Below are 112943 nucleotides of genomic sequence, written 5' to 3'. Positions count from 1 at the left end.
GAGCTGCTGGAAATCCTCCAGGACGCCCACGAACGCAACCTGATCGACGCCGATTCGCTGTCGATGATCGAAGGCGTGTTCCAGGTATCCGATCTGTGCGCGCGCGACATCATGGTGCCGCGGGCCCAGATGGACGCGATCAACATCGCCGACAAGCCCGAGGATTTCATCCCGTTCGTCCTCGAAAAAGCGCACTCGCGCTACCCCGTGTTCGAGGAGAACCGCGACAACGTGATCGGCGTGCTGCTCGCGAAGGATCTGCTGCGTTTCTATGCCGAAGAGGAATTCGACGTGCGCGGGATGCTGCGCCCGGCCGTGTTCATCCCCGAATCGAAGCGCCTGAACGTGCTGCTGCACGACTTCCGCGTGAACCGCAACCACCTCGCGATCGTCGTCGACGAATACGGCGGCGTCGCGGGCCTGATCACGATCGAGGACGTGCTCGAGCAGATCGTCGGCGACATCGAGGACGAATACGATTTCGACGAGGAAGCCGGCAACATCATCTCGGGGCCCGACGGCCGCTACCGCGTGCGCGCGCTCACCGAGATCGAACAGTTCAACGAGACGTTCGGCACCGATTTCCCCGACGACGAAGTCGACACGATCGGCGGGCTGATCACGCATCACTTCGGCCGCGTCCCGCATCGCGGCGAGAAGCTGCAGCTCGGCAACCTCGTGTTCGAGATCCAGCGCGGCGATGCGCGCCAGGTCCACGTGCTGCTGGTGCGCCGCAACCCGCTCGCCAGCCGTCGCGCCGAAACCTCGCACGAAGACTGACCCCCGCGCGCCAGCCGCGCGTTCCACAACCGCTCGCCCACTTTCGCTTCACATGGACGATCCGATCCTGTCCCGCCCGGCTGGCGGTCTTCTCGCGCCGACACCCGGCCGCGCGCTGCCGCGCTGGCACTACCCGGCCGCGCTGCTCGCCGGCGCCGCCAATACGCTCAGCTTCGCACCGACGCCGCATGGCGGCTGGCTGCAACTCGTCGTATTCGTCTGGTTTTTCGCGCAGCTCACGCGCACCGCGAGCTGGCGCAGCGCAGCGCTCACCGGCGGCGCGTTCGGCTTCGGCAACTTCATCACCGGCATCTGGTGGCTCTACATCAGCATGCACGTGTACGGCGAGATGGCCGCGCCGCTCGCGGGCGGCGCGCTCGTGCTGTTCGCGCTGTACCTGTCGCTGTACCCGGCGTTCTCCGCCGGGCTGTGGTCGTTCTGCGCGGGCCATGCGTGGCATCGCCGCACGCCCGACCCGCGGCCGTTCTCGCCGACCTGGCATGGCGCATTCGCGTTCGCGAGCGCATGGGCGCTCGGCGAATGGCTGCGCGGCACCGTGTTCACCGGCTTTCCGTGGCTCGCCAGCGGCTATCCACAGGTCGACGGCCCGTTCGCGGGCTTCGCGCCGGTCGCCGGCGTGTACGGGATTGCGTGGGTGCTCGCGCTGTTCGCCGCGCTCGTCGTGCAGGCGCTCGCCGCCGCGCGGCCGTCGCCGCTTGCCGAACCCCGCAGCGCGCCTGCACGCGTGCGCATCGCCGCGCCGGCCGGCATCGCGCTCGCGCTGATCGCGGCCGGTCTCGGGCTGTCGCAGGTCACGTGGACCGTGCCCGCGAACGCGCCGCTCACCGTGCGGCTGCTGCAGGGCAACGTGAAGCAGGACATCAAGTTCGAGGAAGCGGGCATCGACGCGGCGATCAAGATGTACACGCAGATGATCATCGAGAAGCCGGCCGACCTGATCGTCACGCCGGAAACCGCGATCGCGGTGATGATCCAGGAGCTGCCCGAACCGTTCGCCGTCGCGATCCGCAAGTTCAGCGACACGACGGGCTCGGCCGTGCTGTTCGGCGCGGTCGGCGCATCGGTGACCGAGGACGGCCACTACGTCGACTACACGAACAGCCTGTACGGCGTGACGCCGAATTCGCGCGACATCTATCACTACGACAAGCACCACCTCGTGCCCTTCGGCGAATTCATCCCGTGGGGATTCCGGTGGTTCGTCAACCTGATGAAGATGCCGCTCGGCGACTTCGCGCGCGGCGCGCCCGTGCAGAAGCCGTTCCTCGTGCACAACCAGCCGGTGATGGCCGACATCTGCTACGAGGACCTGTTCGGCGAGGAAATCGCCGCGACGATCCGCGACAATCCGCAGCCGCCGGGTGTGCTCGTCAACGTGACGAACCTCGCGTGGTTCGGCGACACGATCGCGCTCGACCAGCATCTGCAGATCGCGCGGATGCGCTCGCTCGAAACGGGCCGGCCGATGCTGCGCTCGACCAACACGGGGATGACCGCCGCGATCGATGCGCGCGGCCGCGTGCTCGGCCAGTTGAAGCCGTTCACGATCGGCTCGCTCGACGTGCGGATCGAAGGCACGAGCGGGTTCACGCCTTACGTGACGAGCGGCAACGTCGTCGTGCTCGCGGTGTCGTTCGTGCTGCTCGCGTTCGGCTTCACGTTCGGGCCCGGGCTGCGCCGCCGCAACGGCCGCAAGAACGGCGACGACCAGCCGGAATGACGCAACGCGAGGCCGCCGCGCAATGCGCGGCCGCTGTTGCATGCAGCGGCACGGCCGTCGCGAGCCGGCCGGGCGCTCAGGCCCGCGGGGACAAGTCGGCCGACTCGCCCGACACTGCCGACTGAAGCGGCTGCGCGGCCAGACGCCGCAGGTCGCGACTCACCGCCTCCATCACCGGCGCCCACGCGCCGAACGCCGCCTGCCGGTACAGCGTCGCGCTCGGATACCACGGGCTGTCCGTGCGTTCGAGCTGCCACGGCCAGTGCGGATTCACGTCGAGCAGCACCCACGTGCGCGCGCCGAGCGCGCCCGCCAGGTGCGCGACCGACGTGCACACGGTGATCACGAGATCCAGCGCGCCGATGAACGCGGCCGTCTCGTCGAAGCTCGTCAGTTCCCCCGTGAAATCCTCAATCGCGAAGCCGGCCGCACGCGCGGCCTCGACATCGGCTTCCGCGCCCGGCTGCAGCGAATAGAACGCGGCGCCGTCGATTCCGCGGAACGCGTCGGCATAGCGCTCGAGCCCGACGCGCCGGAACGGATTGCGCTGGTGCCCCGCGCTGCCCGTCCACACGAGCCCGACCTTCAGCCGGCGCTCGCCCGCGAGCCGCGCGCGCCACGCGTCGCGCGCGTGCGGATCGGCCCGCAGATACGGCACCGACGACGCGAGCGTCGACGCCTCCATGCCGAGCATCAGCGGCAGGCCGATCAGCGGGACTTCGTAATCGAAGGCGGGCAGCACGTCGACGCCGCCCCCCGCGCCGAACACGTCCGCATGCGCGCCGAGGCTGCGCTGCATCAACGAGCCGACCGCCGGAAACGTATTCCACGCGAGCCGGCCGCCTTCGCGATGCACGCGTTCGGCGAGCGGCACGACGTAGCGGCAGAACTGCAGCACGTCGCCGAGCCCCTGCTCGCCCCACACCAGCAGCGTCTTGCCGGCGAGCGGCTCGCCCTGCCAGCGCGGGCCCGGCAGCGCCGGCCGGCGGCCGCGCAACTCGCCCGCGCCGTCCCAGCGCGCCTCGTGGCCCTGCCAGCCGGCCGCGAAATTGCCGCGCACGAGCTGGATGATCGCCAGGTTGAAACGGTACGACGCGTCGTCGGGCGCCAGCTCGCACGCGCGCGCCGCATAACGCTCGGCATCGTCCCACCGCTGCGCCTCCTTCATCGCCATCGCGACGTTGTTCATCGCGAGCGCGTTGTCGGGCGCGAGCTCGACGAGCCGCGCCGCGCACGCGAGCGCGCCGTCCAGGTCGTGCATCGCGATCCGCGCGACGACGAGGTTGATCCACGCCTGCACGTCGCGCGGATCGGCCTGTACCGCCGCGTCGAGCAGCGCGACCTCTTCGGCACGATCACCGCCCGACAGCCGCAGCGCGATCGCGAGGTTGTTGCGCAGCGACGGCCGCCCGGCATCGAGCGCCAGCGCCGCGCGATAGGGCGCCACGGCATCCGCGTGACGGCCGGCCATCTGCAGCGCGTAGCCGAGATTGAAATACGCGGGCGCGCCAGGCCGCACGCGCGCCGCGCATTCGGCGAGCGCAACCGCGTCGGCCGTGCGCTGCCGCGCGACGAGCACGCCGGTGAGCTGCGCGAGCGCATCGTCATCGACCGCATGCAGGTGCGCGGCGGCGGCGAGCCACACGTCGTGCGTGGCGTGCTCGCCGCGCGCCTGCGCGTCGGCGGCCTGCCCGAGCAGCGCGAGGAAAGGCGGAAGCAGCGGAATGAGGATGTCGGTCGGATCGTCCATGCGGTCGGGTTCGGCAAGCGGTGGCGCGGCACGCGTCGCGCGCACCGCAATACGCGCATCTTAACGCCCGCGCGAAACCGTGCGACACCGTGCGGCCGCCGCGTCGCGACGTGCCGCGCGCGGGCTGCCCGGCGTGCGTCGGCCGCGCCCGCGCACGCCGCTCGAACGAGGCGGGCGGTGCACCCGCCCGCGTTCCGGCCGCATCCGCCCGCCGATCCGGTAAAATTACGCGTTTCAGCACACTAACAAGCCGCGCCGCCGCGCGAGCCGACCCTCCGGGCCCCGCCCGGAGCGCCGCCCGCAACGGAGCGCCCGCGCCACGAAGGCTCTTCATGCTTACGTTTCAGCAAATCATCCTGACGCTGCAGTCCTACTGGGACAAGCAGGGTTGCGCCCTGCTCCAGCCCATCGACATGGAAGTCGGCGCGGGCACGTCGCACGTCCACACGTTCCTGCGCGCGGTCGGCCCCGAGCCGTGGCGCGCCGCGTACGTGCAGCCGTCGCGCCGCCCGAAGGACGGCCGCTACGGCGAGAACCCGAACCGCCTGCAGCACTACTACCAGTACCAGGTCGTGCTCAAGCCGGCGCCGGAAAACATCCTCGACCTGTACCTCGGCTCGCTCGAGGCACTCGGCTTCGACCTGAAGCAGAACGACGTGCGCTTCGTCGAGGACGACTGGGAAAACCCGACGCTCGGCGCGTGGGGCCTCGGCTGGGAAGTGTGGCTGAACGGAATGGAAGTCACGCAGTTCACGTACTTCCAGGAAGTCGGCGGCCTCGAATGCAAGCCCGTGCTCGGCGAAATCACGTACGGCCTCGAGCGCCTCGCGATGTACCTGCAGAAGGTCGAGAACGTGTACGACCTCGTGTGGACCGAGTGGGAAGAGCACGGCCCGAACGGCCCCGAGCTGCGCCGCCTGTCGTACGGCGACGTCTACCACCAGAACGAGGTCGAGCAGTCGACCTACAACTTCGAGCACGCGAACGTCGACCTGCTGTTCACGTTCTTCAACAGCTACGAGGCGGAAGCGAAGAAGATGATCGACGCGCAGCTCGCGCTGCCCGCGTACGAACTCGTGCTGAAGGCCGGCCACACGTTCAACCTGCTCGATGCGCGCGGCGCGATCTCGGTCACCGAGCGCGCGGCATACATCGGCCGCATCCGCGCGCTGTCGCGTCTCGTCGCCCAGGCTTACTACGACTCGCGCGAGAAGCTCGGCTTCCCGATGCTCGGCAACCCGCCGGGCGTGCCGGGCCTCACCACCGACGCCCAGGACGCCGCACAGCCGGCATGGGTGCCGCCGCTCAAGGTCGAACGCAACATCGATCAGGTCTGACGAGACGAGATTTCATCCAAACATGACGCACAATCATCCCGCCCCCCTGCTCGTCGAACTGCTGACCGAAGAGCTGCCGCCGAAGGCCCTCGCGCGCCTCGGCGACGCATTCGCCGAAGGCCTCGCGCAACGCCTCGCCGCGCGCGACCTCGTCGACGGCGAACTCGTGTTCGAACGCTACGCGACGCCGCGCCGCCTCGCCGTCGTCGTGCAGAACGTGCGCGCCGTCGCACCGGAAAAGCAGGTCCGCGAAAAGGTCCTGCCCGTATCGGTGGCGCTCGACGCCGAAGGCAAGCCCACCGCGCCGCTCGCGAAGAAGCTCGCGGCGCTCGGCCACCCGAACCTGTCGATCGCCGATCTCGAGCGCGCGCAGGACGGCAAGGCCGAAGCGTTCTTCGTCAATTATTCGGCGGCCGGCGCGACGCTCGCCGACGGCCTGCAGGCCGCGCTCGACGAAACGCTCGCGAAGCTGCCGATCCCGAAGTTCATGACCTACCAGCGCCCGGACGGCTCCGACGTGAAGTTCGTGCGCCCCGTGCATCGCCTGACCGTGCTGCACGACGATCGCATCGTGCCCGTGACCGCGTTCGGCATCGACGCCGGCGACACGACGCTCGGCCACCGCTTCCTGTCCGACGGCCTCGTCGCGATCCAGCATGCGCACGCGTACGCCGACACGCTGCGCGACAAGGGCCGCGTGATTGCGCACTTCGCCGACCGCCGCGAAACGATCCGCACGCAGCTGAACGAGCATGCGGACGGCGACACGGTCGTGATGCCCGAAGCACTGCTCGACGAAGTGACGTCGCTGGTCGAATGGCCGGTCGTCTATCCGTGCCGCTTCGAGGACGAATTCCTGCAGGTGCCGCAGGAATGCCTGATCCTCACGATGCAGACGAACCAGAAGTATTTCGCGCTGACCGACGTCGGCGGCAAGCTGCGCTCGCGCTTCCTGATCGTGTCGAACATCGACACGAAGACGCCGGGCGAGATCATCGAAGGCAACGAGCGCGTCGTGCGCCCGCGCCTCGCCGATGCGAAGTTCTTCTTCGAGCAGGACAAGAAGAAGCCGCTCGCGGAGCGCGTGCCGCTGCTCGCGAACGTCGTGTATCACAACAAGCTCGGTTCGGCGCTCGCGCGCGTCGAGCGCCTCGAGGCGCTGGCCGGCGAGATCGCGCCCGCGATCGGCGCCGACGCCGCGCACGCGAAGCGCGCCGCGCGCCTCGCGAAGGCCGACCTGCTGACCGACATGGTCGGCGAATTCCCGGAACTGCAGGGCACGATGGGCACGTACTACGCGCGCCACGACGGCGAAGCCGACGACGTCGCGCTCGCGTGCGCCGAGCACTACCAGCCGCGCTTCTCCGGCGACGCACTGCCGACCACACCCGTGTCGACCGCCGTCGCGCTCGCCGACAAGCTCGAGACGATCGTCGGCATCTGGGGCATCGGCCTCGCGCCGACCGGCGAGAAGGACCCGTTCGCGCTGCGCCGCCACGCGCTCGGCGTGCTGCGCCTGCTGCTCGAGAAGCAGTTGCCGCTCGACCTCGTGTCGCTGCTGCGCACGGCCCACGCGCGCTTCGAGGGCATGCCGGGCGTCGCCGAATCGACCGATGCGATTCTCGCGTTCTTCATGGACCGCCTGCGCGGCCTGCTGCGCGAGCGCGGCTACTCGGCCGGCGAAGTCGACGCGGTGCTGAGCCTGAACCCGACGCGCATCGACGATCTCGTCGCACGCCTCGACGCGGTGCGCGAATTCACGCATCTTGTGGAAGCGGAAGCGCTCGCGGCCGCGAACAAGCGGATCTCGAACATCCTGAAGAAGTCGGAAGGCGGCGCGAACGGCGCGGTGCAGCCGGCGCTGCTCGTCGAGGCCGCCGAGAAGGCGCTGCACGAACAGCTCGCCGCCGTGACGCCGCACGTGCAGTCGCAGCTCGAGGCGCGTGCATACACGGGCGCGCTGTCGGCGCTCGCCGCGCTGCGCGCGCCGGTCGACACGTTCTTCAACGACGTGATGGTCAACGCGGACGATCCGGCGCTGCGCGCGAACCGTCTCGCGCTGCTGTCCGCGCTGCATCAGCAGATGAACTGCGTCGCCGACATCTCGAAGCTCGCTGCGTAAGGGCCGAACGATGCCGACCAGCCCCAACCGAAAGCTCGTCGTCCTCGACCGGGACGGCGTGATCAACGTCGATTCGGATGCGTTCATCAAGACGCCCGACGAATGGATCGCGCTGCCCGGCGCCCTCGAGGCGATCGCCCGGCTCAACCACGCCGGTTATCGCGTGGTCGTCGCGACCAACCAGTCCGGCATCGGTCGCGGGCTGTTCGACATGGCCGCGCTCAACGCGATGCATCTGAAGATGCATCGCGCGGCGGCCGCGGTCGGCGCGCGCATCGACGCGGTGTTCTTCTGCCCGCACACGGCCGAGGATCACTGCGACTGCCGCAAGCCGAAACCCGGCATGATGCAGATGATCGCCGAGCGCTTCGAGCTCGATCCCGATCACACGCCGGTCGTCGGCGATTCGCTGCGCGACCTGCAGGCCGGCGTCGCGGTCGGCTTCCAGCCGCACCTCGTGCTCACCGGCAAGGGCAAGAAGACGCTCGCCGGCGGCAACCTGCCGCCGGGCACGAAGGTCCACGACGACCTGCGCGCATTTGCGCTCGATTTCCTTTCACACGAACACGAGTGATGCAGCCGCCGCGCGCATTCTCCCCAACGCCAGACTTCCGCCGATGCGCTTCATCCGCTCCCTGCTGCTGCTGATCTACTTCATCGTGTACACGGTGCCGTACGCCACCGCGTGCTTCATCGCCTTTCCGTTCATGCGCCCCGATGCGCGCTACTGGATGGCGGCCGGCTGGTGCAAGTCGACGCTGTGGGTCGTGCGCTGGCTGAACGGCATCCGCTACCGCATCGAAGGGATGGAGAACCTGCCCGACGGCCCGGCCGTGCTGCTGTCGAAGCACCAGTCCGCGTGGGAAACGCTCGCGTTTCCGGCGCTGATGCCGAAGCCGCTCTGCTACGTGTTCAAGCGCGAGCTGCTGTACGTGCCGTTCTTCGGCTGGGCGCTCGGGATGCTGCACATGGTCAACATCAACCGCAAGGAAGGCAAGAACGCGTTCACGTCGGTGATCCGCCAGGGCAAGAAGCGCCTGTCGGAAGGCGCATGGATGATCATGTTCCCGGAAGGCACGCGCACGCCGGTCGGCAAGCAGGGCAAGTACAAGACGGGCGGCGCGCGCTTCGCGATCGAAACCGGTGCGCCCGTCGTGCCGATCGCGCACAATGCAGGTCGGGTGTGGCCGCGCAACTCGTTCACGAAATTCCCGGGCGTCGTCACCGTGTCGATCGGCAAGCCGATTCCGAGCGAAGGGCTGACGCCCGATGCGTTGAACTCGCAGGTCGAAGCATGGATCGAAGCGGAGATGCGCCGGATCGATCCGGATTCGTATCGCCAGGCGGGCAATGCCGGCACGCGCGATGCCGCGCGTGCCTGACGTTCCCGGGTTGCAGCCGTTGCGTACGACAAAAAGAAGCGAACTGATGAAACAGCGTCCGCGGCCACGGCCTGCCGTCGTGGCCCTCGATCATCGCCAGATGGATCTGCCGCTCTTCGACGGGCCGGCCGCCGCACCGTCGGCGCCCGCCACGCCGCCGGCGCCGCCCGACGCTGCTCCCGCCGCGCCGCTCGATCCGCGCCCGGCGCCCGATCGCTCACGCGTGCGTACGTTCGCACTCGACAGCCGCGTGCTCGAATACCGGCTGAAGCGCTCCGCGCGCCGCACGATCGGCTTCACGATCGACGGCAGCGGGCTGTCGATCACCGCACCGCGCTGGGTCACGCTCGCCGACATCGAAGCCGCGATTTCCGAGAAACAACGCTGGATCTTCGCGAAACTCGCGGAGTGGAAGACGCGCACCGAGCAGCGCGCGCTGCCGCAGATCGACTGGCGCGACGGCGCGCAGCTTCCGTATCTCGGCAAGACGGTGACGATCGCGCTCGGCGCGGGCGCCGTCGCGTTCGATGCCGATGCGCTGCGGCTGTCGCTGCCGCTGTCCGTGCAGGCCGACATGCAGCAGATCAAGGATCGCGTGCAGGGCTGGCTGCAGGGCGAAGCGAAGCGGATCTTCGGCGAACGCCTCGCGGTCTATGCGGAGAAGCTCGGCGTCACGTATTCGATGTACGCGCTGTCGTCGGCTGCGACGCGCTGGGGCAGCTGCTCGAGCGACGGCAAGATTCGCCTGAACTGGCGGCTGATCCATTTCCCGATGTCGATCATCGACTACGTCGTCGCGCACGAGCTGTCGCACCTGCGCGAGATGAACCACAGCCCGGCCTTCTGGCAGACCGTCGAATCGATCTTCCCCGAGTTCCGCGAGGCGCGGCACACGCTCAAGCATCATCCGCCCGAGCTGCTGCCGTCGCTTTGACGCGCGGCTTCGCCGCCCACGAAAAAGGGCGCCGCGGGTTACCCCCGCAGCGCCCTTTTTTGCGGCCGCGGCGCACGTCGCGCGCCGCGGCCCGGTTCACCCGGCGCTCAGTGCGCCTTCTTCTGGATGAATTCGATCTTGTAGCCGTCCGGATCCTCGACGAACGCGATCACGGTCGTGCCGTGCTTCATCGGGCCCGCTTCGCGCGTGACCTTGCCGCCTTGCGCCTTGATCCTGTCGCAGGCCGCGTACGCGTCGTCGACTTCCACTGCGAGGTGGCCGAAGCCGTTGCCGAGATCGTAAGCCGGCGTATCCCAGTTGTGGGTCAACTCGATCACGGTGCCCGTGCTTTCGTCCTCGTAGCCGACGAATGCGAGCGTGAACCTGCCTTCCGGATAGTCGTCGCGGCGCAGCACCTTCATGCCGAGCAATTCGGTGTAGAACTTGATCGAGCGGTCGAGATCGCCGACTCGCAGCATCGTATGCAGCAATCGCATGTGTTGTACTCCTGTGGGGACTTTCCAGAACCGGGAACTCTACCAGAGTCGGGTGAAATTCGCCGGGGGCGCCCAGCCGGGGGCGCCCAGCCGGGGGCGCCCAGCCGGGGGCGCCGAGTTGCGGGCGCTGGCGGCGCGTCCGGCCCGACGCGCAAAGCCGGTGCGCACTCGATACGCCCCATCCTCGCCGGCCGCTCCGCGCACCACACCGGAAAACCGCGCCGATCGGGTAACATCCGTCCACCTCGCACCAAAAACGGGCATGCGGCCCATCGCCCGAACGCGACCCCTTACCCTTCCCTACCGCCACACTGCCGTGCGAAACCGCCGATTCGAGCGCGCCGGATGCGCCGCCCTCCCGATCCCGCAGCCGCCGTACCGAACCGGTGAGGTTCGCCAATGACCGCACGCGCCGCCGCCCCCGCGCGCCGCGCGCTCGACACCCGCGCCGTCGGCCTGATGCTGCTGCTATGCGCGATCTGGGGCTTCCAGCAGGTCGCGATCAAGAGCACGAACGCCGCGATCGCGCCGATGTTCCAGGCCGGGCTGCGCTCGGTGATCGCGGCGCTGCTGCTGTGGGGCTGGGCCCGTTCGCGCGGGACGCCGCTGTTCCAGGCGGACGGCACGTTCGGCGCGGGCCTCGCGGCCGGTGCGCTGTTCGCCGGTGAATTCGTCTGCGTGTTCTTCGGGCTGACGCTGACGAGCGCGTCGCACATGGCGATCTTCCTGTACACGGCGCCGTGCTTCACCGCGCTCGGCCTGCACCTGTTCGCGCCCGGCGAGCGCCTGCAGCGCACGCAGTGGGCCGGTGTCGGCCTCGCTTTCGCCGGCATCGCGCTCGCCTTCGCGGACGGCTTCCTGAAGCCGCGCGCGCCCGGCGCCTCCGTGCTGGCGGGGCTTGCCGGCGACGCGCTCGGGATCCTCGGCGGCGCGATGTGGGCCGCGACGACCGTCGTCGTGCGCTCAACAGCGCTCGCACGGGCGAGCGCGAGCAAGACGCTGTTCTATCAGCTCGCGGTATCGGCGCTCGTGCTGGTCGCGCTTGCCGCGCTGTTCGGCCAGGTGTCGTTCGCGCACGTCACGCCGGTCGCGGTGGCGAGCCTCGCGTACCAGTCGGTGATCGTCGCGTTCGTCAGCTACCTGTCGTGGTTCTGGCTGCTCACGCGCTACAGCGCGTCGCGGCTGTCCGTCTTCACGTTCCTGTCGCCGCTGTTCGGCGTCGCGTTCGGCGTGCTGCTGCTCGGCGAATCGGTCGGCTGGCGCTTCATGTCCGCGGCCGCGCTCGTGCTGGCCGGCATCGCGCTCGTCAACGCGCCGCCGCGGCGGCGCGCATGACGCCCACGCGCAATCCGCGCGGGCCCACGCAATAAAAAACGGCTGCCTCGCAGGGCAGCCGTTTCGGCACACATCCGGTCCAGCTCGCGTAACCGGCGTCAGCCGGCCTTGCGCACCGCCGCGAGCGCCTGCGCGACGCCCACGTATTCGGCCACGCTCACGTCTTCCGCGCGGCGTGCGAGATCGAAGCCGAGCGCGTCGAAATCGATCGTCTCGCGATAGTCGCCGAGCGTATTGCGCAGCATCTTGCGGCGCTGCGAGAACGCGGCGGTGACGATTTCGCCGAGCAGCACGGGATCGACGTCCGGCAGTTCGTGCGGTTCATACGGAATCATCCGGACGATCGCCGAATCGACCTTCGGCGGCGGCTGGAACGACTCCGGCGGCACGTCGAGCATCTTCTCCATCACGTAGCGGTACTGCAGCATCACCGACAGCCGCGAAAACGCCTTCGTGCCCGGCTCCGCGACCATCCGTTCGACGACCTCGTTTTGCAGCATGAAGTGCTGGTCGATGACCGCATCGGCGAACGTCATCAGGTGAAACAGCAGCGGGCTGGAAATGTTGTACGGCAGGTTGCCGACGATCCGCAGCGACGGCTTGTCGCCCGGCGCCGCGAGCGAACGGAAGTCGAACGCGAGCGCATCGCCCGCATGCAGTTCGAGCAGCGCGCCGAAACGTTGCTGCAGCCGCCCGATCAGGTCGCGGTCGAGTTCGACCGCATGCAGCGGCGACTCGGGCGTCGCGAGGCGCGCGATCAGCGGCTCGGTCAGCGCGCCGAGCCCGGGGCCGATCTCGACCATGCGCTGGCCGCGCGCGGGGCCGATCGTCGAAACGATCGAATCGATCACGCCGTGATCGACGAGGAAGTTCTGCCCGAAGCGCTTGCGCGCGAAATGGCCTTGGTGCTGTCTGCTGTTCGACATCGACTCAGTAAAACGAAAAATACGACGAATGAGGTGAAGCCGGGCCGTGTCAGGCCGTGCGACGATGGCGCGCCATCGTGACAGCCGTGTCGAGCGCGGCGATCATGCTGCCCGGGTCCGCGCGGCCCGTGCCGGCCAGATCGAGTGCCGTGCCGTGATCGACCGACGTGCGGATGATCGGCAGCCCGAGCGTCACGTTGATGCCCTCGCCGAACGTCGCGTACTTCAGCACGGGCAGACCCTGGTCATGGAACATCGCGAGCACGCAATCTGCGCTGGCGAGATGGCGCGGCTGGAACAACGTGTCGGCCGGATACGGGCCGCGCGCATCAATGCCCTGCGCGTTCGCGCGGGCCAGCGCCGGCGAGATCACGTCGATCTCTTCGCGGCCGAGATAACCGTTCTCGCCCGCGTGCGGGTTCAGGCCCGTCACGAGGATGCGCGGCGCGGCCAGGCCGAAGTCGCGCCGCAGGTCGCGATCGATGATCGCGAGCGTCTCGACGAGCCCGTCGATCGACAGTGCGGCCGATACGTCCTTCAGCGGCAGATGGGTGGTTGCGAGCGCGACGCGCAGCGGCTGCGGGCCGGTTCCGGCCAGCATCATCACGACACGCGGCGTATGCGTGCGCTCCGCCAGATATTCGGTATGGCCGGTAAACGGCACGCCCGCATCGTTGATCGTGCTCTTCTGCAACGGCGCGGTGACGATCGCATCGTACCGGCCGGCCAGCGCACCGTCGATCGCCGCGTCGAGCAGCCCGAGGACATAAGGGCCGTTCGCCGCGTCCAGCGTGCCCGCCCGCGCGGGCACCGCGAGCGGATGATGCGCGACCGACACCGGCCCGCCGCCGGCCGGCGTGCCCCACTCGGCGCCGACGGCCGCCGCACGCGCATCGAGCAGCGCCGCATCGCCGAGCACGGTGAAATGCGCGTCGGGCCAGCGCTGCGCGGCTTCACGCAGCGCCTGCACGGTCAGCTCGGGGCCGACCCCCGCGGGTTCGCCGGTCGTGATCGCGATCTGCAGCGCGGGCGTGGTCATCGAACGCTCGCTCAGTTCGCCGGGCCGACGCCGCCGATCTTGTACTGCACGTACGACGAGTCGCGCAGTTCGCGCAGCCAGTCGGCATATGCCTGCTCGGCCTTGCGCTGGCCGATCGCCTGACGCGCGATATCCATCTGCTGCTGCACCGAACCTTCCGCCTCGCGGCGGCTCAGCACCTGGATCAGGTGATAGCCGTATTCGGTACGGATCGGCTGGCTGATCTGGCCATCCTGCAGGTTGTTCATCGCACGCTCGAATTCCGGCACGGTCTCGCCCGGGCTGATCCAGCCGAGATCGCCGCCCTGCGACGCCGACCCGTCCTGCGAGTAAGTGCGCGCGAACTTCGCGAAATCGCCGCCGGCCTCGACCTGGTTGCGGATGTCGGCCAGTTGCTGGCGCGCCTGGCCTTCCGACTTGCCTTCGCCCACGCGCAGCAGGATGTGGCGCACGTGCGTCTGGACGATCTTCGGTGCGGCGGCGCTCGCGCCCTGGCTCTGGCGGCGATCGACGAGACGCACGATCTCGAAGCCGTCCGGCACGCGGATCAGCGTCGGGTTGACCTCGCCCGGACGCAGCTTCGATGCGGCCTCGACGACGTCGGCCGGCAGCGCGCTCGGCGCCTTGAAGCCGAGGTCGCCGCCCTTCTTCGCGTCGTTCGCTTCCGAATTGTTCTTCGCGAGCTTTTCGAAATCGGCACCCGACTTCGCCTGCTGCAGCAACGCGTCCGCCTTCTTCTGCGCGGCTTCGATGTCGGCCTGCGGCGCGTTGGTCGGCGCCTTGATGAAGATGTGCTGGAAGCGCAGGTCCTGCTGCTGCGACGCGTTCGGCCCGCGCTGGCTCGCGATGTAGTTCGCGACCTCGGCGTCCGACACGGTGATCTTGCCGTCGACCTCGCGCTCGCGCAGCTTCGACAGCATCAGCTCGGTACGCGCGTCGCCCGTGAACACACTCCAGGGCACGCCTTGCGCTTCGAGACGCGCGCGGTACTGGTCGAGCGTCATGCCGTTCGCCTGCGCGAGACGCTGCAGCGTGGCCTGCACGGTCGCGTCGTCGATGCGGATCCCGTCGTCCTTGGCCTTCTGCACCTGGATGCGCTCGAGCACCATCTGGTTCAGCACCTGCGCGCGCAACTGGTCGGTCGGCGGCACGGGCGCGTTCTGCTGCTGCAGCCGGCGCGCGATCAGGCCCGCACGCTGGTCGAGTTCGCGGCCCGTGATCACGTCGTTGTTGACGACGGCGACGACTTCGTCGGCGAGCCGCGCACCTTGCGAACCGAGCGCCTGTGCCGCGGCCGGCGCGGCGGCGAGCAGCGCGGCGGCCGCAGCGAGGCTGGACACGACTGCCGCGAAACGAAGGGTTTTCTTCATTGCCACTGGAACTCCATTGAAATCGTGCTGACCGGTGCAGACAAGCCGGCGTTACTCGTAGTTGCTGAAGCGGGACATCGGCGGCGCCGGCGGCGGCAGCGGCGTATAGCCCGGCACCCCGGCACGGAACGCGGACACGAGGCCGTTGTCGACGGTCGACAGGCCCTTGAGCGTCAGCTGCATCATGAATCGCGTCGACGAGTTCTGCTGTCCCGACGAATTGATGCCGTTCGCAGCCCGTTGCACCCCGACCCCGAGCGCCCAGCAGTCCGCGTCGTATTGTAAGCCGACGAGACCGTCGACCACGCGATCGCCGGCGAGGTCGTAGTTGAAGCGGCCGATCGCATACAGGCGGCGCGTGAGCGGCCATTGCGCGGACACCAGGAACTGGTTGATCGGCTGGTTGTCGAGCGTGGTGTTCGATCGCGTATAGCGGTAGCCGACGTTGATCACGCGGCGCTCGCCCGGGCTGTAGCCGAAACCGACGCTCGACTTCACGAGCTGGTTGTTGTTCTGGTTGTACTGGAACGCCGTCTCCGACATGAAGCCCGAGCCGAGCTTCAGCGCGGCGCCGACGATCAGGTCCGAGTGGCGCGCCAGTACGGCGCTCTGCCCGGAATTCAGCGTAACGCGCTGATCGGCGAAGTAATACTGCTGCGCGACCACGAAGCGCGCACGCTCGTCGCCGGTGCGCGGATCGATGAAGCGCGACGTGAGGCCGGCCGTGATCCGGTTCGCATCGGCGATCCGGTCGTTGCCGACGAACGTGTTCGGCTGGTAGATCTCCGCGAGGCCGAAGTCCGATTCCGCGGTGTCGAACAGCGGGGCGTTCGACTGGTTGCGATACGGCGTGTACACGTAGTACAGGCGCGGCTCGAGGGTCTGGATGAAGTCCTGGCCGAACAGGCGCACCGAGCGGTCGAAGATCAGCCCCGAGTCGAAGCTCACGGTCGGGATCGACTCGGTGAAGCGCTTCGGGCTGTTCGGCGTGGTCGACGACAGGTAGTTCAGGTCGTACGACGCGAAGTGATACTGGACCTTCGGCACGGCGAAGTAGCCGGGGCCGTACACGCCGTACGAGATGTACGGATTGAAGACGATCCGGTCACCCTGAGTCGCATCGGCGGTCGTGATGCGGAACCGCGAATAGTCGGCTTCCGCGCCGAAGTCGAAGCCGCCGACGTTGTACTTCGTGTACTTCACGTTCAACTGCGGCTCGCGGCTGTACGGCGCGATCGACGGCGGCAGCGTCTGCCAGTGCTGGTAGCGCGCGAGCACCGACCACGGGCCGTTGTTGTACGTGAGGCCCGCTTCCTGCTGGTACAGCGTCTGCGTCCCGTTGATGAACTGGTTCGACGAACCGAGATCCTCGGGATAGGTGTTGTCCGAGACCTTGTTGAAGTAGACGTAGCCGCCGAAGCCGCCGCCGAAGTTCTGCTGGTGCTGCCAGTAGATCGCGTAGCGGTTGCGGTGCGCGAGCCGGTCATCCGGCAGGTAATTGGCCGTAAACGTGCCCGAATACGACGGCGACAGGTAGCGGAACGTCGCCTCGGCCATCACGCCGCGCCGCGAGATGATGCGCGGCGTGAGCGTCAGGTCGCGGTTCGGTGCGATGTTGAAGTAGTACGGCAGCGTCAGCTCGAAGCCGTTGCTCGAGTTCATCGAGAACGTCGGCGGCAGCAGGCCGCTGCGCCGTTCGCCCGACAGCGGGAACGTCATCCACGGGCTCGCGAAGATCGGCACGCCCTGGAAGAACAGCACGCCGTTGCGCGCGGTGCCTTCGTCGGCGCCCGTATCGAAGTCGAAGCGGCTGCCCTTGATGTACCACGCGGGGTTCGTCGAGCACTGGCACGCGGTGTAGGTGCCGTTGATGAACACCGAGCGCTCGTTGTCGACCATGTCGACGCGCTCCGCGCTGCCCGAGCCGCCCGTCACGTTGAAGTGATACTTCGGCGCGGTCATGAAACCCTGGTTCGCCTCGATCTTCAGGTGCGCCTCGGGGCCCGCGAACGACGTGCCGGAATTGATCACCCGGACCTGGCCGTACGCATCGGCCATGTCGGTATCCTGATCGTAGTGGATCGCGTCGGCCTTCACGACGGCGTCACCGCGCCGCAGCTCGGCCGAACCCTTCGCGGCGAGATCCTGCTCGGCCGTCCCGCTCGTGTGGTCGGCGATCACGAAGGCGGCCGGCTTCGCGCCGTCCTTCAGCGGATGATCCTCGAGCTGGGGCGCGAGGCGCAGATCCCACGGCGAGTCGAGCGGCTGCGGTTGCGCGGCCGCGCCCGACAGCTGCGCGTACGACACGGCCGGCACGAGGCCGGGCACGGCCAGGAGCGCGAGCGCGAGTCGCCGTTTGCGCGGCGCCCCGTCACCGGGGAAAACATTCGGGAATAGCGGTTTGGGCGGCATCTATCGTTTGGCGAATCGCCCCTTGTCAACCGCGCCGTCGCGGCACATTCGCGCGCGGCGGGCCGCGCCGTCGCACCGCGACTGCGGCTGAGCGCAAACCGGGGAGGCGATCGGGCGACGGCGCGACAGGCGGCGGGCCTGCTCGGCGCAAAGCTGACGCGGGGCGCGTCAAAAAAGTCGTGGGGTATTATATGGCAAGACGTTCCCCCCTCCTCCGAGTTTCATGACGCTCCCATCCGCCGCATCCCAGCCCGACGCCCGCCTCGACGCGCTCACCGCGTGGCTGCACCCGCTCGCCGAGCGCTTCGCGCTCGATCTGTCGACCCTCGCGCCCGCGTCGTCGGACGCCAGCTTCCGCCGCTACTTCCGGGTCGCAACGGCCACGAGCGCCGGCGGCACGCTGATCGCCGTCGACGCGCCGCCGCCCGAGAAGTGCCGTGAATTCGTGCAGGTCGCGCAGTTGCTCGCCGCGGCCGGCGACCACGTGCCGGACGTGCTGGCCCACGATTTCGACGCGGGCTTCATGCTCGTGACCGATCTGGGCCGCACGTCGTACATCTCGGTGCTCGATCCGGCCGACCCGGCCGCCGCGCGGCCGCTGATGCGCGCCGCGCTCGACGCGCTGATCCGCTTTCAGCTCGCGTCAAAGCCCGACGTGCTGCCGCCGTTCGACGAGGCATTCCTGCGCCGCGAGATGGAGCTGATGCCCGAATGGTTCGTCGGCCGCCACCTCGGCAAACCCGTCACCGACGCGATGCGCGGCACGCTCGACCGCACGTTCGCGCTGCTGGTCGCCAGCGCGCACGCGCAGCCGCAGGGTTTCATGCTGCGCGATTTCATGCCGCGCAACCTGATGGTGTGCGAGCCGAACCCGGGCATCCTCGACTTCCAGGACGCCGTCTACGGGCCGCTGACGTACGACGTCGTGTCGCTGCTGCGCGACGCGTTCATCAGCTGGGACGAGGAATTCGAGCTCGACTGCTTCGCGTACTACTGGGAAAAGGCGAAAAAGGCCGGCCTGCCGGTCGACCCGGATTTCGGCGAGTTCTACCGCCAGCTCGAATGGATGGGGCTGCAGCGTCACATCAAGGTGCTCGGCCTGTTCCCGCGCATCAACTACCGCGACGGCAAGCCGCATTACCTGAACGACCTGCCGCGCTTCATTGCGTACGCACGCAAGGTCGCACTGCGCTACCGCCCGCTCGTGCCGTTCGCGAAGCTGCTCGACGAACTCGAGGGCAACGCACCGGCCGACGTCGGCTATACGTTCTGATCGTTGCGACTCTCCTGACACCCGGCCGAACATGAGCAATACCCTGACCACGGCGATGATCTTCGCCGCCGGGCGCGGCGAACGGATGCGCCCGCTCACCGACACCCGCCCAAAGCCGCTGCTCGAAGCGGGCGGCAAGCCGCTGATCGTGTGGCAGATCGAGGCGCTCGCGCGCGCGGGCATCGAGACGATCGTGATCAACCATGCATGGCTCGGCGAGCAGATCGAGGCCGCGCTCGGCAACGGTTCGCGCTGGGGCGTGCGGCTCGCGTATTCGGCCGAGGGCGACGCGCTGGAAACGGCCGGCGGCATCGCGCAGGCGTTGCCGCTCATCGAACGCGACGGGCAGCCGGCCGTGTTCGCGGCCGTCAGCGGCGACGTGTACTGCGCGTTCGACTACCGGACGCTCGCACCGCGCGCCGGCCGGATGGCCGCGCTCGAAGCACCGGCGATGCACCTCGTGATGGTGCCGAACCCGCCGTTCCACCCGGCCGGCGACTTCGCGCTCGGCGACGACGGTCGCCTCGCGCTCGACGGCGCCGCGCGCTTCACGTTCGGCAACATCGGCCTGTACGACACGCGGATGTTCCGCGATCTTGCGCCCGGCACGCGCCGCGCGCTGACGCCGTACTATCGCGCGGCGATCGAAGCCGGCCGCGCGAGCGGGGAACTGTACGAAGGTATCTGGGAGAACGTCGGTACGCCCGCGCAGCTCGGCGAGCTCGACGCGCGGCTGCATGCCGCGCAGTGACCGGCTGATGGGGTCGGCGGGCTGATTGACCCGCCGACCGGTTGGCGAGTTGGCTGATCGGCGAGCGGGCCGGGTTCTCCGGCTTGGCCGATCGACACGCCAAGCACCCGCCGGACCATCCTGCCGGCCCGACTCCCGCGCATCGAATACGTCCCTTTCCGCCGCGCACCGCACCGCCGCTTACGCGGCCTCGGCCTCTTCCCCGCCGGCCGCCGCGCGCTGTTGCTGCAGCGCCCACATCTGCGCATACAGGCCGTCCGCGCGCACGAGTTCATCGTGCGTGCCGCGCTCGACGATCCGCCCGTGGTCCATCACCAGAATCTGCTGCGCGTGCACGACCGTCGACAGCCGGTGCGCGATCACGAGCGTCGTGCGATGCCGCGCGATCTGGTCGAGTTCGTGCTGGATCGCGCGCTCCGAGCGCGAATCGAGCGCCGACGTCGCCTCGTCGAACAGCAGCACCGGCGGATCCTTCAGCAGCGTGCGCGCGATCGCGACGCGCTGCTTCTCGCCGCCCGACAGCTTCAGCCCGCGCTCGCCGACCGGCGTGTCGTACCCCTTCGGCAAGCTCTCGATGAAATCGTGGATGTGCGCGGCGCGCGCGGCCGCGATCACCTCGTCGCGGGTCGCGCTCGGCCGGCCGTACGCGATGTTGTAGTAGATCGAGTCGTTGAACAGCACGGTGTCCTGCGGCACGATCCCGATCGATGCGCGCAGCGAATCCTGCGTGACGTCGCGGATGTCCTGGCCGTCGATCCGGATCGCGCCGCCCGCCTGCCGGTCAAGGTCGTAGAAGCGGAACAGCAGGCGCGACAGCGTCGACTTCCCGGAGCCGCTGTGGCCGACCACCGCGGTCGTCGTGCCGGCTTCGATCGTAAACGACACGTCGTGCAGGATCGGCCGTGCCGGTTCGTACGCGAAATTCACGTGCTCGAAACGCACCTGCGCACCGGCGACCGCGAGCGGCCGCGCATCGGGCAGGTCGGCCACTTCCTTCGCGGCCGACAGCAGCCCGAACATCCGGTCCATGTCGGTGAGGCTCTGCTTCAGCTCGCGGTACACCACGCCGAGGAAGTTCAGCGGAATGTACAGCTGCAGCATGAACGTGTTGATCAGCACCAGATCGCCGAGCGTCAGCTTGCCCGCGAGCACGCCCTGCGTCGCGCGCCACAGGATGAACACGAGCCCGGTGCCGATGATCGCCTGCTGGCCGAAGTTCAGCACCGACAGCGAATTCTGCGAACGGATCGCGGCCTTCCGGTAGCGCTTCAGGTTCTCGTCGTAGCGCTGCGCCTCCCACTCCTCGTTGCCGAAATACTTGACCGTCTCGTAGTTGATCAGCGAATCGATCGCCCGCGAATTGGCGCGCGAATCAAGTTCGTTCATCGTGCGGCGGAAATGCGTGCGCCAGTTGGTGACCTTCACCGTGAACACGATGTACGTGACCAGCGCCGCGAACGTCACGTACGCGTAATAGGCCTCGTACTTGACCACGAAGAAGCCGAGCACGAGCCCGACCTCGACGAGCGTCGGCAGGATGCTGTACAGCGAATACGAAATCAGCTGCTGGATGCCGCGCGTACCGCGCTCGATGTCGCGCGACATGCCGCCCGTCTGGCGTTCGAGATGGAACCGCAGCGACAGCCCGTGCAGATGGCGGAACACCTGCAGCGCGAGCTGGCGCACCGCGCTCTCGGTGACCTTCGAAAACAGGATCTCGCGCAGCTCGGTGAACAGGGAAGTGGACAGCCGCACGAGCGCATACGCGACCACCAGCAGCCCCACGCCGCCCGCGAGCACGATGCCGGCCGACTGTTCGGCGCGGCCCAGCGCGGTGATCTGCTGGACGTAGGACAGGTGGTCGACGATGCGCTTCATCACGACCGGCACGCCCAGGTTCGCGACCTTCGCGCCGATCAGGCAGGCGAGCGCGAGCCCGACGCGCCATTTGTAGGTGGTCAGGTACGGCAGCAGCGACCGGATGGTCTGCCAGTCGTTGCGGGGCCCGGTCGGAGCCGGCGCGGGCTCGCCGGAAGCAGGAAATCGGCGCATGGGGGGAAGGATCGACGGCTGTGCCGGGCGCGTGCATCGGCGGCCGGCTCGCTCACTTTCTCGTACAATTTGCGAACGTTGTATTGTCGCAGAAGCCGCCTCGCGCCGCTGCCGGCGCCCTCGCCGGCCGCCTGCGCGCGGCGGCGCATTTATTACAGGATGAAAGCCCCCGCCATGACCGATTCGACCCTCGAACTTCCGCAAAAGCAGCCCGCGCTGCGCGTCGTCCCGCAACCGCACGACGCGAACGTCCACGGCGACGTGTTCGGCGGCTGGATCATGTCGCAGGTCGACATCGCCGGCTCGATCCCCGCGAGCCAGCGCGCGAACGGCCGCGTCGCGACGGTCGCGGTCAACTCGTTCGTGTTCAAGCAGCCGGTGTTCGTCGGCGATCTGCTGAGCTTCTATGCGACCATCACGCGCACCGGCAACACGTCGATCACGGTCGACGTCGAGGTATACGCACAGCGCATGCGCCTGATGGGCGAAGTCGTGAAGGTCACCGAAGCGACGCTCACCTACGTCGCGACCGGCCCGGACCGCAAGCCGCGGCAACTGCCGCCGCTCTGACGGGCGCGCGCCGCGCAGCGGCGCCCGCTACCTGCCCGCGACCACGTCAGTGCGTGGCCGTCAGCCCGAACTCCCGCATCGCGGGCACGAAATCGTGGTTCAGCGTCGGCTTGCGCGACAGCTTCACCAGCACGTAGCGCTGGAACGGCGCGAGCCGCTGCCACTGCGCGAGTGCGGGCGCCGTCAGCCCGGCCAGCGCGCTCTGCTGCACGAGCGACTCCGGCACGACGTCGGTCGCGCGCCAGGTCGGCTGGTCGTCCGGCTGGAACCACGTGGGTTCCAGATCCGCGTGCGTGCGCAGCATTTCGAACAGCGCGTGATCGAAGTTGGGTTCGATCGCGGTGTCGTCGTCGGCCGGAAAGCGCGCGAGCAGCTTGCGGTCCTCGAGCGGCAGCAACTGCCATTGCTCGAGCGAGATCCGCAGGCCGAAACGGTCCAGATTGAAGCGCACGATCATCGGGATGTACGTGAAGTTTTCCGACGAATCGTGTTCGAAGGCGAATAGCAGTGGAGCGTCGCTGAGTCCCATGATCGTTACCTGACGTGGCGGGTGCCGGCGCGGCCGGCTTGCCTGGGGTATTTTAGAACCTCTGCGCGCGGGCGGCGGATACGATTGCCGCCGCCCGCGCGCCGAATCAACGGGAGTGCTCGTGAATCCGACCGAATCCGGCGCCATGCGCGACGACGAACCGCGCGGCGCGATCGAACTGTCCGTGCGCCGCACGCGCGGCGGCGCCGTCGAAAACGCCCACGACTACGTGGGCCAGGAATGGCCCGTCGCGCTCGTCTTCAACGGCATCTCGCATGCGGTGATGATGTGTACGCCGTGCGACCTCGAAGCGTTCGCGGTCGGTTTCGCGATCTCGGAAGGGATCGTCGCGCGCGGCAGCGACATCAAGGACATCGACGTGATCCTGCACGCCAACGCGCCGCTGCCGCACGCCGAGGTGCACCTGGAGGTCGTCCAGCAGGCGTTCGCCGCGCTGAAGGAGCGGCGCCGCGCGCTCGCCGGACGCACCGGCTGCGGCGTCTGCGGGATCGAAAGCATCGACCTGCTCGACCTCGCGCCCGAACGCGTGCCCGATACGGGCTTTCTCGCGCGCCTCGCGCCCGACGCACTCGCGCGCGCCGCGCACGAGCTGCCCGCGCATCAGGCGCTCACGCAACTGACCGGCGGCCTGCATGCCGCCGCGTGGTGCGACGCAACAGGGGCGATCCGGATCGCGTTCGAGGACGTCGGCCGCCACAACGCACTCGACAAGCTGATCGGCTCGCTCGTGCTGTCGCGCGCCGATACCACCGACGGCTTCGTGTTCCTGTCGAGCCGCGCGAGCTACGAGCTCGTGCGCAAGGCGGCACGGGTCGGCATCCCGCTGGTCGCGACGATCTCCGCGCCGTCGTCGCTCGCGATCGAGATCGCGAAAGCGGCCGGCCTGCGGCTCGTCAGTTTCTGCCGCGCCACCGGCCACGTCGACTACGGCACGGCCTGACCGCGCGCGCGGATGCGCGCCGGCGGTGCGCTGCCAGCGCGCACGACTTCGTCAGTCGAACTGACGGAAATCCGGCTTGCGCTTCTCGAAGAACGCCGTCATCGCCTCGCGCGCTTCCGGCGCGCGCAGCATCGCCGAGAAGTGCGCCGCCTCCTCGGCCATCCGCGCGGCGGTAGCCACGCCGCCGGTATCCTTCAGCAGCGCCTTCGTCACGCGCAGCGATGCCGCCGGCAGCGCCGCGAGCTTCGCCGCCTGCTTCGCCGCGAACGCATCGAGCTCGGCCACCGGCAGCACGCGGTTGACGATGCCGATCCGGTGCGCTTCCAGCGCATCGAACGCCTCGCCGAGCAACAGCTTCTCGGCCGCGATCTGATGGCCGGCCAGGCGCGGCAGCAGCACGCTCGATGCGGCTTCCGGGCACAGCCCGAGCTGCGTGAACGGCAGCGAGAACGACGCGGTATCGGCCGCGTAGACCAGATCGCAATGCAGCAGCATCGTCACGCCGACGCCGACCGCCAGGCCCGGCACCGCGGCCACGATCGGCTTGCTCGCGCTGCTGATCCGCGCCAGAAACTGGAACACCGGCGCCGTGTCGTCCTTCGGCGGCGACTTCAGGAAATCCTCGAGATCGTTCCCCGACGTGAAGTTGCCTTCGCCACCGCGCAGCAGGATCGCGCGAATCGCATTGTCTTCCTGGGCTTCGGCGAGGGCGTCCGCCATCGTCTGGTACATCGCCGCCGTCAGCGCGTTCTTCTTCGCCGGGCGCGCGATCGTGATCGTCATCACGCCGTCGGCGCGTTCCACTTGAATTTCGGCCACAACCGTCTCCTTTGACTTTCCTCTATCGGAATGAAAAAACGGTGCGCGAGCTCGTGGCCCGCGCACCGTCGTCGCTTTTCGTGCCGCTCCGCTTACAGGCGTTCGATGATGCCCGCGGCGCCCATGCCGGTGCCGACGCACATCGTGACCATCCCGTACTTCAGGTTGCGGCGGCGCAGGCCGTGCACGACGGTCGCCGCGCGGATCGCGCCGGTCGCGCCGAGCGGGTGGCCCAGTGCGATCGCGCCGCCCAGCGGGTTGACCTTCGACGGGTCGAGGCCGAGGTCGCGCATCACCGCCAGCGATTGCGCGGCGAACGCTTCGTTCAGCTCGATCCAGTCGAGATCGTCCTGCTTGAGACCGGCGGCCTTCAACGCGGCCGGAATCGCTTCCTTCGGGCCGATGCCCATGATTTCCGGCGGCACGCCGCGCACCGCGAAGCTCACGAAGCGTGCGAGCGGCGTCAGGTTGAATTCCTTGAGCACCTTCTCCGACACGACGAGCAGCGCGCCCGCGCCGTCCGACGTCTGCGAGCTGTTGCCGGCCGTGACCGAGCCCTTGTTCGCGAACACCGTGCGCAGCTTCGCGAGGCCTTCGAGCGACGTATCCGCGCGCGGGCCTTCGTCGAGCTTGATCTCGCGCGTCTTCACGTCGACTTCGCCGGTCGCGAGATTCGGGAAACGCTCGGTGATCGTGTACGCGGCGATCTCGTCGTTGAATTCGCCGGCCTGCTGCGCGGCGAGCGCCTTGCGGTGCGACTCGACCGAGAACGCGTCCTGGTCTTCGCGGCTCACCTTCCACTGCTCGGCGACGCGTTCGGCGGTCAGGCCCATCCCGTACGCGATGCCGAAGTCTTCATTGCGATCGAAGATGTGCGGCGACATCGACGGCTTGTTGCCCATCATCGGCACCATGCTCATCGATTCGCAACCGCCCGCGAAGATCGCGTCCGATTCGCCGACGCGGATGCGGTCGGCCGCCATCGCGAGCGCGGTGATGCCCGACGCGCAGAAGCGGTTGACCGTCACGCCGCCGACCGTCTGCGGCAGGCCGGCGAGCAGCGCGCCCATGCGCGCGACGTTCAGGCCCTGTTCGGCTTCCGGAATCGCGCAGCCGATGATCGCGTCCTCGATCAGCTTCGTGTCAAAGCCGGGCACCTGCGCGACCGCCGACTTGAGCGCGTGGACCAGCAGCTCGTCCGGGCGCGTGTTCTTGAAGACACCGCGCGGGGCCTTGCCGATCGGCGTGCGGCTGGCGGCGACGATGTATGCGTCTTGCAATTGTTTGCTCATTTGAGACTCCTTGCCTTATCCGCTCGCTCAGTTACGCACCGGCTTGCCGGTCTGCAACATGCCCATGATCCGTTCCTGCGTCTTCTGCGTACCGAGCAGCTCGACGAATGCACGGCGCTCCAGCGCGAGCAGCCACTGCTCGTCGACGAGGCTGCCGGCTTCGACGTCGCCGCCGCACACGGCTTCGGCGATGCGGCTCGCGATCAGGTAGTCGTGGTCGCTGATGAAGCGGCCGTCACGCATGTTGACGAGCGATGCCTTGATCGTCGCGATGGCCGAGCGGCCTGCGACCGGCACGTCCTTCGCGCGCAGCGGTGCGCGGTAGCCGGCGGCGGCCAGTGCGCGCGCTTCCTTCTTCGCGGTGTCGAGCAGTTCGAACACGTTGAAGACGATCGTGTCGGACGGCTTCACGTAGCCCATCGCGCGGGCATCGTGCGCGGACGCCGATACCTTCGCCATCGCCGCGTTCTCGAACGACTTCGTGACGAACTTCAGGATGTCGGTGGTCGCGTTCGCGGCCGTTGCCGCCTCCGCTGCGCGCAGCGCCGCTTCCTTCAGGCCGCCGCCCGCCGGCACGAGGCCGACGCCCACTTCGACGAGACCGATGTAGCTCTCGACGTGCACGACGCGCTTCGCGCTGTGCAGCATCAGCTCGCACCCGCCGCCGAGCGCGATGCCCGACACGGCCGCCACCACCGGCACGTTCGCGTACTTCACGCGCAGCATGCCTTCCTGGAACTTCTTCACGAACGGCTCGATGCCCTTCGCGCCGCCCATCATGAACGCGGGCATCGCTTCCTCGAGGTTCGCACCGGCCGAGAACGGGCCGCCCGGCGTGCCGAGCTTCAGCGACGTCGGCTGCCAGATCACCACGCCCTTGTAGTCCTTCTCCGCGAGCTCGATCGCCTGCACGAGACCGTCGATCACGCTCGGTCCGATCGTGTTCATCTTCGACTTGAACGACACGATCACGACGTCGTCCTCGCCCGCACGGTCGTCGACCCATGCGCGCACCGCATCGGTCTCGAACAGCGTCTTGCCGTACGTCTTCGGATCGGCACCGGCTTCGCCGAGGAGCGGCGCGCGGAACACCTGCTTGTCGTAGACCGTGAGGTCCGAGCGCGGCACGAAGCGCTTCGCTGCCGGCGCCCACGAGCCTTCGGCCGTGTGCACGCCGCCCTTTTCGGCGACCGGGCCTTCGAGCACCCACGTCGGCAGCGGCACGTTCGCGAGCGCCTTGCCGGCCGCGATGTCTTCCTGCACCCACTCGGCGACCTGCTTCCAGCCGGCGGCCTGCCAGCCTTCGAACGGGCCTTCGTTCCAGCCGAAGCCCCAGCGGATCGCGAGGTCGACGTCGCGCGCGTTGTCGGCGATCGATTCGAGATGCACGCCGATGTAGTGGAACACGTCGCGGAAGATCGACCAGAGGAACTGCGCGTGCGGATGGTCCGTCTCGCGCAGCAGCTTCAGGCGTTCCGCCGGCGGGCGCTTCAGGATGCGGCCGACAGTTTCGTCCGCCTTCGCGCCCGAATCGACGTAGGTGCCCGTCTTCGCGTCGAGCACCTTGATCGCCTTGCCTTCCTTCTTGTAGAAGCCGCCACCCGTCTTCTGGCCGAGCGCGCCCTGCTTCACCAGTTCGGCGAGCACGGCAGGCGTCTGGTAGACCGGGAAGAACGGATCGTCGGCGAGGTTGTCCTGCATCGTCTTGATCACGTGCGCCATCGTGTCGAGGCCGACCACGTCCGCGGTGCGGAACGTCGCCGACTTCGCGCGGCCGAGGCGGCTGCCCGTCAGGTCGTCGACTTCGTCGAAGCGCAGGCCGAACTTCGCGGCCTCGGTGATCACCGCGAGGATCGAGAAGATGCCGACACGGTTCGCGATGAAGTTCGGCGTGTCCTTCGCGCGCACGACGCCCTTGCCGACGATGCTCGTCAGGAAGGTTTCGAGCTGGTCGAGAATCTCCGGGCGCGTATGCGCGGTCGGGATCAGTTCGACGAGGTGCATGTAGCGCGGCGGGTTGAAGAAGTGCACGCCGCAGAAGCGCGACTTCAGCTCGTCCGAGAAACCTTCGGACAGCTTCGTGATCGACAGGCCCGACGTGTTGGTCGCGAAGATCGCGTTCGGTGCGATGTGCGGCGCGACCTTCTTGTACAGGTCGTGCTTCCAGTCCATGCGCTCGGCGATCGCCTCGATCACGACGTCACATTCGGCCAGCTTCGCGATGTCGTCCTCGTAGTTCGCTGCTTCGAGGTACTTCGCGTCGTCCTTCACGCCGAACGGCGCGGGCGACAGCTTCTTCAGGTTCTCGATCGCCTTCAGCGCGATCGCATTTTTCGGGCCTTCCTTGGCCGGCAGGTCGAACAGCAGCACCGGCACGCGCGCGTTGATGAGGTGCGCGGCGATCTGCGCGCCCATCACGCCGGCGCCCAGCACGGCGACCTTGCGAATCAGGAAATTGCTCACGGGATGTCTCCGGATAGTGTCGTGCAGCGCGGGGAGTGAGGGCTGCACGGCGAAGTGAGTACCAGGAACCGTTGCGTTCGGGCGGCGCGCGCGGCGCGCCGCCCGAACTCGCGTCAGAACAGCGATTCGTCGACTTCCATCAGCGTCTTCGAACCGGCGCGCGCGGCGCGGATCGTCGACGCCGTCTCGGGCAGCAGGCGCGCGAAGTAGAAGCGGGCCGTCGCGAGCTTCGACTTGTAGAACGGATCGCCCGACGCTTCCTTGTCGAGTGCGAGACGCGCCATGCGCGCCCAGAAGTACGAGAACACCAGGTGGCCGACGGTGCGCAGGTACGGCACGGCGGCAGCGCCGACTTCGTCCGGGTTCTGCATCGCCTTCATGCCGATTTCCATCGTCAGCTTCTGCACCTTGTCGCCGATGTCGGCGAGCGGGTTGATGAACTCGGCCATTTCCGGCTTCACGCCTTCGGCTTCCGCGAATTCCGTCACGAGCTTGCCGAACTTCTTCAGCTTCGCGCCCATGTCGCCGAGCACCTTGCGGCCCAGCAGGTCGAGCGACTGGATCGAGTTCGTGCCTTCGTAGATCATGTTGATCCGCGCGTCGCGCACGTACTGCTCCATGCCCCACTCGGAGATGAAGCCGTGGCCGCCGTAGATCTGCATCGCGTGGTTGGTCGACTCGAACGCGTTGTCGGTCAGGAACGCCTTGATGATCGGCGTGAGCAGCGCGACGAGGTCGGCCGCTTCCTTGCGCACCGCTTCATCGCCGTGCGACAGTTCCTTGTCGATCTGCAGTGCCGACCAGTACGTGAAGGCGCGCGCGCCTTCCGCGTAGGCCTTCTGCGTGAGCAGCATGCGGCGCACGTCCGGGTGCACGATGATCGGGTCGGCCGGCTTGTCCGGTGCCTTCGGGCCCGTCAGCGAGCGCATCTGCAGGCGCTCCTTCGCATACGTGAGCGAGTTCTGGTACGCGACTTCCGTGAGGCCGAGGCCCTGCATGCCGACGCCGAGGCGCGCGGCATTCATCATCACGAACATCGCGTTCAAGCCCTTGTTCGGCTCGCCGACCATCCAGCCCTTCGCGCCGTCGAGGTTCATCACGCACGTCGAGTTGCCGTGGATGCCCATCTTGTGTTCGATCGAGCCGCACTTGATGCCGTTGCGCTCGCCCGGCTCGCCTGCCGCGTCGGGGATGAACTTCGGCACGATGAACAGCGAGATCCCCTTCGTGCCTTGCGGCGCGTCCGGCAGGCGCGCGAGCACGAGGTGGATGATGTTCTTCGACATGTCGTGCTCGCCGCTCGAGATGAAGATCTTCGTGCCGCTGATCGAGTACGAGCCGTCGCCGTTGGGTTCGGCCTTGGTGCGCAGGATGCCGAGGTCCGTGCCGCAGTGCGGCTCGGTCAGGCACATCGTGCCCGTCCATTCGCCCGTCACGAGCTTCGGCAGGTAGCGCTGCTGCAGTTCCGGCGCGCCGTGCGCGTGCAGGCATTCGTACGCGCCGTGCGACAGGCCCGGATACATCGTCCACGCCTGGTTCGCCGAGTTCAGCATTTCGTAGAGCGCGTTGTTCACGAACGCGGGCAGCCCCTGGCCGCCGTACTCCGGATCGCAGCCGAGCGCCGGCCAGCCGGCCTCGACGTACTGCTGGTAGGCTTCCTTGAAGCCGGTCGGGGTCTTCACGACGCCGTCGCCTTCATACGTGCAGCCTTCGCGGTCGCCGACCTGGTTCAGCGGGAACAGTACCTCGGAGCAGAACTTGCCCGCTTCCTCGAGGACCTGGTTGATCGTGTCGGCGTCGAGGTCCGCATGCTTGGGCATTTGCTTGACTTCGGCTTCGACGTTCAGAAGCTCGTGCAACACGAATTGCATGTCGCGCAGCGGCGCGGCGTACTGTCCCATGACTCTCTCCAAAGGTGGGCAAAACGGCTCGAGCTCCTGGCGGGCGGGTCACGCGCCGCTAACGGCTCTCGCTCTGATACGAAACAATCGTCTTTTCCAGCGCGGCCCACGTGAGGCGCACGGCGTCCGGCGAATGCAGGAAGCGGGCGTCGTGATGCAGGCCGAGCGTGAAGCTGTACAACTCGAAGAGCATCAGCTCCGGATCGGTATCCGCACGCAGATGGCCTTCTTCCTTCGCCTGCGAAATGGCACGCAGCATCGCGGCACGCCAGGCTGTCACGCTCGCGATCAACTGCTCGCGCACGGGGCTGTCGGGCCGGTCGTCGTACTCGACGGCACCGCTGATGTAGATGCATCCGGTCGTCACCTCCTGGATGCGCTTCTCCGTCCAGCGGGCCAGCATCGCCCGAAGGCGCGGCAAGCCACGCGGCTCGCGCAGGCTCGGAAAGAACACCTCGTTTTCGAAACGATGGTGATACTCGCGCACGACCTCCACCTGCAGGTCCTCACGCGATCCGAAGTGCGCGAACACACCGCTCTTGCTCATCTGCATGCGCTCGGCCAGCAGGCCGATCGTCAGCCCCTCCAGCCCGTCACGGCTGGCGAGGTCCAAAGCAGCTTCAAGTATCGCGGCACGCGTCTGTTCGCCTTTTCGCATAGCAATTTCTGTAACCGTTCGGGGGTTCGAATAAAATCGAACGGCCGTACTATTATTGAGTGCGGCCGCTCGCGAAACAAGGAAATTATTAGAAACCGGTGTCTAACCGAGCCGCTATTTTGCGCGATTCCGGCGGGACCGGAGCGGCTTTTCCGCACGAACGTGCGGGCAGATTTTTGAAGCGAGCGCTTAAGTATTCGTCAGTCGTAACCGCCGACCGTCAGCGCCTTCATCACGACACGATACGCCGTATACGCGAGCCAGTTCAGCATGCGCTCGATGCGCGGGCGCGCGGCGAATCGTGCGGGATCGATTTCCCGACCGTCGGCGAACGCGGCCGTGATCGCATCGCGCAGTTCGTTCGTTACGGCATCGTAGCGCACCAGCACGACATTCGCCTCATTGTTCAGCATCAGGCTCAGCGCGTCCAGGTTCGACGAGCCGACCGTCGCCCAGTTGTCGTCGATCACGGCCACCTTGCCGTGCAGCATCGTCTTGTCGTATTCGGCGACGCGCACGCCCGCGCGCAGCAGCGCGTGATAGAGGAACGGCACGGCCGTATCGAGCGACGCGAACTCGTTGCGGCCGATCAGGATCCGCACGTCGACGCCGCGCCGCGCGGCGCCCGTCAACGCGCGGCGCAGCTTGCGCCCCGGCATGAAGTAGGGGTTCGCGAGCAGGATCTGCTGGCGCGCCTGGCCGATCGCCGCGAGATACGCCTTCTCGATCGCGCGACGGTTCACGACGTTGTCGCGCGCGACGAACGCGACGCTCGGCTCCGTCACGACCCTGAGCGCGCCGGCCTTGATCCACCGGTGGCTGCGCATCCAGCGCCGGAACATCTCGGGAAACGCTTCGCCGCCTTGCAGCCCGGCCGCGTATTGCGCGTACGGCTTGTGGCCGAACATGATCCGGTGCCACTGCAGCTCGAGCGCGGCGCGCACGTCGGACACCGCGGGCCCCGCCATCTCGACCGCGAAATCCCAGCGCGGAAACGGCAGCGTCGCGCCGTTCTGCGCGTAGTCGTCGACGATGTTGATGCCGCCGCAGAACGCGACCGCGCGATCGATCACCGCGAGCTTGCGATGCGTGCGCGAGAAGCCGAAGCGGCCGAACAGGAAGCGGTTGTAGATGCAGTGCTCGACGCCGGCGTCGGCCCACGTGTCGAACAGCGGCAGGCGCGCGGTGCCGATGCCGTCGGTGATCACGCGCACGCGCACACCGCGCTGCGCCGCGCGGATCAGCGCGTCCGACACCGGGCGGCCGGCCGCGTCGTCGCAGAAGATGTAGGTTTCGAGCATCACCTGCTCGCTAGCTGCGTCGATCCGCTCGATCAGCGCCTGGAAGAATTCGCCGCCGGTCTCGCACAGCCGCACGGTGTTGCCCGACGTGAACGCGAGCCGCGACGCGGAACCGCGTTCCTGCAGGAACATCTGCCGCAATTGCGCGAAACGCTTGCGGGCTTCCGCCGTCATGCGGACGAGCCGTGCGGCGTGCGCGACAGGGCGACGCGCGCGGGCAGCTGCAGGATCGCCTCGGCGTTCGACGGCGAGAAGCAGCGCGCGGCCGCCTCGCGGAACGGCAGCCATGCGTAGTCGACGTGTTCGCGCGGCGACAGCGTCACGTCGACGCGATGCGGCACGCACAGGCCGAACCAGTGCTCGACGTTGCGCGTGACGCCCGGTGCATAGCGATGCAGGTATTGCGGATAGATCGTGTATTCGATCCGGTGGCGCCAGTCGACGAGCGCGCTGGCCGGTACGTCCGGCGTGCCGACGGCGATGCCGGTTTCCTCGACCACTTCGCGCGCGGCGGTGAGCGCGAGCGGCTCGTCGAGCGCGTCCTTCGAGCCGGTCACCGATTGCCAGAAATCGGGCTGGTCGGCACGCTTGATCACGAGCACATCGAGGTCCGGCGTGTAGATCACGACGAGAACGGATTCGGGGATTTTCGGCGGCTTCGTCATCTTCATTTCATGCAGCACGGGGCCGCGCGCCGGGCAAATGCTCCGAACGGGCGGCAAGTGCTGCGACTGTACCGCAAAAAACGAAAAAGGCGCATCGCTGCGCCTTTTTCAAGTGTGTCGTGTGCGCATGAACGCACACACGACCGGGTACGAAACGCGTTACGCCTTCGGCTGTTCCGGCTGACGCAGACGGATGTGCAGTTCGCGCAGTTGGCGCTCGTCGACCGGGCTCGGCGCCTGCGTGAGCAGGTCCTGCGCGCGCTGGGTCTTCGGGAACGCGATCACGTCGCGGATCGAATCGGCGCCGGCCATCATCGTGACGATGCGGTCGAGACCGAATGCGATACCGCCGTGCGGCGGCGCGCCGTACTGCAGCGCGTCCAGCAGGAAGCCGAACTTCAGCTGCGCTTCTTCCGCACCGATCTTCAGCGCGCGGAACACCTTGCTCTGTACGTCCTCGCGGTGGATACGCACCGAGCCGCCGCCGATTTCCCAGCCGTTCAGCACCATGTCGTACGCCTTCGCGAGACAGCGGCCCGGATCGGTCTCGAGGTACTCGAGGTGCTCGTCCTTCGGGCTCGTGAACGGGTGGTGCGCCGCGACGTAGCGCGCATCTTCGTCGTCGTATTCGAACATCGGGAAGTCGACGACCCACAGCGGCTTCCAGCCGGCCTGGACGAGACCGTTCGCCTTGCCGAATTCCGAATGACCGATCTTCAGGCGCAGCGCGCCGAGGCTGTCGTTGACGACCTTCGCGCGATCGGCCGCGAAGAAGATGATGTCGCCGTCTTCGGCGCCGGTGCGCTCGAGGATCGCCGCGATCGATGCGTCGTGCAGGTTCTTGACGATCGGGCTTTGCAGGCCGTCACGGCCCTTCGCCTTCTCGTTGACCTTGATCCATGCGAGGCCCTTCGCACCGTAGATGCGCACGAATTCGGTATAGCCGTCGATGTCGCCGCGCGACAGCTCGCCGCCCTTCGGCACGCGCAGCGCCGCGACACGGCCGTCCTTCGCGTTGGCCGGCGTGCTGAACACCTTGAAGTCGACGTCCTTCATCGCGTCGGTCAGCTCGGTGAATTCGAGCTGCACGCGCAGGTCCGGCTTGTCCGAACCGAAACGCGCCATCGCTTCCGAGTACGGCATCACCGGGAATTTCGCGTCGAGCTCGACGTCGATCGTCGTCTTGAAGATGTGACGGATCATGTCTTCGAACAGGTCACGGATTTCCTGCTCGCCGAGGAACGACGTCTCGCAGTCGATCTGCGTGAATTCCGGCTGACGGTCCGCACGGAGATCTTCGTCGCGGAAGCACTTGGTGATCTGGTAGTAACGGTCGAAGTTCGCGACCATCAGCAACTGCTTGAACAGCTGCGGCGACTGCGGCAGCGCGAAGAACTGGCCCGCGTTCACGCGCGACGGCACGAGGTAGTCGCGCGCGCCTTCCGGCGTGCTCTTCGTCAGCATCGGCGTTTCGATGTCGATGAAGCCCTGCTCGTCGAGGTATTTGCGCGCTTCGATCGCGACGCGGTAGCGCAGGCGCAGGTTGTGCTGCATCTGCGGGCGGCGCAGGTCGAGCACGCGGTGCGTGAGGCGCGTCGTTTCCGACAGGTTGTCGTCGTCGAGCTGGAACGGCGGCGTGACCGACGCGTTCAGCACGTTCAGTTCGTGGCACAGCACTTCGATCTTGCCGCTCTTCAGGCCGGCGTTGACCGTGCCTTCCGGACGGTTGCGCACGAGGCCCTTGATCTGCACGCAGAACTCGTTGCGCACGCCTTCGGCGGTCGCGAACATTTCCGCGCGATCCGGGTCGCACACCACTTGCACGAGGCCTTCACGATCGCGCAGGTCGATGAAGATCACACCGCCGTGATCGCGGCGGCGCTGCACCCAGCCGCACAGCGACACGGTTTGGCCCAGCAGGTGTTCGGTCACGAGACCGCAGTATTCAGTACGCATCGACATGATGTTTGCTTTCGTTCGGTTTGATCAACGGGCGCCGCAACGCGCGGCCCGGGCGATGATTCTTTACTTACAGCGGCGGCTCGACGGGGTGGCGTGCGGGCGCCGGAACCGGCGCCGGGGGCGCCACCACGCCCATCGAGACGATGTACTTGAGCGCGGCATCGACCGACATGTCGAGTTCGATGACTTCGCTCTTGGGCAGCATCAGGAAGAAGCCCGACGTCGGGTTCGGCGTCGTCGGGATATAGACGCTCACGTATTCTTCCGTCAGATGATTGAGCACGTCGCCGCCCGGCGTGCCGGTCAGAAACGCGATCGTATACGAGCCACGGCGCGGGTATTCGATCAGCAGCGCCTTGCGGAATGCGTTGCCGCTGCTCGACAGCAGCGTGTCCGACACCTGCTTGACGCTCGTGTAGATCGGCCCGACCACCGGGATGTGACGCACCACGGCGTTCCACCACGTGACGAGCTTCTGGCCGATGAAGTTCTGCGTGGCCAGCCCGACGACGAAGATGAACGCGAGCGTCAGCACCGCGCCGATCCCGGGCAGATGGAAACCGAGCATCCGCTCGGGCTGCCACGATTCGGGCAGCAGCAGCAGCGTCTGATCCATCGTGCCGATGATGAGGCCGAGCACCCACAGCGTGATCGCGAGCGGGACGAGAACCAGCAGGCCGGTCAGAAACACCGATTTCAGGGTCGTCTTTTTCATCATCTGCCGTCCATGAACCGCGCCGGCGGCGCGGGTTGGTCGCAGCCCGGCCGGGCCGCGACGGTCAACTGCTCGACGCGGGCGCGGCAGCCGGGGCCGGCGCGGCGCTCGTCGTCGTGCTTGCGGAACTGCTCTCTGCAGCCGGCGCGGCCGCGGCAGGCGCGGCTTCCGCCGGTGCGGCCGGCGCTGCGTCGCCCGTCGCCGGCGCGCTGGTGCCGCCCGAGCCGCCGCGGAAATCGGTGACATACCACCCCGAGCCCTTCAGCTGGAAGCCCGCGGCCGTGACCTGCTTGCGAAATGCATCCTTCCCGCATTCCGGGCACTGCGACAGCGGCGCGTCGCTCATCTTCTGGAGCACATCCTTCGCGAAGCCACACGCTTCGCATCGATAGGCGTAGATCGGCATGATATTTTTCCCACGAAAACTGGAAACGGCTTGCAAAACCTTGAATTATAGCCGAAACCCCGCCGCGCTCAGGCAATGGCCGAGACGCCCGCGCATCAGCGGCGGCGCCACGTGAGCCAGCGCTCGTGTCCGTCGAAAACGGGCAGCGAATCGGTCACGGGCATATCCTCGATCAGTTCGAAGTGCGGCGCGAGCAGCGCGTCGAGTTCGGCGCGCTCGATTCCGAACGGCGGCCCCTTCGGTTTCGACGTCAGGAAGAAATAGCCGGCGAGCAATCCGTCCGTGGGCAGCAGCTCGGCCATGCGGGCCGCGTAGCCGGCGCGCATCGCAGGCGGCAGCGCGCACAGAAACGCGCGCTCGTACACCCACTGCACGTCGAACGGCGGCCGGTACGTAAAGAAATCGGCCTGCTCGACGACGCCCGCATGCACGCCGAGCTGCGCCTTCGCGGCAGCCACCGCCTGCGCGGCGAAATCGATCGCGCGCACGGGCCAGCCGGCTTCGGCCAGCCACCCGGCCTCCCGGGCGCTGCCGCAGCCTGGAATCAGCACCGCGCACGGCTCGAGCCGATGCGCGAACCCGCGAAAACCGTCGGGCACGCCGCCGAATTCCCACGGCGTCACGCCGCGCTCGAAACGCTCGTCCCAGAACGACGCGTTGCCGGGATCGCGTGTCGCGAAATCGGCGGCGGCCGTCGTGGCGGGTTGCTTCGGATCGGACATCGCGCTGCTCCTTTCGGTCATGCGCCGTACGCGAGCGCGAGCAGCACGCGCGCGACGAGCGCCCCGACGCCGACCGCGAGGCCGAAGATCAGCAGCGCCTGCATCAGCCGGTTCGTCCGCTTCTGCTCGACGAGAATCTGGCGCATCAGCTCCTCGCTCGCGGCGCGCGGCGCGTCATGCCGCGCGGCCATCGCGTGATGGATCAGGCGCGGCAGTTGCGGCAGCGTCTTGCTCCACTGCGGCGCCTCGACCTTGAAGCGCTCGTACCAGCCGCGCAGGCCGATCTGTTCGGTCATCCAGCGCTCGAGGTACGGCTTCGCGGTCTTCCACAGGTCGAGTTCGGGGTCGAGCGAGCGGCCGAGCCCCTCGACGTTCAGCATCGTCTTCTGCAGCAGCACGAGCTGCGGCTGGATCTCGACGTTGAAGCGGCGCGACGTCGAAAACAGGCGCATCAGTACCTGGCCGAGCGAGATGTCTTTCAGCGCACGGTCGAAGTAAGGCTCGCATACCGCGCGGATCGCGCTTTCGAGCTCCTCGACGCGCGTTTCGGGCGGCACCCAGCCCGATTCGAGATGGAGCGTCGCGACGCGGTGGTAATCGCGCTTGAAGAAAGCGAGGAAGTTCTGCGCGAGGTAGTTCTTGTCGAAATCGGACAGCGCGCCGACGATCCCGAAATCGAGCGCGACGTAGCGACCGAACGTGTTCGGGTCGAGGCTCACCTGGATGTTGCCCGGGTGCATGTCCGCGTGGAAGAACCCGTCGCGGAACACCTGCGTGAAGAAGATCTCGACCCCTTCGCGTGCGAGCTTCTTGATGTCGACGCCGGCCGAACGCAGCGTCTCGACCTGGCTGATCGGCACGCCGGTCATGCGCTCCATCACCAGCACCTGAGACGTCGAGAAATCCCAGAACATCTCGGGCACGAGCAGCAGGTCGAGGCCCGCGAAATTACGGCGCAGCTGGCTGCCGTTCGCGGCCTCGCGCATCAGGTCGAGCTCGTCGTGCAGGTACTTGTCGAATTCGGCGACGACCTCGCGCGGCTTCAGGCGCCGGCCGTCGGCCCACATGCGCTCGGTCCAGATCGCGATGTCGCGCATCAGCGCGAGGTCGGAATCGATCACGGACAGCATGTTCGGGCGCAGCACCTTGACGGCGACGGCCTTGCCCGCGTGCTGGCCCTGCTTCAGCTTCGCGAAATGCACCTGGGCGATCGACGCGCTCGCGACCGGCTCGCGCTCGAATTCGTCGAACAGCTCGTCGACCGGCGCACCGAGCGACTTCTCGATGATCCCGATCGCGACCGCCGAATCGAACGGCGGCACCTGGTCCTGCAGCTTCGCGAGCTCGTTCGCGAAATCGACCGACAGCAGGTCGCGGCGCGTCGACAGCACCTGGCCGAACTTCACGAAGATCGGGCCGAGGCTTTCGAGCGCGTGGCGCAGCCGGACGGCGGGCGGATCGGAATAGCGGCGGCCGATCGTCGTGATCCGCAGCAACAGCTTCACGCGCCGGTCGTCGATCCGGGACAGCATCACTTCGTCGAGACCAAAGCGGATGACGGTGTAGACAATCTTGATGAAACGGAAAATGCGCATGCCCTGCGGCCCTCAGTGCGCGCCGCGCGGGCCGGAGCCCGTGCGCGCGCCGATTTTTTGTTCGAGTCGCTCGACCCGCTTTTCGACCCGCGCGAGCGCATCGCGTGCGCGCGCCAGTTCGGCGTCGAAGCCGCCGAGCGACGCGCGCCGGACGACTTGCGGATTCTCGTCGAGCCAGTATTCGGCGACGGCATCGAGCACGTTGCGGCCGGTGCGGCGCGCGCGCGCGCCGGCGTCGCGCACGACCGTCGCGATCCGGTATGCGGCCGCGTCGCCGACCAGCTTCGCGAGATCTTCCTCCGGCTCCCAGCGCAGGTGCTCGGCCAGCTTCGCGATCTGCGTCGCGAACTCCGCGTCGCCCTCGATCTTCACGTGCTTCATCACGGCCGCCTGGCCGCCCTGCAGGAACGCGGCGACCGTGTCGCCAGCCAGCGCGATCGACACGTCGACCTGTTGCGCGTCGTGCGCTTCGACGGCCGACAGATAGCCGTCGGGCTGCACGAGCAGCGTGAGCGAAACGGGAGGCACGTCGATCCGGGCGGTCTTGCCCGCATACGGAATCAGGCGGTCGCGCGCCCACGATTCGCGGGCGAGCAAGTGATTGACGGCAGCAGCAAAAGGCTTGGCGGCAAAGGTCATCGGGCTGGGAAAGAAAAAACCCGCGCAGGCCGGGCGCCCACGCGGGTTTCTATTGTAACGTCGGATCGTCGGCAGACCGTGCCTCACCGCACACCCGGGCGGCAAGCGGTCGCAGTGCGGCGGCCGTCGCCCGGGTGCCCGGCGGCGCGGGCCGCCGGTCACGCTCAGTGCGTGTTGATCTGCTGGATGCCCGCGAGCAGCCAGCCCTGACCGCCCGACTTCGACAGGTTCCACACCTCGTCGAACGGCGCGGCCGACGCGCTCGCCGATTCGCGGATCAGGCCGTGGAAGCGCACGCTCGCCGACTGCTCGATGCCGCGATCCTCGATCGCGACCAGCTCCGCGTCGAGCTGCACGACGTCGGTCTGGTTCGCCTCGTTGCCGCGCGAATCGAGGTCGATCTTGATCTCGGCGAACATTTCAGGCGTCGTGAACTCGCGGATGTCGGCCAGGTTGCCCTGGTCCCACGCGGCCTGCAGCCGCACGAAATAGACCTTCGAGCTGCGCAGGAACGCTTCGGTGTCGAAACCGGCCGGCACCTGGAGCGGCGCTGCCGCCGCAGTCGCTGCCGCGCCCGTTGCGCCGCCGTCGAATACGCGTTGCGCTTCGTTCGCGTAGCTGCTGCCGCTACCCGCATAGTTGCTGCCGGTGTTGCCCTGCTGGAACGACGGGCTTTGCGAGTAGCCGCCCGACGACGACGCGGAGCCGCCAACCGAATATGCCGGCTCCTGCGGACGACGGCGGTTCATGAACTTGCGGATCAGCCAGATGCCGACCATCGCGAGCAGCGCGATCACGATGACGTTCGCCATCATGCTCGCGAATGCACCGCCCAGGCCGAAATGCGACAGCAGCGCCGCGATGCCGAGACCGGCGGCCAGGCCGGCGATCGGCCCGAGCCAGCGCGAGCGGTTGGGCTGCGCGGCCGGTGCGGGCGCGGCCGGATTCGCACGCTGCGCTTGCGACGGTGCAGCCTGCTGCATCGGCTGCTGCGCGGGCGGCGTGGCCTGGCGCTGCGTGACGCTGGAATTCTGGCGGCCGATGCTGCGCCCGCCGCCCATGCGCTTGGCTTCGGCGTCGAGCGATGCGAACGTGCCGGCCGTGAGCAGGCCGACCATCAGCAGCGTGCCGACCCGTCGAGCCCACGGCTTCGACGGCTTGCTACGGTTGAACAACGAACGCGATTCGGACATCAGCTTCTCCGGATGTAAGACAAATGTAGGGGAGGAGCCCCTTAATACTTGGCTCCCATGTGTAAAGCTACCACGCCACCTGACAAATTGTAATATTTCACCGCATCGAGACCCGCTTGTTCCATCATCGTCTTCAGCGTGTCCTGATCGGGATGCATCCGGATAGATTCCGCAAGATACCGGTAACTTTCGGCATCTTTCGCGAACTTGCTGCCAAGCCACGGTAATACTTTGAAAGAATACAGGTCGTACGCTTTTTTCAGCGGATCCCAGACTTTCGAGAATTCCAGCACCATCACGCGGCCGCCGGGCTTCGTCACGCGGCGCATCTCGGCCAGCGCGGCGTCCTTGTGCGTCATGTTGCGCAACCCGAATGCGACGGTGACCACGTCGAAGTAGTTGTCCGGAAAGGGAATTTTCTCCGCGTCGCACAGCAGCGACGGCGTCACGATGCCCTTGTCGAGCAGCCGGTCGCGGCCGACGCGCAGCATCGATTCGTTGATGTCCGTGTGCCAGACCTCGCCCGTCGGCCCGGCCGCCTTCGCGAACGACTTCGTCAGGTCGCCGGTGCCGGCCGCGAGATCGAGCACCTTGAAGCCGGGGCGCACGTTCGCCTGCGCGATCGTGAACGCCTTCCACGCGCGGTGCATGCCCGCCGACATCAGGTCGTTCATCAGATCGTAGTTGCTCGCGACCGAATGGAACACACCCGCCACTTTCTTCGCTTTTTCGTTTTCCTCGACGCTTTCGAAGCCGAAGTGGGTTTTGCTCATCGCGTTGATCCTCAGTAAATGGCAAGACGGCGCCGAGCGGGCGCCGTCGATTTCAGTGGCAGTGGCCGTGCGACGCGTTCGCCGCCGGCATCGGCGCGTCGCGCTCGACGCCCGCCGCCTTCAGTTTGTCGAAATAGTCGCGCCACAGCGCGTCCTGCTGCGTGGCCATCTCGTACAGCAGGTCCCATGAGTAGATGCCGGTCGAATGGCCATCGGAAAACGTCGGCTGCAGCGCGTAGTTGCCGACGCCCTCGAGCGCGGTGATCGTCACGTCGCGCTTGCCCGTCTGCAGCGTCTCCTGGCCGGGCCCGTGGCCGCGCACCTCGGCCGACGGCGAATAGACGCGCATCAGCTCGAACGGAATCCGGTAGCTGTCGCCGTTCGGGTACTGCAATTCGAGCACGCGCGATACCGCGTGCACGACGACGCCGGACGGAATCGGCGTCGTGGAAGTCAAACCGCTCATGGCTGCCTCGAATCGTTCATGCGTTGAATTTCCTCGCGAACCGCATTGTGCAGCAGCGAGGCCTGCGCGGCGCGCGTGCGCAAGAGCGCCTCGGACACGCCGCGCTGGCGCGGCGCCCACACCGGCTGCGGGAAATGGGCGTCGTTCGAGAAGCGCGGAATCACGTGCCAGTGCACGTGCGGCACCATGTTGCCGAGGCTCGCGAGATTCACCTTGTTCGGCTGCATCACGCGGCGCACGGCCCGCTCGACCGCGTAGACCACGCGCATCAGATGCGCCCGCTCGGGCTCGCCGAGATCGGAGAATTCGGCCACGTGCGCGCCCCAGATCACCCGGCAGAAACCCGGGTACTCGTGCTCGCCCGTCGCGAGGACGACACGCAGCGCATCGTCCCGCCAGAGCACATCGCCGCCGTCTTCACGGCAAAACACGCATTCCATCGTCGCTCCCATGTGGACGGGCGCCGGCATTGCCGCGCCGGCGCCCGCTCGTCCCGGCCCGGTCGGGCGGTCGTCATGTCCGCATTAGACCAGTACGCGCTCGATCCCGCCATTGTTCGCACGTGCGACATAATCGGCCATCCAGTTCTCGCCGAGCACCTGGCGCGCGATTTCGACCACGATGTAGTCGGCTTCGAGGTTCGCATCCTCGCTGTAGCGCGACAGGCCCTGCAGGCACGACGGGCAGCTCGTCAGGATCTTCACGTCCGGGCCGTTCGCGGTCGCGGCCGCCGGCGCCGGCGCGCGGCCGGCCACGACCGGGATGCTGCGCAGCTTCGCGGCACCCTTGCGGATTTCCTCTTCCTTGCGGAAGCGGACCTGCGTCGACACGTCCGGGCGCGTGACCGCGAGCGTGCCCGATTCGCCGCAGCAGCGGTCGTTCTTCTCGATCCGGTAGCCGTCCTTTTCCGTGCCCATCAGCTCGTTGACGAGCTTCACCGGGTCCATTGTCTTGATCGGCGTGTGGCACGGGTCGTGATACATGTAGCGCGTGCCCGACACGCCGTCGAGCTTCATCCCCTTCTCGAGCAGGAACTCGTGGATGTCGATGATCCGGCAGCCCGGGAAGATCTTGTCGAATTCGTAGCCGGCAAGCTGGTCGTAGCAGGTGCCGCACGACACGACCACCGTCTTGATGTCGAGGTAGTTCAGCGTGTTCGCGACCCGGTGGAACAGCACGCGGTTGTCGGTGACGATCTTCTCGGCCTTGTCGTACTGGCCCGAGCCGCGCTGCGGATAGCCGCAACACAGGTAGCCCGGCGGCAGCACGGTCTGCACGCCGGCTTCCCACAGCATCGCCTGCGTCGCGAGGCCGACCTGCGAGAACAGGCGCTCGGAGCCGCAGCCCGGGAAGTAGAACACCGCTTCCGAATCGACGGTCGTCGATTTCGGGTTGCGGATGATCGGCACGATCTTGTTGTCCTCGATGTCGAGCAGCGCGCGCGCCGTCTTTTTCGGCAGGTTGCCCGGCATCTTCTTGTTGACGAAGTGGATCACCTGCTCGACCACGGGCGGCTTGCCGGTGGTGGCGGGCGGGTGCTGCGTCTGCTTCGTCACGACCTTCTTCAGCATGTCGTTCGCGAAGCGCTGGACCTTGTAGCCGGCGCCCATCATCACGCTGCGCGCGATGTTGATCGTCTGCGGGTTGGTGGCATTCAGGAAGAACATGCCCGCCGCATTGCCGGCATTGAATTTCTTCTTGCCCATCTTGCGCAGCAGGTTGCGCATGTTCATCGTGACGTCGCCGAAGTCGATCTTCACCGGGCACGGCGTCGCGCACTTGTGGCACACCGTGCAGTGGTCGGCCACGTCGTTGAACTCGTCCCAGTGCTTGATCGACACGCCGCGGCGCGTCTGCTCTTCGTACAGGAACGCCTCGACCAGCAGCGAGGTCGCGAGGATCTTGTTGCGCGGGCTGTACAGCAGGTTCGCGCGCGGCACGTGGGTCGCGCACACCGGCTTGCACTTGCCGCAGCGCAGGCAGTCCTTCACCGAATCGGCGATCGCGCCGATGTCGGACTGCTTCATGATCAGCGACTCGTAGCCCATCAGCCCGAAGCTCGGCGTGTACGCGTTGCGCAGGTCGGCGCCTTCGAGCAGCTTGCCCTTGTTGAAACGGCCGTTCGGATCGACGCGCTGCTTGTACGCGCGGAATTCGGCGATCTCGTCGTCGGTCAGGAACTCGAGCTTCGTGATGCCGATGCCGTGCTCGCCGGAAATCACGCCGTCGAGCGAACGCGCGAGCGTCATGATGCGTGCGACCGCCGCGTGGGCGTCCTGCAGCATCTCGTAGTTGTCGGAGTTGACCGGCAGGTTGGTGTGGACGTTGCCGTCGCCCGCATGCATGTGCAGCGCGACGAACACGCGGCCGCGCAGCACGCGCTTGTGGATCGCCTGCGCTTCGTCGAGGATCTGCTTGAACGCGCCGCCGTTGAAGATCGCGCGCAGCTCCGCGCGGATCTCCTGCTTCCACGAGATGCGGACCGTGCGGTCCTGCGTGATATGGAACACGGTCGCGCCCGGCTGCTCGTCCGCGCGATCCGCGAATTTCTCGGCGAGCGCCTCGTAGCCGAGCTGCACGAGGTAGTGCTGCGCCTCGCGCAGCGGCTGGTCGAGCCGGTCGCGCACGAATTCCCAGCGCGCACGCACGCGCTTGAGCAGTTCCAGCGCCTGCTGGACACGGTCTTCCAGCAGTTCCGCGCTCGGGATCTCGTTCGCGTCGTCGGTCTTGCCGAGCGGCAGGTTGCCGCCGCGGAAGAACGTTTCGAGCGCGTCCACCAGTTGCAGCTTGTTCTTCAGCGACAGCTCGATGTTGATGCGCTCGATGCCGTCGGTGTACTCGCCCATCCGGTTCAGCGGGATCACGACGTCTTCGTTGATCTTGAACGCGTTCGTGTGCTTCGCGATCGCGGCCGTGCGGCTGCGGTCGAGCCAGAAGCGCTTGCGCGCCTCCGCGCTGACCGCGACGAAGCCTTCGCCGCTCTTGCCGTTCGCCATCCGGATCACTTCGGAAGTGGCGTGCGCGACCGCGTCGGCATCGTCGCCGACGATGTCGCCGATCAGCACCATCTTGGGAAATGCGTTGCGCTTGCTCTTGGTCGCGTAGCCGACCGCGCGCAGGTAGCGCTCGTCGAGGTGCTCGAGGCCCGCGAGGATCGCGCCGCCCTGCTTCGACGTTTCGAACAGGTAGTCCTTGATTTCGACGATGCTCGGGATCGCCTCGCGCGCCTGGCCGAAGAATTCGAGGCAGACGGTGCGCGTGTGCGCGGGCATCTTGTGCAGCACCCAGCGCGCGGACGTGATGAGCCCGTCGCAGCCTTCCTTCTGCACGCCCGGCAGGCCGGCGAGGAATTTGTCGGTCACGTCCTTGCCGAGCCCTTCCTTGCGGAACCGGCGCCCCTCGATCTCGAGCATCTCGCTCTTCAGCAGCTTCTCGCCCGGCGCATACGCACCGTCGAACCACTTCAGCTCGAAACGCGCGACCGCGATGTCGTGGATCTTGCCCTGGTTGTGCTCGTGGCGCGTGACTTCGAGCCAGTTGCCGTCCGGGTCGACCATCCGCCACCAGGCCAGGTTGTCGAGCGCGGTGCCCCACAGCACGGCTTTCTTGCCGCCCGCGTTCATCGCGACGTTGCCGCCGATGCACGACGCGTCGAGCGAGGTCGGATCGACCGCGAACACGTAGCCGGCCGCTTCCGCCGCTTCCGTCACGCGGCGCGTGACGACGCCCGCGCCGGAGAAGATCGTCGGCACCTTGTGCGCGACGCCCGGCAGTTCGGTCAGCTCGACCGCGCCGAGTTGCTCGAGCTTCTCGGTGTTGATCACCGCGGAGAATGGCGTGAGCGGCACCGCGCCACCCGTGTAGCCGGTGCCGCCGCCACGCGGAATCACGGTCAGGCCGAGTTCGAAGCAGGCCTTGATGAGGCCGGCGATCTCGGCTTCGCTATCGGGGGTCAGCACGACGAACGGGTATTCGACGCGCCAGTCGGTCGCATCGGTCACGTGCGACACGCGCGACAGCCCGTCGAAACGGATGTTGTCCTTCTGCGTGCAGCGGCCGAGCGCCTTGGTGGCGCGGCGGCGCAGGTCGGCCATCTTCTCGAATTCGTCCGCGAACTCGTTGACCGCACGCTGCGCGGCGGTTTCGAGCATCTCGACGCGCGACGCGCGTTCGCGGCCAGCGTCGTCGCGGTGCTCGGTGAGATCCGCGCTGCGGCGCTTGCCGATCTCGGTCAGGCGGTGGTTCAGCGCCTCGATCAGCAGCGCGCGGCGCTTCGGGTTGTCGAGCAGGTCGTCCTGCAGGTACGGATTGCGGCGCACGACCCAGATGTCGCCGAGCACTTCATACAGCATCCGCGCCGAGCGACCCGTCCGGCGTTCGGCGCGCAGTTCGTCGAGCACCGACCACGCCTCTTCGCCGAGCAGGCGGATCACGATCTCGCGATCCGAGAAAGACGTGTAGTTGTAGGGAATCTCGCGCAACCGGGGCGCGGGGTCGGCGGCGACGGCAGCGGCCGCGCCATTCGGATCGAAAACTTGTGGTGCGTTCATGTTCGGACGACTCGGAGGGCCGATACCCCGTGCACGGGCGTCGGCAAGCGCGTGGGCGCAATCTTGGGGAAATCTGTTCTGTTACCAGGCGCGCGACTGTCCTTCATGGGGCCGGAGCGGGCGTTGACTCGCCCCTCGTGGCCAGCGACAGGGCCTGGCGGCACTCGGAACCATCAGCACGATCGCGCGCGGCGCGCATGCCGCTCCGCCGCGGGGGTGGCTGCGCGCGGCGTCGGCTTCAACGGGGCGATCCGAGGGTGCCTCTGCATCTTCCGATCCTTGATTCAAAACGGAATTCTAACCCATGATCGGGCCATGCGTGACACGTCGGACAGGTCGTGGGGCTATCGCCGCGAGCCGCGCCAGGGCTGGCTCGGCGCGATTTCGCGCGACCATTCGCCGTCCGGCCGGTCGGTAACCGCGCGGTTAAACCGGCAAAAAGCGCCGCGCGAGCTCGCCGACGCCCGGCCGCGCGAGCGTGCGCTCGGCATGCCGCTTGCATGCGGGCGGACCCTTGGCGCTATCATTGACCCTTTACGGTCTGCATCCGCACTGCACGCGAGCGCCCATGGCATCCCACGATTACCTGAAGAAAATCCTCACCGCACGCGTCTACGACGTCGCGATCGAGACGGAACTCGAACCCGCCCGCAACCTGTCGGCCCGGCTGCGCAATGCCGTTTACCTGAAGCGCGAGGACAACCAGCCGGTGTTCTCGTTCAAGCTGCGCGGCGCGTACAACAAGATGGCGCACATTCCGCCCGAAGCGCTCGCACGCGGCGTGATTACGGCGTCGGCCGGCAACCACGCGCAGGGCGTCGCGTTCTCGGCGGCCCGGATGGGCATCAAGGCCGTGATCGTCGTGCCGGTCACGACGCCGCAGGTGAAGGTTGACGCGGTGCGCGCGCACGGCGGCCCGAGCGTCGAGGTGATCCAGGCGGGCGAATCGTACAGCGATGCTTATGCGCATGCACTCAAGGTGCAGGCCGAGCGCGATCTGACGTTCGTGCACCCGTTCGACGATCCGTACGTGATCGCCGGCCAGGGCACGATCGCGATGGAGATCCTGCGCCAGCACCAGGGCCCGATTCACGCGATCTTCGTGCCGATCGGCGGCGGCGGTCTCGCGTCCGGCGTCGCCGCGTACGTGAAGGCCGTGCGCCCGGAGATCAACGTGATCGGCGTGCAGGCCGAGGATTCGTGCGCGATGGCGCAGTCGCTGGACGCGGGCGAGCGCATCGAGCTGAGCGAAGTCGGCCTGTTCGCGGATGGCACCGCGGTGAAGCTCGTCGGCGAGGAAACCTTCCGGCTGTGCCGCGAATTCCTCGATGGCGTCGTGACGGTCAATACCGACGCGCTGTGCGCGGCGATCAAGGACGTGTTCCAGGACACGCGCAGCGTGCTCGAACCGTCGGGCGCGCTCGCGGTCGCGGGCGCGAAGCTGTATGCGGAGCGCGAAGGCATCGAAAACCAGACGCTCGTCGCGGTCACGTCCGGCGCGAACATGAACTTCGACCGGATGCGCTTCGTCGCAGAGCGCGCGGAAGTGGGTGAAGCGCGGGAAGCCGTGTTCGCGGTCACGATCCCCGAGGAGCGCGGCAGCTTCAAGCGCTTCTGCTCGCTCGTCGGCGACCGCAACGTCACCGAGTTCAACTACCGGATCGCCGATGCGCAATCCGCGCATATCTTCGTCGGCGTGCAGATCCGCCGCCGCGGCGAATCGGCGGAGATCGCCGCGAACTTCGAGTCGCACGGCTTCAACAGCGTCGACCTGACGCACGACGAGCTGTCGAAGGAACACATCCGCTACATGGTGGGCGGCCGTTCGCCGCTCGCGCTCGACGAGCGCCTGTTCCGCTTCGAATTCCCGGAACGGCCGGGCGCGCTGATGAAGTTCCTGTCGTCGATGGCGCCGGACTGGAACATCAGCCTGTTCCACTACCGTAACCAGGGCGCGGACTACAGCTCGATCCTGGTCGGGCTGCAGGTGCCGCAGGCCGATCGCGCCGAATTCGAACGTTTCCTCGCGGCACTCGGCTATCCGTATGTCGAGGAGAGCGCCAACCCGGCTTACCGCCTCTTCCTGTCGTAAGGGCGACACGCATGAATCCCGAACATTCCCCGCTCGGCAAGGCCACCGTCTACGCCGCCCAGTACGATGCGTCGCTGCTGTTCCCGATCCCGCGCGCCGGCGCGCGCGAACAGCTCGGCATCACGTCGGCGCTGCCGTTCTTCGGCACCGACATCTGGAACGCGTACGAGCTGTCGTGGCTCAACGCGCGCGGCAAGCCGCAGATTGCGGTTGCGACCTTCTACGTGCCGGCCGAATCGCCGAACATCGTCGAATCGAAGTCGTTCAAGCTGTATCTCGGCTCGTTCGCGCAGTCGAAGTTCGACTCGATCGACGCGGTGCGCGACACGCTCAAGCGCGACGTGTCGGCCGCGTGCGGCGCGACCGTTTCCGTGCAGCTGGTATCGCCGCACGATTTCGGCAAGCTCGAGATGGACGAACTCGACGGGCTGTCGCTCGACCGGCTCGACCTCGACACCGACGTGTACGAACCCGATCCGTCGCTGCTGTCGGCCGCCGAGGACGAAGCGCCGGTCGAAGAGACGCTCGTGTCGGACCTGCTGCGCTCGAACTGTCCGGTCACCGGCCAGCCCGACTGGGGCAGCGTGCAGATCCACTACGTCGGGCCGCAGATCGATCACGCGGGCCTGCTGCGCTACATCATCTCGTTCCGCAATCACACTGGCTTTCACGAGCAATGCGTCGAGCGGATCTTCCTCGACATCCTGCATGCGTGCAAACCGGTGAAGCTCGCGGTGTATGCGCGCTATACGCGCCGCGGCGGGCTCGACATCAACCCGTTCCGCACGAACTACAACCAGCCGATGCCGGACAACGCGCGGACGGCGCGGCAGTGAGGGCGGCGGGCGGGTAAGGCCCAAACGAAACAGCCCGGTCGGGTTCAACCGACCGGGCCGCTTTACTGTACGCGGGGAAGCGCGGCCGCGTTACTTCGCCGGCGCCTTGTACGCAATACAATCGACCTCGACCTTGCAATCGATGACCATGCTCGACTGCACGCACGCGCGTGCCGGCGGGTGCTCGCCGAAGTACGACACGAACACCTTGTTGAACGACGCGAAATCGCGCGCATCGTCGAGCCACACGCCGCAGCGCACGACGTGCTCGAGGCCGTAGCCGGCTTCCTTCAGGATCGCGATCACGTTCTCGATCGTCTGCTTCGACTGCGTGACGATCCCGCCTTCGACGACCTCGCCGTTCACCATCGGCGTCTGGCCCGACACGTACAGCCAGCCGTCGGCCTCGACCGCGCGTGCAAACGGCATCACCTGGCCGCCCGTGCCCTTCGCTTCGCCTACGCCATATCGCTTCATCGTTTCACTCCTTGTTTTGTCGACCCGGGCACGCGCTTCAGCGCTGACCCGAGTCCCATGCAACGCACGGTTGCGGATTCGCGCGCCTGCAGCGGCGCGCACGGGAAGATCGGAACAACAGCCGCGTCCGGACTCAGAACGCAGCCTCGGCACTCACTGCCACGCGCTCGCCGCGCGCGACGAAACCGCCGGCGCGCTCGCCGGTCGGCTGGCCGTTCTCGTAAGTCAGCACGCCGTTCACCCACACGGCATCGATCCCGTGCGCGGGCTGCTGCGGCTTCTCGAACGTCGCGGCGTCGATCACGCGCGCCGGATCGAACAGCACGAGATCCGCGTGGTAGCCGACATGCACCTCGCCGCGCCGCGCGATCCCGTAGCGGCGCGCGGACAGCGACGTCATCTTGCGGATCGCCTCCTCGAGCGGCAGCAGGTTCGTGTCGCGCACGTAGTGGCCGAGCACGCGCGGGAACGCGCCCCACAGCCGCGGATGCGGCAGCGGATCGTTCGGCAGGCCGTCGGAGCCGACCATCGTCGCCGGGTGCGACAGGATCCGGCGCACGTCGTCCTCGGACATGTTGTGGTACACGGCGCCCGCCGGGCGGATGCGCTGCGCGGCTTCCTGCTCGGTCACGCCCCAGTCGGCCGCGATTGCCTTCAGCAGCTTGCCCGCCACTTCCGGGTGCGGCTCCGACCACGTGATCGTGATGTCGATGTCGCCCGTCACCTGCTTCAGGTCGAGCGTCGACGAGCTGCGGCTGTACGGATAGCAGTCGCAGCCGACCGGCTGGTAGCGGCGCGCGCCGTCGAGCGATGCGAGCACTTCGGTGCTGCGCCCCCAGTTAGACGGGCCCGCGCACTTCAGATGCGAGATCACGACCGGCACGCGCGCATGCCGGCCGACCTGGTACGCCTCCTCCATCGCATCGAGGATCGCGTCGAACTCGGTGCGCATGTGTGTCGTGTACAGCGCGCCCGCATTCGCGAGCGGCTCGGCGAGCGCCATCACTTCCTCGGTCGGCGCGGCGAACGCGGAACCGTACGCGAGGCCCGACGACAGACCGAGCGCGCCGTTCGCGAGCGCCTCCTCGAGCTGCGCGCGCATGCCGGCGATTTCGCCGCCGGTCGCCGCGCGGTCGAGGCGATCCATCTGGTTGTTGCGTAGCGCCGTATGGCCGACGAGCGCCGCGACGTTCACGGCCGGGCGCGCGTCGTTCACGGCCGCAACGTAGTCGGCGAAGCTCGGGTATCGGAATGCGCTCCGCTCGCCGAGCAGGTTCATCGGGTCGGGCGGATCGCCCGCGAGCGTCACCGGCGACGCGCTGATCCCGCAGTTGCCGACGATCACGGTCGTCACGCCCTGCGAGATCTTCGGGATCATCTCAGGCGCGCGGATCACGTGCGTGTCGTCGTGCGTGTGCACGTCGACGAAACCCGGCGCGAGCGCGCGCCCGTTCGCGTCGACGACGGTCTCGGCCAGCCAGTTCGACAGGTTGCCGATCGCCGCGATCAGGCCGTTGCGAATCGCGACGTCGCGCGTGACGGGCGGCGCACCGGTGCCGTCATACAGCTGCGCGCCGACGATCAGCGTATCGGCGGCTTCGGGATGCGAATGCATGGTCAGTCTCCTACCGGTTGACGGTCTCCGCCGCCGCGGTGCGCATCGAGCGCGTGCTTGATACGACGCAGCGATTCCCGGCCCGCATCGCCGAGCCGCAACGCGACTCCGGTGACGAGCACGTCGATCGCCATCATCATCGCGTAGCGCGATGTCGAGGGTTTGTAGATGAAATCGGTTTCGAACGCGACGACCGGGATCAGGTGGTCGGCGAGCTTCGCGAGCGGCGACGCCGGCGCGGTGATCGCGATCAGCTTCGCGCCGTAGCGCTTCGCGAGCCGGCAGCTTTCGAGCAGCTCGGGCACGCGTCCGCTCACCGACAGCGCGACGACGACGGTGTCGCGCGACAGCGTGGCCGCCACCATCCGCTGCAGCAAGCTGTCCTGGTAGCTCGCGACCGGCCGGCCGAAGCGCACGAGCCGGAAGCGCAGCTCGTCGGCGAGCGCGGTCGAGCCGCCGCCCTGCCCGTACACGTAGGTCATCTTCGCGCCGGCGAGCAGGTCGGCCGCTTCGTCGAACGACGTATTGCGCAGCAGCTGATGGTTATGCGCGAGCGCCACGCGGATCTCGTCGTAGACCACCGACGCGGGGCCCGCGTCGTCGTCCAGCGCGTCGTCGGACGGCACCAGAAAGCGCTGGCCGACGGCCGCCGCCTGCGCGACGAGCACCTTCAGCTCGCGCACGTCGCGGCAGCCGACGGCCTTCGCGAAGCGCGTGACCGTCGCGACGCTGACTTCCGCGTCGCGCGCAAGCGCGCCGATGCTCGCGTGGGCGGCGCGCGCCAGGTCGGCGAGAATGAACGCGGCGACCTTGCGCTCGGCTTCGCGCAGCTCGGGCGCGCATTCGGCGATCCGCGCGACGATGTCGAGGACCGGCGGGGCAGCCGGAACCGGATGGGGTTCGGCCGCGAGCGGAGCGGACGGGGAAGCGGGCGTATTCATCTGCGGATAAGGGATGAAGCTGGATTGATGTTATTAAATAACATCACCGCGCCGATGCTACTTTCGGTACCATCTGCGTGTCAACTTCAGTGCAATGCATAGTGATGATGGAGCGGGATGACATGAAAGTTACAAACTATCAGGAAGCGACGATCGATCCGTTCGGCAAGGGTCTGGGCAATCTGCCGAGCGCGAGCGTGCCGCTCGGCGACGCCGGCCGGCTCGAATGGAACCTGCTCGCGGAAGACGTCAGCTTGCCGGCCGCCGTGCTGTACGAGGACCGCGTCGAACACAACCTGAACTGGATGCAGGCATTCGTCCGGAAATACGGCGTCAAGTTCGCGCCGCACGGCAAGACGACGATGGCGCCGCAACTGTTCCGCCGTCAGCTCGACGCCGGCGCGTGGGGCATCACCCTCGCGACCGCGCACCAGACGCAGGCCGCGTATCACGGCGGCGTGCGGCGCGTGCTGCTCGCGAACCAGCTGGTGGGTCGCCAGAACATGACGATCATCGCCGGGCTGCTGTCCGATCCCGATTTCGAATTCTTCTGTCTCGTCGATTCCGCGGAGAGCGTCGACCAGCTCGGCCGCTTCTTCGGCGACGCGAAGAAATCGCTGAACGTGCTGATCGAGCTCGGCGTGCCGGGCGGCCGCGCGGGCGTGCGCGATGCCGCGCAGCGCGAGGCCGTGCTGGCCGCGATCGCGCGCTATCCGGACACACTGAAGCTGGCCGGCATCGAACTCTACGAAGGCGTGCTGAAGGAGGAAGGCGAGATCCGCACGTTCCTGCAGGAAGCGGTCGCGCTCACGCGCGAACTGGCCGAAGCCGGCCGCTTCGCGCGCACGCCGGCGATCCTGTCCGGCGCCGGTTCGGCGTGGTACGACGTGGTCGCGGAAGAATTCGCGAAGGCGTCCGACGCGGGCTTCGCGGAAGTCGTGCTGCGTCCGGGCTGCTACCTGACGCACGACGTCGGCATCTACAAGAAGGCGCAGACCGACGTGTTCGCGCGCAACCCGATCGCGCGCACGATGGGCGAAGGGCTGCTGCCCGCGCTGCAGCTGTGGGCGTACGTGCAGTCGGTGCCGGAAGCCGACCGCGCGATCGTCGCGCTCGGCAAGCGCGACGCGGCGTTCGACGCGGGGCTGCCGGAGCCGGCGCGCCATTTCCGCCCGGGCCGCGACACCGCGCCGCGCGACGTCGTCGCCGCCGAAGGCTGGGCCGTCACCGGGATGATGGACCAGCACGCGTACCTGCAGATCCCGCCGGGCGCGGACGTGAAGGTCGGCGACATGGTCGCGTTCGACATCTCGCACCCGTGCCTGACGTTCGACAAGTGGCGCCAGGTGCTCGTGCTCGATCCGCAGTTCCGCGTGACGGAAGTCGTCGAAACCTTCTTCTGACGCAACTCGCGCGCCCCGCCCCGCCGCTCGCGCGGGGCGGCCGTCACGCGCGCTTCAAGCGGCCGGAGTACACTGCGCTTTCGTCCTCGGGGCCCCAGGCGGGCGTTGCACTCGCCTGCCGCAGCGGGCCCTCAACGCAGCTCCACTGGAGAAAGCCATGGCCGCGAAGAAGATCCTGTTCCTGACCGGCGATTTCGCCGAAGACTACGAAACGATGGTGCCGTTCCAGGCGCTGCAGGCCGTCGGCCACCACGTCGATGCAGTCTGCCCGGGCAAGCGCGCGGGCGACAAGATCAAGACCGCGATCCACGATTTCGAGGGCGACCAGACCTATACCGAGAAGCCCGGTCACCAGTTCACGCTGAATGCGGCTTTCGACGACGTCGACGCATCGCGCTACGACGCGCTCGCGATCGCCGGCGGCCGTGCCCCGGAATACCTGCGACTCGACCCGAAGGTGATCTCGCTCGTGCGCGAGTTCGCCGCGGCCGGCAAGCCGATCGCCGCGATCTGCCACGCGGCGCAACTGCTCGCGGCCGCCGACGTGATCCGCGGCAAGCGCATCTCGGCCTATCCGGCCTGCGCGCCCGAAGTGAAGCTCGCGGGCGGCGAATATGCGGATATTCCGGTCGATGCGGCCGTGACCGACGCGCCGTTCGTCACCGCCCCCGCGTGGCCCGCGCATCCGGCCTGGCTCGCGCAGTTCCTCGCGCTGCTGGGCACGCGCATCGAGCTTTGAAGCCGGGTTGAATCGCGTCGAAACGAAATGAAGGGCCGGCGCGGCGCATCGCGACGCCGCGCCCTGCTCCGCGCGTCAGTGCGCGGCCGGCGTCGAACCGACGTCGGCGATCCGCGACTCCAGCATCGCCAGCGCGCCCGACAGCGCATTCAGCACGTCGTCCGGCAATTGCGCCATCGTCCGATCCAGAAACGCCTTGCGGCGCGGCAGGCATGCGTCGAACGCGGCGCGGCCTTCGTCCGTCAGCGTCACGTTGGTCACGCGATTGTCGCGGGCGTCGGATTCACGCTCGATCCAGCCGAGCGCGTCGAGCGACTTCAACTGGCGCGTGAGCGCGCCCGGATCGACGCGCAGCACTTCGACGAGCTTCTTCTGCGACGAATGCCCGCCCATCGTGTGCAATGCGACCATGATGCGCCAGCGCGGCATCGGTTGCCCGACGTGCGCCTCGAACGCGATCATGAACGCACGATACGTGCGTCCGAATTGCTGCAAGATCGCGACGCGGTCCTGTTCTTCCATGCGCTCAGTTCTACCCGTTCAATCGTTCAGTCGGCCGCGACATGCGGTTCGATCTTGTGCCGCAGCGCGATCGGCGGCACGCGGCGGCATTGCCACACCGACACCACGGCGACCACGGCCGCCATCGCGACGCCCAGGTGAATCGCGCTGACGAGCGACTCGCGGGCCGCTTCCATCAGCAGCGCGCCATTATGCCCGGCGCGCGTGAGCGCCGCGACAAGGCCGCCCTGCGCGGCACGATCGATCAGGATCTGCGGATCGGCGAGCTGCGCATGCCACTGCATCGCATGGTCGGCCGACAGCGCGTTGCGCACGCCGCCCGAATACATCTGGTTGACCAGCGTGCCCGTGAGCGCGGTACCGATCATCCCGCCGACCATCCGCAGCGACTGCAACAGCGCCGTTGCGATGCCGAGGTGCTCGCGGCCGGCCGTCTGCTGCGCGAATACGGTGAGGTTCGGCAGCACGAAGCCGAGCCCGATGCCGCCCGCGACCATCAGCGCCATCAGCACCCAGGTCGGCGTCGTGTGGGTCGACACGACGATGCCCGCGCATGCGATCGCGAACAGCACGAAGCCGACGTGCAGCATCGCGTTCGGATTGCGGATGCGCGTGACGACGCGGCCGTTCATGATGCTGCCGATCGTGATGAACACGACGAGCGGCGTGATCACGAGCCCCGCCTCCTTCGGCGACATCCCGAACCCGCCCTGGAACAGCAGCGGCGCGTAGAACAGCAGCGAGAACATCGAGAAGCCGGCGAGGATCGCGAGCACGAAGAGCGCGGACAGCGCACGGTTGCCGAACATGTCGAACGGCAGAATCGGCTGCGCGCAACGCTTCTCCCAATGCCACAGGCCGAAACCGGCCGCGACCGCGACGACGAGCAGCAACGACGCCCAGCTCGCGACACCGTACTTCGGCAGCCATTCGACGAACAGCTGCAGCGCGCCGAGCGACAGCGCGATCAGCAGCGCGCCCGGCCAGTCGAGCCGCATCTTGCGATCGTGCTCGACGTGGCGCAGGTGCGGCAGGTAGCGCCACACGAACAGCAGCGACAGCAGCCCGACCGGCAGGTTCACGTAGAACACCGAGCGCCAGCCGAACGACTGGGTCAGCACGCCGCCCAGCGACGGGCCGACCGCGTTCGCGATGCCGAACGCGGAACTCATCAGCACCTGCCAGCGCAGCCGCACGACGGAATCGGGGAACAGGTCGGGAATGCATGCGAACGCGGTGCCGACCAGCATCCCGCCGCCAATCCCCTGCAGCCCGCGCGCGAGCACGAGCATCAGCATGTCGTTGGCCATCCCGCACAGCACGGACGCGCCGGTGAACACGACGATCGACGCGATGACGAACGGCTTGCGGCCGTAATAGTCGCCGAGCCGGCCGAAGATCGGCACCGTGATCACGGAACTGAGCAGGTACGAGGTCGCGACCCACGCGTACAGGTCGAACCCGCGAAGCTCGGCGACGATGGTCGGCAGCGCGGTGCCGACGACGGTCTGGTCGAGCGCGACGAGCATGGTGACGAACGAAATCCCGATCATCGCCATCAGCGATTCGCGGAACGGCAGGACTTGCCCGCTCGAATGGTGGGCGGCAGTATGGACAGCCATTTTTTGTTGGCGCAACTTTTGACGAGTCAAACAATCTTAAAATTCTAGCATGCCGGAGTAATCTAGGCTGGCGACGGTCTAAAGCCTGTTCGAGCCAAGGAGAATGATGGAACCGATTTCAATCACCCCTGCGACGACGCTTTCGCAGGAGGACCGGGACGCGCTGCGGCGCGCGAAGCAGGTGCTGGAAAGCCCGTCGCTGACGATGAAGCTGACGGGCGTGCTCGGCGCGCCGGTCGAAAAAATGATCGCGCGGCTGCCCGACTTCGCGACCGGCAAGATCAACGATGCGACGCAGCTCGCGCTGCGCAAGTGCCTGAACATCGCGCTGCGCACGCTCGGCAAGCCGCAGACGCCGGATGCCGAGCCCGAGAAGCCGAGCAACCTGCTGCACAAGCTCGCGGTCGCGACGACCGGCGCGGCGGGCGGCGCATTCGGCTTTCTCGCGCTGCCGGTCGAGCTGCCGGTGACGACGACGCTGATCTTCCGCTCGGTGTGCGACATCGCGCGCAGCGAGGGCGAAGACCTGGGCTCGGTCGATACGCAGCTGCAATGCCTGGCCGTGCTCGGCATGGGCGGCAACCCGGACAAGCAGGAAGAGGACGCCGACCTGGGCTATTTCGTGCTGCGCGGCGCGCTCGCGCAGGCGATTTCGAAGGCATCGTCCGACATCACGACGAAGGGGATCGCCGCGCACAGCTCGGCGGCCGTGTTCAAGCTCGTGCAGACGGTCGCATCGCGCTTCTCGGTGCAAGTGACCGAACAGATGGCCGCGAAGTCGATTCCGGCGATCGGCGCGGTGCTCGGCGCGACGGTCAATACGCTGTTCATCGATCACTTCCAGCAGATGGCGCACGGCCACTTCACCGTGCGCCGGCTGGAGCGCAAGTACGGCTCGGTGGCCGTCAAGGCCGCCTATCAGGCGATCGACGCCTCGCCGGCGCGCTGAACCGCGCGCTCGACCGCAACCCGGCGCAGGAACGTGGCCGCGCGGTCGAGCGCGTCGCGTGCTTCCGGCACCATCGGCGCGTACAGCTGCCACACGTGCGGCATGTCCGGCCACACCTCGATCTCCACCGCCACGCCGGCCGCCTTCGCCTTCTCCGCGACGCGGCGCGAATCGTCGAGCAGCACCTCGGTGCTGCCGACCTGGATATACAGCGGCGGCAGGCCCGCGAAATCCGCGTAAAGCGGCGATGCGTACGGATTCGTCCCCGGTTCGTCGCCCAGGTACAGCTTCGCGGCCTTCGGCAATGCCGCGCCCGCGAACATCGGATCGGCGCCGTCGTTCGTGCGCAGCGTGGCGCCGGTGGCGGCCAGGTCGGTCCACGGCGAGAACAGGATCGCGCCGGCCGGCAGCGGCTCGCCGCGGTCGCGCAGAGCGACGAGCGTCGCGAGCGCGAGGCCGCCGCCCGCCGAATCGCCGCCGAGCACGATCGACTCGGGCGGCGTGCCGAGCGCCAGCAGTTGCCGGTACGCGGCCAGCGCGTCGTCGAGCGCGGCCGGAAAGCGGTTTTCGGGCGCCAGCCGATAGTCGAGCGAGAACGCGCGCACGCCCGCGCGCTTCGTCAGGCCGAACACGAGCGGACGGTGGGTCTTCGTCGAACAGAAGTAATAGCCGCCGCCGTGGAAGTACAGCAGCGTGCGGCCGGGCCCGCGACCCGCGCCCGCATCGGTGCGTTCGAGCCATTCGCCGCGCAGCGGCGCGTCGCCCGGGCCGTAGCACTCGCGCAGCCGGTAGCCCGCCGGCGCACGGCGCGGCACGATCATCCGCAGGTCGGTAAAGCGCCGCGCGCGGGCCGGATCGAGCACCTCGCGCGTGGTCTCGGGACGGAACTGCCAGCGCAGCAGCCAGCAGGCGAACTTGCTTTGCCAACTCATCGGACGCACTCCGTAATCGCAGTGTGACGATGGTACGTGCGATCGTTCCCGCACCGCTCGACAGGTGCCTCTATATCAAACGCCGGCACTCAGTTCGCCGGCATCACCTGGCCGCGGATCTCGCCGGCCGGGTGCTCCTTCGTATGGACGTTGAAGTACCACTTGCCGCCCATCAGGTCGGTGACCTGCGCGTCGGTGAGTTCCTTCGAGCCCTCGATCGGGCTCGCCAGCTCGTCCTTCGGAATCGGCACCTGCACGCCCGCGTTCTGGCCGACCGGCGCCGGCCCGTGGAAGTGCGCGGCGGTGGCCGGCCCCGTGAGGTGTTCGTAAGTGATTTTCCACCGCAGCAGGTGCGTGGCCGTGTCGTAGGTGGCCTCGACGTCGCCCGAACCCTTGGTGGCCGTCGGCGGCACTTCGCTCGACGGCTGGAGATTGGCGGACAGGCGCACCGTTTCGGCAGCGGCGCTGCCGGCGGCGAGCATGCCCGCGAGTAACGCGACCTGGAGCATACGCAGCTTGAGCATGGGCTCTCCTTGTACGACGTTGTACGCCGCCCGAACGGGGGCGCCACACATGATGGTAGTCGATCGCCGCCGCGCCGGCAGTCCGCCGAACGGCCATGCAGCGAATCGCCGCATCGCGCGCACGGCGGCCGGGTCGCGCGGCGAACGGTGCGCGCCGCATCAGTCTGCGTCGACCTGGAAGGGACCTTTGCAGCCGGATGACTGAATCCGCGCGCGACCTTTCGCTACACTCCGTCTCACAGTTGCTTGTTTCCTTCGTCCGAAGGAGTCTGCGAGTATTCACGCGGCCGCCCGGCCGCGTTTTTTTGCGCGCGCCGCCAGTTACGGCCCGCGCCGTATCGGGCAGGACGAAACGGTCGCGCCGCCGGCAACCGCCCCGCTTCCCGTCACGCGCGATAGCCGGGATCGATGCGATCGACGATGCGCTGCAGTGCGTCGAACGTATCCTGCCCCGCCCCATGCTTCGGATCGAAATTCAGCGAATCGCGCACGCACCCTTCGAGCACGGGCGGCGCGATCGGCAGCGCGTCACCGATCGCATGCGTCGCGACCTGCACCTCGCACGCACGATTGAGCAGCCACATCAGCGAGAACGTCTGCGCGAGCGTCGCGCCGATCGTCACGGGCCCGTGGTTGCGCAACAGCAGCACGGGCCGCCCGCCGGCGCTCTCGACAATGCGCCGCCCTTCTTCGAGATGCACGGTAATGCCCTCGAAGTCGTGATACGCGACCTTCCCGTACAGCTGCGCCGAATAGAAATTCGAGAACGACAGCCCGTCGCGCGAACAGCAAACGGCCATCGTCGGCGTCGTATGCACGTGCATCACGCAGTGCGCATCGGGCAGCGCCGCGTGGATCGCGCTGTGGAACGTGAAGCCGGCCGGATTGATCGGCCAGTCGGAATGGCCGATCACGTTGCCGTCGATGTCGATCTTCACGAGGTTCGACGCACACACCTCGCGGTAATGAAGCCCGAACGGGTTGATCAGGAAATGCCCGTCCTCGCCCGGCACGCGCAGCGAGATATGGTTGTAGATCAGCTCGGTCCAGCCGAGATGGTCGAAGATGCGGTAGGCCGCCGCGAGCTGCACGCGCGCCTGCCATTCGGGTTCGGAGAAACGGGCGGGACGCGTGAACGGCTGGTTCGGGACACGTTGCATGGGTGAACTCCGGTTGCGGATGTGCGCGGCGCCCGCGACACGAGCCGCCGTGCGGCGCCACACCTGTCACAATGGTTGCGCGCACAACCATATCATCTTCCCCGCACCCCGGTAACGCGGGTTTAGCCGGAGCGCTTCCGGCCCCTTAAAGCTGGTCGTCCACCGGCAGCAGCATGAAGACGCCGGTCATCAGGTTGCGCATCAGGCCCGCGTGCGGATCGACGTGATAGACGGCCGTCTGGCCGTTGTCCGTGCCCGTCCATTCGAGTTCGGGTGACCCGCCGCCCGCCGGCGTGACGAGGCTCACGCGATAGCTTTCGTCCGGCTGCGTCACGCGCGCGAAGATCGTCGCGACCTGCTCGGCCAGCGTCGGGCTGTGGATCACGAGCGCCAGCTCGGTGTTCAGGTGCGCGGAGCGCGGATCGAGGTTCATCGAACCGATCACGAGGATCTTCCGGTCGATCACATACGCCTTCGCATGCAGGCTCGCGCGCGAGCGGGTTCCGAACAGGCGCGGGCGCGGCCGGCCCGGCTGCGCCTTGAACTCGTACAGCTCGACGCCGTGCTGCAGCAGCGGCACGCGGTACGGCCCATAGCCGGCCTGCACGGCGATCGCGTCGGTCGCCGCGAGCGAATTGGTCAGGATCGCGACGCGCACGCCGCGCGCGGTCGTGTCGCCGAGGATCTTCACGCCCGCATCGTGCGGCACGAAGTAGGGCGAGAACGCGAGGAATTCACGCTGCGCGCCGCGCATCAGCTCGACCAGGCGCTGCATCGGCGGGCTCACGTACGCGTCGGTCGGGCGCGCGATCTTGTCGGGCGCGTCCACCTTGAACTCGGCGGGCGCCCACACGAGCGCGAGCTCGTCGCGCGCGATCTGCTGCGCGAGCGGCGTCGCGTTCAGCGGCTTCGCGTTGTACGGCTCCGCGTTCTCGCGCCAGTGGCTGCGCAGCTCGTCGCGTGTCGCGTCGAGGTCCTTCGGGTCGAACGACTGGTGATTCAGCACACGCAGCGGATAGCTGCTCGCGCTCGACCAGTAGGTGTCGAAGCTCGCCGAGATGTCGTTCGTCACGGGGCCCGCGGCGAGCACGTCGAGATCGCGGAACTGCAGCGTCGGGCTCGCGCTGAAGTATTCGTCGCCAAGATTGCGGCCGCCGACGATCGCGAGCTGGTTGTCCGCGATCATCGCCTTGTTGTGCATCCGGCGCGTGAAGCTGTCGATCCGCGTGAAGAAGTTGGCCGTCCGCTCAACCATCCGCTGCTGCGACGCGCCGAACGGATTGAACACGCGGATCTCGATGTTCGGGTGGGTGTTCAGCGCGGCCATGATGCGATCGATGTCGCGGAAGTTCAGGTCGTCGACCAGCATCCGCACGCGCACGCCGCGATCGGCCGCGTACAGCGCCGCGCCAAGCAGCAGCTTGCCCGTCGTGTCCTCGGTCGCGATGTAATACTGCATGTCGAGCGTTTTCGTCGCGGCCCGTGCGAGCGCGATGCGCATCTGCAGCGCCTCGGCGCCTTCCGGCAGCAGCCGGAAGCCCGACTGGCCGGGGTGTGCGGCCTCGGGCGCGGCCAGCGCGTCGTGCAGCGGCGTCGCGGTGTCGGCGGGCAACGCGTGGGAAACCGGGCGATCGAGCGAGGTGGCGGGCGGATGCGTCGCGCACGCGGCGACGGTCGACAACAGCGCGCAGACGGCGAGCGCGCGGGCCGGGCGGTACGCAGCGCGCCACGACAGCGCGGCCGGCGCGCGCCGGATCAAAGACATGAACACGGAAGCTTCCTCGTCTGGCGGAACACAATGCCCGCATGCGCCGCGACGCGCGGCTCGCGCACGGTTCCGGCCGATTCTAGAGGGCGCCCGATGAACCGGTCAATCGCGCGGGCGGCCGGCGGCCTCGTCGCGTCGGGCGGCGCCGCCGCACTCGCCGACCTGGTCTCGGGGGTGGGCAGCGCGATCCTCGTGACCGCGCTGATCTCGGGGGCGCTGCTGCGGATGAAGCTGCGCGACGCGCTCGTCACGTTCGGCGAGACGCACAAGAAACAAGACCCCACGCCCGAAGAGCGTGGGGTCTTCATTTCGCCGGCCGGTCGCCCGCTTCGGCAGGCGACCGGTCGTGCGATCAGCTGCCCTTCGCGATGCGATCCTCGATGTGCTGCGCGCGGCTCGTCGACGACGGGTGCGAGCTCATCATCGAGCTTTGGCCGCCGTCGAGCTTCGCCAGCTTCTGGAACGCGGTGACGAGGCCCTTCTGCGGCATGCCCTTCTGTTTCATCAGGTCGAACGAGTAGTCGTCGGCCGCGCTTTCCTGCGTCTGCGAGAACTGCGCGTTGATGAACTTCTCGGTGATGTCGCCGAGCTGCGAGCTCGTCAGCGCCGCCACGCCGGGCGAAGCCGCGCCGGCCGCGGTGCGCGCCGCGCTGACCGCGTAGGCCGTCTGCATCGCCTTCTTCGAGTGACCGAGTGCAACGTGGCCCATTTCATGGCCGATCACGCCGCGCAGCTCGTCGTCGTTCATCATGTCCATCAGGCCGCTGTAGACGCGCACGCAGCCGTTGCCCATCGCCCACGCGTTGACGTCCTTGGTCATGTAGACCTTGTAGTTGATCTTCTGGCCGTTCAGCGTCATGTCGCCGAAGCCCTTCATCACCTTGGTCAGACGCTTCGCGTACGCGCTGTTCGCCGGCGCGACCTTCGATTCGGCATCGCTCGACTTGCACGATTCGTTCGACAGTGCGGCGATGTCGGCATCCGACAGCGTCGCTGCTTTGTACAGGCTGGCCCCCGCCGACGTCAGGCTGTTCGCGTCAAGGCTCTGCACCCCGCCGCATGCGCTCAACAGAAACGCCACGCCACACGCTGCCACCGCTTTCTTGAGTTGCATCCCGTTATCCCTCGATAGTTGTATTTGGGAGCGGCGATTTTGCATAATCCGGCAGAAAATTACCAGATGTTTACATCAGATGACACCTTCATTACGGGGATGAAGCGACGTGCCGGGGCCAGATAGCCGACGAAAAACGGCGCAATCGCCCAGGCCGCGAGCATCGGATCGGGAAACGGGCCCGCTCAGGGGGCCGGTCGCGCCGCATCGCGCGCATTGCCCGACCCATGCGCGCGATGCGAGAGCGCTCGTCGACCGTGACGCGTCTCGGCCGCGAAGCCGCCGTCAGCGCGCGCCGCGCATGCGGCGTGCCGGCCCGCCCCGCCCGCGCGTGAAACACCTGCCGTACGCGACGAGCCAGCAATCGCGATGATCGAAATTCCGCAGCAGCCGCGCGCGGCGCCGCTCGAGCCAGTGGAGCGCGACCGCCATCGTCAGCGCGACGGCCAGTGCCGTGCCGCCGATCGCGAGTCCCATCCAGGTGTCGCCCATGCCTTCTCCGGAATGCGAAGCCGAAGCGGCGCGCCTGCCGCCGCCCCGGCACGGGATATTGCGGAACGCGGCCCGGCATGCGCGCGCACGCCGGCCGGGCCGCCGCGCGTCAGTGCATGTGCTGGCCGCCGTTGATCGCGATGTTGGAGCCAGTCACGAAGCCGGCCTCCTCGGAGCACAGGTACGCGACCAGCGCCGCGACTTCCTCGGGCTTGCCGAGACGGCCCACCGGAATCTGCGGGAGGATCTTCGAGTCGAGGATGTCCTGCGGAATCGCCGTGACCATCTTCGTCGCGAGGTAGCCCGGCGACACCGTGTTCACCGTCACGCCCTTGCGCGCGACCTCGAGCGCGAGCGATTTCGTGAAGCCGTGCATGCCGGCTTTCGCGGCCGCGTAGTTGGTCTGGCCGACCGATCCCTTCGAGCCGTTCACCGACGAGATGTTGACGATGCGGCCCCAGCCGCGCTCGATCATGCTTTCGCAGACCGGCTTCGTCATGTTGAACACGGAATCGAGGTTCGTGCGGATCACCGCATCCCAGTTGACCTTGTCGAGCTTGCGCAGCGTCATGTCACGCGTGATGCCCGCATTGTTCACGAGAATGTCGACCGGGCCGACATCTCGCGCGATCTTCTCGATGCATTGCTGGCACGAATCGTGATCGGCCACGTCCACCGGATACGCATGAAACTCGCGGCCGGCCGCATGCATCTCGGTCAGCCAGCGATCCGCGCCGGTGTTGTTCGGCGAATACGTGACGACGACCCGGTGGCCCGCGTCGTTCAACCTGATGCTGACCGCTTCGCCGAGGCCGCCCATTCCACCTGTCACAACTGCAATTCGCTTAGTCATCCTATTAATTACCGAAAAAAAAAGTAATCGATGAAAGCGGGGCGACGGCATCGCACATGCTGCCGCCCCACCGCTTCGATGCGCAACCGCCCGCGTCGCGGACGCGGCACGCACCGGCACCTCGCGCTTGTTGTTGAATGCTTGTCGTGCGCGAAAACCGTTTCGCTGCACGTGCGGCGCTCACCGGCGCCGCACGTGCAGCGGACGTCAGACCCTGCTCACGCGCGCTCGACCGCGAGCGCGACACCCATCCCGCCGCCGATGCACAGCGACGCCAGCCCGCGCTTCGCATCGCGCTTGACCATCTCGTGCAGCAGCGTCACCAGGATCCGGCAGCCCGACGCGCCGATCGGGTGACCGATCGCGATCGCCCCGCCGTTCACGTTCACCTTCGACGTGTCCCAGCCCATCTGCTTGTGCACCGCCAGCGCCTGCGCCGCAAACGCTTCGTTGATTTCCATCAGGTCCAGGTCGCCCGGCGTCCAGCCCGCGCGCTCCAGGCACCGGCGCGAGGCCGGCACCGGGCCCATGCCCATCACGCTCGGATCGACGCCCGCGTTCGCGTACGCCTTGATTCGCGCGAGCGGCGTCAGGCCCAGCGCCGCCGCCTTCTGCGCCGACATCACCAGCACCGCCGCCGCGCCGTCGTTCAGCCCCGACGCGTTCGCCGCCGTCACCGAGCCGTCCTTCGAGAACGCCGGCTTCAGCCCCGCCAGCGATTCCGCCGTCACGCCGTGACGCACGAACTCGTCGGTCGCGAACTGCAGCGGCTCGCCCTTGCGTTGCGGAATCGACACCGGCACGATCTCGTCGTTGAAGCGCCCGGCCTTCTGCGCGGCTTCCGCCTTGTTCTGCGACAGCGCCGCGAACGCGTCCTGCTCTTCGCGCGTGATCCCGTATTCCTTCGCGACGTTCTCCGCCGTGATGCCCATGTGGTACTGGTTGTACACGTCCCACAGCCCGTCGACGATCATCGTGTCGACCAGCTTCGCGTCGCCCATCCGGAACCCGTCCCGCGAGCCCGGCAGCACGTGCGGCGACGCGCTCATGTTCTCCTGCCCGCCCGCGATCACGATGTCCGCGTCGCCCGCGACGATCGCGTTCGCCGCCAGCATCACGGCCTTCAGGCCCGAGCCGCACACCTTGTTGATCGTCATGCCCGGCACCGCGTTCGGCAGGCCGGCCTTGATCAGCGACTGCCGCGCCGGGTTCTGCCCGGAGCCGGCCGTCAGCACCTGTCCCATGATCACTTCGCTGACCTGATCGGGCTTCACGCCCGCACGCTCCAGCACCGCGCGAATCACCGTCGCGCCCAGCTCGGGCGCCGCAATCTTCGCAAGCGAACCGCCGAATTTGCCGACCGCGGTCCGCGCGGCCGATACGATCACTACTTCCGTCATGTCCAGTTCCTGCATCGAAATCAGTTCGTCGTTCTGACGCCGCCCGAGCCGGCCCCGGCAGGCGAGCCCATCCCGAGCCGTTCGGCGAGATGGCGGTCGCACGCCGTCGTCCGGCGCACGGCACCCGTTCGCACGGGCGGCACGCCGGCACGGTTCGCCGGTTCACCGGCGCCTTGCGGCAAACCGGACGTTCGCCGGACACCGCGCGGCACACGCGGCGTCAGGCGCCCTTCGGCGCCGCTCGATCGTGCCGCGCTCTCGTGCGACACGTGCTTGCGCGGCTACGCGATTACGCAGCCGATTCGCGTGAGGCCGCTGCGTCCTTGCGTGCGGCGGCAGCCGTTTGCTTCGCGCCGCGCGTGGCCGTTTCGCTGACCGCGTCGAAACCGCTCTGGGCGGCTTCGATCGCCTGGCCCGTCGCTGCGCGCACGGAGTCGGCCGCGGCGGTCGCCGCGGACAGCGCCGAGTTCAGCGCGGCCACCACCGGCGCCGAGCCGGCCGGCGCGTGCTTCGACAGTTCGCCCAGCACGTCCTTCAGGCGCTTGTCGTTCTGTTCGTATTGCGCTTGCGCGACCTTCGCCCATTCGGACTGCGTCGACACCGCGATGTCGAACAGATGACGGCCGTACGACACGACCTTGCCGGCCGCCTCCTGCGGCGCGGCGACCTGCTGCGCGAAGCCCGCGGCCGGGTTGCCGCTGTTGAACGCGTTCTTCAGCTTGTCCTCGTATTCCTCGAGCGCCGTCCGGGCCGCCTGCAGGTTGAGTTCGACGACAGCCTCGAAACCTTGGATCGCCGGACGGGCGATCGCAAACCACGCCGCGATACCGGATTGATAATCGGCGCTGAGTTTTTCGGGGGCAAATACGGACATCGGGCACGCTCCTGTTAGCTATGCGAGAGACGACGCAAAGAAATTGGAAGCCGGATCGACAGCAGGCCTCCTTATTGACTACCGACTACCCGTCACTTATTTGAGCACGGGAAGAGGAAGGCACCCATTCTAGATCGATTAATTGTCAATTAAATGGCATTAATAGTAGGTGTAAACCCTTATTAGACTCCGGAGTGCCCACCGAACCCGGCGATGCGCCGACGTCGCAGACGGGGGCGGCAATTCATTCTGCCCCGCAATGCCTTTTTACCTTTTTACAGGATAACGGTTCATGACGTCGGGCAACATTCACCAATTCATTATTCCGTTTATTAGAAAACCGGCGCACATTGAAAATGGAGCGGTCACTGATGTAATCGTTTTTTCTGGATTTATTATGAAATCGTTTTCGGTATTACTAATGAATAAATCAATAATCCGACGAATGACGGATTAAAATAAAAAAGACCGCATCATGCGGCCGCGTATCCGTCGGGCGCGGGCCGGATCAGCCGGCCAGTTCCCGATGCAGCGCGAGGAACTCCTGCGCGAGCTTGTGCCCGGGTTCCAGATGGATCACCGGCGTGGACTGCTGATGCGACTCGCGGATCTTCACCGACGCCGACAGCTTCGACGCGAGCACCGGCAACCCTTCTTCGACGAGTTCGTCGACCAGCCGCTGCGGCAGGCTCGCCCGCGGCTGGAACTGGTTGATGACGATCCCTTCCACTTCGAGCGCCTCGTTGTGGTCCTGCTGGATTTCCTTCACGTTCTCGAGCAGCGCGTACAGCGCGCGGCGCGAGAAATCGTCGCAGTCGAACGGGATCAGGCAGCGCTCGACCGCGATCAGCGCCGAGCGCGTATAGAAATTCAGCGCGGGCGGCGTGTCGATGTATACGGCGTCGTACGCGTCGAGTTCGTTGAGCGCGTCGCGCAGCTTGTAGATCTTGTAACGCGATTCGAGCTTGCCGTGCAGCGTGTCGAGATCGGGATGCGCGGGCATCACGTCGAGCCCTTCGAACGGGGTCGGATGGATGAACGACGCGACGTCGACCGAACGGAAGTTGAAGGTCAGCGCGGTTTCGAAGAAACCGGCGGCGCCCGGCTGCGCGTCGGCCGCGGCGTCGCCGAGCAGGTAGCGCGTGGAGTTCGCCTGCGCATCGAGGTCGATCACGAGCGTGCGCAGCCCTTCGCTCGCGCTGATCGCCGCCAGGTTGCAGACGATCGTCGATTTGCCCACGCCGCCCTTCTGATTGAATACGACCCGCCGCATGGCGTCTCCTCGATCGAGAACGTCGAAAGGACAAGCTTAGCCGGTCAATAATGGCGGTCGCGTGACGCAGGTCGAATTGTGCGCAAACGGGCGCGATGTGTATCAGCGGCGCGTCACCGGCCCCGACACGTAGCGGTTGCCCGGCACGCTCCACCGCCACGGCAGGTCCGTGCCGACGCGAATCCCGATGCGCGGCCCGCCCGCCGGATCGACGGGTGGCGCGACGCCGTCGTCGACGATCGCGAACCCTTCGTGCGCGCCGATCAGGTCGACACCATCGTGCGCGCCGCCGATCCCCATCGCCTGGGTCAGCCGCGCGGGCCCCCGGCACAGGTCGCGATCGGGCGTCTGCGGCGGCCGTGCCGCGCGCATCCGTTCGAGCCCGTGCAACGGCTCGAGCGCACGAATCAGCACACCCGTTCCCGCGCCGTCCGGGCCGCACACGCAGTTGCAGCACCAGTGCATGCCGTAAGTGAAATAGACGTACAGGTGCCCGGGCGGCCCGAACATCGTCGCATTGCGCGGCGTCTTGCCGCGGTAGGTATGCGCGGCCGGGTCGATCGCGCCGACATAGGCTTCGACTTCGACGACGCGGCCGGCCCGCCCGTCCGCTGCCGCGAGGATCTTGTTGAGCAGTTGCGGCGCGACGTCGACGGCCGACCGGTTGAAGAAGACGCGCGGCAGCACGGCGCCCGGCCACCGGGGCGCGGTTTCACTGCGCCGCATCCTGTCCCTCGAGTTGAAGGCCGGCAACAGCCTGCACGTGCAGACGAAGCTGACGATATGCGGCGACCAGATCGTCGAGGCCGAACGCGAGGTTTCTGCCGCTCGGATTGGGCAGCACCCAGACGCCCGCCCCCTGCATGCGGGCCGGTTGCAATCCCCAGCCGACTTCTCGCTGCCCGGAAAGCGCTGCGTACGCCGCCTTGCCGAGAAAAGCGACGAAGCGCGGCCCGTAACGCGCGACCTTGTGTTCGAATTCCGCAGCCGCAGCAATGAATTCCGCGCGCGAAAGATGATCGGCACTCGCGGTCGGGCGCTTCACCACTGCCGTCAGGCCGCAGCGATATCCGAGTAGCGCGTGATCGTCCTGCGGCGAAATTTCCACCGGCGTGAAGCCCGCGAGATGAATCACGCGCCAGAAGCGGTTGTTTCTCCCCGCGAAGTGATGCCCGGTCGCGGCCGCGGTCAGGCCGGGGTTGATCCCGCAGAACAGCACGTCGAGATGCGAAGCGATGAGGTCGGGAAGGTCGTCAGCCACGTTTTGCCTTGCGTGCATGGCACATCGATCAGAATGGTTCTGTTCCGGAACCTTGTAAAGTTTGGCGGCGAGCCCATCTCGAGCGCCCTGCGGCAAAGTCGCCGCGTGGAAATCGTGAAGATTGGACCCGGTACCGCGAGCGAGTCGTCGATGCGCAGTTTGCGCTGAAGCGGGATCAATTGCAGGCCCCACCTCAGCGCCAACTTCTCGCGAATCGTAATCGATTCGCCTCGGCTTTCTTCTTCCCGTGTTGTGGACCCAACAACCGGCCGCACGGTTTCTGCGGCGATACGCAAACAGCATCAAGCTGCGCATTGCATTGTCACGCTACTGCCAGGCCGCAACATCGAGCGCGCACAACAGGTGCTCACCCGCTTCGCCCTCCCACCATGGGAGAAGAAGTCGAGGGATGGGCACTGTCCTTGCCTCTTATTCCATATTTCGACTATTATCAAATTATGGAAACGAACCAAACCATTGCCGCCCTCGCAGCACTCGCCCACGAATCCCGCCTCGCCGTGTTTCGCGCACTTGTGCAGGCCGGACCGGAAGGCATGCCGGCCGGGCAGATTGCCACGCTGCTGGACGTGCCGCCGTCGTCGCTCTCCTTTCATCTGAAGGAACTGGCGCATGCGCAACTCGTCACCAGCCGGCAGGAAGGTCGCTTCGTCTTCTACTGCGCGAACTTCGCGACGATGAACGGCCTGCTGGCCTATCTCACGGAGAACTGCTGCGGCGGCAATCCCTGCTCGCCGACCCGCGCGTGCTCCCCGGCCAGCGAGCAACAATCATGAAGCGCCTCCACGTGCCCATCAGCGTGCCGAATCTCGCTGACAGTATCCGTTTCCATTCGACGCCGTTCGCCGCTGAGCCGGCCGTCGTCAATAGCGACTGCGCGATCGCGTCAGTTTCGCGATCTCGCAGCGCGGCGCTGCGACCGGTCCCGATCACCTCGGCGTACAGGTGAAAAATGAAATCGAGCTAGCGGAAATGCACACGCGTCTCAGCGGCGCAGCGCTGCCGGTCGGCCAGCAAATCGGTACCGCGTACTGCTACGCGCGCTCCGGCAAATACTGCACGATCGACCCGCAAGGCATCGCGTGGGAGACGTACGAGACGCCCGGCGCTGTCCCGACCTTCGGTGAATCTCGCAATTCGCAGTCGACGGAATCCAATGCCGCCACCTCCGCTTGCTGTTCCCCTGCGGGCGGCAAGCCGATCGGCGGACGGTGAAATCATCTTGTTGCCGAGGTCCATCCGTAAGTGACGAGCTCGCACGCGGAATCGACCAACAGCAACTTTGGATGCACTGAAATGACCACGAATGTACTGATTCTCTGCACCCACAATTCGGCGCGAAGTGTGCTGTCTGAAGGAATGCTGAATCATTGGGCCGCGAAGCTCGGCAAGGACGTGCGTGCGTATAGCGCCGGCAGCGCGCCGAGCGGTCGCCTCAATCCGTTCGCGCTCGACGCGTTGACAAACGCCGGCGTCGACGTCGACGGATATCGCAGCAAGAGCTGGGATGAGTTCGTAGGCGACGGCGCGCCGGAAATGCGCATCGTCATCACGGTATGCGACAGCGCGGCTGCGGAGACGTGCCCTTACTGGCCCGGCAGCCCCGTCAAGGTCCACTGGGGCTACGCCGATCCGTCGAACGCAGCAGGCGGAGACGATGGCAAGCGCGTTGCGTTCGAACTCACGCGCCAAGCAATCGGCTATCGCATGCTGCAGCTGCTCGCGCTACCGCTGGCCAGCATGAGCGATGCCGAACTCCAGACGGCATTGCTTGAGATCTCGCAAACATGACCATTCGTAGGGCGTTCCGCTGAAACGAGCGGCCGCCAACGACATCAAGACTCAACTCCGTCCAATGAACGCGTCCAACGTCGCCCCGCCGAGCAAGGCCGTCGCAAAGCCTTTCATCAACTTCTTCGAGCGCTACCTGACCGTATGGGTCGCGCTGTGTATCGTCGCCGGCATCGCGCTCGGCCGGGTGCTACCCGGTCTGTTCCAGCAGATCGGCCGGATGGAGTACGCGCAGGTCAACCTCCCGGTGGGCCTGCTGATCTGGGTGATGATCATCCCGATGCTGGTCAAGGTCGAGTTCGGCGCGTTGCATGAGGTCCGTCAACACGTCAAAGGCATCGGCGTCACACTCGTCGTGAACTGGCTCGTCAAGCCGTTCTCGATGGCGTTTCTCGGCTGGCTGTTCATCCGACAACTGTTCGCGCCGATGTTGCCGGCCGACCAGCTCGACAGCTACGTCGCGGGCCTGATCCTGCTGGCCGCTGCGCCTTGCACGGCGATGGTGTTCGTGTGGAGTCGGCTGACGGGCGGCGATCCGCTGTTCACCCTGTCGCAGGTCGCACTGAACGACAGCATCATGGTGATTGCATTCGCGCCTCTGGTTGGGTTGCTGCTCGGCATGTCCGCGATCACAGTGCCGTGGGCGACGCTGCTCACGTCAGTCGTGCTCTACATCATCATCCCGGTCATCCTCGCGCAGATCTGGCGGAAGGTGCTGCTCGCGAAGGGACAAGCAGCGTTTGATGCAGCAATGGCGAAGATCGGCCCGTGGTCGATTGCCGCGCTGCTGGCGACGCTCGTCCTGCTGTTCGCGTTTCAGGGCGAAGCAATCCTGAAGCAACCACTGGTGATCGCGCTACTGGCGGTGCCGATCCTGATTCAGGTGTTCTTCAATTCGGCGCTCGCGTACTGGCTCAACCGCGCGGTCGGTGAAAAGCACAACATCGCATGCCCGTCCGCGCTGATCGGCGCGTCGAACTTCTTCGAGCTAGCCGTCGCGGCCGCCATCAGTCTGTTCGGTTTCCACTCTGGTGCGGCGCTGGCGACCGTCGTCGGTGTGCTGATCGAGGTGCCGGTGATGTTGCTGATCGTGCGTGTCGTCAATCAGTCGAAGGGCTGGTACGAGTGCCGAACCTGAGATCATCCGAGAATTCATCCATGACCGACTACCTGACCGAATTGCCGCAACTCGACGCCGAACAGTTCCGAGTGCCGGACGCCAGCCAGCTGCATCCGCCGTCGCCGTCGACTCATCCGCCGCGGCTCCTGTTGCTCTACGGCTCGCTGCGCGAGCGTTCGTTCAGCCGCCTTCTGGTCGAGGAGGCCGAGCGCCTGCTGACGGCGATGGGCGCCGAGGTACGCGTGTTCAATCCGAGTGGCCTGCCGCTGCCTGATGACGCACCCGACAGTCATCCGAAGGTCGTCGAGCTTCGCGAACTGGTGATGTGGTCGGAAGGGATGGTGTGGTGTTCGCCGGAACGACATGGCGCGATGACCGGAATCATGAAGTCGCAGATCGACTGGATTCCGCTGTCCGTCGGTGCGGTGCGGCCGACGCAAGGCAAGACGCTCGCCGTGATGCAGGTGAGCGGCGGTTCTCAGTCGTTCAACGCGGTGAATCAGATGCGCGTGCTCGGGCGCTGGATGCGCATGCTCACCATCCCGAACCAGTCGTCGGTGGCGAAGGCGTTCATGGAATTCGACGAAGCGGGACGAATGAAGCCGTCTGCGTATTTCGATCGCGTGGTGGACGTGATGGAGGAACTGGTGAAGTTCACGTTGCTCACGCGGGACGTCGGCCCTTATCTGGTCGATCGATACAGCGAGCGAAAGGAAAGCGCTGAGGAACTGTCGAAGCGTGTGAATCAGCGAAGTATCTAGAATCCAGTTCAAGGAGTGACGATGGATATCCGCCCCGCCACTGTCGACGACCTAGCGCCGATCGAAACACTGCTGCGTCAATGTAGCCTTCCCGTCGTTGGCGTCAGCGATCATTTGCACAATTTTGTGGTCGCGATGGAAGGCTCAACGATGTGCGGATGCGGTGGCCTTGAGCACTATGGCGACGCTGCACTCCTGCGCTCCGTTGCGGTGGCAAAACATGCACGCGATTCCGGTTTGGGGCAACGTATCGTGTCGCGGCTAGTCGCCGCGTGTCATTCGCTACAGGTTCGGTCGCTGGTGCTTCTCACCACGACCGCAGAACACTATTTCACCGTTCAGGGCTTCGTGCGTGTTGCCCGCGACGACGTACCGCCCTTGGTGCTGGCTTCAAGTCAATTTCAGGGCGTATGTCCGGGGTCGGCCGTTTCGATGGTGCGGATTCTCTAGATACCGGGACGGGCGCCAGGATATCGGCGCTACGCCGATCGATCGAATCCATGCCTGGACTTTCGTCCCCACCCGTAGAGACAGGTTACGGACCCGTCTTTTACCGATCAGGCGCGTTCCACTTAGATCGAATAACGTGCAAACGAAAAAAGACCCGAACACCCAGGCTAAATCGTTGATTTAGCTCGGAAATTCGGGTCCATCCTTACACCAGGAACTCGCGTTCCTTTTAGAACGGAATATCGTCGTCCATCTCGTCGAAGCCGCCGCCGGCCGGTGCGCTCGGACGGCTCTGCGCGCCGCCGCCAGCACCGCCACGCGCCGCGCCGCCGGCACGACCGCCGCCACCACCGCCACCGCCGCGCTCCATCTGCTCGCCGCGACCGCCGCCGCCGCCGCCACCGTAGCCGCCGCCGTAACCGCCTTCGTCACCACCGCCACCGCCGCCGCCCGCACCACCGCGGCCGCCGAGCATCTGCATCTGGTCGGCGACGATTTCCGTCGAGTAACGATCCTGGCCGTCCTGGCCCTGCCACTTGCGCGTGCGGATGCGGCCTTCGATATAGACCGACGAACCCTTCTTCAGATATTCGCTGACGATTTCCGCCAGGCGGCCGAAGAACGCGACGCGATGCCACTCGGTCATTTCCTTGAAATCGCCGCTTGCCTTGTCCTTGTAGCGGTCGGTCGTCGCGAGACGGATGTTCGCAACCGCGTCGCCGCTCGGCAGGTAACGGACTTCAGGATCGGCGCCGAGATTGCCGACGAGGATGACCTTGTTGACGGATGCCATGTGTTTCTCCAGTAAATTCGATGCCGGGCCGCCCGCGCATGCTGCCGGTGCGGCCCGTCGGCCAGGCCGGCGAGCGCCGCCGGGCCTGCCCGAAACAGGTTCAGGCCTTGCGCGGCGGCGCTTTCATGTTGGCCGCGATTATAAGCCACGCGGCAACGAGCCCCGAACACGTGTAGAACACCGTATTGGCGCCCCCGTGCTTCAGCAGCCAGCCGCCCACGATGCCGCCGAGCGCGAGCCCGATCGACTGCGTGGTGTTGTAGACGCCCGTGGCCGCACCCTTGCGCGAACCGGGCGCGAGCTTCGACACGAGCGACGGCTGCGACGCTTCCAGGATGTTGAACCCGAGGAAGTAGACGAACAGAATCGCCGCCACAATCAGGATGGTATGCGGCGCGCTGCCCAGCAGCAATTGGCCGATCAGGATAGCCAGGATGCCGCCGAGCAGCACCGGCTTCATCTTGCCCCGTTTTTCAGCGACGATGATCGCCGGGACCATCATCACGAACGCGAGCCCCATCACCGGCAGGTAGACCTTCCAGTGCGCGGCGACCGGCAGGCCGCCGTCGACCAGCAGGCGCGGCACGACGAGGAACAGCGCCGTCTGCGTCGCGTGCAGCACCAGCACGCCGAAGTTCAGGCGCAGCAGCTCGACGTTGTGCAGCACTTCCGCGAACGGCGCGGGCACGTGCACGGGCTTCGCCGCGTCGGGCACGATCCACAGCACGACGCCGATCGCGACGATCGACAGCACGCCGACGATCGCGAACAGCCCGCTCATCCCGACCCAGTGGAACACGATCGGCGCGCCGACGATCGCCACCGCGAACGACACGCCGATCGAGCCGCCGACCATCGCCATCGCCTTCGTGCGGTTCTGCTCGGACGTGAGATCGGCGATGAACGCAAGCACCGCGGACGACACCGCGCCCATCCCCTGGATCACGCGGCCGACGATGATCCACGTGATGTCGTGCGCGAACGCGGCGACGAAGCTGCCGAGCGCGAAGATCACGAGGCCCGTGGCAATCACCGGCTTGCGGCCGAACTTGTCGGACGCCCAGCCGTAGAAGATGTAGAACAGCGACTGCGTGACGCCGTAGGCCCCGAGCGCGATGCCGACGAGCAGCACGTTGTCGCCGCCCGGGATGGTTTTCGCGTAGACCGAGAACACCGGCATGATCATGAACAGGCCGAGCATGCGCAGCGCGAAGATCGCCGCGAGCGACGTGGTCGCGCGCAATTCGGGCGCGGTCATGCGGGAAGACGTGGCAGACGGATTGGACATCGGGAATGTATTTCGAATGATCGGAATGTCCGCCCGGCACCGGGCGGCGGAAGATCAGGACCAGCGGCCCGGGAGGCTTGGCGGGCGACACGTCGGGACAGGATTCAGGCAGCCCGCTGGCCGCCCGGAACCGCGCGGCGCGGCCGCTTTCCCGGCGCCGGCGCCACCTTGCTGCCACCTGCTGCTCAGGCTGGGGGCCCCAAACGACGGCCTCGAAAAGCCGTTATAGTAGCAGGTTTGGTTCCCTCCATTTTCGCCAGGTCATGGAACAGATCCGTATTCGTGGGGCTCGTACCCACAACCTGAAAAACGTCAATCTCGACCTGCCGCGCCACAAGCTGATCGTGATTACCGGGTTGTCCGGGTCGGGCAAGTCGTCGCTCGCGTTCGACACCCTTTATGCCGAAGGCCAGCGCCGCTACGTCGAAAGCCTGTCCGCGTATGCCCGCCAGTTCCTGCAGCTGATGGAGAAACCCGACGTCGACCTGATCGAAGGCCTGTCGCCGGCGATCTCGATCGAGCAGAAGGCGACGTCCCACAACCCGCGTTCGACCGTCGGCACGGTCACGGAAATCCACGACTACCTGCGACTTTTGTACGCACGTGTCGGCACGCCGTACTGCCCCGACCACGACATCCCGCTGGAAGCGCAGAGCGTGTCGCAGATGGTCGACGCGGCGCTCGCGCTGCCCGAGGAAACCAAGCTGATGATCCTCGCGCCCGTGGTCGCCGACCGCAAGGGCGAGCACGCCGAGCTGTTCGAGGACATGCAGGCACAGGGTTTCGTGCGCTTTCGCGTGCGCTCGGGCGGCGGCGCCGCGAACGAAGGCGTCGCGAAGATCTACGAGGTCGAGTCGCTGCCGAAGCTGAAGAAGAACGACAAGCACTCGATCGACGTCGTCGTCGACCGCCTGAAGGTGCGCCCGGACATGAAGCAGCGGCTCGCCGAATCGTTCGAGACGGCGCTGCGCCTCGCCGACGGCCGCGCGATCGCGCTCGAGATGGACACCGACCGCGAGTACCTGTTCAGCTCGAAGTTCGCGTGCCCGATCTGCTCGTACTCGCTGCAGGAGCTCGAGCCGCGGCTGTTCTCGTTCAACAACCCGATGGGCGCGTGCCCGGAATGCGACGGCCTCGGCCAGATCACGTTCTTCGACCCGAAGCGGGTCGTCGCGCACCCGTCGCTGTCGCTCGCGGCCGGCGCCGTGAAAGGCTGGGATCGCCGCAACCAGTTCTACTTCCAGATGCTGCAGAGTCTCGCGGCATTCTATGAATTCGACATCGACGCCGCATTCGAGGATCTGCCGGAAAAGATCCGGAAGGTGCTGCTGTTCGGCTCGGGCAAGCAGACGATCCCGTTCTCGTACATCAACGAGCGCGGCCGCACGACGATCCGCGAGCACGTGTTCGAAGGGATCATCCCGAACCTCGAGCGTCGCTACCGCGAGACCGATTCGGTCGCGGTGCGCGAAGAGCTGTCGAAGTACCAGAACAACCAGCCGTGCCCGTCGTGCGACGGCACGCGCCTGCGCCGCGAAGCGCGCCACGTGCGGATCGGCACCGGCGACCACGCGCGCGGCATCTTCGAGATCAGCGGCTGGCCGCTGCGCGACGCGCTCGGCTATTTCGACGGCCTGACGCTCGAAGGCGCGAAGCGCGAGATCGCCGACAAGGTGATCAAGGAAATCGTCGCGCGCCTCACGTTCCTGAACAACGTCGGTCTCGACTACCTGTCGCTCGAGCGCAGCGCAGAGACGCTGTCGGGCGGCGAGGCGCAGCGCATCCGGCTCGCGTCGCAGATCGGCTCGGGCCTGACCGGCGTGATGTACGTGCTCGACGAGCCGTCGATCGGCCTGCACCAGCGCGACAACGACCGCCTGATCGCAACCCTCAAGCACCTGCGCGACCTCGGCAACTCGGTGATCGTCGTCGAGCACGACGAGGACATGATCCGCACGGCCGACTACGTCGTCGACATGGGCCCGGGCGCGGGCGAGCACGGCGGCGTGATCGTGGCCGAAGGCACACCGAAGCAGGTACAGTCGAACCCGCAGTCGCTCACCGGTCAGTACCTGGTCGGCAAGCGCACGATCGAGTATCCGGACGAGCGGCTCGCGCCCGATCCCGAGCGGATGCTGCGCATCGTCGACGCGCACGGCAACAACCTGAAGCACGTCGATCTCGAGCTGCCGGTCGGCCTGCTGACCTGCATCACCGGCGTGTCGGGCTCCGGCAAGTCGACGCTGATCAACGACACGCTGTACCACGCGGTCGCGCGCCACCTGTACGGTTCGTCGGCCGAGCCGGCGCCGCACGAGGCGATCGAGGGCCTCGAGCACTTCGACAAGGTGATCAACGTCGACCAGTCGCCGATCGGCCGCACGCCGCGCTCGAACCCGGCCACGTATACGGGCCTGTTCACGCCGATCCGCGAGCTGTTCTCGGGCGTGCCGACCTCGAAGGAGCGCGGCTACGATCCGGGCCGCTTCTCGTTCAACGTGAAGGGCGGCCGCTGCGAATCGTGCCAGGGCGACGGCGTGCTGAAGGTCGAGATGCACTTCCTGCCGGACGTCTACGTGCCGTGCGACGTGTGCCACGGCAAGCGCTACAACCGCGAAACGCTCGAAGTGCAGTACAAGGGCAAGAACATCAGCGAAGTGCTCGACATGACCGTCGAGCACGCGTACGAGTTCTTCAGCGCGGTGCCGGTCATCGCGCGCAAGCTGAAGACGCTGCTCGACGTGGGCCTCGGCTACATCCGCCTCGGCCAGTCGGCCACGACGCTGTCGGGCGGCGAGGCGCAGCGCGTGAAGCTGTCGCTCGAACTCTCGAAGCGCGACACCGGCCGCACGCTGTACATCCTCGACGAGCCGACCACCGGCCTGCACTTCCACGACATCGCGCTGCTGCTGGAAGTGATCCACCGGCTGCGCGACCAGGGCAACACGGTCGTGATCATCGAGCACAACCTCGACGTGATCAAGACGGCCGACTGGGTGATCGACCTCGGCCCCGAAGGCGGCGCCGGCGGCGGCCAGATCATCGCGCAGGGCACGCCCGAGCAGGTCGCGAAGACGAAGGCGAGCTTCACCGGCAAGTACCTCGCGCCGCTGCTCAAGCGTTCGACCCGCAAGGTCGCGGCGGGCTGACGCCTCCCACCCGGCTCCCTTCCCGCGCGCGGCCGCCCGGCCGCGCGCCCCTTCGCGCACCGCGCGGCCGGCTTCCTCTCGTTTTCCCTTCTGCGTTTACACCATGCGCCAAACGGCCCCGTTGCGGACCATAATGGCGGCTATACTTTACGGTCGTAAGGTTCGCCGTACGCACCAATCCGGTGCAACGCCGGGCGAACACGGCTCTGCTGCGCATGCCGCGGCATGACACACGAACGACAGGAATCCACGATGGAGAAGCAACCAGACTCGTCGCGCGATGCGCAGAATCGCGAACCGCACCTGCGCAGCGTGCGGCTGACGAGCGACTTCAGCCTGCCGAAGCTGTCGGCGCTCGAAATCGGCAGCTATGTGTTCGCGATCCTCGCCATGTGGCTCGTGATCGAACTCAAGCTGCTCGGCGGGCTGCTGGCCGGCCTGCTCGTCTACCAGCTGATCCACACGATCGCCCCCGTCATCGAACGTCACACCACCAGCATGCGCGCGCGCTGGGTCGCGGTCGTGCTGCTGGCGATCGCGATCGTCGGCGCGCTGACGGGCCTGACGATCGGCATCATCGAACACTTCGAGCGCACGGTGCCGAACCTGCAGAGCCTGCTCGACCAGCTGATGCAGATCGTCGAGCAGACCCGCGCCCGCACGCCGGCCTGGATCGCGAACCTGCTGCCCGTCGACGTCGAGCAGATGAAGACGAAGGCCGCCGTGCTGATGCACTCGCACATGGACCAGCTCCAGCAAAGCGGCAAGAGCGTCGCGCGCGGCTTCGGCCACGTGCTGTTCGGGATGATCATCGGCGCGATGATCGCGATCGGCGTCGAGCACGGCAAGGTGCGCCGGCCGCTGTCGACCGCGCTCGTCACGCGCGTGTCGCGTTTCGCCGATGCATTCCGCCGCATCGTGTTCGCGCAGATCAAGATCTCGGCGATCAACGCGGCGTTCACGGGCCTCTACCTGCTCGTCGCGCTGCCGATCTTTCACCAGCGGCTGCCGCTGTCGAAAACGCTCGTGCTCGTCACGTTCATCGTCGGCCTGCTGCCGGTGATCGGCAACCTGATCTCGAACACGCTGATCGTCGCCGTGTCGCTGTCGGTCAGCATGGGCACCGCGATTGCATCGCTGGCGTTCCTCGTGGTCATCCACAAGCTCGAATACTTCCTGAACGCGAAGATCATCGGCGGCCAGATCGAGTCGCGCGCGTGGGAGCTGCTGCTCGCGATGCTGATCATGGAAGCCGCGTTCGGGCTGCCCGGCGTGATCGCCGCGCCGATCTTCTATGCGTACCTGAAGCGCGAGTTGTACCTGCTGCGGCTGATCTGAAAACGCCCGCGCAGCCGGAATAAAAAACGCCGCGCCCCGTGAAGGGCGCGGCGTTTTCGTTTCGAGGCGCGCCGTGCGGCGCCCGGCGAATCAGCGGAACACGACAGTCTTCGTCCCGTTCAGCACGATCCGGTGCTCGACGTGCCACTTCACCGCGCGTGCCAGCGTCACGCATTCGACGTCGCGGCCGATCGCGGTCAACTGGTCGGGCGTCATGCTGTGGTCGACGCGCTCCACTTCCTGCTCGATGATCGGGCCTTCGTCGAGATCGGTCGTCACGTAGTGCGCGGTCGCGCCGATCAGCTTCACGCCGCGATCGAACGCCTGGTAGTAAGGCTTCGCGCCCTTGAAGCTCGGCAGGAACGAATGGTGGATGTTGATCGCGCGGCCGGCGAGCTGCTGGCACAGGTTCGGCGACAGGATCTGCATGTAGCGCGCGAGCACGACCAGATCGGCCTGGTGCTCATCGATCACTTCCAGCACGCGCGCTTCCTGCGCGGCCTTCGCGGCATCGGAGGAGCCGCCGATCAGCGGGAAGTGATGGAACGGAATGTTGTAGCTCGCGGCGAGCTGATAGAACTCCTTGTGGTTCGACACGATCGCCGGGATCTCGATCGGCAGCTGGCCGGTGCGATAGCGGAACAGCAGGTCGTTCAGGCAGTGGCCGATCTTCGACACCATGATCACGACGCGCGGCTTCACCGCCGCGTCGTGCAGTTCCCAGCGCATCGAGAATTGCTCGGCGAGCGGCGCGAATTCGCGGCGCAGCGTGTCGAGCGCGGTCGCGGCATCCGCGCCGCCGCCGTCCTGCTCGAAGTGCACGCGCATGAAGAACTCGCTGGTGCGGCTGTCGCCGAACTGCGCCGAATCGAGGATGTTGTTGCTGCGCTCGAACAGGAAGCCCGAGACCGCATGGACAATGCCGTGCCGGTCGGGGCACGACAGTTTCAAGATAAAGCTGTGATCGGTCGGCATGACCGCTACTCCCTTCGTTTCCGTATTCGTCAAATTGTCCGTTCGCGCCGCCGCGATCCGCGCGCGGCGCGCGGCACGTGTCACGCGGCCGGTGCGAACAGTGCGTCGATGCCGGCCGCGTCGGCCGCCGCAATCCAGCGGTGGCGCAACAGCGTGTCGAGCGTCGCGAGGCTTGCATCCATCGTCGCGCGGCCTGCGCGCAGCCAGCCGATCACCTCGGGCACGCCGGCCAGCAGGTGCTCGGCCACTTCGCCGTCCTGGTTGCGCGGCGCGAAATCGTGCGGCAGCGGCAGGTCGTACACGAAGATCAGTTCGGACTGCGTGCCTTCCGGCAGCGAGTTCAGCACCTGCACCGCACGGCCCGCGATCGCGCGCGCCGCCAGTTCGGGCGGGATGCCGGCCTCTTCCCAGCACTCCTTCGCGAGCGTCTCGTGAACGCCCAGGCCCCAGCCGATGCCGCCGGCGACGACGTTGTCGAGCATGCCGGGGTCGGTCGCCTTGGTCTCGCTGCGACGGCCGAGCCACATCTTCGGCACGGACGCGGCGGGCGGCTCGCCCGGCGTAACCGCATATTCTACGATGCCGTTCACGTGCACCGCATAGGTCTGCGTGCCGAAGAAGCGCGACGCCGCGCGCTCGATGTACGCGAGCGGCGGATCGTCGAAGCGGTTCCGGATCGCGTAGATCTCGTCGCGCCAGCCCGGAATCGCGCCTTCGGCCGCGAGCGCGCCGATCGCACTGGCCAGCGCCATGCTGCGCGCATCCACCGAGTCGTAGCGCGCCGACAGCACGACGCGCTCGCGGCCCAGCTCGAACACGTCGGGCCAGCGCGCGAGCTTCGCGACGTCCTGGCGGCGCACCCAGCCGACCGCCTGGCCGGCGATCTCGAAACGCAGGTGCGCGACCGGATCGAAGCGGCGCGCGGCCGCAATGCACGGAAACGTCATCGCGGTCAGTCCTTTAGCGCCACGCGAATGCCGATCGCGATGAACGTCGCGCCGGCGATCCGGTCGAGCCACACACCGGCCTTCGGGCGACGCTTCAGCCACGCGCCGATCATGCCCGCGCCCACACCGAACAGCGAGAACACCGCGGCCGTCTGCAGCATGAACAGCGCGCCGAGCTCGAACATCTGCAGCGTCACGCTCTGCGCGCCGTGCGGATCGACGAACTGCGGCAGGAACACGACGAAGAACAGCGTGACCTTCGGATTCATCAGGTTGCCGATCACGCTCTGCCGGAAGATCGTGCCGAGCGGTTGCGGCGGGCGCGCGTGCGCATTCGAGAGCCCCTGGCTGCGCAGCGCCTTGATCCCGATCCACACGAGGTAGGCGGCGCCCGCGAGCTTCAGGATCTGGAACGCGACCGGCGACGAACGCAGCACGGCCGCGACGCCGAGCGCCGCGAGCGTCGTGTGGAACAGGATCCCGGCGGTGAAGCCGAGCGCGGCGACGAAACCGGCCGCGCGACCCTGCGAGATGCCGCGTGCGAGCACCTGCAGATTGTCGGGACCGGGCGCGAACGTGATCGCGACCGACGTGGCGAGAAACAGCATGAAGTTGGGCATCGTGACCTCGCTGCGAAGCGTGAACCGGGGCGGGTGAGCCGGGGCGGCGTTCAGTGGCCGGCGAATTCGGTAACGGTATAGACGGGCAGTCCCGCGTTGCGCAGCAGCGCCGAGCCGCCGAGATCGGGCAGGTCGATGATCGCCGCGCCTTCGACCACTTCCGCGCCGAGCCGCTGCAGCAGGTTGCGCCCCGCCATCATCGTGCCGCCGGTCGCGATCAGGTCGTCCATGATGATCACGCGGTCGCCGGGCTTGCATGCGTCTTCGTGAATCTCGACCGTCGCGCTGCCGTATTCGAGGTCGTACGATTCCGAGCGCGTCTTGTACGGCAGCTTGCCGACCTTGCGGATCGGCACGAAGCCGACGCTCAGCTCGTACGCGACGATCGGCGCGATGATGAAGCCGCGCGCGTCGAGGCCCGCGACGTAGTCGAGCTTCGCATCGACGTAGCGCTCGACGAACAGGTCGACGAGGATGCGCAGCGCCTTCGGGCTCTGCAGCAGCGTCGTGATGTCGCGGAACATCACGCCCGGCTGCGGCCAGTCCGGCACCGTGCGGATCTGGCTGTGGATGAAGGCGACCGGATCGAGCGGCGCGCCCGACGACGAATGCGGCATGAAACTCTCCGAAAAAAACGGTGCGCGAAGATCGGGCACCGTTTCTGAAAATACGGGTCAGGTTATGAATCGCGACTCAGGCGGCCGCAGCCGGCGGATCGCGCCGATGGCGCGACAGCCGCTCCTCCGCGAGCGCGAGCGCCTCGGGCAGCCCGCGCAGCACGACGATGTCGCTCGCGCGCAGCTTGGTCTGCGGATCGGGTTCGACGCCGCGGATGCCGTGCCGGCGGATCGCCGTGACTTCCAGCCCGAGCGCATACAGCCCGAGTTCTTCCAGCGAACGCCCGACCGCATCCGCGCGCGCATCGACCGGCACCGATTGTAGCCGCACCTGCTCGTGGTCGTCGTCGTCCGCGTCGTCCGCGCCGCGGAAATAGCCGCGCAGCAGGCTGTAGCGTTCGTCACGCATTTCCTCGACGCGCCGCACGACCTTGCGCATCGGCACGCCGACCAGCACCAGCGTGTGCGACGCGAGCATCAGGCTGCCCTCGACGATCTCCGGAATCACCTCGGTCGCGCCGGCCGCGAGCAGCTTCTCGAGATCGGCGTCGTCGACGGTACGCACGATCGCCGGCAGCGTCGGCTCGAGTTCGTGCACGTGATGCAGCACGCGCAGCGCGGACGGCGTGTTCGCATAGGTGATCGCCACCGCCGCCGCGCGGTGGATACCGGCCGCGAGCAGCGACTCGCGGCGCGCCGCGTCGCCGAACACGACCGATTCGCCGGCCGCCGCGGCCGCGCTCACGCGATCGGGGTCGAGGTCGAGCGCGACGTACGAAATGCCTTCCTGTTCGAGCATGCGCGCCAGGTTCTGGCCCGCGCGGCCGTACCCGCAGATGATCACGTGGCCGCGCTGCTTCAGGCTTTGCGTCGCGATCCGCGTCATCTGCAGCGACTGCTGCATCCATTCGGTCGACGACAGCCGCATCACGATCCGGTCCGCGTTCTGGATCAGGAACGGCGCGGCGAGCATCGACAGCAGCATCGACGCGAGGATCGCCTGCAGCAGCGTCGAATCGACGAGATGCCGGTCGAGGATCAGGTTCAGCAGCACGAAGCCGAATTCGCCGGCCTGCGCGAGCCCGATGCCGGTGCGCATCGCGACGCCCGGCGTCGCGCCGAACAGCCGCGCGAGCCCGGCGATCATCGTCCCTTTGAACAGGATCTGCCCGATGAAGAAACCGAACACGAGGAGCGGGTGCTCCCAGATCACGCGCGGATCGAGCAGCATGCCCGTCGTCACGAAGAACAGGCCGAGCAGCACGTCGCGGAACGGCTTGATGTCCTCCTCCACCTGATGGCGGAACGGCGTCTCGGAAATGAGCATCCCCGCGATGAACGCACCGAGCGCGAGCGACAGCCCGAAGCGGTCGGTGATGAACGCGGCGCCCAGCGTGACGAGCAGCAGGTTCAGCACGAACAGTTCCTGCGAGCGGCGCCGCGCGACGACGTTGAGCCAGCGCGTCATGAACCGCTGGCCGATCACCAGCAGCAGCGTGAGCGCGATCACGATCTTGACGGCCGCGAAGCCGAGCGTGAGCGCGAGGTCCTTCGACGATTCGGCGCCGAACGCGGCGATCACGATCAGCAGCGGCACCACCGCGAGATCCTGGAACAGCAGCACGCCGAAGATGTTGCGGCCGTGCTCGGTCTCGATCTCGAGCCGCTCGGCGAGCATCTTCGACACGATCGCCGTCGACGACATCGCCAGCGCGCCGCCGAGCGCGATGCTGCCCTGCCACGTGATGTGCACCCAGTGCTCGAACAGCGTGCCCAGCACGAGCGCGAGCACGAGCGTCGCGACGACCTGCAGCAACCCGAGCCCGAACACGAGCCGCTGCATCGCTCTCAGCTTCGCCAGCGAGAATTCGAGACCGATCGAAAACATCAGGAATACCACGCCGAATTCGGCGAGATGCTCGGCGCGCTCGAGGTCCGCCGCGACGCCGAACGCGTGCGGGCCGACCAGGATGCCGACGGTCAGATAGCCGAGCATCGGCGGCAGGTTCAACGAGCGGAATACGACGACGCCCACCACTGAGGCCAGCAGCAGCAGCAGGGTCATTTCGAGCGGGGAAATCACAGGCGAAGCGTCCTCGTTCGTCGGGGCCACGGCAATGCGGGCGCGGGTGGTGGCGGTGGACGGGCACAATCGGACAAGTCCGAAGCCCGGCGCGGCGAACAAACGCCTTTGCTATACTCCGCGCATGATAGCGAAAATCAATGATGATCGGGCGCTCGCGCTCGCCCGCGACGTGCTCGACATCGAGGCGGACGCCGTGCGCGCGCTGCGCGACCAGCTCGACGGCGGCTTCGTCCAGGCCGTCGCGCTGCTGCTCGGCTGCCGCGGCCGCGTGGTGGTGTCCGGCATCGGCAAATCGGGGCATATCGCCCGCAAGATCGCGGCCACGCTGGCCAGCACCGGCACGCCGGCCTTCTTCGTCCACCCTGCCGAGGCCAGCCACGGCGACCTCGGGATGGTCACCTCCGACGACGTCTTCATCGGCATTTCCTATTCGGGCGAATCCGAAGAACTCGTCGCGATCCTGCCGCTCGTGAAGCGGATCGGCGCGAAGCTGATCGCAATCACGGGCCGCGCGGGGTCGAGCCTCGGCACGCTTGCCGACGTGAACCTGAACGCCGCGGTCTCGAAAGAGGCGTGCCCGCTGAACCTCGCGCCCACCGCGAGCACGACCGCCGCGCTCGCGCTCGGCGACGCGCTCGCCGTCGCAGTGCTCGACGCGCGCGGCTTCGGTTCGGAAGATTTCGCGCGCTCGCACCCGGGCGGCGCGCTCGGCCGGCGCCTGCTCACCTACGTGCGCGACGTGATGCGCTCGGGCGACGACGTCCCGTCCGTCGGGCTCGACGCGACGCTGTCGGACGCGCTGTTCCAGATCACCGCGAAGCGCCTCGGCATGACGGCCGTGGTCGACGCCGGCGGCAAGGTCGCCGGCATCTTCACGGACGGCGACCTGCGCCGCGTGCTCGCGCGCGACGGCGACTTCCGCACGCTGCCGATCACCGAAGTGATGACGCGCGACCCGCGCACGATCGCGCCGGATCACCTGGCGGTCGAGGCCGTGGAACTGATGGAGCGCCACCGGATCAACCAGATGCTCGTGGTCGATGCCGACGGCGTGCTGATCGGCGCGCTGAACATGCACGACCTGTTTTCGAAGAAGGTGATCTGATGAGCGCGGCACTGACTGCGGCCGAACGCGCAAGCCGCGTGAAGCTGATGATTTTCGACGTCGACGGCGTACTGACCGACGGCGGCCTGCTGTTTACCGCGGCCGGCGACACGATGAAGTCGTTCAATTCGCTCGACGGCCACGGTGTGAAGCTGCTCGGCGAAGCCGGCATCGCGACCGCGATCATCACGGGCCGCCGCTCCGACATCGTCGCGGCGCGCGCGAAGGAAATGAAGATCGCACATCTGTTCCAGGGCGTCGAGAACAAACTCACAGTGTTCGCCGACCTGATCGCATCGCTCGGCGTCGGCGCCGACCAGTGCGGCTACATGGGCGACGACTGGCCCGACCTGCCCGTGATGCTGCGCTGCGGCTTCGCGACCGCCCCCGCGAATGCGCACCCCGAGGTGATCGCCCGCGCGCACTGGGTGGCCGAAGCCCGCGGCGGCCACGGCGCGGTGCGCGAAGTCTGCGACGCGATCCTGCGCGCGCAGCGCCGCTACGATGCGCTGCTCGCAGCCGCCTGCGGAGCCTGACGGATGAACACGCATTTCCGCTGGACCCAGCTGCTGCCGCTCGTCGCGGTCGCCGCGCTCGCGGGCATCACCTGGTGGCTGCTGCAGGCCACGCTGCCGCCGCCCGGCGAGGGCGTCGCGCAGCCCAAGCGCCATACGCCCGACTATTTCGCGGAAAACTTCTCGGTCACCGAGCTCGACCAGTCGGGCTCGACCCAGTACCGGCTGACGGCCGCGAAGCTGATCCATTACGAAGACACCGAAGCCAGCGACCTGACCGATCCGGCCATGCGCGCATTCCAGCCCGGCAAGCCGGTCGTGACGACCACCGCGAAGCGCGGCACCGTCAACGGCGACGTGTCGATCGTCGACTTGTACGACGACGCGCGGATCCTGCGCGCGGCCGGCGGCGGCGATCCGCAGATGCAGGCCGATTCGCAGCATTTCCGGATCTTCGTCAATGACGATGTGATCCAGACTGAAAAGCCGGTTAAACTTCAGCGCGGCCTGTCGCTCGTCAACGCGACCGACGGCATGAAGTACAACAACGTCACCCGGGTCATCGAGCTTTACGGCAACGTGCGCGGCACGATTGCCGCGCAGGACGCATCCGGCGGCTCGAAAGGTCAACCCAAGTGACGCATCCCTCACGTGACTGCATGAACGAACCGTTCCCTCGACAGATTTCCGGCGGCGCTGCGCGCGCCGTCCGCGCCGCGCTCGTCGCGACGCTCGTGGCGCTCCCGCTGGCCGGGCTGGCGCCGCTCGCCCATGCCGAGAAGGCCGACCAGAACAAGCCGATCAACGTCGAGGCCGACAACCTGACCTATGACGATCTGAAGCAGGTCACGGTCGCGACCGGCAACGTCGTGATCACGAAGGGCACGATCATCATCAAGGGCGATCGCGTCGAAGTGCGCCAGGACCCGGAAGGCTATCAGTACGCGACCTCGTTCGGCAGCGGCAAGAAGCACGCGACGTTCCGCCAGAAGCGCGAAGGCCTCGACGAGTACATCGACGGCGACGCCGAGCGCATCGACTACGACGGCAAGCAGGACCTGACCACGCTGACCACCGCCGCGACCGTGCGCCGCCTGCAGGGCACGTCGACCGTCGCCGATACGGTGCACGGCAGCGTGATCACGTACGACGGCCAGCGCGACTTCTACACCGCGAAGGGCGGCAAGGACGTCGCCGCGCCGGGCAACCCGAACGGCCGCGTGCGCGCGATGCTGTCGCCGAAGAGCGGCGGCCCCGCGCCGCTGAACGGCGCGCCGGCGAAGCTGTCGCCGTCGACCACGATCCAGGGAGCGCCCGGCCAATGAACGCGCTACCGAACCGCCAGCCGGCCGGCACGACGAGCTCGCTCGTCGTCCGCAATCTGAAAAAGCGCTACGGCTCGCGCACGGTCGTCAAGGACGTGTCGCTCGACGTGAAGAGCGGCGAAGTCGTCGGCCTGCTCGGCCCGAACGGCGCGGGCAAGACCACGTCGTTCTACATGATCGTCGGCCTCGTGCCGCTCGACGCGGGCGAGATCTCGCTGAACGGCAGCTCGATCAGCCTGCTGCCGATCCACAAGCGCGCATCGCTCGGCCTGTCATATCTGCCGCAGGAAGCGTCGGTGTTCCGCAAGCTGACCGTCGAGGAAAACATCCGCGCGGTGCTCGAGCTGCAGCACGGCGACGACGGCAAGCGGCTGTCGAAGGACGCGATCTCGTCGCGCGCCGAGGCGCTGCTCGACGAGCTGCAGATCGCCCACCTGCGCGAGAACCCCGCGCTGTCGCTGTCGGGCGGCGAGCGGCGCCGCGTCGAAATCGCGCGTGCGCTGGCCACCAACCCGAACTTCATCCTGCTCGACGAGCCGTTCGCCGGCGTCGACCCGATCGCGGTGCTCGAGATCCAGAAGATCGTCAAGTTCCTGAAGCAGCGCAACATCGGCGTGCTGATCACCGATCACAACGTCCGCGAAACGCTCGGCATCTGCGACCACGCGTACATCATCAGCGACGGTTCGGTGCTCGCCGCCGGCGCACCGAGCGAAATCATCGAAAACGAAAGCGTGCGCCGCGTGTACCTCGGCGAACACTTCCGCATGTAACTCTCCCTCGTCGCTGGCTGCACCCCGCCCGGCGTCGCCGCGCGGGGCCGCGTGCCGCTTCGCGGCCATGCCCGCGGCCGGGCGGCGCGCCGCGCGTAATCGCGGATGGCTCAACGCGCCTGGGTCGTGGCAAACTGCCGGTATGACTCCCTCCTCGCCATGAAAGCCAGCCTTCAACTCCGCCTGTCGCAACATCTGGCGCTGACGCCCCAGCTACAGCAGTCGATCCGGCTCCTGCAGTTGTCGACGCTCGAATTGCAGCAGGAAGTCGCGATGGCCGTCGCGCAGAACCCGCTGCTCGAGAACGACGACGAATGGATCGCGAGCCCGTTGCGGGTCGCGGCAGACGGATCGCTGATCGCGCAGACACCGCCCGCATCGAACACCGAGCCCGCCGCGACGAACGGCAGCAGTTCGTCGAGCGATCGCAACGAGCGCGACGAGCCGGCCGGCGCGGATGAATACGACGGTTACGCGTCCGGCGACGGCAACGACGGCCCGCAGTGGAACCTCGATGAATTCGGCCGCTCGAGCGGCGCGTCCGACGACGACGACCTCCCGCCGCTGCAGGTACAGGAAGCGGCGACGTCGCTGCGCGACCATCTGTCCGCGCAGTTGCGCGTCACGCAGGCCAGCCCGCGCGATCGCGCGCTCGTGATGTTCCTGATCGAGTCGCTCGACGACGACGGCTACCTGACCGCGACGCTCGACGAAGTGCTCGCCGACCTGCCGCCCGAGCTGGAAATCGACTGCGACGAACTGAACGCGGCGCTCGCGCTGCTGCACAGCTTCGACCCGGCCGGCGTCGGCGCCCGCTCGGCCTCCGAATGCCTGAAGCTGCAGCTGGTGCGCCTCGATCCGTCCCCGACACGCACGCTCGCGCTCGAGATCGTGTCGCAGCATCTCGAACTGCTCGCCGCCCGCGATTTCACGCGGCTGCGCAAGCACCTGAAGGCGAGCGACGACGCGCTGCGCGACGCGCACGCGCTGATCCGCTCGCTGGAGCCGTTCCCCGGCGCCGCCTACGGCAGGGCCGAGGCCGACTACGTCGTGCCCGACATCATCGTGAAGAAGGCCGGCCAGGGATGGCTCGCGGAGCTCAATCCGGACGTCGTGCCACGCCTGCGGATCAACAGCCTCTACGCGAACATCCTGCGCAACAGCCGCGGCGATCCGTCGGCCGGTTCGCTCAAGCAACAGCTGCAGGAAGCACGCTGGCTGATCAAGAACATCCAGCAGCGATTCGACACGATCCTGCGTGTCGCGCAGGCCATTGTCGAGCGTCAGAAGAACTTCTTTGCGCACGGTGAAATTGCCATGCGCCCCTTGGTTTTGCGGGAAATAGCTGATACGCTGGGCCTACACGAGTCGACTGTCAGCCGTGTGACAACCGGGAAGTACATGCTGACCCCGTTCGGGACGCTTGAATTTAAGTACTTCTTCGGATCTCACGTTTCGACCGACACCGGTGGCGCCGCTTCGTCGACCGCCATCCGAGCCCTCATCAAGCAACTGATAGGAGCTGAAGACCCAAAATCGCCACTTTCGGACAGCCGCATTGCCGAGCTGCTGGCAGAACAGGGTTTCGTGGTCGCACGCCGCACGGTTGCGAAATATCGCGAAGCCCTCAAGATCCCGGCAGTGAATCTGCGCAAGTCTCTTTAAGCCTGCTGCCTGCCCGGCGGCAGGCGTGTTCCGGCCACCGCGCACACGGGGAACAGGCCGGGCGACCTGTCCGCGATATGCCGCCACGTGCGGCATGGGCAAGTCGACCGGAGCGCCGCCTCGATGCGGCCGGGTGGTCACTCGCTTGGAGAAGCACTATGAACCTGAAGATCAGTGGACATCATCTCGAAGTCACGCCTGCCATTCGCGAATACGTGATCACCAAGCTGGACCGGGTGCTACGGCATAGCGATCAGGTGATCGATGGCACTGTGATCCTCTCGGTCGACAACCACAAGGAAAAGGACAAGCAGCAGCGTGCGGAAATCAACCTGCACCTGAAGGGCAAGGACATCTTCGTCGAAAGCGCGAACGGTAACCTGTACGCGGCGATCGACCTGCTGATCGACAAGCTGGACCGCCAGGTCGTCAAGCACATGGAGCGCCTGCAAACGCACGCGCACGACCCGATCAAGCTTCAACCGTCGATCGACCAGATCGAACTGCCGCCGCAGTAAACTTCACTGCAGCACACACGTCGCCCGGTTCGCCGGGCGTTTTTTTTGCGACTGAGCGCAGTGGTGCAACCGGTCCGTCCGCGCTGCGCCACGCACGCGGCTGTGCTCTATAATGTTCCGGTTATCGCCGGGGGGCGTTGGATGCGGTAGCTGCGTTGCAGGTTGCCGATGCCACATGCCTTGATATCGCCGAACATGGAAAATCAGTCTGCCGCAGCAAGGAGACCCCAGGCCGCCCAACCGCCTGCCAACATGAATCGCCTAGCCAAAATCCTGCCCATAGAGAACGTCGTCATCGACCTCTCAGTCACCAGCAAGAAACGCGTGTTCGAACAAGCCGGGCTGATGTTCGAGAATCAGAACGGCATCGCCCGCAGCACCGTCACGGACAATCTGTTCGCGCGCGAGCGCCTCGGCTCGACCGGGCTCGGCGAAGGCGTCGCGATCCCGCACGGGCGCATCAAGGGCCTCAAGCACCCGCTCGCCGCGTTCGTCCGGCTCGCCGACGCGATCCCGTTCGAAGCCCCCGACGGCCAGCCGGTCGGCCTCCTGATCTTCCTGCTCGTGCCCGAGCAAGCCACCCAGCAGCACCTCGAGATCCTGTCGGAAATCGCGCAACTGCTGTCCGATCGCGACGCGCGCGAGCGTCTGCACAACGAAACGGATATCGCCGAGTTGCATCGCCTGCTCACTCAGTGGCAACCTTGAGTTGATCCGGGCGGTATATTTTCCCGTACGCGGCGGCACACGCCGCCGTTCAGGGCCGCCCGGCGCCGGCCCGGCATGGCGACGTCCGTCGCCGCGCGCACGCACCGGCTCATTGGAGTGACGAGAGTCATGGATACGTCCAGCATCAACGCCCAGAGCATCTTCGACGACAACGCGGCCACGCTGAAACTGAGTTGGCTGACGGGGCATGAAGGCTGGGAGCGCGGCTTTTCGGCCGACACCGTCGGCAATGCAACGTCGAGCGCCGACCTCGTCGGCCACCTGAACCTGATCCACCCGAACCGGATCCAGGTGCTCGGCGAAGCCGAAATCGACTACTACCAGCGGCAGACCGACGAAGACCGCTCGCGCCACATGGCGGAGCTGATCGCACTCGAACCGCCGTTCCTCGTCGTCGCCGGCGGCGCCGCGGCCCCGCCCGAACTCGTGCTGCGCTGTACGCGCTCGTCGACCCCGCTGTTCACCACCCCGATGTCGGCCGCCGCGGTGATCGACAGCCTGCGGCTCTACATGTCGCGCATCCTCGCGCCGCGCGCGACGCTGCACGGCGTGTTCATCGACATCCTCGGGATGGGCGTGCTGCTCACCGGCGATTCGGGCCTCGGCAAGAGCGAACTCGGTCTCGAGCTGATCAGCCGCGGCCACGGCCTCGTCGCCGACGACGCGGTCGATTTCGTCCGACTTGGCCCCGATTTCGTCGAAGGGCGCTGCCCGCCACTGCTGCAGAACCTGCTCGAAGTGCGCGGCCTCGGCCTGCTCGACATCAAGACGATCTTCGGCGAGACGGCCGTGCGGCGGAAAATGAAGCTGAAGCTGATCGTCCAGCTCGTGCGGCGCCCGGACGGAGAATTCCAGCGCCTGCCGCTCGAAAGCCAGACCGTCGACGTGCTCGGCTTGCCGATCAGCAAGGTCACGATCCAGGTTGCGGCCGGCCGCAACCTCGCGGTGCTCGTCGAGGCGGCCGTGCGGAATACGATCCTGCAGTTGCGCGGAATCGACACGTTGCGCGATTTCATGGATCGGCAACGACTCGCGATGCAAGATCCCGACAGTCAGTTCCCCGGCAAACTCGTGTAACCCGCACGCGCCGGCCACGCAACGCCGACGCGTCGAGCCGGTGCTATGATGAAACGTCAGGATTCTCTGCTTCCCATGCGCATCGTCCTCATCACCGGCATCTCCGGCTCAGGCAAGTCCGTCGCGCTGAACGCGCTCGAAGACGCAGGCTATTACTGCGTCGACAACCTGCCGCCGCACGTGCTCCCCGAACTCGCCCGCTACCTCGCCGAGGACGGAAAGCGTCGGCTCGCGGTCGCGATCGACGCGCGCTCGAGCGCATCGCTCGACGAAATGCCCGGCCTGATCCGCGAGCTGTCACGCGAGCACGACGTGCGCGTGCTGTTCCTCAACGCGAGCACCCAGGCACTGATCCAGCGCTTCTCCGAAACGCGCCGCCGCCACCCGCTGTCCGGCTCGCTGTCGCACGACGCCGACGTCGGCCTGCTGTCGTCGCTCGAGGAAGCGATCGAGCGCGAGCGCCACCTCGTCGCGCCGCTCGCGGAGTTCGGTCACCAGATCGATACGAGCACGCTGCGCGCGAACGTGCTGCGCACGTGGGTCAAGCGCTTCATCGAGCAGAAGAACAACGACCTGATGGTGATGTTCGAGTCGTTCGGCTTCAAGCGCGGCGTGCCGCTCGACGCCGACCTGATGTTCGACGTGCGCGCGCTGCCGAATCCGTACTACGACCACGAGTTGCGCCCGCTCACCGGGCTCGACCAGCCGGTCATCGCCTTTCTCGACGCACTGCCGATCGTCCACCAGATGATCGACGACATCCATGCGTTCCTGATGAAATGGCTGCCGCACTTCCGCGATGACAACCGCAGCTACCTGACCGTCGCCATCGGCTGCACGGGCGGGCAGCATCGTTCGGTGTTCATCGCGGAAACGCTCGCCGCGCGCCTCGCGCACGACGCGAACGTGATCGTGCGGCATCGTGACGCGCCAGTGGATGTCGACGCGTCGTCGCGGCTCGTCTCCGAGGTCGACCGACCCTGACGACGCCCGCCCCTTCATCGGCGCGCCATGTCCTCCCTATCGACCACCCTGATCGACCTCCCGCTGTTCCCGCTGCACACGGTGCTGTTTCCGGGGGGGCTGCTCCCGCTCAAGGTGTTCGAGGCACGCTATCTCGACATGGCCCGCGCGTGCCTGCGCGACGATGCGCCGTTCGGCGTGTGCCTGCTGAAGAGCGGGCCCGAGGTCGCACAGGACGGCGCCGTGTCGGTACCCGAGACCATCGGCTGCATGGCGCACATCACCGAGTGCGACACCGGTGAATTCGGGATGCTTTATCTGCAGGCGGTCGGCACGCAGCGCTTCGAGCTGCTGTCGTATCGCGTCGAAAGCAACGGGCTGCTGGTCGGCATTGCAGAGCCGCTGCCCGACGACATCCCGCTCGAAGGCGAGCAGGCGCTCGCGCAGTTCGGCTCGTGCGCCGAGGTGCTCGAGCGCATCATCGACGCACTGAAGAAGAAGTCCGAACCGGGCAAGCTGCCGTTCGGCGAACCGTTCCGCCTCGACGACCCGAGCTGGGTGTCGAACCGTCTCGCGGAGTTGCTGCCGCTCGATCTGCGTGCGCGGCAGAAGCTGATGGAGTTTCCGGACGTCGGTGCGCGCATCGACGCCGTGCACCACGTGCTCGACCGGCACGGCTGGCTGTAGCGCGCCCGGGACCTTTCGCTTCGCGCGAGACATCCGGAAGCGGCATCCCGCGAGGGGCTTCCATCGGTTCGGGAAACACGGGTCGGCCCGGCGCTTTCCATAGCGCGCTCCTCAGCCTTGCCGCTTCGCGCCAGGCCATGGAGGCGGATCTCCCTCGGCATTGAAAACCCCAGGCATCCGAAGCCTCGTTGAAAGCGCGGCATGCGCCGCCCCTCCCCCTTCGTTACAGCAGCGGCCCGCTCAATGCATCGAGCAGCTTGCGCACGGGCGCCGGCACGCCATACGCGTCGAGCCGGCTCAGCGGCACCCACGCGGTATCCGCATCCCGCGCGCCCGCAGGCAGCCCGCCGCCGTCGGCGATGTCGCTCAGCCGCGGTTCGATCTCCAGCCGGAAATGCGTGAACGTGTGCGTGAGCGGCGCGAGCGGCACCGTGCCGCCGCCGCCGAAACCGCGCGCGAGTTCCGCGAGCGCGGCGTCGCCGTCCGCTTGCGGAAGGCTCCACAGCCCGCCCCAGATGCCGGTCGGCGGCCGCCGCTCGAGCAGCACGGCGTCGCCGTCGCGCAGCACGAGCATCCAGGTCCTGCGCGTCGGCACGGCCTTCTTCGGCCGCGCGGCCGGCAGTTCGCGCTGGCGGCCCGTCGATTGCGCGACGCAGTCGCCCGCGAACGGGCAGCGCGCGCAATCGGGCTTGCCGCGCATGCACAGCGTCGCGCCGAGATCCATCAGCCCCTGCGTGTACGCGCTCACGTCGGCCGGGTTCGCGGCGTCGGGCAACAGCGATTCGGCGAGCGCCCACATGTCGTTCTCGACGCGCTTCTCGCCCGGAAAGCCCTCGACGCCGAACACCCGCGCAAGCACGCGCTTCACGTTGCCGTCGAGGATCGTCGCGCGCGCGCCGTAAGCGAACGACGCGATCGCCGCGGCCGTCGAGCGGCCGATACCCGGCAGTTCGGCCAGCGCATCGGGCGTCGCCGGGAACGCGCCGCCGTGCTCGGCGACGACGACCTGCGCGCAGCGGTGCAGGTTGCGCGCGCGCGAGTAGTAGCCGAGCCCCGCCCACAGCGCCATCACGTCGTCGCTCGGCGCGGCCGCGAGCGCGGCGACGTCGGGATAGCGTTCGAGAAAGCGCGTGTAGTAGGGGATGACGGTCGATACCTGCGTCTGCTGCAGCATGATTTCCGACAGCCAGATCCGGTACGGATCGCGGGTGTTCTGCCAGGGCAGGTCGTGGCGGCCGTGCTCGCGCTGCCACGCGACCAGACGCGTGGCGAACGTGCGGTGCAGCGGCGTGACGGGGAACGGAGCGGGGGCGATGCGGGGCGGCTTCAAGTTATGTAATCGGGGAAAGGGGTTTCAACGCTGGCAGGTCGCACAGAAATAGGTCGACCGCTGGCCCTGCACGATCTGGCGGACCGGCGTGCCGCAGACGCGGCAAGGCAGGCCGGCACGATCGTAGACGAAGCAGTCGAGCTGGAAGTAGCCGCTTTCGCCGTTGCTGCCGACGAAATCGCGCAACGTGCTGCCGCCGCGCTCGATCGCATCGGCGAGCGTCGCGCGCACCGCATCGGCCAGCCGCTCGTAGCGCGGCAGCGAGACCTTGCCGGCGGCCGTCGTCGGCCGGATGCCGGCGCGAAACAGGCTCTCCGATGCATAAATGTTGCCGACGCCGACGACCATGTCGCCCGCGAGCAGCGCCTGCTTGACCGACACGGTGCGGCCGCGCGTGCGTGCGTGCAGCAGCGCGCCGGTAAAGGCCGGCGAGAACGGCTCGACGCCGAGGCTCGCGAGGAGCGGATGCGCATGCACGTCGCCCGCTTCGCGCGGGTGCCACAGCACCGCGCCGAAACGCCGCGGATCGCGGAACCGCAGCACGAATTCGTCGAAGATCCAGTCGATGTGGTCGTGCTTCGCGGCGACCGGCACGCCGGCCGCGGGCAGCACGCGCAGCGTGCCCGTCATGCCGAGATGGACGATGAACCAGCCCGCGTCGACCTCGAACAGCAGGTACTTGCCGCGGCGCTCGACGGCGAGCACCTCGCGCGCGCGCAATTGTTCGGCGAGCCCCGCCGGCACGGGCCAGCGCAGCATCGCGGTACGGACGTCGACACGCTCGACGCGGCGGCCCGCGACAAAGGGTTCGATGCCCCGGCGCGTGACTTCGACTTCTGGCAACTCTGGCATGTTTTACGGGTCTGAGACTGGATTACCGATCGTGCGTGTATTGTAGCGAGCGCGTTACAATCGGTTGAAACATCGAACGGATTTCCATGACCCTGCCCTCGAAGCTGCTTCAGAAGCGCCCCGCCGCCGTGCGCGGCGCGCGTGCCTTCCCGGTCCGTCGTGCACTCGGCGCCGCGCTGTTCGCCGCCTGGACCCTCACCGCCTTCCCGGCTCACGCGCAGGATCCGGCATCGGACGACGCGGAGTCGCAAGGCGCGTTCGAGCATGTGATGCCCGACGAGAAGAAAGATCTCCCGGGCGTGCCGCTGACGAGCCAGATCGTCTACCAGGTGCTCGCCGCCGAGGTCGCGCTCCAGCGCAACCAGCCCGCGCCGGCTTACCAGACCTACCTCGCGCTCGCCCGCGACACGCGCGATCCGCGCATGGCGCAGCGCGCGACCGAGATCGCGCTCGGCGCGCAGAGCCCGGCCGACGCGCTGTCCGCCGCGAACCTGTGGCGCCAGTACGCGCCGGATTCGAATCGCGCGTCGCAGGTCGACGCCGCGCTGCTGGTGCTCGCCGGCAAGCCGGCCGACGCGCAGCCGATGCTCGCGCGCGAGCTGGCCCGCGCGACCGGCGAAACCCGCGGCCCGGCGATCCTCGCGCTGCAGGCGCTGCTCGTGCGCGGCCCCGACCGCGTCGGCGGCCTCGCGGTGCTGAAGGACATGCTGAAGAACGACCTGAACCGGCCCGAAGCCCAGCTCGCGATCGCGCGCCAGCAGCTCGCGGTCGACGACAAGGACGGCGCCGCGCAGTCGCTGAAGCAGGCGCTGCAGATTCGCCCCGACTACCTGCCGGCGGCCCTGATGCTGTCGCAGATGGGGCCGGCGGAACGCGCGGCGGGCATCGTGTCGTTCGAGAAGTATGTTCAGCAGAATCCGAAGTCGCGCGATGCGCGGCTCGCGCTGTCGCAGCTCTATCTCGCCGACGATCGCCTCGACGACGCGCAGAAGCAGTTCGAAACGATGCGCAAGCTCGACTCGAAGGATCCGACGCCGCTGATGGCGCTCGCGCTGATCAAGATCCAGCAGAAGAAGCTCGACGAAGCGACCGCCTACCTGAAGCAGTACGTGCAGCTCGGCGACAAGCAGCCGAACCTCGACGTCGGCCAGGGCTACATCTACCTCGCGCAGATCGCGATCGACCAGAACAACGACGCGCAGGCGTCGCAATGGCTCGACAAGGTCGACCAGACGAGCCAGCACTACCTCCCCGCGCAAATCACGCGCGCGCAGCTGCTGCAGAAACAGGGCAAGACCGACGACGCGCGCAAGGTGCTCGACGACCTGCCGATCACGGATCCGCGCGACGCGGCCGTGGTCGCACGCACCGACGCGTCGATCCTGTTCACCGCGAAGCGCTATCCGGAAGCCGAGGCCCGGCTCGGGCAGGCGGTCCAGGACTTCCCGGACGATCCCGACCTGCGCTACGACTACGCGATGGCGGCAGAAAAAACCGGCCACTACGCGACGATGGAAAAACAGCTGCGCGAGTTGATCCGCACGCAGCCCGACAATCCGCAGGCGTACAACGCGCTCGGCTATTCGCTCGCCGACCGCAACCAGCGGCTGCCCGAAGCCAGCAAGCTGATCGACAAGGCGATGACGCTCGCGCCGAACGACGCGTACATCATGGACAGCCTCGGCTGGGTGAAGTACCGGATGGGCGATACGGCGGGTGCGGCGAAGGTGCTGCGGCGCGCGTACGAACTGCAGCCGAACGCCGAAATCGGCGCGCATCTCGGCGAAGTGCTGTGGAAGAGCGGCGCGCAGGACGACGCGCGTTCCGCGTGGCGCGCCGCGCAGAAGCTCGAGCCTGACAACGAGACGCTCGTACAGACGCTCAAACGCCTCCAGATCAACGGTCTCTGATGCAGATGGTCCCGACGTTTTCCCTGTCCTCGCGTGCGCAGCGCACGCTGGCCGCAGCCGGCGCGGCGCTCGCGCTCGCCGGCTGTGCAAGCACGCCGCCGTCGGCCAGCGTGCCGCCGGGCGCGGCGCTGCAGACCGCCACCACCCACGCTTACCACGGCCGCTTCGCGGTGCAGTACGACGACCGTCTCGGCAAGCAGCAGAACGTGTACGGCAACTTCGACTGGCAGGAGCACGGCGACGACGTGTCGCTCGAGCTGCGCAGCCCGCTCGGCCAGACGCTCGCGGTCGTGAAGTCGACGCCGCAGGCGGCGTCGCTCGAACTGCCGAATCGTCCGACGCAATATGCGCCGGACGTCGGCGGCCTGATGCAGAAAACGCTCGGCTTCGAACTGCCGCTCGCGGGCCTGCGCTACTGGCTGCTGCCGACGCCCGCCCCCACGTCGCCCGCTCAGACCGTGCGCGACCCGGCGGACGGCACACGCGTCAAGCAGATCCGCCAGGACGGCTGGACGATCGACTACCTTGCCTACGCGGATGCCCCGGCCACGGGCGTCAAACGCGTCAACCTCGTGCGTGCGACCCCGCCGCTCGACATCAAGCTCGTGCTCGATCAGTGAGCACGCGCGCCTAGTCCCGACATACGCATGACCGATTCGACCCGCTCGCTGCGCAACTGCCTTGCGCCCGCGAAACTCAACCTGTTCCTGCACATCACCGGCCGCCGCCCGAACGGCTATCACGATCTGCAGAGCGTGTTCCAGCTGCTGAACTGGGGCGACACGCTGCACTTCACGCTGCGCGACGACGGTCGCGTCGCGCGTGTGACCGACGTCCCCGGCGTGCCCGAGGAAAGCGATCTCGTCGTGCGCGCCGCCAACCTGCTGAAAGCGCATACGGGCACCGCGCACGGTGTCGACATCGAGATCGACAAGTGCCTGCCGATGGGCGCCGGCCTCGGCGGCGGCAGCTCCGACGCGGCGACGACGCTGCTCGCACTGAACCGCCTGTGGCAACTCGATCTACCGCGTGCCGAACTCCAGTCGCTTGCGGTCAAACTCGGCGCGGACGTCCCGTTTTTTATTTTTGGGAAAAATGCGTTCGCGGAGGGTATCGGAGAAGAATTAGCTGAGGTAGAATTGCCGACTCGCTGGTTCCTGGTTGTGACGCCAAGCGTTCATGTCCCGACCGCTGAAATATTTTCAGATGAGTTGTTGACAAGAGATACGAAGCCCGTCACAATTGCTGACTTTCTTGCACAGCAAACCAGCGATGCGGGATGGCCAGATAGCTTCGGCCAGAACGATATGCAGGAAGTTGTAACAAGGAAGTACGCGGAAGTTGCGCAGGCGGTCAAATGGTTGTATGATGTGACCCCCGCGAGGATGACCGGCTCCGGAGCTAGCGTGTTTGCAGCGTTTCACAGCAAGCACGAGGCAGAAGCGGCGAAAGCCAAACTGCCCGCCAGTTGGAATGGCGCAGTTGCCGAGAGTCTGAACGAGCATCCGCTCTTCGCTTTCGCGTCATGAAGTTTTACTTTGTCGAATGGCCTACACGCGTTCGATGAAGTTGTCAGTTAAGTGTAGGGGAGTCGCCAAGTTGGTCAAGGCACCGGATTTTGATTCCGGCATGCGAGGGTTCGAGTCCTTCCTCCCCTGCCAAAAAATTTTCCCGCATTTCCCGCCCAAGCCTGAAGCAGGTGCACGATGAGCAGCCACAGCCATGATGGCCTGATGGTCTTTACTGGCAACGCGAATCCCGCGCTCGCCCAGGAAGTCGTCAAGATCCTTGGTATCCCCCTCGGCAAAGCAATGGTCAGCCGTTTCTCCGACGGCGAGATCCAGGTCGAGATCCAGGAAAACGTGCGCGGCAAGGACGTCTTCGTCCTGCAATCCACGTGCGCACCGACGAACGACAACCTGATGGAACTGATGATCATGGTCGATGCGCTCAAGCGCGCATCCGCCGGCCGGATCACCGCAGCCATCCCCTACTTCGGCTACGCCCGTCAGGATCGCCGCCCGCGTTCGGCGCGCGTCGCGATCTCGGCGAAGGTCGTCGCGAACATGCTGGAAATCGCCGGCGTCGAGCGGATCATCACGATGGATCTGCACGCCGACCAGATTCAGGGCTTCTTCGACATCCCGGTCGACAACATCTACGCAACGCCGATCCTGCTGGGCGACCTGCGCAAGCAGAACTACGCGGATCTGCTCGTCGTGTCGCCGGACGTCGGCGGCGTGGTGCGTGCCCGGGCACTCGCGAAGCAGCTCAACTGCGATCTCGCGATCATCGACAAGCGTCGCCCGAAGGCGAACGTCTCCGAAGTGATGAACATCATCGGTGAAGTCGAAGGCCGCACCTGCGTGATCATGGACGACATGGTCGATACGGCAGGCACGCTCTGCAAGGCCGCGCAAGTGCTGAAGGAGCGCGGCGCGAAGCAGGTATTCGCATACGCGACGCACCCGGTGCTGTCGGGCGGCGCAGGCGATCGCATCGCCGCATCGGCACTCGACGAACTGGTCGTCACCGACACGATCCCGCTGTCCGCCGAATCGCTCGGCTGCTCGAAGATCCGTGCGCTGACGAGCGCGAGCCTGCTGGCCGAAACGTTCTCGCGGATTCGCCGCGGCGATTCGGTGATGTCGCTGTTCGCGGAATCCTGATCGCGAATCGACTGAACCAAGCATGCGCAGAAAGCGAAGCGGCGACGCTTCGCTTTTTGCACAATCGGACGGGATAGACGAAACCCCGTCCGTTTCATCGGGGGCCGCCGTCTGACGGCCCCGTTTTACTGCCTGGTCGCGGGCAGCCATTGGAGAATCACATGAAAGTCGTCGCTTTCGAGCGCCAACAGCAAGGTACGGGTGCGAGCCGCCGCCTGCGCAACGCTGGCAAGACCACGGGTATCGTTTACGGTGGCGAAGCCGCTCCGCAAAAGATCGAACTCGATCACAACGCCCTGTGGCATGCCCTGAAGAAGGAAGCCTTCCACTCGTCGATCCTCGACCTCGAAGTGGCTGGCCAGTCGCAACAGGTTCTGCTGCGCGACGTGCAATACCACCCGTTCAAGCAACTGGTGCTGCACGTGGACTTCCAGCGCGTCGACGCGAAGAAGAAGCTGCACACGAAGGTGCCGCTGCACTTCCTGAACGCTGAAGTCAGCCCGGCCGTGAAGCTGTCGAGCGCGATCGTTTCGCACGTCGCGACGGAAATCGAAATCGAGTGCCTGCCGGCTTCCCTGCCGGAGTTCCTCGAAGTCGACCTGTCGAAGATCGAAGCCGGTCAGTCGCTCCACGCGAAGGACATCGCGCTGCCGAAGGGCGTCGCGCTGGTCGCGCACATCGATGCGGAAAATCCGGTCATCGCCTCGGCGACGATCCCGGCTGGTGCCGTGTCGGACGCAGCAGAAGGCGAAACGCCGGCTGCTTAAGCGGGCTGCCTACGCACCCCATCGATCCGTTTCACGAAACGGTCGACGCAACCCGCCGCGGCTTGCCCGGCGGGTTTTTCTTTTTCTGCGCCCAGGCGGCCGTTGCCGCCTTCGAAACGTCATGATCAAACTGATCGTCGGCCTCGGCAATCCCGGGGCGGAATACACCGCGACGCGCCACAACGCCGGCTTCTGGCTGATCGACCAGCTCGCCCGCGAAGCCGGCACGACGCTGCGCGACGAACGCCGCTTCCATGGCTTCTACGCGAAAGCGCGCCTGCACGGCGAGGAAGTCCACCTGCTCGAGCCGCAAACCTACATGAACCGCTCCGGCCAGTCGGTCGTCGCGCTCGCGCAATTCTTCAAGACCCTGCCCGACCAGATCCTCGTCGCGCACGACGAGCTCGACCTGCCGCCCGGCACCGTGAAGCTGAAGCTCGGCGGCGGCAGCGGCGGCCACAACGGCCTGAAGGACATCACCGCGCACCTGTCGTCGCAGCAATACTGGCGGCTGCGGATCGGCATCGGCCATCCGCGCGACCTGATTCCGGAAAGCGCACGCGCCGGCGCGAAGCCCGACGTCGCGAACTTCGTGCTGAAGCCGCCGCGCCGCGAGGAACAGGACGTGATCGACGCGTCGATCGAACGCGCGCTCGCCGTGATGCCGATGGTCGTCAAGGGCGAACTCGACCGCGCGACGATGCAGCTGCATCGCAACTGACCCACGATCGCACCGCGACGTCGTGCGCATACATGCGGTAATCTGGTCGCTTTGCCCGACAGGAGCCAAACGGTGAGCCGTTACTGGAGCGACGTCGTTCAGCAACTCGTGCCTTACGTGCCGGGCGAACAGCCCGCGCTCGCACACCCCGTCAAGCTGAACACCAACGAGAATCCCTATCCGCCGTCGCCGCGCGTCGTCGCGGCGATCGCACGCGAACTCGGCGAGACCGGCGACACGCTGCGCCGCTATCCCGATCCGGTCGCGCGCGCGCTGCGCGAGACGGTCGCGGCCCATCACCGGATCGAGCCCGCGCAGGTGTTCGTCGGCAACGGCTCCGACGAGGTGCTCGCACACGCATTCCAGGCACTGCTCAAGCACGACCGGCCGCTGCGCTTTCCCGACATCACGTACAGCTTCTATCCGACCTATGCGCGCCTGTACGGCGTTCAGACGTCGATCGTGCCGCTCGCGGACGATTTCTCGATCCGCGTCGACGACTACCTCGACGACGCCGGTGGCGTGCTGTTTCCGAACCCGAACGCGCCGACCGGGCGCGCGCTGCCGCTCGCGGACGTCGAACGGATCGCGGCCGCGAACCCGTCGTCGGTCGTCGTGATCGACGAAGCCTATGTCGATTTCGGCGCGCAGTCCGCGATTACGCTGATCGACCGCTACCCGAACCTGCTCGTCGTGCACACGACGTCGAAGGCGCGCTCGCTGGCGGGCATGCGCGTCGGTTTCGCGTTCGGCGATGCGGCGCTGATCGACGCGCTGAACCGCGTGAAGGACAGCTTCAACTCGTATCCGCTCGACCGGCTCGCGCAGGTCGCCGCGCAGGCCGCGTACGAAGACACCGATTATTTCAACGCAACCTGCCGGCGCGTGATCGACAGCCGGACGCGGCTCACGCATGCGCTCGACGCACTCGGCTTCGACATCGTGCCGTCGGCCGCGAATTTCGTGTTCGCGCGCCATCCCGCGCACGACGCGGGCGCGATCGCGGCGAAACTGAAGGAACGGGAAATTTTCGTGCGGCACTTCCGGCTGCCGCGGATCGACCAGCACCTGCGCATCACCGTCGGCACCGACGCCGAATGCGACGCGCTCGTCGCGGCGTTGCGCGAGCTGCTGGCCTGAAACGGAGGAACCGGCACCGGGCGGTGCCGATCCGAAAACGGGACGGGCGCGCAACTCGTCGACGCGCGCGCGTCACCGCCGGTCACGACGCGTCGTCGCCTTTCGCGGCAGTCAACGCGTGATACTTCTCCATCAACTGCGCGTGCGATTCGTCATGCTGCGGATCGCGAGGAATGCATTCGACCGGACACACCTGCTGGCACTGCGGCTCGTCGAAATGGCCGACGCACTCGGTGCACTTGTTCGGGTCGATCACGTAGATGTCCGGGCCCATCGAAATCGCGCCGTTCGGGCACTCGGGCTCGCACACGTCGCAATTGATGCACTCGTCGGTAATCATCAAAGCCATACTGATCTCACTTCTTCAGGCCGCCGGCCGGCTTCGCAACGAAACCGGCCGGCGCCGCGTCACGCGGCAGGGCCTCCTATCGCGGCGACTTTCTCGGTCAGCCACTTCTCGACGGACGGGAACACGAACTTGCTGACATCGCCGCCCAACTGCGCGATTTCGCGCACGATCGTCCCCGAGATGAACTGGTACTGATCGGACGGCGTCATGAACATCGTCTCGACGTCGGGCAGCAGGTAGCGGTTCATCCCCGCCATCTGGAACTCATATTCGAAATCGGACACGGCGCGCAGCCCGCGCACGATCACGCGCGCATTGTTGGTGCGGACGAAATCCTTCAGGAGACCGGTGAAACTCATCACCTTCACGTTCGGATAATGGCCGAGCACCTCGTTCGCAATCGTCAGACGTTCTTCCAGCGAGAAGAACGGCTTTTTCGCGCGGCTGTCGGCCACACCGACCACCAGCGTATCAAAAATGCTCGACGCACGCCGCACGAGGTCTTCGTGCCCGCGCGTCAGCGGATCGAACGTACCGGGATACACGGCGACTACCATGTCGCTCCTCCTGTCATCACGCAAACGGGATGGCAGCCGTGCGATGCACACGCCGCTGCCGAGATGGGCATGCGTCGCCTTTGCGGCGCGCCGCCTCGTATGGAACGCGCATTATTCATCATTTTCGCGCCGCAGCAAATGATAGTGAACCGCGCCGGCCTTGCCGTGCTTGAGCACCTGCCAGCCGGCGAGCGCATCGTGCGCGGCCGGATCGAGTTCCGCGCCCGTCTCGACGTACAGCGCGCCAGCGGCCGCGACGAGCGGCGCGGCCAGCGCGATCGCGCGCTCCAGCGCGGCCGGATCGCCGAACGGCGGATCGAGAAACACGACGTCGAACGCGCCCGGCGTGAGCCCGGCCGCGAGGCGCAGCGCGTCGGCTTCGGCGACCTCGACCGAACGGGCGCCGAGCTTGTCCTTGATCGCCCGAAGCTGCTGCGCGGCGCGCGGATGGCGCTCGACCATCACGACGCTCGCCGCGCCGCGCGACGCGGCCTCGAAGCCAAGCGCGCCGGTGCCCGCGAACAGGTCGAGGCAGCGCCGGCCTTCGAGATCCTGGTCGAGCCAGTTGAACAGCGTCTCGCGCACGCGATCGGGCGTCGGCCGCAGGCCGTCGAGATCGAGCACCGCGAGCGGCGTGCGTTTCCAGTCACCGCCGATGATGCGGATCGTGTGCGGCTTGCCGCGGCCGGAAGGGGCCGCCGGGCGGCCGGGAGAGGAACGGGACATACGGAATATCGACGACGGAGGGACCGGGTGCGCGCGGGGCGCACCGCTAAACAGGCGCACGTTACCACAGCGGCGGCGCGCACTGACGCGAGCGCCACGCCGCACTGATAAAATGCTCGGTTTCGGCCGCCGTGCGCCGCGCCCGCGCGAACGCAGAACGGCCCGTCCGGTGCCCGCCCCTGGCGGCGGCCCGCCCTCTTCCCGACGTCAGACCATGTTCAGCTTCTTCAAACGATTCAAGAAAACGCAGGAGCCCGATCCGGCGGAATCGCAGTCGGCCGATGCGCAGCAGCCGGACGAGCCGTCCGATGCGCCCACTGCCGCGCCTGCGGCCGACGTGCCGCAAGCGCCCGCGCAACCACCGGTGGCGCCGGCCGTCGTGATGACGGTCACGCCGACCAACGACGGCCGCGACGAAGTCGTCGAGACCGTCGAAATCGTCCCGCCGCCGCTGCAGGACGCCACCGCGAAGAAGTCGTGGCTCGCGCGCCTGAAAACGGGGCTCGCGAAAACGGGCACGAGCATCACCGGCGTCTTCGTCAACACGAAGATCGACGAGGATCTGTACGAAGAGCTCGAAACCGCGCTGCTGATGTCCGACGCGGGCGTCGATGCAACCGAGTACCTGCTCGGCGCGCTGCGCGAAAAGGTGCGCGCGGGCCGCCTGACCGACCCGCAGCAGGTGAAGGCCGCGCTGCACGACCTGCTCGTCGAGCTGCTGACGCCGCTCGAGAAATCGCTGATGCTCGGCCGCGCGCAGCCGCTCGTGATGATGATCACCGGCGTGAACGGCGCGGGCAAGACGACCAGCATCGGCAAGCTCGCGAAACATCTTCAGAGCTTCGACCAGTCGGTGCTGCTGGCCGCGGGCGACACGTTCCGCGCGGCCGCGCGCGAACAGCTGGCGGTCTGGGGCGAGCGCAACAACGTGACGGTCGTGCAGCAGGAAAGCGGCGATCCGGCCGCGGTGATCTTCGACGCGGTCAGCGCCGCGCGCGCGCGCAAGATCGACGTGATGATGGCCGACACGGCCGGCCGCCTGCCGACGCAGCTCCATCTGATGGAAGAGCTGAAGAAGGTGAAGCGCGTGATCGCGAAGGCGCACGACGGCGCGCCGCACGAAGTGCTGCTGGTGATCGACGCGAACACCGGTCAGAACGCGCTCACGCAGGTCAAGGCATTCGACGACGCGCTCGGCCTCACGGGCCTGATCGTCACGAAGCTCGACGGCACCGCGAAGGGCGGGATTCTCGCCGCGATCGCACGGCAGCGCCCGGTGCCGGTCTACTTCATCGGCGTCGGCGAGAAGGTCGAGGATCTGCAGCCGTTCAGCGCGGTGGAATTCGCGGACGCACTGCTCGGCTGAACGCCGCCGGCACGCATCGCACGGGGCGCCTTCGGGCGCCCTTTTTCATGCGCGCCCGGTCAGGCGTGCCCCGGGCGCCACGCGCTCATTCGGCGTCGGGCTGCGCGCCCGGCTCGGCGGCCTTGAACGCGTCGAGCGTCGACGCATGGTCGGCGATCCGCTGGATCGTCGGATAGCGCGTCGTGTCGATCGAAAAGCGGTTCGCGTTGAACACCTGCGGCACGAGGCATACGTCGGCGAGCGTCGGCGTGTCGCCGAAGCACAGCTTGCCGGTGCGCGGATCGCTCGCGAGACGCGTCTCGAGCGTGTCGAAGCCCGCCTCGATCCAGTGCCGGTACCACGCGTTCTTCGCGTCTTCGGGCACCTTCAGCGTGTGTTTCAGATACTTCAGCACGCGCAGGTTGTTGAGCGGATGGATTTCGCACGCGATCTGCAGCGCGACCGCGCGCACATACGCGCGATCGACCGGCTGCTTCGGCAGCAGCGCCGGTTCCGGATGGGTTTCGTCGAGATATTCGATGATCGCGAGCGACTGCTGCAGCGTCGCGTCGCCGTCGATCAGCGTCGGCACGACCGCGTCCGGATTCAGCGCACGGTACGCGTCCTTCAGCTGCTCGCCGCCGTCGCGCAGCATGTGCACGGGAACGTAGTCGAACGGCAGCTGCTTCAGGTTCAGGGCGATCCGCACGCGGTACGACGCGGAACTGCGGAAATAGCTGTAAAGCTTCATGGGATGTCTCTCGTAGTCGTATTCGGCCGGCGACGGCACGGGCGCGGCGCAGCCGGCGCGCGCACCGCCGGGAACCAGAGTGTAGCGCGCCGCGATGCGCGGCCTCGCTTGCGCCGGCCGCACCCGTGCGATACTCGGGCATTCCTCACCGCTCACAGCGCGGCCCGATGCCGGCCGCCCGCCCCAACGCCCCGATGACCGCTTCCCACGATCCCGCCGCCGTTCCGTTCCCGTGCGCCCGCTTCATCAAGGAAATCGGCCGCGGCCCGAACGGCGCGCGCGCGCTGTCCGCCGAAGACACCTTCGAGCTCTACCGCGCGATGCTCGATGCGCGCGTGTCGGACGTCGAACTCGGCGCGATCCTGATCGCCTATCGGCTGAAGGGCGAATCCGCCGACGAACTGGCCGCGATGCTCGCCGCCGCGCAGGCGTCGTTCGCGCCGGTGCACGTGCAGGACTCGGCCTTCCGCCCCGTGTCGATCCCGAGCTACAACGGCGCGCGCAAGCAGCCGAACCTCGTGCCGCTGCTCGCGCTGCTGCTCGCGCGCGAAGGCGTGCCGGTGCTCGTGCATGGCGTCGAGCAGGATCCGGGCCGCGTGACGAGCGCCGAGATTTTCTCGGCGCTGTCGCTTCCGCCGTCGACGTCGCACGACGCGATCGAGGACATGCTCGCCGAGCGCCGCGTCGCGTTCGCGCCGATCGACGTGCTCGCGCCGCGCATCGCGCATCTGCTGGCGATGCGCAGGGTGCTCGGCGTGCGCAACTCGACGCATACGCTCGTGAAGATCCTGCAGCCGTTCGCGCCGGCCGGCCTGCGGCTCGTCAACTACACGCACCCGCCGTACCGCGACAGCCTCGCGCAATTGTTCCGCGACCATCCGGACGCCGCGCTCGGCGGCGCGCTGCTGGCGCGCGGCACCGAGGGCGAAGCGGTTGCCGACACGCGGCGCCAGGTGCAGGTCGACTGGCTGCACGACGGCGTGTGCGACACGCTGATCGAGGCCGAACGCTCGTCGACCGATGCGCCGCCCGTCGCGCTGCCCGAATCGCGCGATGCGACGACCACCGCCGCATGGACGGACGGCGTGCTGCGCGGCGAGCTGCCGGTACCCGACACGGTCGCCCGGCAGGTCGCGACGATCGTGCGGATCGCCCGCATCGCGCGCTGACGCCACACTCGCGATGCGGCCCCGCTTGGGCGTGCATTTGACAGGCGGGCGCGTCCTGGCATAGAGTTGTCGCCATGCGTTCCTTTCCGAACACCCTCCGAATTACCTCCGGCCGCCTAGCGCGGTCGCTATCGCTACGACTAGCCTAAGGCTGTCGTAGCGCCGTGTGCTGTCCGCACGGTCCCTCCCAGCAGTTCCTCGCAGTACCCCTCTCGTAGTTTTTACAACCCGAAGTCGTCAGCACTCGTCCGTCTATCCGTCGGCCGATTCGCGAAGATCATCCGCATCCGCAGCGCGCGTACGTGCCGCGGAGCGAGGCAGCGCCAACCGTCGCCATGCCGCCCGTCTTCGCTCGCGACTTGAGACCCGAGGTCCAGAAGATGCAGCGCAATCCGCAAGACAAGTACCGCCCGTTCGAGCCCGTCCGCCTCAATGGCCGCAAATGGCCGTCGCGCACCATCGAGCGCGCGCCCGTCTGGATGAGCACCGACCTGCGCGACGGCAACCAGTCGCTGATCGAGCCGATGAGCATCGAGCAGAAGCTCGAATTCTTCGAGATGCTGGTGGCGATCGGGTTCAAGGAGATCGAAGTCGGTTTTCCGTCGGCGTCGCAAACCGACTTCGATTTCGTCCGCAAGCTGATCGACGACAAGCGGATTCCCGACGACGTGACGATCGAGGTGCTCGTGCAGGCGCGCGAAGACCTGATCGCCCGCACGTTCGACGCGCTCGAGGGCGTGCCGCGCGCGATCGTGCACCTGTACAACGCGGTCTGCCCGTCGTTCCGCCGTATCGTGTTCGGAATGTCGAAGGCCGACGTGAAGGCGCTCGCGATCGACGGCACGCGCATGATCAAGGAACACGCCGCCGCGCGCCCCGACACGCAGTGGACCTTCCAGTACTCGCCTGAAACCTTCAGCATGGCCGAGCTGACGTTCGCGCGCGAGATCTGCGACGCGGTCGCGCAGACCTGGCGTCCGACCCGCGATCACAAGATGATCGTCAACCTGCCCGCCACCGTCGAAGCCGCGAGCCCGAACGTGTTCGCCGACCAGATCGAGTGGATGGACCGCAACCTCGCGTACCGCGACAGCATCGTGTTGTCCGTGCATCCGCACAACGACCGCGGCACCGCGGTCGCCGCGGCCGAACTCGCGCTGCTCGCGGGCGCCGACCGCATCGAGGGCTGCCTGTTCGGCAACGGCGAGCGCACCGGCAACGTCGATCTCGTCACGCTCGCGCTGAATCTCTACACGCAGGGCATCGATCCGGGCCTCGACTTCTCCGACATCGACGCCGTGCGCCGCGTCGTCGAACGCTGCAACCAGATTCCCGTGCATCCGCGCCATCCGTATGCGGGCGACCTCGTGTTCACCGCATTCTCGGGCTCGCACCAGGATGCGATCCGCAAGGGCTTCGCGCAGCAGCGCCCCGACGCGGTCTGGGAAGTGCCGTACCTGCCGATCGACCCGGCCGACCTCGGCCGCAGCTATGACGCGGTGATCCGCGTGAACAGCCAGTCCGGCAAGGGCGGCGCGACGTTCCTGCTCGAACGCGGGATGGGTTTCACGCCGACGCGCCGCGTGCAGATCGAATTCAGCCATGCGGTGCAGACGCTGGCCGACGCATCGGGCGAGGAAGTGACCGGCGACGCGATCTGCGCACTGTTCGCGCGCGAATTCTTCGAGACCGACGGGCCGGCAGCGCGCCACGGCCACGGCGCGCGCTGGCGGAACCGCGAGATCGCGGCGGCCGCGCCCGACGCCGATGCGGCGCCCGAGGACGCCGTGCGACGTTTCGCCGCGGCATTCGCAGCGGCCGCCGGCGCCGCGATCGACATCGCGTCGTGCGAACACGCACGCACGACGGACGGCCGGATCGCGGTATCGGTCGGCTGCCGGATCGGCGATGCGCCGCTGCGGCACGGCGTCGGCCTGCATGCCGATGCGGCGAGCGCGGCGCTCGATGCGGTCGTCAGCGCGATCAACCGCTCGGCCTGGCACTGCGCGGATCGCCGCGCGGCAGCGTGACCGACGGGCTTCGACTCGGGGTTCAAACGTCAGCGAGCGGTGCGTGACCGCCCGTGCGCCGCGCGATCCGCGCCGCACGAGGCAGCAAAAAGCGGCTCAGAAGGCCGCTTCGGTCGGGACATGAAAAGGGGCGCCACGCGCGCTCATGTCTCGGTCGCGCACCGCGTCGCCTGCCACGCGAACAGGCTCCAGCGGCCCTGTTCGTGGGTATGGACGGACGTATAGGCAATCGGGAAGACCAGGCCGCCGTTGTTCGTTTCCATCTCGATCAACGCGCGCCCGGTGACGACGCAGGTTTCGCCGCCGAGGGGCAGCACGTCCTGCGACTGGATTTCGATCTGGCGATAGCGGCGGCGGCCGGCGACGATGGCGTCGATGAACTGCTGCTTGGTTTCGCGTTTGCCGTTGGTGTGCACGAAGAACACCTTGTCCGACAACAGCGCGTCGAGCGCTTCGCCGTCCCCGTCCACCATCGCCCGGAACCGATCGCGCTCGAGCGCGCGGATCGCATCGACCACCTTCGCCATCGCCTGACTCCTCGGCAACGCGCACGCCGTGCGCGGGCATGCGGATCAGAAGTTGTACTGCACGTAGAACTGGTGGAAATTTATACCAGGATTCGGCTCTTTGATACCCGCGTTAGACACATGTTCAAAACGGTAGCCGACCTGATACTGTTGCCGTTGGCCGAACTGCACGCCCACTCCCGCGGTCGGCGCGAACTGGAACGCGGTCCCCATCGAGAAATGATCCGAGATCGTCGGGTGCGTCAGCAGCCGCACGCCGCCGCCGGCCTCGATGAACGGGCGGATCTCGCCGGCGCTCTTGATGAAGCGGAACATCGGCGTCACGCCGAATTCGCCGATGTTGCCGTGGACGTTGCCGCCCGTGTGCCAGTAAGCGGCGTGCCCTTCGACGACGAACGCGAAGTGCCAGCCGCCGATTTCCCACCAGTTCCAGCCCGGATCCCACACCACGCCCAGATCGGCCTTGTCGACCCCGCGGCGATCCGAAAAGCCGCCGCCCGCCTGAATGCCCCATCGATCCGCACATGCCGCCCCCGATCCGCCCAGCAGGGACGCAGCCAGCATCGCTTGCAGCACAAGCCGGCTGCGGGGCCGGCGATTCTTCTTATTGTTCATCTGACACTCCAACTTGGGGGGTTGAATGGAGCCCGCGCTCCCGCCGGCTCAAGCGAACTGAATGGTATGGTAAAGGACTTTTCGGATCGGCATCACAAAGGGAAATAGCGTGCTTCCAAAACGACAAAAATGGAAATCGTCTACTGATTACCATCAGAAACAATGACTTACGGAACTTCGCGTCGCCCGCCGTGTCGCAGATTAGACTATCGATTCGACAAGCCCGATAGAAAAAACGGGAACTCCGATGCCCACGCGTGCTCTAAGGAATTAGCACTCGTCTTGCGGGAGTGCTAAGATGGCCCACGGAATCTCATTCGAGACCGGGGGTTTGTCCCTGATTCCAAAGGAGTTTTTAGTGAGCAACGCCCTGACCCTCCCGAACACCCTGAGCCCGACGCCGGCCAAGGCCGAATCGGCAGGCTCGCTGGCGCTCTCCGCCCACTCGATGTTGCCCGGCCAGCTCGGCAACATCGACGCGTACATCCAGGCCGTCAACCGCATTCCGCTGCTGACCGCCGAAGAGGAACGCCGGTACGCAACCGAATTCCGTGAGGACAACAACCTCGACGCAGCACGCCGCCTCGTGCTGTCGCACCTGCGGCTCGTCGTGTCGATCGCGCGCAACTATCTCGGCTACGGCCTGCCGCACGGCGACCTGATCCAGGAAGGCAATATCGGCCTGATGAAAGCGGTGAAGCGTTTCGATCCGGCGCAAAACGTGCGCCTGGTGTCGTACGCGATTCACTGGATCAAGGCCGAGATCCACGAGTACATCCTGCGCAACTGGCGCATGGTGAAGGTCGCGACGACGAAGGCGCAGCGCAAGCTGTTCTTCAACCTGCGCAGCCACAAGAAGAGCATGCAGGCGATGACGCCCGAGGAAATCGACGGCCTCGCGCAAGAGCTCAACGTCAAGCGCGAAGACGTGACCGAAATGGAAACGCGCCTGTCGGGCGGCGACGTCGCGCTCGAAGGGCAGGTCGAAGACGGCGAGGAGTCGTACGCGCCGATCGCCTACCTGGCCGACTCGCACAACGAACCGACCGCCGTGCTCGCCGCGCGTCAGCGCGATACGCTGCAGACGGACGGTATCGCGCAGGCGCTCGACGCGCTCGACGCACGCAGCCGCCGCATCATCGAGGCGCGCTGGCTGCACGTCGACGACGACGGCTCGGGCGGCTCGACGCTGCACGATCTCGCGGCCGAATTCGGCGTGTCGGCCGAACGCATCCGCCAGATCGAAGCGAGCGCGATGAAAAAGATGCGCACCGCCCTCGCCGAATACGCGTAAATCGGTAACGATTTAGAGCGCTTCATCGAAAACCGCTGCCCGACCGGCAGCGGTTTTTTTTCGCCCGTTTTATCCGCCGTATATCCCTGAATTCTCCATTCGCTTCAACGGCCGTTTCCGCGCCGATTGATTGACCTGATTCGTCAGGTAATC

At 67.0% G+C, this 112943-nt stretch carries 104 protein-coding genes, 1 tRNA gene and 1 pseudogene (1 of these 106 cut by a window edge); 48 read left to right on the top strand and 58 right to left on the bottom strand.

Features of this window, described 5'->3' with window-relative positions; genetic code table 11:
* Both HWX08_RS13855 and lnt read left to right on the top strand, forming a co-directional pair.
* Window positions 1–780: the 3' portion of an HlyC/CorC family transporter gene (locus tag HWX08_RS13855; RefSeq protein WP_069257539.1), read on the top strand. 108 nt of this gene lie to the left of the window's left edge; only the last 780 of its 888 coding nucleotides appear in the window; the start codon falls outside the window, past its left edge; it ends in the stop codon at window positions 778–780.
* 52 nt (window positions 781–832) lie between these two features.
* Entirely contained in the window at window positions 833–2521 is a 1689-nt protein-coding gene (gene lnt / locus HWX08_RS13850) for an apolipoprotein N-acyltransferase (RefSeq protein WP_069257540.1), read from the top strand.
* Between the two features lie 76 nt (window positions 2522–2597).
* On the opposite strand, the gene HWX08_RS13845 is transcribed toward lnt, so the two are convergent.
* Window positions 2598–4271, bottom strand: a complete 1674-nt coding sequence (locus HWX08_RS13845) for a tetratricopeptide repeat-containing glycosyltransferase family protein (protein WP_174921052.1) — start codon at window positions 4269–4271, stop codon at window positions 2598–2600.
* 332 nt (window positions 4272–4603) lie between these two features.
* Here HWX08_RS13845 and glyQ point away from each other — a divergent pair, with 332 nt between their 5' ends.
* From glyQ to HWX08_RS13820, 5 genes are read left to right on the top strand one after another with little or no spacing between them, the layout of a single operon-like run.
* A complete protein-coding gene (gene glyQ, locus HWX08_RS13840; protein WP_076605924.1) occupies window positions 4604–5608 on the top strand; it encodes a glycine--tRNA ligase subunit alpha in 1005 nt (334 codons plus the stop codon).
* Window positions 5609–5630: 22 nt separating this feature from the next.
* Complete coding sequence (glyS, locus tag HWX08_RS13835) at window positions 5631–7730, top strand: glycine--tRNA ligase subunit beta (RefSeq protein ID WP_174921051.1); 2100 nt, start codon at window positions 5631–5633, stop codon at window positions 7728–7730.
* Between the two features lie 10 nt (window positions 7731–7740).
* Window positions 7741–8304, top strand: coding sequence for a D-glycero-beta-D-manno-heptose 1,7-bisphosphate 7-phosphatase (gmhB, locus tag HWX08_RS13830; protein WP_069257542.1), 564 nt, complete (start codon window positions 7741–7743; stop codon window positions 8302–8304).
* 43 nt (window positions 8305–8347) lie between these two features.
* Window positions 8348–9112 carry a lysophospholipid acyltransferase family protein gene (locus HWX08_RS13825; protein WP_069257543.1) on the top strand — a complete coding sequence of 255 codons (765 nt, stop codon included), beginning with the start codon at window positions 8348–8350 and terminating at the stop codon, window positions 9110–9112.
* Window positions 9113–9158: 46 nt separating this feature from the next.
* Complete coding sequence (locus tag HWX08_RS13820; protein ID WP_069258067.1) at window positions 9159–10046, top strand: M48 family metallopeptidase; 888 nt, start codon at window positions 9159–9161, stop codon at window positions 10044–10046.
* A gap of 107 nt (window positions 10047–10153) precedes the next feature.
* On the opposite strand, the gene gloA is transcribed toward HWX08_RS13820, so the two are convergent.
* Window positions 10154–10543 carry a lactoylglutathione lyase gene (gene gloA, locus HWX08_RS13815; protein WP_069257544.1) on the bottom strand — a complete coding sequence of 130 codons (390 nt, stop codon included), beginning with the start codon at window positions 10541–10543 and terminating at the stop codon, window positions 10154–10156.
* Between the two features lie 399 nt (window positions 10544–10942).
* Here gloA and HWX08_RS13810 point away from each other — a divergent pair, with 399 nt between their 5' ends.
* Complete coding sequence (locus tag HWX08_RS13810; protein ID WP_069257545.1) at window positions 10943–11878, top strand: DMT family transporter; 936 nt, start codon at window positions 10943–10945, stop codon at window positions 11876–11878.
* A gap of 98 nt (window positions 11879–11976) precedes the next feature.
* On the opposite strand, the gene rsmA is transcribed toward HWX08_RS13810, so the two are convergent.
* The 4 genes from rsmA to HWX08_RS13790 are packed head-to-tail and all read right to left on the bottom strand — an operon-like array spanning window position 11977 to window position 17625.
* Window positions 11977–12804, bottom strand: a complete 828-nt coding sequence (rsmA, locus tag HWX08_RS13805) for a 16S rRNA (adenine(1518)-N(6)/adenine(1519)-N(6))-dimethyltransferase RsmA (protein WP_069257546.1) — start codon at window positions 12802–12804, stop codon at window positions 11977–11979.
* A 49-nt stretch (window positions 12805–12853) separates the two neighbouring features.
* On the bottom strand, window positions 12854–13843 hold the full coding sequence (pdxA, locus tag HWX08_RS13800; RefSeq protein WP_174921050.1) for a 4-hydroxythreonine-4-phosphate dehydrogenase PdxA: 990 nt from the start codon (window positions 13841–13843) through the stop codon (window positions 12854–12856).
* Window positions 13844–13854: 11 nt separating this feature from the next.
* Window positions 13855–15213, bottom strand: coding sequence for a peptidylprolyl isomerase (locus HWX08_RS13795; protein WP_069257548.1), 1359 nt, complete (start codon window positions 15211–15213; stop codon window positions 13855–13857).
* 51 nt (window positions 15214–15264) lie between these two features.
* Window positions 15265–17625 (bottom strand): LPS-assembly protein LptD, encoded by a 2361-nt coding sequence (locus HWX08_RS13790; protein ID WP_174921049.1) that lies wholly within the window; start codon window positions 17623–17625, stop codon window positions 15265–15267.
* Between the two features lie 223 nt (window positions 17626–17848).
* Here HWX08_RS13790 and HWX08_RS13785 point away from each other — a divergent pair, with 223 nt between their 5' ends.
* Together HWX08_RS13785 and murU are read left to right on the top strand one after the other, a co-directional pair.
* Window positions 17849–18898 carry an aminoglycoside phosphotransferase family protein gene (locus HWX08_RS13785; RefSeq protein ID WP_174921048.1) on the top strand — a complete coding sequence of 350 codons (1050 nt, stop codon included), beginning with the start codon at window positions 17849–17851 and terminating at the stop codon, window positions 18896–18898.
* A gap of 31 nt (window positions 18899–18929) precedes the next feature.
* Window positions 18930–19649, top strand: coding sequence for an N-acetylmuramate alpha-1-phosphate uridylyltransferase MurU (gene murU, locus HWX08_RS13780; RefSeq protein WP_174921047.1), 720 nt, complete (start codon window positions 18930–18932; stop codon window positions 19647–19649).
* Window positions 19650–19829: 180 nt separating this feature from the next.
* Here the strand turns inward: murU and HWX08_RS13775 are convergent, their stop codons facing one another.
* Window positions 19830–21701, bottom strand: coding sequence for an ABCB family ABC transporter ATP-binding protein/permease (locus HWX08_RS13775; protein ID WP_174921046.1), 1872 nt, complete (start codon window positions 21699–21701; stop codon window positions 19830–19832).
* 174 nt (window positions 21702–21875) lie between these two features.
* On the opposite strand from HWX08_RS13775, the gene HWX08_RS13770 reads away from it, so the two are divergent.
* The gene (locus HWX08_RS13770; RefSeq protein WP_059533053.1) at window positions 21876–22271 is read left to right on the top strand and encodes an acyl-CoA thioesterase; all 396 of its coding nucleotides are present in this window, start codon (window positions 21876–21878) and stop codon (window positions 22269–22271) included.
* 46 nt (window positions 22272–22317) lie between these two features.
* Here HWX08_RS13770 and HWX08_RS13765 read toward each other — a convergent pair whose 3' ends face one another.
* Entirely contained in the window at window positions 22318–22800 is a 483-nt protein-coding gene (locus tag HWX08_RS13765) for a nitrate reductase associated protein (RefSeq protein ID WP_069257553.1), read from the bottom strand.
* 145 nt (window positions 22801–22945) lie between these two features.
* Here HWX08_RS13765 and fdhD point away from each other — a divergent pair, with 145 nt between their 5' ends.
* On the top strand, window positions 22946–23761 hold the full coding sequence (fdhD, locus tag HWX08_RS13760) for a formate dehydrogenase accessory sulfurtransferase FdhD (protein WP_174921045.1): 816 nt from the start codon (window positions 22946–22948) through the stop codon (window positions 23759–23761).
* Between the two features lie 51 nt (window positions 23762–23812).
* Here the strand turns inward: fdhD and HWX08_RS13755 are convergent, their stop codons facing one another.
* The 18 genes from HWX08_RS13755 to HWX08_RS13670 form a co-directional block, all read right to left on the bottom strand.
* Window positions 23813–24580, bottom strand: coding sequence for an enoyl-CoA hydratase (locus tag HWX08_RS13755; RefSeq protein ID WP_174921044.1), 768 nt, complete (start codon window positions 24578–24580; stop codon window positions 23813–23815).
* Window positions 24581–24672: 92 nt separating this feature from the next.
* A complete protein-coding gene (locus tag HWX08_RS13750; RefSeq protein ID WP_069257555.1) occupies window positions 24673–25872 on the bottom strand; it encodes an acetyl-CoA C-acyltransferase in 1200 nt (399 codons plus the stop codon).
* 27 nt (window positions 25873–25899) lie between these two features.
* Window positions 25900–28335 (bottom strand): 3-hydroxyacyl-CoA dehydrogenase/enoyl-CoA hydratase family protein, encoded by a 2436-nt coding sequence (locus HWX08_RS13745; protein ID WP_174921043.1) that lies wholly within the window; start codon window positions 28333–28335, stop codon window positions 25900–25902.
* A gap of 113 nt (window positions 28336–28448) precedes the next feature.
* The gene (locus tag HWX08_RS13740; protein ID WP_069257557.1) at window positions 28449–30236 is read right to left on the bottom strand and encodes an acyl-CoA dehydrogenase C-terminal domain-containing protein; all 1788 of its coding nucleotides are present in this window, start codon (window positions 30234–30236) and stop codon (window positions 28449–28451) included.
* A gap of 58 nt (window positions 30237–30294) precedes the next feature.
* Window positions 30295–30894 (bottom strand): TetR/AcrR family transcriptional regulator, encoded by a 600-nt coding sequence (locus HWX08_RS13735; RefSeq protein WP_069257558.1) that lies wholly within the window; start codon window positions 30892–30894, stop codon window positions 30295–30297.
* Window positions 30895–31094: 200 nt separating this feature from the next.
* Complete coding sequence (gene clsB, locus HWX08_RS13730) at window positions 31095–32369, bottom strand: cardiolipin synthase ClsB (RefSeq protein ID WP_174921042.1); 1275 nt, start codon at window positions 32367–32369, stop codon at window positions 31095–31097.
* Window positions 32366–32860 carry a dihydroneopterin triphosphate diphosphatase gene (gene nudB / locus HWX08_RS13725; protein WP_069258069.1) on the bottom strand — a complete coding sequence of 165 codons (495 nt, stop codon included), beginning with the start codon at window positions 32858–32860 and terminating at the stop codon, window positions 32366–32368. The genes clsB and nudB overlap by 4 nt, the downstream gene beginning before the upstream one ends.
* A 159-nt stretch (window positions 32861–33019) precedes the next feature.
* Complete coding sequence (gene aspS, locus HWX08_RS13720) at window positions 33020–34822, bottom strand: aspartate--tRNA ligase (RefSeq protein WP_069257560.1); 1803 nt, start codon at window positions 34820–34822, stop codon at window positions 33020–33022.
* A gap of 67 nt (window positions 34823–34889) precedes the next feature.
* On the bottom strand, window positions 34890–35540 hold the full coding sequence (locus HWX08_RS13715; protein WP_069257561.1) for a DUF502 domain-containing protein: 651 nt from the start codon (window positions 35538–35540) through the stop codon (window positions 34890–34892).
* Window positions 35541–35601: 61 nt separating this feature from the next.
* A complete protein-coding gene (locus HWX08_RS13710; protein WP_174921041.1) occupies window positions 35602–35943 on the bottom strand; it encodes an FmdB family zinc ribbon protein in 342 nt (113 codons plus the stop codon).
* Between the two features lie 95 nt (window positions 35944–36038).
* Window positions 36039–36665, bottom strand: a complete 627-nt coding sequence (locus HWX08_RS13705; protein ID WP_174921040.1) for a class I SAM-dependent methyltransferase — start codon at window positions 36663–36665, stop codon at window positions 36039–36041.
* 17 nt (window positions 36666–36682) lie between these two features.
* Complete coding sequence (gene ubiB, locus HWX08_RS13700; protein WP_069257563.1) at window positions 36683–38260, bottom strand: ubiquinone biosynthesis regulatory protein kinase UbiB; 1578 nt, start codon at window positions 38258–38260, stop codon at window positions 36683–36685.
* 12 nt (window positions 38261–38272) lie between these two features.
* Entirely contained in the window at window positions 38273–38899 is a 627-nt protein-coding gene (locus HWX08_RS13695; protein WP_174921039.1) for a ubiquinone biosynthesis accessory factor UbiJ, read from the bottom strand.
* Between the two features lie 164 nt (window positions 38900–39063).
* Window positions 39064–40092, bottom strand: coding sequence for a Tim44 domain-containing protein (locus HWX08_RS13690; RefSeq protein ID WP_069257565.1), 1029 nt, complete (start codon window positions 40090–40092; stop codon window positions 39064–39066).
* A gap of 41 nt (window positions 40093–40133) precedes the next feature.
* The gene (gene ubiE, locus HWX08_RS13685) at window positions 40134–40865 is read right to left on the bottom strand and encodes a bifunctional demethylmenaquinone methyltransferase/2-methoxy-6-polyprenyl-1,4-benzoquinol methylase UbiE (protein WP_069257566.1); all 732 of its coding nucleotides are present in this window, start codon (window positions 40863–40865) and stop codon (window positions 40134–40136) included.
* A 52-nt stretch (window positions 40866–40917) separates the two neighbouring features.
* Window positions 40918–41331 (bottom strand): gamma-butyrobetaine hydroxylase family protein, encoded by a 414-nt coding sequence (locus HWX08_RS13680; RefSeq protein ID WP_069257567.1) that lies wholly within the window; start codon window positions 41329–41331, stop codon window positions 40918–40920.
* The gene (locus tag HWX08_RS13675) at window positions 41328–41771 is read right to left on the bottom strand and encodes an HIT family protein (protein WP_069257568.1); all 444 of its coding nucleotides are present in this window, start codon (window positions 41769–41771) and stop codon (window positions 41328–41330) included. The genes HWX08_RS13680 and HWX08_RS13675 overlap by 4 nt, the downstream gene beginning before the upstream one ends.
* Before the next feature lie 84 nt (window positions 41772–41855).
* Complete coding sequence (locus HWX08_RS13670) at window positions 41856–45881, bottom strand: DUF3683 domain-containing protein (protein WP_174921038.1); 4026 nt, start codon at window positions 45879–45881, stop codon at window positions 41856–41858.
* A 568-nt stretch (window positions 45882–46449) separates the two neighbouring features.
* Here HWX08_RS13670 and ilvA point away from each other — a divergent pair.
* A complete protein-coding gene (gene ilvA / locus HWX08_RS13665; RefSeq protein ID WP_174921037.1) occupies window positions 46450–47973 on the top strand; it encodes a threonine ammonia-lyase, biosynthetic in 1524 nt (507 codons plus the stop codon).
* Window positions 47974–47984: 11 nt separating this feature from the next.
* On the top strand, window positions 47985–48809 hold the full coding sequence (gene queF / locus HWX08_RS13660) for an NADPH-dependent 7-cyano-7-deazaguanine reductase QueF (RefSeq protein ID WP_174921036.1): 825 nt from the start codon (window positions 47985–47987) through the stop codon (window positions 48807–48809).
* Between the two features lie 90 nt (window positions 48810–48899).
* Here the strand turns inward: queF and HWX08_RS13655 are convergent, their stop codons facing one another.
* The 3 genes from HWX08_RS13655 to HWX08_RS13645 all read right to left on the bottom strand — a co-directional run bounded on the left by HWX08_RS13655 (window position 48900) and on the right by HWX08_RS13645 (window position 51842).
* Window positions 48900–49286: a RidA family protein gene (locus HWX08_RS13655; protein WP_006751946.1), complete on the bottom strand. Its 387-nt coding sequence runs from the start codon at window positions 49284–49286 to the stop codon at window positions 48900–48902.
* Between the two features lie 133 nt (window positions 49287–49419).
* A complete protein-coding gene (locus HWX08_RS13650; protein ID WP_174921035.1) occupies window positions 49420–50901 on the bottom strand; it encodes an N-acyl-D-amino-acid deacylase family protein in 1482 nt (493 codons plus the stop codon).
* Between the two features lie 2 nt (window positions 50902–50903).
* Window positions 50904–51842, bottom strand: a complete 939-nt coding sequence (locus tag HWX08_RS13645; protein ID WP_174921034.1) for a MurR/RpiR family transcriptional regulator — start codon at window positions 51840–51842, stop codon at window positions 50904–50906.
* Window positions 51843–51964: 122 nt separating this feature from the next.
* On the opposite strand from HWX08_RS13645, the gene HWX08_RS13640 reads away from it, so the two are divergent.
* Complete coding sequence (locus HWX08_RS13640; protein ID WP_174921033.1) at window positions 51965–53245, top strand: amino acid deaminase; 1281 nt, start codon at window positions 51965–51967, stop codon at window positions 53243–53245.
* Window positions 53246–53402: 157 nt separating this feature from the next.
* Window positions 53403–53984 (top strand): DJ-1/PfpI family protein, encoded by a 582-nt coding sequence (locus HWX08_RS13635; RefSeq protein ID WP_034179017.1) that lies wholly within the window; start codon window positions 53403–53405, stop codon window positions 53982–53984.
* 75 nt (window positions 53985–54059) lie between these two features.
* Here the strand turns inward: HWX08_RS13635 and HWX08_RS13630 are convergent, their stop codons facing one another.
* Together HWX08_RS13630 and HWX08_RS13625 are read right to left on the bottom strand one after the other, a co-directional pair.
* On the bottom strand, window positions 54060–54506 hold the full coding sequence (locus HWX08_RS13630) for a MarR family winged helix-turn-helix transcriptional regulator (RefSeq protein WP_107311702.1): 447 nt from the start codon (window positions 54504–54506) through the stop codon (window positions 54060–54062).
* Between the two features lie 26 nt (window positions 54507–54532).
* On the bottom strand, window positions 54533–56128 hold the full coding sequence (locus tag HWX08_RS13625) for an MDR family MFS transporter (RefSeq protein WP_174921032.1): 1596 nt from the start codon (window positions 56126–56128) through the stop codon (window positions 54533–54535).
* 106 nt (window positions 56129–56234) lie between these two features.
* On the opposite strand from HWX08_RS13625, the gene HWX08_RS13620 reads away from it, so the two are divergent.
* Window positions 56235–57077, top strand: a complete 843-nt coding sequence (locus HWX08_RS13620; RefSeq protein ID WP_069257578.1) for an EcsC family protein — start codon at window positions 56235–56237, stop codon at window positions 57075–57077.
* Here HWX08_RS13620 and HWX08_RS13615 read toward each other — a convergent pair.
* From HWX08_RS13615 to mug, 12 genes are all read right to left on the bottom strand, one after another.
* Window positions 57047–58009, bottom strand: coding sequence for an alpha/beta hydrolase (locus HWX08_RS13615; RefSeq protein ID WP_174921031.1), 963 nt, complete (start codon window positions 58007–58009; stop codon window positions 57047–57049). The genes HWX08_RS13620 and HWX08_RS13615 overlap by 31 nt on opposite strands.
* Before the next feature lie 89 nt (window positions 58010–58098).
* Window positions 58099–58533, bottom strand: coding sequence for a CHRD domain-containing protein (locus tag HWX08_RS13610; RefSeq protein WP_069257580.1), 435 nt, complete (start codon window positions 58531–58533; stop codon window positions 58099–58101).
* Window positions 58534–58919: 386 nt separating this feature from the next.
* Window positions 58920–59693, bottom strand: a complete 774-nt coding sequence (locus HWX08_RS13605) for a class II aldolase/adducin family protein (protein ID WP_174921030.1) — start codon at window positions 59691–59693, stop codon at window positions 58920–58922.
* A 145-nt stretch (window positions 59694–59838) separates the two neighbouring features.
* Window positions 59839–61464 (bottom strand): phospholipase D family protein, encoded by a 1626-nt coding sequence (locus HWX08_RS13600; RefSeq protein WP_107311696.1) that lies wholly within the window; start codon window positions 61462–61464, stop codon window positions 59839–59841.
* Between the two features lie 349 nt (window positions 61465–61813).
* Window positions 61814–62575 (bottom strand): metalloprotease LoiP, encoded by a 762-nt coding sequence (gene loiP / locus HWX08_RS13595; RefSeq protein WP_069257584.1) that lies wholly within the window; start codon window positions 62573–62575, stop codon window positions 61814–61816.
* Between the two features lie 285 nt (window positions 62576–62860).
* On the bottom strand, window positions 62861–63067 hold the full coding sequence (locus tag HWX08_RS13590) for a hypothetical protein (protein ID WP_174921029.1): 207 nt from the start codon (window positions 63065–63067) through the stop codon (window positions 62861–62863).
* Between the two features lie 109 nt (window positions 63068–63176).
* Window positions 63177–63920 (bottom strand): acetoacetyl-CoA reductase, encoded by a 744-nt coding sequence (gene phbB / locus HWX08_RS13585; protein ID WP_069257586.1) that lies wholly within the window; start codon window positions 63918–63920, stop codon window positions 63177–63179.
* 218 nt (window positions 63921–64138) lie between these two features.
* Window positions 64139–65320, bottom strand: a complete 1182-nt coding sequence (locus tag HWX08_RS13580; protein ID WP_069258071.1) for an acetyl-CoA C-acetyltransferase — start codon at window positions 65318–65320, stop codon at window positions 64139–64141.
* A gap of 289 nt (window positions 65321–65609) precedes the next feature.
* Window positions 65610–66194 carry a TIGR01841 family phasin gene (gene phaP, locus HWX08_RS13575; protein ID WP_174921466.1) on the bottom strand — a complete coding sequence of 195 codons (585 nt, stop codon included), beginning with the start codon at window positions 66192–66194 and terminating at the stop codon, window positions 65610–65612.
* 508 nt (window positions 66195–66702) lie between these two features.
* A complete protein-coding gene (locus HWX08_RS13570) occupies window positions 66703–67467 on the bottom strand; it encodes a ParA family protein (protein ID WP_174921467.1) in 765 nt (254 codons plus the stop codon).
* A gap of 102 nt (window positions 67468–67569) precedes the next feature.
* Window positions 67570–68193 carry a DNA-3-methyladenine glycosylase gene (locus HWX08_RS13565; RefSeq protein ID WP_174921468.1) on the bottom strand — a complete coding sequence of 208 codons (624 nt, stop codon included), beginning with the start codon at window positions 68191–68193 and terminating at the stop codon, window positions 67570–67572.
* Window positions 68180–68728 (bottom strand): G/U mismatch-specific DNA glycosylase, encoded by a 549-nt coding sequence (mug, locus tag HWX08_RS13560; protein ID WP_174921469.1) that lies wholly within the window; start codon window positions 68726–68728, stop codon window positions 68180–68182. Before mug ends, HWX08_RS13565 begins: the two co-directional genes overlap by 14 nt.
* A gap of 458 nt (window positions 68729–69186) precedes the next feature.
* Here mug and HWX08_RS13555 point away from each other — a divergent pair, with 458 nt between their 5' ends.
* The 6 genes and pseudogenes from HWX08_RS13555 to arsN2 all read left to right on the top strand — a co-directional run bounded on the left by HWX08_RS13555 (window position 69187) and on the right by arsN2 (window position 72868).
* Entirely contained in the window at window positions 69187–69522 is a 336-nt protein-coding gene (locus HWX08_RS13555; protein ID WP_174921513.1) for an ArsR/SmtB family transcription factor, read from the top strand.
* Window positions 69519–69975 (top strand): annotated as a pseudogene (locus HWX08_RS13550) (ArsI/CadI family heavy metal resistance metalloenzyme); the annotation flags it as partial. The gene HWX08_RS13555 and the pseudogene HWX08_RS13550, both read left to right, overlap by 4 nt.
* 67 nt (window positions 69976–70042) lie before the next feature.
* Window positions 70043–70537: an arsenate reductase ArsC gene (locus HWX08_RS13545; RefSeq protein WP_174921470.1), complete on the top strand. Its 495-nt coding sequence runs from the start codon at window positions 70043–70045 to the stop codon at window positions 70535–70537.
* A 64-nt stretch (window positions 70538–70601) separates the two neighbouring features.
* Window positions 70602–71675, top strand: coding sequence for an ACR3 family arsenite efflux transporter (arsB, locus tag HWX08_RS13540; RefSeq protein ID WP_174921471.1), 1074 nt, complete (start codon window positions 70602–70604; stop codon window positions 71673–71675).
* Between the two features lie 20 nt (window positions 71676–71695).
* On the top strand, window positions 71696–72418 hold the full coding sequence (arsH, locus tag HWX08_RS13535; RefSeq protein ID WP_174921472.1) for an arsenical resistance protein ArsH: 723 nt from the start codon (window positions 71696–71698) through the stop codon (window positions 72416–72418).
* 21 nt (window positions 72419–72439) lie between these two features.
* Complete coding sequence (gene arsN2, locus HWX08_RS13530; RefSeq protein ID WP_174921473.1) at window positions 72440–72868, top strand: arsenic resistance N-acetyltransferase ArsN2; 429 nt, start codon at window positions 72440–72442, stop codon at window positions 72866–72868.
* Window positions 72869–73097: 229 nt separating this feature from the next.
* Here arsN2 and HWX08_RS13525 read toward each other — a convergent pair whose 3' ends face one another.
* Together HWX08_RS13525 and HWX08_RS13520 are read right to left on the bottom strand one after the other, a co-directional pair.
* A complete protein-coding gene (locus HWX08_RS13525; protein WP_174921474.1) occupies window positions 73098–73661 on the bottom strand; it encodes a single-stranded DNA-binding protein in 564 nt (187 codons plus the stop codon).
* Window positions 73662–73761: 100 nt separating this feature from the next.
* Window positions 73762–74949, bottom strand: a complete 1188-nt coding sequence (locus HWX08_RS13520; RefSeq protein WP_174921475.1) for an MFS transporter — start codon at window positions 74947–74949, stop codon at window positions 73762–73764.
* Between the two features lie 263 nt (window positions 74950–75212).
* On the opposite strand from HWX08_RS13520, the gene uvrA reads away from it, so the two are divergent.
* Both uvrA and HWX08_RS13510 read left to right on the top strand, forming a co-directional pair.
* The gene (gene uvrA / locus HWX08_RS13515) at window positions 75213–78098 is read left to right on the top strand and encodes an excinuclease ABC subunit UvrA (protein ID WP_069257592.1); all 2886 of its coding nucleotides are present in this window, start codon (window positions 75213–75215) and stop codon (window positions 78096–78098) included.
* Between the two features lie 252 nt (window positions 78099–78350).
* Window positions 78351–79436: an AI-2E family transporter gene (locus HWX08_RS13510; protein ID WP_069257593.1), complete on the top strand. Its 1086-nt coding sequence runs from the start codon at window positions 78351–78353 to the stop codon at window positions 79434–79436.
* 90 nt (window positions 79437–79526) lie between these two features.
* Here the strand turns inward: HWX08_RS13510 and purU are convergent, their stop codons facing one another.
* The 5 genes from purU to HWX08_RS13485 all read right to left on the bottom strand — a co-directional run bounded on the left by purU (window position 79527) and on the right by HWX08_RS13485 (window position 84678).
* Window positions 79527–80411, bottom strand: a complete 885-nt coding sequence (purU, locus tag HWX08_RS13505; RefSeq protein WP_069258072.1) for a formyltetrahydrofolate deformylase — start codon at window positions 80409–80411, stop codon at window positions 79527–79529.
* 80 nt (window positions 80412–80491) lie between these two features.
* Entirely contained in the window at window positions 80492–81358 is an 867-nt protein-coding gene (locus HWX08_RS13500) for an NUDIX hydrolase (RefSeq protein ID WP_174921476.1), read from the bottom strand.
* Between the two features lie 5 nt (window positions 81359–81363).
* Window positions 81364–81978: a LysE family translocator gene (locus HWX08_RS13495; protein WP_069257595.1), complete on the bottom strand. Its 615-nt coding sequence runs from the start codon at window positions 81976–81978 to the stop codon at window positions 81364–81366.
* 50 nt (window positions 81979–82028) lie between these two features.
* Entirely contained in the window at window positions 82029–82595 is a 567-nt protein-coding gene (locus HWX08_RS13490) for an adenine phosphoribosyltransferase (RefSeq protein WP_069257596.1), read from the bottom strand.
* Window positions 82596–82671: 76 nt separating this feature from the next.
* Window positions 82672–84678, bottom strand: coding sequence for a monovalent cation:proton antiporter family protein (locus HWX08_RS13485; RefSeq protein ID WP_069257597.1), 2007 nt, complete (start codon window positions 84676–84678; stop codon window positions 82672–82674).
* 124 nt (window positions 84679–84802) lie between these two features.
* Between HWX08_RS13485 and kdsD the strand changes: the two genes are divergently transcribed.
* The 11 genes from kdsD (at window position 84803) to HWX08_RS13430 (ending at window position 94038) form a co-directional block, all read left to right on the top strand.
* The gene (gene kdsD / locus HWX08_RS13480; protein ID WP_069257598.1) at window positions 84803–85786 is read left to right on the top strand and encodes an arabinose 5-phosphate isomerase KdsD; all 984 of its coding nucleotides are present in this window, start codon (window positions 84803–84805) and stop codon (window positions 85784–85786) included.
* A complete protein-coding gene (locus tag HWX08_RS13475; protein ID WP_069257599.1) occupies window positions 85786–86322 on the top strand; it encodes a KdsC family phosphatase in 537 nt (178 codons plus the stop codon). Before kdsD ends, HWX08_RS13475 begins: the two co-directional genes overlap by 1 nt.
* Window positions 86323–86325: 3 nt before the next feature.
* Entirely contained in the window at window positions 86326–86940 is a 615-nt protein-coding gene (gene lptC, locus HWX08_RS13470) for an LPS export ABC transporter periplasmic protein LptC (RefSeq protein WP_069257600.1), read from the top strand.
* 20 nt (window positions 86941–86960) lie between these two features.
* A complete protein-coding gene (lptA, locus tag HWX08_RS13465; RefSeq protein WP_107313152.1) occupies window positions 86961–87626 on the top strand; it encodes a lipopolysaccharide transport periplasmic protein LptA in 666 nt (221 codons plus the stop codon).
* Entirely contained in the window at window positions 87623–88399 is a 777-nt protein-coding gene (gene lptB / locus HWX08_RS13460) for an LPS export ABC transporter ATP-binding protein (protein ID WP_069257602.1), read from the top strand. The genes lptA and lptB overlap by 4 nt, the downstream gene beginning before the upstream one ends.
* A gap of 159 nt (window positions 88400–88558) precedes the next feature.
* Window positions 88559–90064 carry an RNA polymerase factor sigma-54 gene (locus HWX08_RS13455; protein WP_069257603.1) on the top strand — a complete coding sequence of 502 codons (1506 nt, stop codon included), beginning with the start codon at window positions 88559–88561 and terminating at the stop codon, window positions 90062–90064.
* A 158-nt stretch (window positions 90065–90222) separates the two neighbouring features.
* Window positions 90223–90582, top strand: coding sequence for a ribosome hibernation-promoting factor, HPF/YfiA family (gene hpf, locus HWX08_RS13450; protein WP_006477786.1), 360 nt, complete (start codon window positions 90223–90225; stop codon window positions 90580–90582).
* 195 nt (window positions 90583–90777) lie between these two features.
* On the top strand, window positions 90778–91290 hold the full coding sequence (locus HWX08_RS13445) for a PTS sugar transporter subunit IIA (RefSeq protein ID WP_069257604.1): 513 nt from the start codon (window positions 90778–90780) through the stop codon (window positions 91288–91290).
* Between the two features lie 129 nt (window positions 91291–91419).
* Window positions 91420–92388, top strand: coding sequence for an HPr(Ser) kinase/phosphatase (gene hprK / locus HWX08_RS13440; protein ID WP_011353227.1), 969 nt, complete (start codon window positions 91420–91422; stop codon window positions 92386–92388).
* Between the two features lie 75 nt (window positions 92389–92463).
* Window positions 92464–93372 (top strand): RNase adapter RapZ, encoded by a 909-nt coding sequence (gene rapZ / locus HWX08_RS13435; protein ID WP_069257605.1) that lies wholly within the window; start codon window positions 92464–92466, stop codon window positions 93370–93372.
* A 27-nt stretch (window positions 93373–93399) separates the two neighbouring features.
* A complete protein-coding gene (locus HWX08_RS13430) occupies window positions 93400–94038 on the top strand; it encodes an LON peptidase substrate-binding domain-containing protein (RefSeq protein ID WP_174921477.1) in 639 nt (212 codons plus the stop codon).
* Window positions 94039–94261: 223 nt separating this feature from the next.
* Here HWX08_RS13430 and mutY read toward each other — a convergent pair whose 3' ends face one another.
* Together mutY and mutM are read right to left on the bottom strand one after the other, a co-directional pair.
* Window positions 94262–95368, bottom strand: a complete 1107-nt coding sequence (mutY, locus tag HWX08_RS13425; RefSeq protein WP_069257607.1) for an A/G-specific adenine glycosylase — start codon at window positions 95366–95368, stop codon at window positions 94262–94264.
* Window positions 95369–95392: 24 nt separating this feature from the next.
* The gene (gene mutM, locus HWX08_RS13420) at window positions 95393–96220 is read right to left on the bottom strand and encodes a bifunctional DNA-formamidopyrimidine glycosylase/DNA-(apurinic or apyrimidinic site) lyase (protein ID WP_069257608.1); all 828 of its coding nucleotides are present in this window, start codon (window positions 96218–96220) and stop codon (window positions 95393–95395) included.
* An 86-nt stretch (window positions 96221–96306) separates the two neighbouring features.
* On the opposite strand from mutM, the gene HWX08_RS13415 reads away from it, so the two are divergent.
* From HWX08_RS13415 to hisC, 8 genes are all read left to right on the top strand, one after another.
* Window positions 96307–98130 (top strand): tetratricopeptide repeat protein, encoded by a 1824-nt coding sequence (locus HWX08_RS13415; RefSeq protein ID WP_069257609.1) that lies wholly within the window; start codon window positions 96307–96309, stop codon window positions 98128–98130.
* Window positions 98130–98750, top strand: a complete 621-nt coding sequence (gene lolB / locus HWX08_RS13410; protein WP_174921478.1) for a lipoprotein insertase outer membrane protein LolB — start codon at window positions 98130–98132, stop codon at window positions 98748–98750. The genes HWX08_RS13415 and lolB overlap by 1 nt, the downstream gene beginning before the upstream one ends.
* Window positions 98751–98777: 27 nt before the next feature.
* Window positions 98778–99659: a 4-(cytidine 5'-diphospho)-2-C-methyl-D-erythritol kinase gene (gene ispE, locus HWX08_RS13405; RefSeq protein ID WP_174921479.1), complete on the top strand. Its 882-nt coding sequence runs from the start codon at window positions 98778–98780 to the stop codon at window positions 99657–99659.
* Window positions 99660–99714: 55 nt separating this feature from the next.
* A tRNA-Gln gene (locus HWX08_RS13400) sits at window positions 99715–99791 on the top strand.
* A gap of 45 nt (window positions 99792–99836) precedes the next feature.
* Window positions 99837–100799: a ribose-phosphate pyrophosphokinase gene (locus tag HWX08_RS13395; protein WP_069257612.1), complete on the top strand. Its 963-nt coding sequence runs from the start codon at window positions 99837–99839 to the stop codon at window positions 100797–100799.
* A 161-nt stretch (window positions 100800–100960) separates the two neighbouring features.
* The gene (locus HWX08_RS13390; protein ID WP_069257613.1) at window positions 100961–101566 is read left to right on the top strand and encodes a 50S ribosomal protein L25/general stress protein Ctc; all 606 of its coding nucleotides are present in this window, start codon (window positions 100961–100963) and stop codon (window positions 101564–101566) included.
* Between the two features lie 121 nt (window positions 101567–101687).
* Entirely contained in the window at window positions 101688–102287 is a 600-nt protein-coding gene (gene pth, locus HWX08_RS13385; RefSeq protein WP_174921480.1) for an aminoacyl-tRNA hydrolase, read from the top strand.
* Window positions 102288–102359: 72 nt separating this feature from the next.
* On the top strand, window positions 102360–103427 hold the full coding sequence (gene hisC, locus HWX08_RS13380; RefSeq protein WP_174921481.1) for a histidinol-phosphate transaminase: 1068 nt from the start codon (window positions 102360–102362) through the stop codon (window positions 103425–103427).
* Between the two features lie 82 nt (window positions 103428–103509).
* On the opposite strand, the gene HWX08_RS13375 is transcribed toward hisC, so the two are convergent.
* The 3 genes from HWX08_RS13375 to rsmD all read right to left on the bottom strand — a co-directional run bounded on the left by HWX08_RS13375 (window position 103510) and on the right by rsmD (window position 105059).
* Window positions 103510–103776 (bottom strand): YfhL family 4Fe-4S dicluster ferredoxin, encoded by a 267-nt coding sequence (locus HWX08_RS13375; RefSeq protein WP_069257615.1) that lies wholly within the window; start codon window positions 103774–103776, stop codon window positions 103510–103512.
* Between the two features lie 59 nt (window positions 103777–103835).
* Window positions 103836–104333: a pantetheine-phosphate adenylyltransferase gene (coaD, locus tag HWX08_RS13370; RefSeq protein ID WP_039346084.1), complete on the bottom strand. Its 498-nt coding sequence runs from the start codon at window positions 104331–104333 to the stop codon at window positions 103836–103838.
* 111 nt (window positions 104334–104444) lie between these two features.
* Window positions 104445–105059 (bottom strand): 16S rRNA (guanine(966)-N(2))-methyltransferase RsmD, encoded by a 615-nt coding sequence (rsmD, locus tag HWX08_RS13365; protein ID WP_174921482.1) that lies wholly within the window; start codon window positions 105057–105059, stop codon window positions 104445–104447.
* A gap of 214 nt (window positions 105060–105273) precedes the next feature.
* Between rsmD and ftsY the strand changes: the two genes are divergently transcribed.
* Complete coding sequence (ftsY, locus tag HWX08_RS13360; RefSeq protein WP_174921483.1) at window positions 105274–106425, top strand: signal recognition particle-docking protein FtsY; 1152 nt, start codon at window positions 105274–105276, stop codon at window positions 106423–106425.
* 85 nt (window positions 106426–106510) lie between these two features.
* Here the strand turns inward: ftsY and maiA are convergent, their stop codons facing one another.
* A complete protein-coding gene (maiA, locus tag HWX08_RS13355; RefSeq protein ID WP_069258073.1) occupies window positions 106511–107155 on the bottom strand; it encodes a maleylacetoacetate isomerase in 645 nt (214 codons plus the stop codon).
* A gap of 194 nt (window positions 107156–107349) precedes the next feature.
* On the opposite strand from maiA, the gene ybiB reads away from it, so the two are divergent.
* Both ybiB and leuA read left to right on the top strand, forming a co-directional pair.
* The gene (gene ybiB / locus HWX08_RS13350; RefSeq protein WP_069258074.1) at window positions 107350–108324 is read left to right on the top strand and encodes a DNA-binding protein YbiB; all 975 of its coding nucleotides are present in this window, start codon (window positions 107350–107352) and stop codon (window positions 108322–108324) included.
* Window positions 108325–108704: 380 nt separating this feature from the next.
* Window positions 108705–110354 carry a 2-isopropylmalate synthase gene (gene leuA / locus HWX08_RS13345; protein ID WP_174921484.1) on the top strand — a complete coding sequence of 550 codons (1650 nt, stop codon included), beginning with the start codon at window positions 108705–108707 and terminating at the stop codon, window positions 110352–110354.
* A gap of 143 nt (window positions 110355–110497) precedes the next feature.
* On the opposite strand, the gene HWX08_RS13340 is transcribed toward leuA, so the two are convergent.
* Together HWX08_RS13340 and HWX08_RS13335 are read right to left on the bottom strand one after the other, a co-directional pair.
* Complete coding sequence (locus HWX08_RS13340) at window positions 110498–110881, bottom strand: nuclear transport factor 2 family protein (protein ID WP_174921485.1); 384 nt, start codon at window positions 110879–110881, stop codon at window positions 110498–110500.
* A gap of 45 nt (window positions 110882–110926) precedes the next feature.
* Window positions 110927–111496, bottom strand: a complete 570-nt coding sequence (locus tag HWX08_RS13335) for an acyloxyacyl hydrolase (RefSeq protein ID WP_174921514.1) — start codon at window positions 111494–111496, stop codon at window positions 110927–110929.
* Window positions 111497–111854: 358 nt separating this feature from the next.
* Here HWX08_RS13335 and rpoH point away from each other — a divergent pair, with 358 nt between their 5' ends.
* Window positions 111855–112790, top strand: a complete 936-nt coding sequence (rpoH, locus tag HWX08_RS13330) for an RNA polymerase sigma factor RpoH (protein WP_069257621.1) — start codon at window positions 111855–111857, stop codon at window positions 112788–112790.
* Window positions 112791–112943: the final 153 nt, after the last annotated feature.

It is taken from the genome of Burkholderia metallica (assembly GCF_902832845.1).
GTDB classification, from domain to species: Bacteria; Pseudomonadota; Gammaproteobacteria; order Burkholderiales; family Burkholderiaceae; genus Burkholderia; species Burkholderia metallica.
The sequence above is the reverse complement of the archived record's forward strand: the minus strand, read 5'-3'. Positions and strand labels throughout refer to the sequence as shown.

Excerpts from the sequence above, each read along its gene's own strand:
- ftsY (WP_174921483.1), top strand. The coding sequence starts at position 105,274 with ATGTTCAGCTTCTTCAAACGATTCAAGAAAACGCAGGAGCCCGATCCG.
- HWX08_RS13825 (WP_069257543.1), top strand. The coding sequence starts at position 8,348 with ATGCGCTTCATCCGCTCCCTGCTGCTGCTGATCTACTTCATCGTGTAC.
- HWX08_RS13500 (WP_174921476.1), bottom strand. The coding sequence starts at position 81,358 with ATGACGTTTCCGTGCATTGCGGCCGCGCGCCGCTTCGATCCGGTCGCG.
- glyS (WP_174921051.1), top strand. The coding sequence starts at position 5,631 with ATGACGCACAATCATCCCGCCCCCCTGCTCGTCGAACTGCTGACCGAA.
- arsH (WP_174921472.1), top strand. The coding sequence starts at position 71,696 with ATGACCGACTACCTGACCGAATTGCCGCAACTCGACGCCGAACAGTTC.
- HWX08_RS13495 (WP_069257595.1), bottom strand. The coding sequence starts at position 81,978 with ATGCCCAACTTCATGCTGTTTCTCGCCACGTCGGTCGCGATCACGTTC.
- gloA (WP_069257544.1), bottom strand. The coding sequence starts at position 10,543 with ATGCGATTGCTGCATACGATGCTGCGAGTCGGCGATCTCGACCGCTCG.
- HWX08_RS13645 (WP_174921034.1), bottom strand. The coding sequence starts at position 51,842 with ATGAATACGCCCGCTTCCCCGTCCGCTCCGCTCGCGGCCGAACCCCAT.
- lptA (WP_107313152.1), top strand. The coding sequence starts at position 86,961 with ATGAACGAACCGTTCCCTCGACAGATTTCCGGCGGCGCTGCGCGCGCC.
- HWX08_RS13620 (WP_069257578.1), top strand. The coding sequence starts at position 56,235 with ATGGAACCGATTTCAATCACCCCTGCGACGACGCTTTCGCAGGAGGAC.
- HWX08_RS13845 (WP_174921052.1), bottom strand. The coding sequence starts at position 4,271 with ATGGACGATCCGACCGACATCCTCATTCCGCTGCTTCCGCCTTTCCTC.
- leuA (WP_174921484.1), top strand. The coding sequence starts at position 108,705 with ATGCAGCGCAATCCGCAAGACAAGTACCGCCCGTTCGAGCCCGTCCGC.
- HWX08_RS13340 (WP_174921485.1), bottom strand. The coding sequence starts at position 110,881 with ATGGCGAAGGTGGTCGATGCGATCCGCGCGCTCGAGCGCGATCGGTTC.
- HWX08_RS13580 (WP_069258071.1), bottom strand. The coding sequence starts at position 65,320 with ATGACGGAAGTAGTGATCGTATCGGCCGCGCGGACCGCGGTCGGCAAA.
- loiP (WP_069257584.1), bottom strand. The coding sequence starts at position 62,575 with ATGCAACTCAAGAAAGCGGTGGCAGCGTGTGGCGTGGCGTTTCTGTTG.
- lptC (WP_069257600.1), top strand. The coding sequence starts at position 86,326 with ATGAACACGCATTTCCGCTGGACCCAGCTGCTGCCGCTCGTCGCGGTC.
- coaD (WP_039346084.1), bottom strand. The coding sequence starts at position 104,333 with ATGGTAGTCGCCGTGTATCCCGGTACGTTCGATCCGCTGACGCGCGGG.
- HWX08_RS13590 (WP_174921029.1), bottom strand. The coding sequence starts at position 63,067 with ATGGGCGACACCTGGATGGGACTCGCGATCGGCGGCACGGCACTGGCC.
- HWX08_RS13635 (WP_034179017.1), top strand. The coding sequence starts at position 53,403 with ATGGCCGCGAAGAAGATCCTGTTCCTGACCGGCGATTTCGCCGAAGAC.
- rapZ (WP_069257605.1), top strand. The coding sequence starts at position 92,464 with ATGCGCATCGTCCTCATCACCGGCATCTCCGGCTCAGGCAAGTCCGTC.
- purU (WP_069258072.1), bottom strand. The coding sequence starts at position 80,411 with ATGCCGACCGATCACAGCTTTATCTTGAAACTGTCGTGCCCCGACCGG.
- HWX08_RS13785 (WP_174921048.1), top strand. The coding sequence starts at position 17,849 with ATGACGCTCCCATCCGCCGCATCCCAGCCCGACGCCCGCCTCGACGCG.
- HWX08_RS13335 (WP_174921514.1), bottom strand. The coding sequence starts at position 111,496 with ATGAACAATAAGAAGAATCGCCGGCCCCGCAGCCGGCTTGTGCTGCAA.
- HWX08_RS13770 (WP_059533053.1), top strand. The coding sequence starts at position 21,876 with ATGACCGATTCGACCCTCGAACTTCCGCAAAAGCAGCCCGCGCTGCGC.
- lptB (WP_069257602.1), top strand. The coding sequence starts at position 87,623 with ATGAACGCGCTACCGAACCGCCAGCCGGCCGGCACGACGAGCTCGCTC.
- lolB (WP_174921478.1), top strand. The coding sequence starts at position 98,130 with ATGCAGATGGTCCCGACGTTTTCCCTGTCCTCGCGTGCGCAGCGCACG.
- HWX08_RS13740 (WP_069257557.1), bottom strand. The coding sequence starts at position 30,236 with ATGGGACAGTACGCCGCGCCGCTGCGCGACATGCAATTCGTGTTGCAC.
- kdsD (WP_069257598.1), top strand. The coding sequence starts at position 84,803 with ATGATAGCGAAAATCAATGATGATCGGGCGCTCGCGCTCGCCCGCGAC.
- HWX08_RS13570 (WP_174921467.1), bottom strand. The coding sequence starts at position 67,467 with ATGCGGCGGGTCGTATTCAATCAGAAGGGCGGCGTGGGCAAATCGACG.
- HWX08_RS13655 (WP_006751946.1), bottom strand. The coding sequence starts at position 49,286 with ATGAAGCGATATGGCGTAGGCGAAGCGAAGGGCACGGGCGGCCAGGTG.
- HWX08_RS13510 (WP_069257593.1), top strand. The coding sequence starts at position 78,351 with ATGGAGAAGCAACCAGACTCGTCGCGCGATGCGCAGAATCGCGAACCG.
- lnt (WP_069257540.1), top strand. The coding sequence starts at position 833 with ATGGACGATCCGATCCTGTCCCGCCCGGCTGGCGGTCTTCTCGCGCCG.
- uvrA (WP_069257592.1), top strand. The coding sequence starts at position 75,213 with ATGGAACAGATCCGTATTCGTGGGGCTCGTACCCACAACCTGAAAAAC.
- queF (WP_174921036.1), top strand. The coding sequence starts at position 47,985 with ATGAATCCCGAACATTCCCCGCTCGGCAAGGCCACCGTCTACGCCGCC.
- HWX08_RS13475 (WP_069257599.1), top strand. The coding sequence starts at position 85,786 with ATGAGCGCGGCACTGACTGCGGCCGAACGCGCAAGCCGCGTGAAGCTG.
- HWX08_RS13775 (WP_174921046.1), bottom strand. The coding sequence starts at position 21,701 with ATGCGCCGATTTCCTGCTTCCGGCGAGCCCGCGCCGGCTCCGACCGGG.
- HWX08_RS13705 (WP_174921040.1), bottom strand. The coding sequence starts at position 36,665 with ATGTCCGATCCGAAGCAACCCGCCACGACGGCCGCCGCCGATTTCGCG.
- phaP (WP_174921466.1), bottom strand. The coding sequence starts at position 66,194 with ATGTCCGTATTTGCCCCCGAAAAACTCAGCGCCGATTATCAATCCGGT.
- HWX08_RS13455 (WP_069257603.1), top strand. The coding sequence starts at position 88,559 with ATGAAAGCCAGCCTTCAACTCCGCCTGTCGCAACATCTGGCGCTGACG.
- HWX08_RS13790 (WP_174921049.1), bottom strand. The coding sequence starts at position 17,625 with ATGCCGCCCAAACCGCTATTCCCGAATGTTTTCCCCGGTGACGGGGCG.
- HWX08_RS13525 (WP_174921474.1), bottom strand. The coding sequence starts at position 73,661 with ATGGCATCCGTCAACAAGGTCATCCTCGTCGGCAATCTCGGCGCCGAT.
- HWX08_RS13395 (WP_069257612.1), top strand. The coding sequence starts at position 99,837 with ATGAGCAGCCACAGCCATGATGGCCTGATGGTCTTTACTGGCAACGCG.
- maiA (WP_069258073.1), bottom strand. The coding sequence starts at position 107,155 with ATGAAGCTTTACAGCTATTTCCGCAGTTCCGCGTCGTACCGCGTGCGG.
- HWX08_RS13675 (WP_069257568.1), bottom strand. The coding sequence starts at position 41,771 with ATGGAATGCGTGTTTTGCCGTGAAGACGGCGGCGATGTGCTCTGGCGG.
- HWX08_RS13680 (WP_069257567.1), bottom strand. The coding sequence starts at position 41,331 with ATGAGCGGTTTGACTTCCACGACGCCGATTCCGTCCGGCGTCGTCGTG.
- HWX08_RS13695 (WP_174921039.1), bottom strand. The coding sequence starts at position 38,899 with ATGACCTTTGCCGCCAAGCCTTTTGCTGCTGCCGTCAATCACTTGCTC.
- arsB (WP_174921471.1), top strand. The coding sequence starts at position 70,602 with ATGAACGCGTCCAACGTCGCCCCGCCGAGCAAGGCCGTCGCAAAGCCT.
- murU (WP_174921047.1), top strand. The coding sequence starts at position 18,930 with ATGAGCAATACCCTGACCACGGCGATGATCTTCGCCGCCGGGCGCGGC.
- HWX08_RS13715 (WP_069257561.1), bottom strand. The coding sequence starts at position 35,540 with ATGATGAAAAAGACGACCCTGAAATCGGTGTTTCTGACCGGCCTGCTG.
- HWX08_RS13765 (WP_069257553.1), bottom strand. The coding sequence starts at position 22,800 with ATGGGACTCAGCGACGCTCCACTGCTATTCGCCTTCGAACACGATTCG.
- clsB (WP_174921042.1), bottom strand. The coding sequence starts at position 32,369 with ATGACGGCGGAAGCCCGCAAGCGTTTCGCGCAATTGCGGCAGATGTTC.
- pdxA (WP_174921050.1), bottom strand. The coding sequence starts at position 13,843 with ATGACCACGCCCGCGCTGCAGATCGCGATCACGACCGGCGAACCCGCG.
- HWX08_RS13810 (WP_069257545.1), top strand. The coding sequence starts at position 10,943 with ATGACCGCACGCGCCGCCGCCCCCGCGCGCCGCGCGCTCGACACCCGC.
- HWX08_RS13640 (WP_174921033.1), top strand. The coding sequence starts at position 51,965 with ATGAAAGTTACAAACTATCAGGAAGCGACGATCGATCCGTTCGGCAAG.
- HWX08_RS13750 (WP_069257555.1), bottom strand. The coding sequence starts at position 25,872 with ATGAGCAAACAATTGCAAGACGCATACATCGTCGCCGCCAGCCGCACG.
- HWX08_RS13555 (WP_174921513.1), top strand. The coding sequence starts at position 69,187 with ATGGAAACGAACCAAACCATTGCCGCCCTCGCAGCACTCGCCCACGAA.
- HWX08_RS13625 (WP_174921032.1), bottom strand. The coding sequence starts at position 56,128 with ATGGCTGTCCATACTGCCGCCCACCATTCGAGCGGGCAAGTCCTGCCG.
- arsN2 (WP_174921473.1), top strand. The coding sequence starts at position 72,440 with ATGGATATCCGCCCCGCCACTGTCGACGACCTAGCGCCGATCGAAACA.
- hpf (WP_006477786.1), top strand. The coding sequence starts at position 90,223 with ATGAACCTGAAGATCAGTGGACATCATCTCGAAGTCACGCCTGCCATT.
- rsmA (WP_069257546.1), bottom strand. The coding sequence starts at position 12,804 with ATGTCGAACAGCAGACAGCACCAAGGCCATTTCGCGCGCAAGCGCTTC.
- HWX08_RS13795 (WP_069257548.1), bottom strand. The coding sequence starts at position 15,213 with ATGAAGAAAACCCTTCGTTTCGCGGCAGTCGTGTCCAGCCTCGCTGCG.
- HWX08_RS13610 (WP_069257580.1), bottom strand. The coding sequence starts at position 58,533 with ATGCTCAAGCTGCGTATGCTCCAGGTCGCGTTACTCGCGGGCATGCTC.
- HWX08_RS13445 (WP_069257604.1), top strand. The coding sequence starts at position 90,778 with ATGGAAAATCAGTCTGCCGCAGCAAGGAGACCCCAGGCCGCCCAACCG.
- HWX08_RS13670 (WP_174921038.1), bottom strand. The coding sequence starts at position 45,881 with ATGAACGCACCACAAGTTTTCGATCCGAATGGCGCGGCCGCTGCCGTC.
- HWX08_RS13390 (WP_069257613.1), top strand. The coding sequence starts at position 100,961 with ATGAAAGTCGTCGCTTTCGAGCGCCAACAGCAAGGTACGGGTGCGAGC.
- HWX08_RS13520 (WP_174921475.1), bottom strand. The coding sequence starts at position 74,949 with ATGTCCAATCCGTCTGCCACGTCTTCCCGCATGACCGCGCCCGAATTG.
- hprK (WP_011353227.1), top strand. The coding sequence starts at position 91,420 with ATGGATACGTCCAGCATCAACGCCCAGAGCATCTTCGACGACAACGCG.
- HWX08_RS13545 (WP_174921470.1), top strand. The coding sequence starts at position 70,043 with ATGACCACGAATGTACTGATTCTCTGCACCCACAATTCGGCGCGAAGT.
- gmhB (WP_069257542.1), top strand. The coding sequence starts at position 7,741 with ATGCCGACCAGCCCCAACCGAAAGCTCGTCGTCCTCGACCGGGACGGC.
- HWX08_RS13415 (WP_069257609.1), top strand. The coding sequence starts at position 96,307 with ATGACCCTGCCCTCGAAGCTGCTTCAGAAGCGCCCCGCCGCCGTGCGC.
- HWX08_RS13375 (WP_069257615.1), bottom strand. The coding sequence starts at position 103,776 with ATGGCTTTGATGATTACCGACGAGTGCATCAATTGCGACGTGTGCGAG.
- nudB (WP_069258069.1), bottom strand. The coding sequence starts at position 32,860 with ATGACGAAGCCGCCGAAAATCCCCGAATCCGTTCTCGTCGTGATCTAC.
- HWX08_RS13490 (WP_069257596.1), bottom strand. The coding sequence starts at position 82,595 with ATGCCGCATTCGTCGTCGGGCGCGCCGCTCGATCCGGTCGCCTTCATC.
- ubiB (WP_069257563.1), bottom strand. The coding sequence starts at position 38,260 with ATGCGCATTTTCCGTTTCATCAAGATTGTCTACACCGTCATCCGCTTT.
- aspS (WP_069257560.1), bottom strand. The coding sequence starts at position 34,822 with ATGTCGATGCGTACTGAATACTGCGGTCTCGTGACCGAACACCTGCTG.
- pth (WP_174921480.1), top strand. The coding sequence starts at position 101,688 with ATGATCAAACTGATCGTCGGCCTCGGCAATCCCGGGGCGGAATACACC.
- HWX08_RS13650 (WP_174921035.1), bottom strand. The coding sequence starts at position 50,901 with ATGCATTCGCATCCCGAAGCCGCCGATACGCTGATCGTCGGCGCGCAG.
- HWX08_RS13735 (WP_069257558.1), bottom strand. The coding sequence starts at position 30,894 with ATGCGAAAAGGCGAACAGACGCGTGCCGCGATACTTGAAGCTGCTTTG.
- HWX08_RS13630 (WP_107311702.1), bottom strand. The coding sequence starts at position 54,506 with ATGGAAGAACAGGACCGCGTCGCGATCTTGCAGCAATTCGGACGCACG.
- fdhD (WP_174921045.1), top strand. The coding sequence starts at position 22,946 with ATGCGCGACGACGAACCGCGCGGCGCGATCGAACTGTCCGTGCGCCGC.
- HWX08_RS13615 (WP_174921031.1), bottom strand. The coding sequence starts at position 58,009 with ATGAGTTGGCAAAGCAAGTTCGCCTGCTGGCTGCTGCGCTGGCAGTTC.
- ubiE (WP_069257566.1), bottom strand. The coding sequence starts at position 40,865 with ATGAGCAAAACCCACTTCGGCTTCGAAAGCGTCGAGGAAAACGAAAAA.
- phbB (WP_069257586.1), bottom strand. The coding sequence starts at position 63,920 with ATGACTAAGCGAATTGCAGTTGTGACAGGTGGAATGGGCGGCCTCGGC.
- rsmD (WP_174921482.1), bottom strand. The coding sequence starts at position 105,059 with ATGTCCCGTTCCTCTCCCGGCCGCCCGGCGGCCCCTTCCGGCCGCGGC.
- HWX08_RS13690 (WP_069257565.1), bottom strand. The coding sequence starts at position 40,092 with ATGTCCGAATCGCGTTCGTTGTTCAACCGTAGCAAGCCGTCGAAGCCG.
- HWX08_RS13430 (WP_174921477.1), top strand. The coding sequence starts at position 93,400 with ATGTCCTCCCTATCGACCACCCTGATCGACCTCCCGCTGTTCCCGCTG.
- HWX08_RS13820 (WP_069258067.1), top strand. The coding sequence starts at position 9,159 with ATGAAACAGCGTCCGCGGCCACGGCCTGCCGTCGTGGCCCTCGATCAT.
- HWX08_RS13565 (WP_174921468.1), bottom strand. The coding sequence starts at position 68,193 with ATGCGGCGCAGTGAAACCGCGCCCCGGTGGCCGGGCGCCGTGCTGCCG.
- HWX08_RS13710 (WP_174921041.1), bottom strand. The coding sequence starts at position 35,943 with ATGCCGATCTACGCCTATCGATGCGAAGCGTGTGGCTTCGCGAAGGAT.
- ilvA (WP_174921037.1), top strand. The coding sequence starts at position 46,450 with ATGGCATCCCACGATTACCTGAAGAAAATCCTCACCGCACGCGTCTAC.
- ybiB (WP_069258074.1), top strand. The coding sequence starts at position 107,350 with ATGACCGCTTCCCACGATCCCGCCGCCGTTCCGTTCCCGTGCGCCCGC.
- glyQ (WP_076605924.1), top strand. The coding sequence starts at position 4,604 with ATGCTTACGTTTCAGCAAATCATCCTGACGCTGCAGTCCTACTGGGAC.
- ispE (WP_174921479.1), top strand. The coding sequence starts at position 98,778 with ATGACCGATTCGACCCGCTCGCTGCGCAACTGCCTTGCGCCCGCGAAA.
- mutM (WP_069257608.1), bottom strand. The coding sequence starts at position 96,220 with ATGCCAGAGTTGCCAGAAGTCGAAGTCACGCGCCGGGGCATCGAACCC.
- HWX08_RS13605 (WP_174921030.1), bottom strand. The coding sequence starts at position 59,693 with ATGCAACGTGTCCCGAACCAGCCGTTCACGCGTCCCGCCCGTTTCTCC.